Below are 111499 nucleotides of genomic sequence, written 5' to 3'. Positions count from 1 at the left end.
GTGCGCCTTCCCGCTGATCCAGCACCGGCTGCTGGCCCTCGGCGGGGACGACGGCGACATGCTCCTCGCGCTCAACAACAGCGCCGTCTACCTCGGGCAGACGGTGGCCGGGGCGGTCGGCGGACTGCTGGCGGGGGCCGGGCGGCTGGGGTCGCTGCCGTGGGCGGGCGCGGCGTCCGAGGTCCTGGCGCTGCTCGTGCTGGCGGCGGGGGCCGTCAGCCGTCCTCTCTCAGCACGAGGTCGAGCAGTCCCGGGAAGCGGGCGTCGAACTCGGCCCGGCGCAGCCGGTTGAGGCGCCTCGCGCCCTCGTCCCGCTGCTCGACGAGCCCGGCGGCGCGGAGGACGGCGAAGTGGTGGCTGCACGCGGCCTTTCCGACGGGCACGTCGAAACTCCCGCACGTGCGCGTCCAGTCCTCCGCCTTCGCCAGCTCTCTCACGAGGCGCAGCCGCACGGGGTCGGCGAGCGCGGCGAGGGCGGTCTGGACGGCGACGTCGTCGGGGTGCGTGTGCGCCGGGGCGGAGCGGTGGCTGGTGCGCGATGACATCTCGGTCCCCCTTGCGAGTGTTCGACGCCGATCTTACACTCCGGGCAAGGTGTTCGACGTACGTTGAACACCCATCGACGCTCACGGGAGGGGAACGCAGCCATGCGTGCGATCGAGTTCGAGAACTACGGCGGCCCCGAAGTCCTGCGGGTGGTGACGGCGGAGCCTCCGGAGCCCGGACCCGGGCAGGTGAGCATCGACGTCGCCTACGCCGGCGTCAACTTCGCCGACGTCAAGGCGCGGACGGAGGGCTACCGCGTCCCGGCCCTGCCCTTCCGCCCCGGCCTGGAGGCGTCCGGGCGCGTGCGCACCCTCGGCGAGGGGGTGACGGGCCTCTACCCCGGCCAGCCGGTGGCGGCGTTCACGCCCGGCGGCTCGTACGCGGAGGTCGTGGTCGCCGACGCGGCGTCCGTCTTCGCCCTGCCGGAGGGGTACTTGCGCGTCGCCGCGACCCTTCCGACGGTCCTGCCGACGGCGCACGCGCTCCTCCACGAGGTGGGGCGCCTCCGCCCCGGCGACACGGTCCTCGTGCAGGGCGCGGCGGGCGGAGTCGGCACGGTCGTCAGCCAGTTGGCGAAGGCGGCCGGGGCGGGGGCGGTCCACGGCGTCGTCTCCACGGAGGCGAAGGCGGAGTACGCGCGGCGCTACGGCTACGACGAGGTCTTCACGGGCCCGTCGTTCGCCGGCGCCGTCCGCGACGCGACCGGGGGCCGGGGCGTGGACCTCGCCCTCGACCCGGTCGGCGGCGACTCCTTCACCCAGTGCCTCGCCTCGCTGGCGACCTACGGCCGCCTGGTCGCGTACGGCAACGCGAGCGCGTCCACGCCGTGGCAGGTCTCCCAGCGGGACCTCTTCCCCGCCACCGCGTCGGTGTCGGGCTTCTCGCTGTTCACGCTCGCGCGGAACGCGCCCGACGCGCTGCGGGAGCTGACGCGGCGTGCGTTCCGCGCGGTCGCCGAGGGGACGGTGAAGCTGCCGGTGACGGCGGAGTTCCCGCTCGCGGGGGCGCCGGAGGCGCACCGGCTGCTGGGGAGCAGGGCGAGCACGGGGAAGCTGCTGCTGCGGGTCGGGGGGTGAGGGCGGTGCGGCCCGCATGACCTCGGGGGTAATCGCCGTCCCCGCCCTTCCCTCGCCACACTGGAGCCCACCGCACCACCCAGCACGCACCGTTCACAGCCGGAGGGCCCCGCCATGACCGCCACCGCCACCACCCGCGCCACCGTCGAGGAGCTGCTCCGGCGCATCGCCGAGGGGGATCCCGGGCGCATCGCCGAGCTGTACGCCGACGGGGCGGACTGGAAGGTCAACTGGCCGGAGGAGGAGCTCGGGCGGGCGGCGACACCGTGGATCCGGCACAAGGGCAGCCGGGCCGACGCGGCCGCGCACTACCGGGAGATCGGCGAGCACCACGTGCCCGAGGAGGCCGGGACGGTCGTCGAACGGATCCTCGTCGACGGGGACGACGCCGTCGTCATGGGCGAGATACGGCAGACGGCCCGGCCGACCGGGCGCGCGTACCGCGCGCGCTTCGCGCTCCATCTCACCGTCCAGGACGGGCTGGTGACGCGGCATCACGTCTACGAGGACAGCCTCTCCGTCGCGGAGGCGTTCCGCGGCTGACGCGCGGCGGCCGGGGCTCAGCGGCGGGCGTTCCGCGTCTGGCGCAGCGCCGCCACCTGCCGGTACAGCTCCGCCGCCTCGGCCGTGCGGCCGAGCTGCTCCAGGCAGTGGGCCTCGTCGTTGCGGCTGGCGAGGGCGTCGGGGTGGTCGGCGCCCAGGACGCGCTGGCGGGCCTGGGCGACGTCGCGGTAGACGGCCAGGGCGTCCGTCCAGCGGCCCAGCCAGCCGAGGCCGACGGCGACCTCGCGGCGGCTGACGAGGGTGTCGGGGTGGTCGGCGCCGAGCACCCGGGCGCGGATCGCGCACACGTCGCGGGCCTCGGCCAGGGCCTCCTCCCAGCGCCCCAGGCGGCCCAGGTTGACGCCGAGGCCGTGCCGGGCGCGCAGCGTGTCGGGGTGGGCGGGGCCCTGGACGCGGGTGCGGTCCTCGATCAGGGTGCGGTAGAGCTCCAGCGCCTCCGCGCTGCGGCCGAGGCGGCCGAGGCAGATGCCCGCCTCGTAGCGGGCGGCGAGCGTGTCCGGGTGGTCGGCGCCGAGCACCCGGGCGCGGGACGCCGCGACCTCGCGGTAGGTGCGCAGCGCCTCCTCCCACCGCTCCAACTGGCCCAGCGCGTAGGCGACTTCGTAGCGGGTGACCAGGGTGTCGGGGTGGTCCGGCCCCAGGACGCGCGCCCGCGCCGCCGCGACGTCGCGCGCCATGCGGTACGAGTCCTCCAGCCGCCCCAGTCTGCTGAGGCTGAACGCCAGGTTGTGCCCGCAGCGCAGGGTGTCGGGGTGGTCGGGGCCCATGATGCGCTCGCGGGCGGCCAGCACGTCCGCGTACACCTCGCGGGCCTCGAAGTGGCGGCCCAGCTGCCCGAGGACGTACGCCGTCTCCTGGCGCGCCGCGAGCGTGTCGGGGTGGTCGGCGCCGAGGACCCGGCTGCGGGCGGCCGCGGTGCGCACGAACTCCCGCAGCGCCTCCTCGGGGCGGCCGAGCCGGCTGAGCGAGAAGGCGACCTCGTAGCGGCTGGCGAGGGTGTCGGGGTGGTCCGGGCCGAGGAGCCGTTCGCGTTCGGCGACGACGGCCCGGTGTGCCTCGCCGGCCTCGGCCCAGCGGCCGGCGCGGCCCAGGCGGAGGCCGCCGCTGTGCCGGGCGGCGAGGTCGGCGAGCTGCTCGGGGGACGGGGGCGCGGCGGGCGGGGGGCGCTCCGCGCCGGCGGTCCGGGGCGCGGGGCGGCGCGGATCGACGGCGTGCGCCGGGTGCGGCACGGAGGGGCGCGGGACGGGGGCGGGCGGGGCGCCCGCGAGGGAGGCGCCGTGGCGTACGGCGGTCGCGCCCGGCGCCGTCCGCGCCGAGACCGCCGTCCGCCGTTCGGGCACGGTCCGCGGGCGGCCCGTGTCGGCCCCGCCGGGCGCCGGGGTGCGCGCGGCCGTCCCCGGCCCGGCCGGGCCGACGGGCACCGGCGGTTCGAACGGCGCGAGCGGCCCGTCCCCGTGCCGTCCCCACGGCGTCGTCCACGAGCCGGTCAGGGACGCCGCGGGATCCGGCGGAGCCGCCGGTACCGGGCCGGTGCCGGCGGCCTTGGAGCCGGTGGTCATGTGCCGGGCCCAGGCCGGCAGCCGGGGCTGCCCGTCCGGCCGGGAGACGGTCTCCCGGGGCGGGCGCGGCACCCCGTCCGACAGCGACATCGGCGACCGCGCGGCGAGCCCGGCCTCCCGGCGCGGCCAGGTGCCGGTGACGCGCCGGACGAGCTCGGTGGCGTCGTCCGGCCGGTCGTCCGGGTCCTTGGCGAGCAGGTCGAGCACGACGCGCTCGAACTCCTCGGGCAGCTCGGGGCGCAGCTCGCGCGGCGGCCGGGGCGCGGTGTCGCGGTGGCCGACGAGCACGGCCCACGCGTCGTCCATGTCGAACGGCGGCGCGCCGGTGGCGATCTCGTACAGCACGCAGCCCAGCGAGTAGAGGTCGCTGCGGTGGTCGACGCTGCCCGCGCCGATCTGCTCGGGCGACATGTAGTGCGGCGTGCCCATGGCGATGCCGGTGCCGGTGAGGCGGGCGGTGAAGCCGATGTCGTGCCCGAGGCGCGCTATGCCGAAGTCGCATATCTTCACGGTGCCGTCGGTGAGCCGCATGATGTTGGCCGGCTTGAGGTCGCGGTGGACGATGCCCTGGCGGTGGGTGTAGGCGAGGGCGGCGCCGACCTGCTCGGCGATCTCGACGACTTCGGGGACGGGGAGCGGGTGCTGTTTGTTGTCCTCCAGGAGCTGGCTGAGGTTGCGGCCGTCGAGCAGCTCCATGACGAGGTAGAGGACGCCGTCGCTCTCGCCGAAGTCGTGGACGACGGTGATGCCGCGGTGCTGGAGCGAGGCGGCGACGCGCGCCTCGCGGCGGAAGCGCTCGCGGAGCACCCGAAGGTAGGACGGCTCGTGCTGCGGTCCGAGCGGTTTGAGGCATTTGACGGCGACGTGCCGGCCGAGGGACTCGTCGCGGGCGCGCCAGACCTCGCCCATGCCGCCCCGCCCGATCCGGTCGAGCAGCTGGTACCGGCCCTGGATCAGCCTGGTCTCCGCCATCCTGCGCCGCCGCCCCCGTCGCTTCGCCGTGTTCCCCGGCTCCCTGCCGTGCTCCCCCGGCCCCCTCAAGTATGGCGGGCCGCCGGATCCGCTTGTAGGGCGACGGGAGCGGCTCACGGGGGCGCGCGGCGGACCTCCGGCACCTCCCGCGACGTCCCGGGGCTCCCGCGTGCGGCGGGACGGGCGTCCGCGTACGGCGACGGCCCGCCGCTCCGGGGAGTCGGCGGGCCGTGGTGGCGGGCGGTCAGCGGGCCGCGTGCCTGCGGTGGCGGCCGGGGCGGCGCGGGCCGCCCGGGCCCGGGACGCCGGCGTGGCCGCCCTCCTCGCGCGCCGCGATCTCCGCCTGCTCCCGCTCCAGCCCGAAGCGGTCCAGCAGCGGGGTGACCACCGGGATCCGGTCGAGCCGGGGCAGCAGCCAGGCGTGCCACACGCCGGTCATGAAGAGGATCGCCGAGCCGGCGACCAGCACCGAGCCGAAGGTGTCGGTCGGGTAGTGGGCGCCGATGTACATCCGGGAGAAGGCGACCAGCAGGACGGCGCAGACGCCCAGCACGGCGACGGTGCGGCGGTGGCGGGAGTCGCGGAAGAGGAAGTACGCGGCGACGGCGGCCGCGACCGTGAAGGCGGTGTGGCCGCTGGGGAAGCTGTTGGAGCCGATCTCGGGGTCGAGCGAGAACTGCCGGGGCGGCCGGTTCCGCGCCACGATCGCCTTGGCGATCTGCGTGCTGTTCCAGCCGACCGCGACCACGAGGAAGGTGGAGACCGCCGTGACCGGACGGCGCCGGACGAACAGCAGCCAGCCGCTCCACACGGCGAGGATGATCACGCCGGCCACCGGGGAGGCCAGGTAGCTGACCCCCTTCATGACGTCGTTGAGCCAGCCGGTGCGGGTGTTGGTCTGGATCGTCCGGTCCAGGTCCAGGTCGTGCGGCTGGATCAGCGAGGTGTGCGCGGCGACCAGCCCGAGCACGATCGCTGCCGCGAACAACAGGACGGAGTTGCGCAACCAGTGGCGCACGTAGGGCATGGGTGGGGCGTCCTTCGTATCGGCAGGGCGGCGCCGGGGCGGCTGCACGCACGGGATCACGAGTGGCTGCCGCGCCGAGGCGCCGAGGCGGTGGTGGCGCGGCCGTACGTCAAAAAGTACACGCGGGAGAGGGTGGGCCCCCAAGCCCGGTCACCCGGGGCCGACGCAGGGCGACGGGTCCGTCACGGCGCGTCGTCGAGGAGTCCGCGCGCCACGGCGGTCTCCCGCACGGCGCGGTAGAGGGCGGTGAGCGTCCCGCTGACGCCGACCCTCGGCAGCTGGAGCCGGTCGAGGGCGGCGGCGTCCGCGCCGACGTCCGCCCAGCCCTGCCCGGTCAGGCAGCGCATCAGCGCCGGGTTGAGCCGGTCCACCCCGCGCACCAGGCGCGCCTCGGGCGTCGCGCCGCGCTCGTACTCCTCCCGCAGGGCGAGCAGTTCGGCGCCGAGCCCGCCGGGCAGGCCGGCGAAGCGCCGCCGCGCGACCTCCTCCTCGGCCCGGGCCTTCGCCGCCTCCCCGGACCCGTCCCGGTGCCAGGCCGACGGGTCGCCCGCCTCGATCTCCACGACGTCGTGCAGCAGGCACATCTTGATCATCCTGCCGAGGTCGAGCGGGTGCCCGCACTCCTCCTCGAAGCGGGCGTGCAGCGTCCAGCAGACCATCGCCAGGTGCCAGGAGTGCTCGGCCACGCTCTCCCGGCGCGACGGGGTCGCGTTGTTGTGCCGTTCGACCTCGCGGAGGCGGGCGGTGAAGGTGATGAAGTCGTGCAGACGGCGCAGGTCGGCGTCCATGCGGCTCCCCGGGGTGCGGTGGATCACCGGCATCCTAGACTCCGCCGGATGGAGCGGAAGGTCTTGGTCGGGGCGGGGTGCGCGGCGGGGGCGGCGGTGGCCGCCGCGGTGACGGACGCCGGCTGGACGGCGCGGGTCACGGTCGTGGTCGCGGCCTGTGTCGCGTCGGCGGCGTACTGCCGGTGGCCGCGTGACGGACGGCGGCTGGTGCGGTCGGCGGTGCTGGTGGCGTCGGTGACCGCGCTCGGCACGGCGGCGTTCGTCGCGGGAGGCGCGGGCGGCGGGGGCGGCGGGGGCGGCGGGGAACGGCTCGTGGCGGCCGTGCGGCTGGCGTTCGTCGAGTACGCGGCCGTGGCGGCCCTGGTCGTGCTGGTCACGCGCGCGCTGCCGGCGCGGCGTTCGGTGCCCGTCGCGGGGCTGCTGGGGGTGGCCGGGTCCACGGTGCTGCTGAGGGCCGGGGCGTACGACGGGGTGCTGGAGGCGGCGGGGCAGAGCGCGTTCCTCGCCGTCGGGCAGGCGGGGGCGGGGGCGCTCGGTGCCGCGCTGTACGCCGCGCGCACGCGCCGCGAGCGGAGCGTACGGGAGGCGCGCCGGGCGCAGCGCCTCGAACTGGCGCGGGATCTGCACGACTTCGTCGCCCACGACGTCTCCGGGATCGTCGCGCTCGCCCAGGCCGCGCGGGTCGTCCACGAGGCGCGGCCGGATCAGGTGCCCGCGCTGCTGCGGCGGATCGAGGAGGCGGGCGTGCGGGCGCTGGGCTCGATGGACCGTACGGTGCACATGCTGCGCGACGACGCGGACGCCGCCCCCGGCGGCGAGCGGTCCGCCGCCTACGGGCTGGCGGACGTGCCAGGCGTCGTGGACCGCTTCCGCTCCTCCGGGTCGCCCGGGACCGAGCTCGAACTCGCCCTGACCGAGCGGCAGATCGCCGCCGTGCCCCGCGAGACGGCCGCCACCGCCCACCGGGTCGTCGTCGAGGCGCTGACCAACGTGCGCCGGCACGCGCCCGGCGCGGAACGGGTGCGGGTCGTCCTGGCGGCGGCGGACGGGGGCCTGTGCGTTTCGGTGACCGATTCCGGACGCGCCGTGGCCGGCGGCGGCCGACGGCACGGCGAACGGCACGGCGGCGGGCTCGGCCTGTCCGGGCTCGCGGAGCGCGTGGAGGCGCTGGGCGGGTCGCTGACGGCCGGGCCGTGGGACGGCGGCTGGCGGCTGCGCGCGCGATTCCCGGCGGCGTAGGGTCGTCGGCGGGCGACTGCTCGTCCTCGGCGGCACCTCGTTCGTGGGCCGCGCCCTCGTGACCGAGGCGCTCCGGGCCGGCTTCTCCGTGTCCCTCTTCCACCGGGGCCGCACCGGGACCTCCCTCTTCCCCGGCGTCCCCCGGCTCCTCGGCGACCGGGACACCGGCGACTACGCCGCGCTGCGCGGCGGCGGGCGGTGGGACGCGGTCGCCGACGTCAGCGGCTTCCTGCCGCGGCCCGTCGGGCAGGCGACGGACGCGCTCGGTGATCGGGCCGGGCGGTATCCGTTCGTCTCCAGTCACGCCGTGTACGAGACGGACGGTCTGGCGCCCGGTTCGGACGAGTCCGCTCCGCGGCGGCGGCCGGGGCGGGGCCTTCCAGGCGGTGGGGCCCGAGCGGCCCGTGACGCTGGGCGGTCCGATCGAGACGTGCGCGCGGGTCGCGGGCGCCTCGGTCGAACTGGTGCGCGCGCCCTCCTCCGCCGCGCCGCCCCTGTTCCCCCTCGTACGGGACTGCCCGCCCGCGCAGCAGCGCAGCGCCGCCCGCGCCCGGGCGGCCGGGCTGCCGGCGACGCTGCTGGAGACGACGGTGCGGGACGTACGGGCGTGGGACCGGGGGCGCGGGGAGCCGGAGTTGTCGGTGGGCTTCTCGCCGGAGGCGGAGAGCGCGCTGCTGTCCGGCCGGTGGGGCCGCGCCCCGGCCCGGGTCACCCCGCCACCCGCACCACCGTCTTCCCCGGGACCTTCCCCTTGCCCAGGAACGCCTCCCGCACCTGCTCCAACTCCCGTACCGCGCCCACGCGCGGCACCAGCCGTCCCTCCCGCACCCATTCCGCCAGCTCGGCCAGCTGGTCGCGGTCCGGCTCGACGACGAAGAAGACCGCGCGGCCGTCGGCGGGGCGGACGGTGGGCGGGGCGGCGACGGTGACGAGGGTGCCGCCGGGGCGGACGAGGGCGGCGGAGCGGGCGAGGACGTCGCCGCCGATGACGTCGAGGACGACGTCGGCCGGGCCCGTCTCGTCCTCGAAGCGGCCTTCCAGGACGACGAAGCGGTCGGCGCCGGCCTCCAGGGCCGCGGCGCGGTCGCGTGCGCGGCCGGTGCCGACGACGACGGCGCCGGCCCGGCGGGCGAGCTGGACGGCGGTGTGGCCGACCGCTCCGCCGGCGCCGTGGATCAGGGCCGTCTGACCGGCCCGCAGACCGCCGTGGTCGAAGAGGGCCTGCCGGGCCGTGAGACCGGCCATGGGCAGGGCGGCGGCCGTGACGTGGTCGATCGTGGCCGGGAGGGGGGCGAGGTTGCGGGCCTCGACCGCCACGTACTCGGCCAGGCTGCCGTCCCGGGTCCAGTCGGTGAGGCCGAAGACCCGCTGGCCGACCGTCAGGCCGGTGGTGCCGTAGCCGAGTTCGGCGACCTCGCCCGAGACCTCGTGTCCGGGGACGACGGGGGTGCGGTCGCGGCCGGCCCGGTCCTGCCAGGTGCCGGGCCAGTCGAGCTCACCGGGGGTGAACGAGGCCGCGTGGACACGGACGACGACGTCGTTCTCGGCCGCCTTCGGGTAGGGGGCCTCCTCGACGACCAGCGCCTCGGCCCCCGCCCGCTCATGCATGCGCACCGCTCTCATCGATCGGATCACCCTCCTCGGTCGACACACACGTGCCAGGAGCATCGCACGCCACCCCCGCCCCGCCGCCGCAGGCTCAGCCCCGCCCGCACCGCACGCACCGCCCCCGCCGCCGCAGGTAGTACGCCAGCGTCGCCGCGCCCAGCGCCACGCCCCACAGCGCCCAGAAGACGCCCGGTCCGTTGGTGGCCCACAGCTCCCAGTCCATGTGCCGGAGGTTCATCAGACCGCCGGGGACGAGGACCAGGGCCACGACGGAGGCCGGGACGATCGCCGTCGCGGGGTGGACACGGCGGCCCGCCTTGCGGAGGACCCAGCGGGGCCAGACCTCGCCCCAGCGGCCGACCAGGCCATGGGTCAGCAGGCCGCCCGCGGTGGACAGGACCCCGAGGCCCAGGCCGATCTCCAGCATGTACGGGGTGCTCCGCATGTCGTCCAGGAACTCCCGCGTGATGCCGAGCGGCCAGCCGGCGTACCAGGCGAGGCGGGTCACGTCGTAGGGGACGGACGACAGGACGGCGGTCCACACCGCCCAGCGGCCCCAGCGGCGGGCCGCCTCCGGCGTGGCCCAGCGGGCCGCCGCGTGCCGGCCCCGCCCGCAGTGGGCGCACACCCCGCGGGTGCGCCGCTGGTAGGCCAGGGCGGCCGCGCCCCACAGCAGGCCGCCGACGAAGAGGATGATCAGGTTCCCCCGGTGCCAGTAGAGGATGTCGCCGATCCCGTCCTGCGGGCCGGGGACGCCGGTGAAGGCGAAGACGACCAGCAGGGGCGAGAAGGCCAGCAGGCCCAGCAGCGAGTAGTCGGGCAGGACCAGGGCGAGCGTGACCGCGTTCGCCCAGGCGAAGGCCAGCAGGGCGGTGCGCCGGCGGCCCCGGCCGCGTCCGAGGGCCATCAGGACGCCGGCGACCGCGCCCGCGGCGCCGACCGCGGCGATGACGGGCCCGGCCACCGCCGCCCGGCTCGGCTCCAGCAGCGAGGCGGACGCCCGCTCCTCGGCGACCTGCGCGAAGGGGTAACCCCCGCCGCCCGCCGCCCAGTAGACCCCGGCCGCCCCGTACAGCAGGGACCACAGGGCCGCCGGCCATGCGGACCACACAGGCCACCGCGACCACCACGTGCCCTGCTCCCGCCGGGGTGTTCCCGTCTCGTCCATCGCGCCTCTCCCCGTTCCCCGCCCCGGTCCCTCCGGTGCGGTCACCAGCCTTCCGCGCGCGGAGGTGCGGGCACATCTGCCGATCGGCAGACTCGGGGCGGTGCGGGACGGGCCCGGGTCGGCCGTCCGGGAGAGGGCACCGCCCGCTACGGTGTCGATCATGACGATCCGCATACTTCTCGCCGACGACCAGGAGGCGGTCCGCATCGGCTTCCGGCTGATCCTGGACGCGCAGCCGGACATGGAGGTCGTCGGCGAGGCCGAGGACGGGCGGCAGGCGGTCGAACTCGCCCGCAGGCTGCGGCCGGACGTCGTCCTGGCCGACATCCGCATGCCGCACAGGGACGGGCTGGAGGTGACGCGGATCCTCGCGGGACCGGACGCCGCGGAGCCGGTGCGGGTCGTCGTCGTGACGACCTTCGACCTGGACGAGTACGTCCACGCCGCCCTGCGGGACGGTGCCTGCGGGTTCCTGCTCAAGCGCTCCGGCCCCGCGCTGCTCGTGGAGGCGGTGCGCGCCGCGATGGCCGGGGACACGCTCATCAGCCCGTCGGTCACCGTGCGGCTCCTGCGGCACCTGCGCGCCCCCCGCGGCGTGACGGCGACGGAGGAACTCACCGGGCGCGAGGCGGAGATCGCACGGCTGGTCGCCCGGGGCCTGACCAACGCGGAGATCGGCGGCGAACTCTTCATCTCCCCGGGCACGGTGAAGACCCACATCGCCCACATCCAGCGCAAGCTCGGGGCCCGCAACCGGGTCGGCGTCGCGGCCTGGGCGTGGGACAACCGGCGCGCGGACTGAACTCCGCGCCGCCGGGCGTCAGGACGGGCCCCGCTCCCCGGGCCCCCGGTCGTGCACCAGCACCGGCGGCTGGGGGTCGGGGTCGGACGGGCGCGGCCCCTCCGGGCCGTCCGGCCCCACGCGGACGAGCCGTTCGACCCGGACGACGCGGAACAGCCGGTCCACGACCCGCAGTTCGCCGGCGCGCTCCGCGTCGAGCCGGTCGGCGGCCCGCGCGTAGGCGGCCCGTTCGCGGGCGTCGAGCCGCCGCGTCACCGGGGCCATCACCCGCAGGTCCACCGCGAGGGTGTCACGGGCCGCCTGCGGGTTCCTGCTGCCGCCGGTGACCGGCTCCCACCGGTTCCCCACCCGCTCGGCGATGAGGAACGCGGCGGGGAGCAGCACCCCGCCGGGGTGCGTGTGCGCCGCCCGCACCGAGTCGTCGCGCACGTCGGCCGGCACGGTGCCGGGCCGCCGGACGAGGGAGAGCAGCTCCGCCTTGAGGAGACCCTCCGCGACGCCGGTGGTCGTGGCCGTGTCGAGGACGAAGCCGTCGACGGGGTCGGGGATCCGGTGGCCGTGGCCCGGTGCTGCCGGGTCGGGGTCGGAGGGGCGCGGCGGCTCGGGGCCGTCCGGCCCCATGCGGACGAACCGCTCGGCGCGCACGACCCGGTGGCGGACGCCGCCGACGGTCAGGTCGTCGACGGCCTCCCGGTCCAGGAGCCCGTAGGCGGCGGCGCACTCCTCGTGCAGGGCGCGGTCGCCGGTGGCGCGCGCGTCCTGCGCGAGCCTGCGGAAGTGCGAGGCGAGGGTGTCCCTGGCGTCCTGCGGGGCGTGGTCGCCGAGGTGGGAGAGGACGGTCCAGCCGCCCTCGGCGCGCTCCCGGGCCACGCCGAACACCGCGCCGCCGGCGCCCAGGACCTCCGGGTAGCCGTCGCGGGCCCGCCACGCCTCCTCGTCGGCCAGGGCCGCGACGGGGGCGGCCGGCACGACCGTCCGGGCCTGCCGGTAACCGGGCATGTGCTCACTGTGATCGGACATGCCCCCAGGATGGCGTGCCGGCGGGGCCTGCGCAGCGGAACGGCGCCATGACGGCCCGCCATGTCCCTTGGCGGGCCGCGGCGTTGGGCGGCCGGGGGATCCCCGGGCCGCACGCGCTTTCAGGACGTCCGGAGCGTGTGCCCGTACCGCTCCCTGAGGCGGTCGAGCCGGGGCTCCCCGAACCGCGCGCGCAGCGCCGCGAAGGCGGCGGCCTTCTCCGCGCCGAACCGGCCGAGGGACGCGCCGCAAACGTCCGCCGTGAGGAACGCGGGAGGGGTCGACTTGGTGTGGAACTTGTCGGCGTACATCACCAGTTGCTCCTCCCCCGTCTCGGCCAGGTAGTCGGCGACGGGCAGGTCCAGCCCGTGCGCCCGGACGTCCTCGCGGCTGATGCCGACGCCCGTGTGGCAGGAGCAGAACCGGCACAGCCGCTCCGGGAACCCCTCCTCCCGCAGGATCCCGTGGCCGAGCAGGCCGTGCCGGAGGTACCGGGTGGTGTCCAGGCGCCCGTCGCCGTCGAAGAGCCGGTAGACGCCGATGTCGTGCACCAGGGCGCCCACGCGCACGAGTTCGGCGTCGAGCCCGTGCCGGCCGTCGGCGGCCAGGAGGTGCAGGGCGATGTCGCGCACGATCTCGCAGTGCGTGTGGACGAGTTCGAAGGCGGCCCGGGTCGGGGCGTGCTTCTCGTGCAGGGCGCGGATCTCGGCGTCGGTGGGGAGGCGGGTCGTGGTCACCGGGGAACCGTAACCGGCCCGGCCCGCCCCCGGCCACCGGCCCCGTCACGTCCTCCGCAGGGACATGGCCTCCGCGACGGCCGTCTGCACCGGGTCCGGCGTCTCCTTGCCGTCCTCGACGTCCCAGAGGACGTTCTGCAGGACGCGCCCCAGGGTCCAGCCCGCGGCCCGGTCCCGCTCCAGGCCCAGCAGTTCGGTCAGCAGGTCGAAGCGGCGCAGGACCGCGCGGGTGACGTCGCCCGTCGCCACCACCGCGTCCCACCGGTTGTCGAGAGCCGGGAGCAGGTCGAAGCCGGGGTCGCCGGCGAGCGGTTCGGGGTCGATGGCGAGCCACGGTTCGCGCTCCCCGGCGAGGACGTTGTCGTGGTGCAGGTCCCAGTGCAGGAGGCGGTCGCCGGCGCCACCGGCGTCGCCGAGGAGTTCCGCGACGGCGGCGGCGCAGCCGCGTACGACCTCCCGCCCCTCCGGGGCGGGCAGCGCCGCGAGGGCGGCGGGGACGTCGTCGAGCATCGCGCCGGCGATGTCGGAGAGCCTCCGCAGTCCCGGGGGTGCGGGGACGGCGGTGAGCCGGGCGAGCAGTCCGCCGAGGACGGCCGTGGCCGTGTCGTCGTCCTCGACCGAGGACAACGGCCGTGCGGCGTCGAGGCGTTCGAGGAGCTGCGTGCCGGTCGGCTCGTCGTGCTCCAGCAGCCGGACGACGCCGTCGCCGTTCCACGCCCGCAGTCCGGCGGCCGTGCCCGCGGTCTCCTCCCGCACCTGCTGGAGGCGGAGGACCGCGGGGGTGCCGTCGTGGCGGACGACGGGCAGGACGAGCGAGGCCATGCCGTGGGCGGACGGCCCGTCGGGGCGCAGGCCCCAGCGGTCCAGGAACGCGGCGCCGAGCCGGGGCAGGCGGGCGAGCCAGGCGCGTTCGCCGGGGCCGTGCGCGCCGTAGGAGGCGATGAAGGTGTCGGGGACGTCGACGAGTCGGGTGGACGAGTGCACGGGAAGGGCTCCTTCGGGGCCGGGGGTCGGAGGTGACACGGCGGACGAAGGAGTGCGCGGAGGGGCCCGGCTGCCGGGCGGGCGTCAAAGCACGTCCGCAGCCTAACCGACCCGTCCCGCGCGGCCGCCCCGGGGGGCGGTGAGCACGGCCGCCGGCAACGGGCGGGACGGCGCGGGCGGTTCACGAACGGGCGGCGCCCGCCGGGCACGTGGCCGACGGATATGTCGGCCGGGCTCTCCTCGAACGCCGACGTCCGTGCCACTATGTCGGGTTATGGCGCAGGGCGAGGACGACATACGGCACGGTGTGCGCGTCACGGCTCCGGGGGAAGTGCGCGAAGAGGACCTCGCGTCGCTGGAGACCTGGCTCAAGGACGAGCCGGAGCTGACGGAGCGGGTCCGGGTGCGGCGCACCGCCCGCCGGGCGGAGCCCGGCGTTCCGATGGCGCCCCAGCTGGACATCCTGCTCGAATGGCTCGGCGGCGCCGCGACCGGTGAAGTCCTGCGCCTCGCCACGGAGTCGATCAGGGAGTGGCGCACGAGCCGGCGGGCGCTGGGGGATCCGGATCCGCCCGACTTCCGGGCGGGGCCGGACGATGAGCGGGACTGACGCCCATGTCCGGATCCGGCCGGCCCCGGCCCGTCAACCGCGCGCTGCTCGTCTGCGTGTCGCGCTACGCCCGCGAAGGGCCGCGCGCCTGGACGGACTTCCTGGGGGACATCGCGGCCGTCGAGCAGAATCTGGCGGCCCTGGAAGCGGTGTTGCGCGAGGGCGGTGTCTTCACCCACGTCGAGCGGCTCTCCTCGCCGGACGCCCGGGAGTTCGAGCACCGGCTGGGCGAGGCGCGGGACACGACCGACGGGCTGCTGCTCCTGTATTTCGCCGGGCACGCCATCGTCGACACCTACACCACCGAACGCGGCCGGCTGCTCCTGGGGTCGGCGGACGCCAAGGTGGAGAACGGCCCGGCGTTCGCGGGCTGGATCGGCTGGGAGCACGACGTCCTGCACCGGCTGCGCGTGTGGCCCCACAAGCCCCGTCACACCGTCGTCGTCCTCGACTGCTGCTACGCGGGCAACGCGGCCGCCGCCTGGGACCGGCTCGACCCGCACGACCAGCGCCGGATCTCCCTCCTGCTGGCGGTGCAGCAGAACCAGCGCATCGACGCGGGCGATCCGGCCACCCCGACCCCGTACACGGCGCGGCTGGCCGAGGCCCTGACGCCGGGCGGGGACGGTCCGGACGAGGACGTCACCGTCGGCGTGCTGCACCGGCGCCTGGTGGACGGGCTGGCCTCCGAGCGGACCAAGGGCGGCAGGGAATGGGTGCCCCAGCGCTGCTGGCGGGAGGAGGGCGAGGGGATCGTCCTCCTGCCCGGGCGGCACCCCGTCCGGGAGCCGGAGCCCGAGCCCGGACCCGATGCCCGCTCCTGGCGCCCTCCGTCGTGGCCGTGGCAGCGCCGGCACCTGGCCGCCGCCGTCCTCGCGCTCGCCGCCGCCCTGTCGCTGCTGGTCTGGTGGGTCCTCGATCCCTCCCGCGGGCCCGGCCCCGCCGCGTCCTGCGCGCACCATCCGCCGCTGGAGCTGCGCGTGTCGGCCGATCCGGACCTGGCGCCGGCCGTCCGCCGGGCCGTCGACGGCTTCCTCGCGTCGGAGGCCGACGAGGACGGGGACCACTGCCGCCGCACCGGCGTCACCGTCTACAGCGCCGGGTCGGCCGAGACCGTGGACGCCTTCCGCACCCAGTACGGCGAGTGGGCGCGCGGCAGTTCGTCGGGCGTCAACCCGGTGGGCGGCGTCGGGCCGCAGCCGGACGTGTGGATCCCGGCGACGTCGGCGAGCGCGCGCCGGGCACAGGACGAGACGGGCAACCAGCAGTCCGTCCTCTCCCTGGAGTTCGACGCGGGACGCCCGCTGGCCCGGACGCCCCTGGTGCTGCTGGTGCCCGAGCCGCTGGCCGAGCCGGCACACGCCCGCACGGGCCGCGGGCTGGCCGAGCTGACGGCGGCGATGACGCGGAAGGCCAGGGGGGCGCGGGTGCGCCGGGCCGACCCCCGCCACACCGACGCCGGGCTCGCCGCGACCGCCGGGCTCTACCGGACGGACACCCCGCGCGCCGTCGAGAAGCGGCTGCGGGAGCCGGGCGACCGCTCCCGGCCGGCCGACGGGAGGACCGTGGTGTGCGGGCTGGCCCGGGGCGACCGGGACACCGACCGGCGCACCGCGGTCCTCGTCGCGGAACCCGTCCTCGGCCGGTACCGCGGCTGCGCCGGGCAGACGGGCGTGGCGCGGGTGGCCGAGTACCCGGCCGACGTGCCGGCGCTGGACCCGGTGTTCGTCCACGTTCCGCTGGAACGACGCGCGCCGGGACGAGGACGAGCGCGAGCGGGCCGTCCGGCGGTTCCGCGACTGGCTCGCGTCGCCGGACGGCCGGGCGGCGTTCCGGGCGGAGGCGTTCCGTCCGGCGCCGGCCCACGGCGCGCCCTCCGTGGCGCCCGCCGGGCTGCCGGCGGACCCCGGCCCGCCGCCCCGGCCGCTGACCGCCGAGGAGGCCGCGGGCACGCTGGAGCGGTACCGGCAGGCCACCGCCGCCGGCCGGGTCCGCTTCCTGATCGACAGCTCCGGTTCGATGAACCGGTGGTGGGACGGGGCGAACGGCGTCCGCGAGATCGTCCAGCAGGCCATGACGCGGTTCGGGCCCGAGGACACCTACGGCGTGTGGGGCGTCGCCTCCGCGGGGGACGGCCCGCCCTACCGCGAGCTGCTCGCGTTCGGCACCCACGGCTCGTCGTCGCGGGCGGCCGGCCGGGACGACCAGGAGAAGGCCGCCGAGGCGGCCCGGAGGGTCGCCGCCGCGACGCCCGAGATGTCCCAGGAGGCCGATATCGGCGGGGCGTTGCGCGCGGCGCTGGACGGCATGCCGCACGGCGGCGAGGACGACGGGCACCCCCGGCTCGTCGTCCTCGTCACCGACGACGAGGACAACGACCGTCTGGACGCGGCCGGCCGGGACGCCCTCGTGGCGTTCGCGCGCGAACGGAAGGTGCCCGTGCTGATGGTCTCGTTCGACTCCGGCGGCTGCCTGGCGGGCCGCCTGGACCTGCGCGTGGCCGAGGCGAGCGGCGGCCGGTGCGTCGACGCCCGCGACGACCTGGCGAAGGAGCTGTCCGCCGAGGTCGCCGAGGTCGCGCAGGGACATCCGTAACAGGCGGCGACGGTACGACGGGGGCGACAGGGATGGGACGTCCGGTGTGGTGGGTACGGTCACTGGTCTGGTGCGCCGCCGCCCTGCTGCTCGGCGCGGCCGCCTGCACCGGCGGCGGCGGTCCCGACCGGCGGGCCACGGGGCGGCCCGTGACCGGGACGCAGCTGGTGATCGCCACCGGTCTGGACGTCACCGGCAAGTACGGCATACGCAAACGGCTGGTCGACGCGTGGAACGCCCTCCAGGAGAAGCGGGGCTCGCCCTGGCGCGCGCGGGCCGTCCTCCTGCCCGGCTCCGCCGACCTCCAGCGCAGCCAGCTGCTGGCGGCGCTCCAGTCGGGCGGCGCCGCCTACGACATCGTCAACCTCGACGTCACCTGGGTTCCGGAGTTCGCCGCGGCCGGGCTCGTACGGGAGCTGCCGGCGGAGTTCGCCGACGACGAGGACGTCCTGCCCAAGGCCGCGGCCACCGCGCGCTGGCGCGGCAAGGTCTACGCCGCGCCCTACAACAGCGACGCCGGCCTGCTGTACTACCGCCGCGACTACCTGACGCGGGGCGCGGGCGTCGACGAGGACAAGATCCGCGGCGCGCGGACCTGGGACGGGCTGTCGGAGCTGATGGACACCGCGGACGCCTGGGCGCGCGCCGAGAAGTCGGACCGCAAGGGCGACTACCACAACGCCTGGACCAGCCAGCTCGGCCCCTACGAGGGGCTCACCGTCAACGCCGCCGAGGCGTTCGCCTCGGCCGGCGTCAGGCTGACCGACGACGACGGCGCCTACCGCGCGACGACCGGCGAACTGGAGAAGGGCGTGGCCGAGTTCCGGCGCCGCACGGAGAGCGCGCACACCCTCGACAGCGCCTTCGAGTCCGACGAGGCGGGCTCGCTCAAGGACTTCGCCGAGGGCCGCACCGCGTTCCTGCGCCACTGGCCCTACGCCTACCGCACGCTCCACGCCGCCCTGGGCGAGGACCGGCTGGGCGTCGTCCCGCTGCCGGGCACCGCCGCGCTGGGCGGACAGGACCTGGCGGTCTCGGCGAACCCCGCCATGCCCGCGGAACGGGTGGCGAAGGCGCGGGAGCTGGTCGGGTTCCTCACCGACCGGACCAGTGAACGCTGCCTGCTGGACGCCGGGTTCGCCGCGACCCGCCGCTCCGCCTACACCGACCCGGCCGTCGCCTGCGGGGACGGCCGCCAGGACCCCGCCGCGACCCGCCCGGCGGAGGGAGCCGCACGGGACATGCCGCGCGACGCCGACGGGCGCCCCCGGTACGCCCGTTCCACCCTCCTGCCCGCCCTGGAGTCGGCGGTCCAACGCCCGCGCACCCCGCTCTACGGGGCGTTCACCCACACCTTCACCACGCAGCTCGCGCTGCTGCACACCTCGGCGGAGGCCCGGTCGGCGACGGACGAGGAGATCGCCCGGCGGCTGGACGCGGCGCTCCGCGCCGTCCTGCCCTCGGGATGAGCCCCGCTCGCGCCGACAGCCCCCGTTCCCGTCAACCGGCCGCGCCCGGCCGGCCGGCCCGACAGCGCCGCCGCGTGCGCCGAGGAGGCCCGGACGCGGATCCGCGCGTGACAGGCTCGGCCGTGCCCGTCCCGCCAGGGCGGCCCGAACCGCCCGTCGCGGTGCCGTCGGCGACAGGGGGGACCGCCACCTGACCGGGCCCCTCAGCGGGTGGCGCTGGACCACCTCGACCCGTGGGCGGCCGCCACCGCGCACGACGATCTGGCCGTCCCCCACCGGGAGTCCGGGGAGGGGAGGGCCGCGGCCCAGGCGGCGGCGGAGGCCCGGCGCCGGCACGCCGCGCCGGCCGCCCGCCCGGCGGCGGGCCGGCCGGGCCGCGCCCGCCGTCGCGGGGCCGCGGTGCGCCCCCGGGCGGAGTTGACGCGCACCGCGTGACCGCGGGCGGCCGGCGCGGGCGGACGGAGCGCCGGGAGGCGGGGGTTACGTCCGTCCGGGAGCGAGGACGGTCGGGGAACGGGCCGGTCAGGGCGTGAGGACCCACTTCTGGTTGGCCGCCCCGTTGCAGTCCCAAATACCCAGCTGCGTCCCGTTCGTCGTGTCGAAGCCGAGGTCGTCGAGGCACTTGCCGGTGAGGACGTTCCTCAGCGACCCGTCGGCCTGGGGAACCCACTGCTCGGCCTGGCTGCCCACGCAGTCGTAGATCTCGACCTTCGTCCCGTTCTCGCTGCGCCCCCAGACGACGTTGAGGCACTTGCCGAGGGCGCGGACCGTGCGGTCGGAGCCGAGGGTCCACCACTGGGCGGCGGTGCCGTTGCAGTCGTAGATCTGCACGGGGGTGGCGTTCTTGGCGCTGCCGTGCCGGACGTCGACGCACTTGCCGCCGTAGCCGACGAGCCGGCCCTGCTGCCCCGTCACGCCCACGACCACCGGGTTGATGGTCTTGGTCGCGTACGAACGGGGCTTGGTGCACAGGGCCTTCGAGGTGCCGTCGCCGGTGACGACGTCGCCCGCCGTCCAGTAGGTGACCGGCTGGTCGCCGACGAGGTAGAAGCAGGCGGCCTCGATGCGCCACATGATGCCCGGCGCGACCCCGGTGCAGCTCCCGAAGGCGGCGGGACCGTCGTGGTGGGTCCGGCAGCTGCCCGGGCTCTCGGCGTGCGCGGTGGCGGCGGGCAGGACGGCCGCGGCGAAGACGGCCAGCAGGGCCGTCAGCAGGGCGGCGGCGATGCGTCTCATGGTGGTGCTCCTTCCGTTGACAGCTGTCGATCGGTCGGGCTCTCGAACCGGGGCGCAGCCTGCTCGACACCCGCACCCCCTGTCAACTACCGTGAAGAAAACGGCCGCTTCCTTCACATCAGCTGTGATCACATCGCAACCGGGGGACGGGGGCGGTCGGTTACCATGCCGGGGCGAACGGAGGTGGGGCCGTGCCGGAGGCCGAGAGCCAGTCCCAGACACTGGCGGAACGGATAGAACGCCTTTTCCGGACGGTCCGCCGCCCGGACCGCACCCCGTACAGCAACGAGGAAGTGGCCCGCGCCTGCCGGGAGTCGACCGGCGAGACCTTCTCCGCGACGTACCTGTGGCAGCTGCGCACCGGGCGCCGCGACAACCCGACGAAGCGTCACCTGGAGGCCCTGGCCGCCTTCTTCGAGGTGCCGGTCGCGTACTTCTTCGACGACGCGCACGGCGCGCCGGTCGCCGAGGAGGTCGCCCTCCTCTCCGCCATGCGCGACGCGGGCGTCCGCGACGTCGCCCTGCGCGCGGTCAACCTGTCGCCCGACGGCCTGGGCACCGTACGGGACTTGATCGACGCCATCGCGCGCCGCGAGGCCGAGCGGCGCGGGCAGGCGCCGTGACGCCGCGCCCGTCCTGGCGCGCGCTGCGCGCCCGGCGCCGCTGCCGTGCGCTGGCCGCCGGGCTGGAGCTGCCCGTGCCGTTCGACGCGGCCGCGCTGGCCGCGGCGGTGGCGCGCCGCCGGGGCAGACCGGTCGAACTGATGCCGACCGCCTGGCGGCCGGGCCTGCCCTGCGGCCTGCTGATCAGCGCCGAGCAGGCCGACTACATCGTCTACGTGGCCGACACCCCGCCGCTGCACCGCGCGCACATCCTCGTCCACGAACTGGCCCACCTGCTGTGCGGGCACCGCGGCACGGCGTCCGGGGAGCTGCTGCCGCATCTGCCGGCCGGGCTGGCCGGCCGGGTCCTGGGCCGGACGGTGTACTCCGCACCGCAGGAGCGCGAGGCCGAGTTGCTGGCCTCGCTGATCCTCCAGCGCGCGGTGTGGACGGACTCCCCCGCCGCGCGCCCCGATCCGTTCCTCGGCCCCGCGCCCCGCACGGGCCGGCCATGACGGACCTCCTCGCCTTCCTCGGCGGCCTGGCCCTGATCGCCGTGGGCCTGGGGCGCCGGGCGGCGCTGCGCGGGCGGACCTCCGGCCCGGCCCTGCGCCAGGCGCACCGCTTCGCCCTCTGCCTGGGCGCCGCCCTGCTCGTGCTGGCCCCGGCGAGCGCCCTGGCGGTGGAGCGGGCGGTCGGCGTACCGGGGCTGCCGATGCTGCTGGGGGACATGCTGCGGATGCTCGCGGTCGCGTGTCTGGGCCTGCTCGCGGGCGGTCCGGTCCGGCGCCGGGCGGCGGCCGCGTCCCTCGTCCTCCTGGCGCTCCCGGCGCTGTTCGCCGCGGCCCGCCTGGACCACGCCGACGGCCACCTCTTCGTCCCCGACGGCCACCGTCCGGCCCTGGCCGCCTACGACGCGGTGCTCGTGCTCTACCCGGCCCTCCAACTGGCCGCGCTGTGGCGGGCGGTGGGGCGCCGGGCCCGCCGGGCGGCACCGGGCCCGCACCGCACCGGGCTGCGCCTGCTCGCCGCCGCCACGGCCGCCGGGCTGGTCTGGACGGCCTGGGGCCTCGACGACGTCCGGCTGGCCCTGCTCACGGGCCGGCAGACGGACGGCGACGACACCGTCTCCACGGTGCTGGGCCTGCTGTGCGCGGCGCTGGTGGGGGCCGGGGGCAGCGCGGCGGCGTGGCCCGCCCTGCGGCACCGCCGGTGGTGCCGCCGTACGTACCGGGCGCTGGGCCCGCTGTGGTCGGCGCTGCACCGGGCCTTCCCGGAGACGGCCCTTCCGGGCCCCCGCCGGCCCCTCCGCTTCGCCCTCTACCGCCGGGTCATCGAGATCCACGACGGCCTGCTCCTCCTGCGCCCGCACCTCCCGCCGCCCGCCCCGGGCACCGACGCCCCGCACGTGGCGGCCGCCCGGATCGCCGCGGCCCTGCGCTCGCCGGCCGCGGCACCCGGCTCCCCGCCCGCCGGGATCGCCCTGACACCGGCCGCGGACCCCGACGAGGCCGCCGCCCAACTGGCCGCCGTCTCCCGCGCGTTCGCCCGCCTGGCGCCGCCGTCCCCCCGGAGCGGGCGACGCCGCGCCACCGCCTCCCCCGCCCCCGCAGGAAAGCCCTGATGCGGTGCCGGCCCCAACGGGGGACGCCCCTGGCCGGCACGGAACCGCGGCTCCGCCTCGGTCCCGCCCCCAGCTAAACCCCCGTCCGCAAAGCCGCGGGAAGCGATCACCCGTCACCTAGGTTGAGTGATCAAGTGATCCATCCGCGCGGGCGCCACCGGGGCGCCGGGAAGAGGGGGACGACGTGTCAGCGGAACAGGCGGCCGCGCCGGACACCGGTGCGGCCGAGGCGGCCGTCCAGGAGGGGCGGCTCCGGCGGGACCTGGGGTTCTGGGCGCTCACGGCCATCGGCTTCTCCAACATCGTCGGTTCGGGCTGGCTGTTCGCGGCGATGTACGCGGCCCGCGCCGCGGGCCCCGCGTCGCTGCTGACCTGGGCCGGCGCCGGGGTGCTGTGCGGGCTGGTGGCCCTGGTGATGATCGAGCTGGGCGCCTCGCGGCCCGAGGGCGGCGGCACGGTGCGCTGGCCGCTGTACGCCTCGGGACGGCTCGTCGGGACGGTGGTGGGCTGGTCGGTGCTGCTGTCGGTGGGCGGCACCGCGGCCGAGATCAGCGCGATCATGCAGTACGCCGACCACTACCTGCCGGACCTCTACCACGGCCACCTCCTCACCCCCACGGGCCTGGGGGTCGCCGTGGGGCTGAGCGTCCTGCTGACGGCGCTGAACTGGTTCGCGGTGCGCACGTTCGCCCGGCTGAACAACCTGGTGTCCATCTTCAAGATCGCCGTTCCGGTGGTGACGGTGATCGCCCTGTTCGCCTCCGGCTGGCACTCCGGCCGCCTGACCGACCACGGGGGATTCGCGCCGTACGGCTACGCCGCCTGTCTGTCCGCCCTGGCCGGCGGCGGCATCGTCTACTCGGTCAACGGCTTCCAGGCGCCCCTCGACTTCTCCGGGGAGACCCGCAACCCCCGCCGCACCATCCCCGCCTCCGTGCTCACCGGCATCGGTCTGGCCCTGCTGATGTACCTGGCGCTCCAGGCGGCCTTCCTCTTCACCGTTCCCGAGGGTCTCCTGGGCGACGGCTGGAAGGGCGTGAACCTCGAGTCGCCGTTCGGCCAGCTCGCCCTGATCCTCAACCTCCACTGGCTCTCCAGCCTGCTGTACGCCGACGCCGTGCTGTCGCCCGGCGGCTCGGCGTACGTCGGGGTGGCCCTCAACGCCCGCCACACCTACGCGCTCGCCAAGAACCGGACCCTGCCCCGGGCCCTGATGACGGTCGACCGGCGGTCGGGCATCCCGCACCGGGCGCTGGCGCTGAACCTCGCGGTCATCGTGGTCTTCCTGCTGCCGTTCTGCGAGTGGCAGCGCATCGTCAGCATCATGGGCGACATGTACCTGCTGATCTACGCGGCCTCGGCCGTGGCGGTCGCCGTCTTCCGCGCCGACCCGGGCACGCCCATGGCGGGGTGGGTGCCCGGCCTGCGCTGGATCGCTCCCCTGAGCTTCGTCGTGGCCGGTGAGTTCGTCTACTGGTCGGGGTGGCACGACCTGCGGCTGGCCCTGCCCCTCGTCCTGGCCGGCCTGCTGATCTTCCTGGGCATGCGCCGCGCCGCCCAGGACGGTTCGCTCGCCGTCGAACTGCGGGACGGCGCGTGGCTGCTGTGCTACCTGGCGGGCCTGACCCTGCTGTCGTGGCTGGGCACCTTCAAGGGCTCGGGCCGGCTGCCCGCGCCCTACGACTCCCTCGCCGTCGCCCTCTTCTCCCTGGCCGTCTTCTCCTGGGCCGTGCGCTCGGGCGTCCGGCACCGCGCGGCGGCCCGCGGCGCCCGGTAAGGGCCCCTGGCAGGCGCTCCGGGCAAAGCCTCCTGACAACGGCTCCCGGTGACGGCTCCCGGTGACGGCCGCGCCCGGGTTTGACCGGGCCGGGACGCGGTATGCGCAGGACCGAGTCTTCGAAGACGACCCGAGGTCCCCCTGTATGACAGCCACGTCCGAACCAGACAAGGCCGACGACGGATCCGCCGGCATCCCGGTGTCCCGCGTCCTGGCGGCGGCCCGCGACCAGCTCGCCGAACTGGCGGGACTGCGGCCCGGGTCCGTCTCCGGCTTCGAACGGACACCCGAGGGATGGACGGTGGAGATCGAGGTGGAGGAGATCCCGCGCGTCCCCGAGACGACGAGCGTCATGGGGCTCTACGTGGTGACCCTCGACCGCGGTGGCGCCCTCACCGGCTACCGCCGCGCCCGCCGCTACGAACGCGGGCGGACCGACCCCTGACGTTCGCCGCCGGCCACGAGAGGAGTGCCCGCCATGAGCGTTGTCCCGGCGCAGCGGTCCGGGGGTGCGGGCGGCACCAGCGGCCTGTACGACGTCCTCGAACTCGTCCTCGACCGCGGCCTGGTCATCGACGCGTTCGTCCGCGTCTCCCTGGTCGGCATCGAGATCCTGAAGATCGACGTACGGGTCGTCGTCGCCAGCGTCGACACCTATCTGCGCTTCGCCGAGGCGTGCAACCGCCTCGACCTGGAGGCGGGCCCGCACCGCAGCGCCGGCCTGCCGGAGCTGGTGGGAGACGTCACCGAGAGCGGCGCCCGCGGCAAGAGCAAGGGCGTGCTCTCCGGCGCCGCCCGCGCCGTCTCCGACGCCGTCCAGCAGGTGCGCGGCGACGGCGAGCCGGCCCGGACCCGCCGGACCTCCTCGCGCGGCGGGAAGGAGAAGGAGGAGGACCAGTGAGCACCTACGTCTACGGCATCACCCACGAGGGGTGCGCGCTCCCCGAAGGGCTCACCGGCGTCGGCGAACCCCCGTGCCCCGTCCGCCTGGTGACCGGCTCCGGGCTGGCGGCGGTGGTCAGCGACTGCCCGGAGGACCTGCGGCCCAAGCGCCGCGACCTGCTGGCCCACCAGCGGGTGCTGTCCGAGGCGGGCCGCGCCGCCGCCGTCCTGCCCCTGCGCTTCGGCAGCGTCTCCGAGGGGGACGAGGACGTCCTCGACACGCTGTCCCGCAACGCCGACCGCTACCGCTCGCAACTGGAGCGGCTCTCCGGCCGCGTCGAGTACAACGTCAAGGCCGTGCACGACGAGGAGGCGGTGCTCCACCTCGTCCTCGCCGAGGACGCCCGGCTGCGCGCCCTCGCCGAGGCCAACCGGAAGGCGGGCGGCGGCTCGTACGAGGACCGGCTGCGGTTCGGGGAGCAGGTCGCGGAGGCGGTCCGCTCCCGCGAGGCGTGGGACGCCGACCTGGTGCGCGACACCCTCGAACCGCTGGCGGAGGGCTGCCGGCCCGGCCCGGAGAGCGGCGGCTGGTTCCTCAACCTCTCCTTCCTGCTGGCGGAACCGGCCGCAGAGCGGCTGGTGACCACCGCCGACCGCCTGCGCCGGGCCCATCCACAGCTGGACCTCACGGTGACCGGCCCGCTGCCGCCGTACAGCTTCGTCGACTCGTGATGCTGTTCGTCGGCTGGGTCCTGCGCCGGCTCCTCGCCGAGGCCGAGCGGATCTTCTACGACCCGGCCGCCGTCCAGGCCGAACTCCGCGCCCTGGAGGAGGAATTGGCGGCGGGCCGGCTGGACGGCGAGGAGTTCGACCGGCGCGAGGACGCGCTGCTGGACCGGCTGGAGGAGGCGCGGCGGCGCTCACCGCCGGGCTGACGGACGGGCGATGCGGATGACCCGAACGAGGCGGAGGAGTACGGGAGATGACGTTCAGCAGCCGGCTGCCCGAGGCCCGCTCCCCCGGCGAGGGCTCGGCCAACCTCGCCGACATCCTCGAACGGGTCCTGGACAAGGGAGTGGTGATCGCCGGCGACATCCGCATCAACCTGCTCGACATCGAACTGCTGACGATCAAACTGCGGCTGGTGGTCGCGTCCGTCGACAAGGCGCGGGAGATGGGCATCGACTGGTGGGAGAGCGACCGCTCCCTCTCGTCGGGGGCACGCACCCGCGAACTCCGCGAGGAGAACGACCGGTTGCGGGCACGCCTGGCCGCCCTGGAGGACCGTCCGGCCCTGGAGGAGCATCCGGCCCTGGAGGACGGGGAGACGGAGGAGGCCCGCGATGAAGACCGACGGTGAACTGCTGTACGCCTACGCGGTCGCCCGGGACGGGGGCAGCCCGGCCGACGTCCCCGAGACGCTGACGGGCGTGGCGGACGAACCGGTCGTCCCGGTGCGCCACGCGGGCTTCGCGGCGCTCGTGGGACGCGTCCCCGCCGCGGAGTTCGAGGAGGACGCGTTGCGCGAACGGCTGGAGGACCTGGCGTGGCTGGAGCGGGTGGCCCGCGGTCACCAGCGGGTGGTCGACGCCGCGGTCTCGGCGTTCTCCTGCGCGCTGCCACTGCGGCTGGCGACCGTCTACCGCGACGAGGAGGGCGTCCGTCGCATGCTGGCGGACGGCTCGGCGTCGCTCGGGTCCGCGCTCGACCGCCTGGAGGGCCGCGTGGAGTGGGGCGTCACGGTGTACGCCCTACCGCCCCCGAACCCCCCGGACCCCCCGGACCCCCTGGAGCTTTCGCCGACCCCGTCACCCCCGGAGTCGGCACCCGCCCCATCCGGCCGGGACTACCTGCGGCGGCGCGGCGCCCAGCGGCGGGCCCGCGAGGCCGACGCGCGCCGCGCGGGCCGGGCCGCGGAAGCGGTGCACGACACGCTCTCCCCCCTGGCCGAGGAGGTCCGGCTGCACCCCCCGCAGGACTCCCGCCTCTCCGACCACCCGGGCCACAACCTCCTCAACGCCGCCTACCTCGTACCGAGGGAGCGCACCGAGGAGTTCACGAGGACGGTCGCCGCCCTGACGGACGACGCCCCCGACGGCCTGCGGATCCGCCTCTCCGGACCGTGGGCCCCGTACTCCTTCGTCACCCACGCCCCATGATCTCCGACGACCTCCCCACCGAACGGCTGTCCCTGGTGGACCTCCTCGACCGCCTCCTCGCCGGCGGCGTCGTCCTCACCGGCGACCTCACCCTGCGCATCGCCGACGTCGACCTCGTCCGCATCGACCTGCGCGCCCTGATCAGCTCCGTCGACGCCCGCGTCCCCTCGCCCTGGGAGCCACCTGCACCATGACCCGCCGCCTGGAACTCGACCACGACACCGTCGAACGCGACCTGATGAAGCTGATCCTCACCGTCCTCGAACTCCTCCGCGAACTCATGGAACGCCAGGCCGTCCGCCGCGTCGACCAGGGCGACCTCACCGAGGACCAGGAGGAGCGCATCGGCATGACCCTCATGCTCCTCGCCGACCGCATGGACGGCCTCTGCCACGAGTACGGCCTCGACCGCGAGGAACTCGACCTGGACCTGGGGCCGTTGGGGTCGCTGCTGGGCCGGGGGTGACGTGCCGGGCCGAGTCCTCCTCACTCCGTGGGACACGGTCCTGTCCGCATGGGCGCTTATCCGGCCGCTGCTCGACGGCCGATGGCAGTGCTGTGCTGCTCCTGAGTGGCAAGGACCTGATCGGCGTGGTCGATCGCCCACTGGCCGAGGGCAGCCAGCGGCCCGTCGGCGAGGCTGCCGCCCAACTCCGACAGCTCGTACGTCACGGAGCGGTCGGCCGGCGCGGTGATCCGTACGATCAAGCCGTTGGCGTGCAGACGGCGAAGCGTCTGGGTGAGGACCTTGTCGCTGACGCCCGCCATGCCGCTCAACAGGTCCATCCGGCGGCGCCTGCCCGCCCGCAGCGCCATCAGCACCACTGGATCCCAGGTGTGGGCGATCAGGTCGGCGGCCAGGCGCACCGCGCAGTCGGCGGCGAAGGGCGGGCAGTGGTTGTCCACGTGTCTCTTCCTATCGGATTCGGGCCTACCGATTGGTAGGCCCGAGCTTCCTACGGTAGCGAGGCAACAGGCCCTCGACGGTTGGGAGAGCGACATGCGTATCGGAATTCTGGGCACCGGCGGGATGGCCTCGGCACTGGCGGAGGCGTGGGCGCGCCGTGGACACCACGTGCTCGTCGGAGGCCGTTCACAGGGCAAGGCTCGGGCGATCGCCGGGCAGCTCGGCGACGCGGTCGAGGCGGCCGACCCCCTGCGGGTGGCCGCGGCAGGCGATGCCGTTGTCGTGGCCGTGGCATGGGAGGGGCTCGACCAGGTGCTCTCTCTCGCCCGGGCCGACGAGGGGTCGTTGGCGGGCAAGGCCGTGATCGACTGCACCAACACGGTCGACTACACCTCCGGTCTGCTCCGGTCGCCCACCGGTTCGGCGGCACAGCACGTCGCCGAACGGGCCGTGGGCAGCCGCGTGGTCAAGGCACTGCATCTGTTCGCGGGGACGAGCTGGCTGGCGCCGACGCCGGCAGGGCAATCCAAGCGGACCGTGGCGATGTGCGGCGACGACGACGCGGCGCTCGGCATTGCCGGCGGGCTGATCCGCGACCTCGGTGGGGTACCCGCCGTGCTCGGCGGACTGGAGCACGCCCGGCAGCTTGAGGGCGTGGCGGGTTTCGTCATGCGGCTGGTCGCCGCGGGCCACAACCCGGTCACTGCTGTGCCGTTCGTCGACCGGTCGTAGGGGCGACGACGTCGCTCGCCGCAGGCGCTGCGAGACGACCGACCCTCATCTCAGCAGCACCTGCCCGAGGTTGGAGCGCGCCCTCACGGCCTGGGCGAGTCAGGCGGTGCGACCGGCTACCACCTGCGGCGGCTCGCCATTCACGGCGTCATCGAGGACGCCCCCGGACGCGGCAGGGGCCGGGAGCGGTGGTGGAAGGCGGTCCACAAGGGCCTTCGCTTCGACGACGCACTGCTCACGGACGCCGGCCCGGAAGTGCGGGAGGCCACCGACGAAGTCGCCACCACCCCCGGCCCGGCCGGGGGTGATGCTCCGAGAGCCATTGGCGTTTTGCAGGCCGTTAGCCTGTCGGTATGTCTGAGCGTGTCACGCCCGGTCGCACGGATGGCCTGATCACCCTGGGTGCCGCGGATGCCCTGTGGGTCGATTTGACGGCCGGCAGTGCTGTGCCGACGGCTTCCGGGGCATTCACCGGCTCTCCCGCCCACGCCCGGGTGGGGTACGTCCTCCTCGGTGGGCGTGTGGTGCCCACGAGGAGGGCGGGCAACGGTCAGTGGGCCGTACGCGAGTTTGAGGTGCACCGGGCGGCCGCGGAGCTGAACGCGATGCGAGTGGACCGGCAGGACCTGGTCCGCGTCGGTCCGTTTCGTGGAGCGCCGGGGCAGGAGCGCCATGAGGAAGCGCGGCTGCGCTGGCGCCGGCGCATCGCGGAGCAACTGCGGGAACCGGGCGACGGCCCCGAGCGCGGAGCACGTCGTCAAGTCGGCCGACCGTGCCTCCTGGCGGGGATCGACTGGCGGCGGATGCTCGTGGAGCAGACCCGCGACGGGACGCAGCGCACGTGGTGGCTGCCGCGCGCTGTGGTCAGGCTGCTCGACGGGGCCGAGCACGCCGAAACGCAGTGGGTGCATGCCGCACGGACCCGCCGGGCAGGCGCTGCCATCACCGAGCCTCCGTCACTGCCCGGGCAGACCCGAGACGCCGACGGCCGGCAGACGACGGGCCCCGAAGGCCCCACCGTCCTCCGACTGCGTCCATATGCCCGGGAGTTGGAGGGCCAGCTGTACTCGGTGCTCAGCCGGAAGCCCGGCACCTCCCGCCGGGTGGCCGGGTGGATGTGCGCCGTCTGCGGCACTGCGCCCGCCACCGTGCTCGACCACTGCCACGAACACGGCTACGTCCGCGCCCCCGTCTGCCAGTCCTGCAACACACAGGAGCGCCCCGACCACCTGTACAGCAACGACGTCCGCGTGGCCGGCCACTACACACACCTCTTCGACACCGGCACCGACGACTGGCTCCGCCACTGGCACCGCTGCCCCGGCTGCCGCGCACGCACCACCCTCCCGTTGCCGCACCTCGCCGCGTGGACCGCTCACATAGCCTGCCGGTCCCTGCGCCCGACCCACCCAGCCTCCCGCGGGCGCAAGCCCTGCGGTGTGCTGCGCGTCTCCTGGACAGGCAGTCACAACACGCCCCGTTCCTGCCTGCTCACGGTCGCGGTCGACTCCTGCCCCTCCGGCGAGCACCGTGTCCTGGCGCAAGTCCCCTACCGCGAAGCCGTCGAGCGGTTTCGCGTCTGGTTGGCCGAGACGGCCCCTGCCGTGGCCGCCGCGGCCGGCCCTGACCGCTTGGACGGCCTCCCGGCCCGGTCCCGGCCCGTCATCGCGGACACCAGCGGCGAGGGCCTCGCACTGTTCTGAGCGGGCACCGGGGGATCTGGCGCCCCTCAGTCAGCACGAGGGCGGCATCAGTACCGCCACGGACCGTCGTCAGCCGCCCGAACCACAGAGATCAATACCACCCTCACCATCGATGACCTGCGAAAGTACAGGTCCCCGGCACAACCCGCCGTCACCGAAGGAGCCACGCCGTGAAAATGCTCATCAACGTCCCCGAAACCGTCGTCCCCGACGCCCTCCGCGGCATGGCCGCCGCGCATCCCGAGCTGAACGTCGATGTCGAGCGGAGGGTGATCGTGCGGCGGGATGCGCCGGTGGAGGGGAAGGTGGGGCTGGTGTCGGGGGGTGGGTCGGGGCATGAGCCGTTGCATGGGGGGTTTGTGGGGCGGGGGATGTTGGATGCGGCGTGTCCGGGGGAGGTGTTCACCTCGCCGGTGCCGGATCAGATGGTGCGGGCGGCGGCGGCCGTGGACAGTGGGGCGGGGGTGCTGTTCGTGGTGAAGAACTACACGGGGGACGTGCTGAACTTCGCCATGGCCGCGGAACTGGCCGAGGACGAGGGGGTGCAGGTGGCGAGCGTGCTGGTCAATGACGACGTGGCGGTGACGGACAGTACGCATACGGCAGGGCGGCGCGGGACGGGGGCCACGCTGTTCGTGGAGAAGATCGCGGGCGCGGCGGCCGAGGCGGGGGCGCCGCTGGAGCGGGTGGAGGCGCTCGCGCGGCGGGTGAACGAGGGGTCGCGGAGCTTCGGTGTCGCGCTGTCGGCGTGCGCGACGCCGGCGAAGGGCGGGCCGACCTTCGAACTGCCGCCGGGCGAGCTGGAGTTGGGGGTCGGCATCCACGGCGAGCCGGGCCGGGAGCGGCGGGCGATGATGACGTCCGGGGAGATCGCCGACTACGCCGTGCACGCCGTGCTGGAGGACCTGCGGCCGGGCGGGCCGGTGCTGGTGCTGGTGAACGGCGCGGGCGCGACGCCGCTGCTGGAGCTGTACGGGTTCGCCGGGGAGGTGCACCGGGTGCTGCGGGAGCGCGGCGTGGCGGTGGCCCGGTCGCTGGTGGGCAACTACGTCACGTCGCTGGACATGGCGGGGGCGTCGGTGACGCTGTGTCAGGTGGACGACGAGATGCTGCGGTTGTGGGACGCACCGGTGCGGACGCCCGCGCTGCGCTGGGGCTGCTGACGACGCTCGGGCTGCTGGCGACGCTCGGGGTGTGGCGGCCGGTGACACGGCCGCGGCGCGGTGCCGCGGCTACCCGCTCGGCGACCGGGCTACGGCGCGGCGTGCCACACCGTCGTCACGTTGCAGAACTCGCGGATGCCGTGGCCGGACAACTCCCGCCCGTAGCCGGAGCGTTTGACGCCGCCGAAGGGGAAGGCGGGGTGGGAGGCGGTCATGCCGTTGAAGAAGACGCCGCCGGCCTCCAGGTCCCGGGCGAAGCGCCGCTGTTCGTCCTCGTCGCGGGTCCACACGTTGGAACTGAGGCCGAAGGGCGTGTCGTTGGCGAGGCCGACGGCCTCGTCGACGTCCGCCACCGGGTAGACGGTGGCGACCGGGCCGAAGGCCTCCTCGCGGTGGATGCGCATCTCGGGGGTGACGTCGGTGAGGACGGTCGGCTCGTAGAACCAGCCCCGGGCCAGCGCGCCGGGCAGGGCGGGCCGGCCGCCGCCGCAGCGGGCGAGGGCGCCCAGGCGCACGGCGTCGTCGACGAGTTCCTCGACGTCGGCGCGGCCCTGCTCGGTGGCGAGCGGGCCGACGTCGGTGGACTCGTCCAGCGGGTCCCCGACGGCCAGGCCGTCCATCAGGGCGGTGAAGCGCTCGGTGAAGGCGTCGTACACGTCGCGGTGGACGACGAAGCGCTTGGCGGCGATGCAGGACTGGCCGTTGTTCTGGACGCGGGCGGTCACGGCCGTGCGGACGGCGCGGTCGAGGTCGGCGGAGGGCATGACGATGTAGGGGTCGCTGCCGCCGAGTTCGAGGACGGTCTTCTTCACCTCGTCGCCCGCGACGGAGGCGACCGCGCGGCCGGCCGGCTCGCTGCCGGTGAGCGTGGCGGCGGCGACGCGGGGGTCGCGCAGGACGGCCTCGACGGCGCCGGAGCCGATCAGCAGGGTCTGGAAGCAGCCCTCCGGGTAGCCGGCGCGGCGGAAGAGGTCCTCCAGGTAGAGGGCGGTCTGCGGCACGTTGGAGGCGTGCTTGAGCAGGCCGGTGTTGCCGGCCATGAGGGCGGGGGCGGCGAAGCGGACCACCTGCCAGAGCGGGAAGTTCCACGGCATCACGGCGAGGACGGGGCCGAGGGGGCGGTAGCGGACGCGGACTTCGGCGGCCCCGGAGTCCTCGACCGCGGCCGGGGCGGGGTGCTCGTCGGCGAGCAGGCCCTCGGCGTGCTCCGCGTACCAGCGCATGGCCTTGGCGCTCTTGGCCGCCTCGGCGCGGGCGGCGGCGAGGGGCTTGCCCATCTCCAGGGTCATGGTGCGGGCGATGTCCTCGCGGTCCTCGTCCAGCAGGCCGGCGGCGCGGCCGAGGAGCCGGGCGCGTTCGGCGAAGTCCGTGGTGCGGTGGCGGCGGAACGCGGCGGCGGCCGCGGCGATCCGGCGGTCGACCTCCTCGGGCGCGAGCGGGTCGAAGGTCTTGAGGGTCTCGCCGGTCGCGGGGTTCACCGTGGCGATGGGCATGGGCGTCCTTCCTCGACGGGCCGGAGCGGCGCCCCGGGGGCCCGGGGCCTCCAGACGACCTTGCGGCGCGCCGCCCGCCCGCGCAAGACGGACGGGCGGCGGCGGTTCGCCGGGGAGGGAGGCGCTCAGCGCGGCGGCTGGTCCGTGGCGTCGTCGGCGGCGCGCCCGGGGCCGGGCAGCCGGGCCCGGTCGCGGTGGCCGAGCTCCCACCGGCCGGTCTCCCACCGGCCGACGGCCTCGGCCGTCGGGCCGACCGGCCCGGACGCGGCCTCGGCGGCGGCCCGGGAGCGCTCGGGCGGGCCCGGCCGGACGACCGTGCCCTCCACCACGGGCGCCGGGGCCCGGCCGGGCAGCAGCCGGGTGCGGTGCAGGACGGTCACGGCCAGGGCGGAGGAGAGGCCGAAGGCCACACAGCCGGTCCAGGGCAGCCAGGGGCAGTCGAAGCGCTTGGCCGTGTCCATGGTCCAGCCGACGACCGCGTTGCCGCCGGCGGCCGTCAGCCCGGCGAAGACGTAGAAGAGCCCGAAGTAGGTGCCGGCGAGCGTCTCGCGGCCGAAGCGGGGGATCATCTCCAGCACGGCGGGGTGGGCGACCATGGTGCCGAAGTACAGCAGGAGCGAGCCGGCGAGCATCACGAGCATCCGCGGCGCGATCTCGCGCATCCCGTCGGGCGGGCCGTCGGCGCAGATGAGCAGCGGGGGCAGGAAGCCCGCGCCCATGACGACGAGTCCGGCGCCCACCCAGCGCTGGCCGCCGCCGTGCCGTTCCAGGGCCCGGGTGATGGGCATCTGGAAGAGGTTGGCGACGGCGCCGGCGCCGAGCAGCACCCCGGCGGCGCCCTCCCAGCCGGACGCCTGTTTCGCCCCGGCGGGCAGCAGCAGGCAGAGCTGGTTCTCGACGGTGAACATGCCGGTCGTCGCCAGGGAGAACAGCAGGAACCGGCGGTTGCCGAAGACCTCCAGCCAGTCGCCGAGGACGGTGGTGCCGCGGACGGCGGCGGGCGGCTCCCGGTCGGGCAGGACGAGGGCCTGGCCGACGGTCATCAGTCCGTAGACGCCCGCGGCGGCCACCGCGCAGACCCGGAAGTCGGTGCGGATCAGCACGCTGCCCAGCAGCAGCCCGATCAGCGAGCCGATGGTGGCGTAGGCGTTGAGCAGCGCGAACGCCTCGGCCTTGCGGTCGCCGGCCTCCAGTGCCGCGTAGGCGCGGGCGGAGGGGTAGAAGAGGCCCGCGGCCAGCCCGTTGAGCAGGGAGGCGCCGAGGACGACCGGCAGGGTGGTGCCGAAGGCGAAGAGGGAGAAGCCCAGGGTGCGCAGCGCGCACCCGGCGATGATCACCGCTCGCGGGCCCAGCCGGTCCGCGGCGGAACCGCCGAGGAGGAAGAGGCCCTGCTGCCCCAGGTTGCGTACGCCCAGCACCAGGCCGACAAGCGCGTCCGACATTCCGAGTTCCTGCCCCAGATATGCCGCGAGAAATGGCACCAGGATATAGAACCCGATGTCGATCCCAAACTGGTTGATCAATAGCAGTCGCAATGCGAGTGGAAACTCGCGCGTGACCCGAAAGGCTTTCATGCGCATCCCTGCATTGTGGGCAAAGTGAGCCCGAGGGGTTGACAGTGCGCAGAGCGATACGGACGGCTACCTTGCCTGGCCTCGCACTTTTTCCTGATCAACGGTGGTGACCAGGGGCCGGGGGCACCCCCGCCGTCCGGTTCGGAGCAAGCGGTCGATCATATGCTTTTGCGGTGCATTCTCCATGGCTCCCGACTGCGCTCGGAAGAATACGCAACCCACACGCTAGCAAAGCACTTGGATTCCGGATAGAGCGGAGTACGGGCCTTTCAAGCGACACGGCGAGCCTTGGCCGAATTTGGACTCCGTCTTTTCCTTCGAAGGCTGGAACTCCCGTGCTGGGAACTGGCCTTTGGGGGCCGCGGCGCGCGGCGGCAGCGGGCCCGCGCCGGGCGGGGACGTCACACGCAGGGGGCATTCAGGTCCGCGGGACGCCGCGGGGACGCCGGTGTCAGGCGGAGGCCGGACGGCCCGTACCGAGCCCCAGCCGGTCGCGGATCACCCGCACGGCCGCCTCGGCGTCGTCCACGGTGACCGTGTAGGAACGCCCGTCGCCGAGCCGGACCACGAAGCCCTCGCCGCGCCGCACCACGACGCCGGTGCCCTGGTCGGGCCGCCAGCGGTAGCCCCAGCCGCCCCACTGGCGGGGCGTCACGCGGGGGGCGAAGTCGGCGCGCACCACGTGGGACAGCGGGATGCGCGTCCGGGGCAGGCCGATGTGGCCGCAGCGGATCTCCAGCGTCTCCTTGTCGACCCGGACGGCGACGTGGACGAAGGCGACGGTGCCGTAGAGCATCAGCAGGCCGGCGGCGACACAGCCGACCACCGACATCACCAGCGGGATGACTCCTGAGGTCCAGGGGTGGGCGACCGCCAGATCGATGCCCAGCGCCATGCACGCGGCCCCGGCGCCGGCCAGCAGCCACTGCACTCGGTTGGTCGCGCGGCCCGTCCAGACGGTGGACTCGCCGTCGCCGTCCTCCTGGCCCCGCGGGGCCTCCGGGTGGTCCCTCATACCAGGCAGAGTACCGACCTTCCGCCCCCGGGGCAGGGTTCCCGGCGCCGCCGCTACGGCCGGGCGGCGCCCACCGCCACCAGCGCACGGCCCTCGGGGTAGGACAGCGCCGCCTGCCCCAGGGCCCCCTCCCGGCCGCTGAGCAGCACGGTCGGCCGCCCGGCGGGCCGGGCCTCCGGCTCGGGGGACGCCCCGATGCGGCGCAGCGCCTGCGCGGCCACCGCGCCCGCCGAGCCGTGCAGCGCGACCGGCGGCGCGGAGGGCCGCCGCACGGCGGCGCGGATCCGCTCGGCGACCAGCTCGTAGTGGGTGCAGCCCAGGACGACGGCGCGCACGTCGTGCGGGGTGCGCGCGGCCGCGGCGGCGATCGCCGCGTCGACGGCCGCGTCGTCCGCCCGCTCGACCGCGTCGGCCAGCCCCGGGCAGGGCACCTCGGTGACCTCGACGCCGTCCGCGAAGTCCCGGATGAGACCGCGCTGGTAGGGGCTGCCGGTGGTGGCGGGGGTGGCCCAGATGGCGACCGGGCCGCCGCCCGCGGCGGCGGGCTTGATCGCGGGGACCGTGCCGATCACCGGCAGGCCGGGCTCCAGTTCGGCCCGGATGGCGGCCAGCGCGTGCACGGAGGCGGTGTTGCAGGCCACGATCAGCGCGTCCGGGCGGTGCGCCGCGGCGGCGCGGGCGCAGCCGAGGGCCCGGACGGTGACGTCCTCGGGGGTGCGGGGGCCCCACGGCATGCTGGCGGGGTCGGAGGAGAGGACCAGCTCGGCGTCGGGCCGCAGCCGGTGCACGGCGGCGGCAGCCGCCAGGAGGCCGTTGCCGGAGTCCATGAGCGCGATCTTCACCCGGTCACTTTAATGGATGCGCCACGGGCGGGACCGCCGGGCGGGGGCCTTTGTGACACTCTCCGTCCCCTTCTGGCCAGTGTTCGTCCCGCGGGCGGCGCCCGTGCGGCAGACTGCGGCGGGTGAACGCGATGACGTGGATCTCCGTCGGTTCGCTGGCCGCGTGGCTGTGGCTGCTCCTGGGCCAGGGCTTCTTCTGGCGCACCGACGTCCGGCTGCCGCCCCGCACCCCGCCCGCCGCGTGGCCCTCCGTCGCGATCGTCGTCCCCGCCCGGGACGAGGCCGAGGTGCTGCCCGTGAGCCTGCCCTCCCTCCTCGCCCAGGACTATCCCGGCCGGGCCGAGGTCTTCCTCGTCGACGACGGCAGCACGGACGGCACCGGCGACCTGGCCCGCGCGCTGGCCGCCGAGCACGGCGGCCTCCCGCTGACGGTCGGCTCCCCCGGCGAACCCGCCCCCGGCTGGACCGGCAAGCTGTGGGCCGTACGGCACGGCATGGCCCTCGCCCGCGCCCGCACCGACGCCGCCTACCTGCTCCTGACCGACGCCGACATCGCCCACGCCCCCGACAGCCTGCGCGAACTGGTCGCCGCCGCCCGCTCCGGCGGCCTCGACCTCGTCTCCCAGATGGCCCGGCTGCGCGTGGAGACGGTCTGGGAACGGCTGATCGTCCCCGCCTTCGTCCACCTCTTCGCCCAGCTCTACCCCTTCCGCCGCGTCAACCGCCCCGGCGCCCGCACCGCCGCGGCCGCCGGCGGCTGCGTCCTGCTGCGCCGGGAGGCCGCCGAACGGGCCGGCATCCCGGACTCCGTCCGGCACGCGGTCATCGACGACGTGTCGGTCGCCCGCGCGGTCAAACGCTCCGGCGGCCGGATCTGGCTGGGGCTGGCCGAACGGGTGCACAGCGTCCGGCCCTACAGGGGGCTCGGCCCCCTCTGGCGCATGGTCTCGCGCAGCGCCTACGCGCAACTGCTGTACAACCCCCTGCTGCTCGTCGCGACGGTGGCCGGGCTGGCCCTCGTCTACCTCGCCCCGCCCGCGGCCGTGGCCGCCGGCGCCGCGACGGGCGCGCCCGTCGCCCTGGCCGCCGGGGCCGCGGCCTGGGCCCTGATGGCGGGCATGTACGTCCCGATGCTGCGCCACTACCGCCAGCCGCTGTGGCTCGCGCCGCTGTTCCCCGCCATCGCCCTGCTCTACCTGCTGATGACCGTGGACTCCGCGGTCCAGCACTACCGGGGGCGGGGCGCGGCCTGGAAGGGACGGACCTACGCCCGTCCCGAACCCGCGCCCCGGCCCGGCGAGTAGCCGCCGGGCGTCACTTGCGGCCCGGCGTCCAGTTCATGCCCCAGCCGTACGCGCGGTCCAGGGTGCGCTGCGGGCTGACCCCGCGCTCGGGCACCAGGTAGCGCGCCTCGCGCCGGACGACGAGCTCGCCGCCCTCGTCGGTGATGAGCGCCAGCGCGCAGACGTTGGACGGGACGGTGCACTCGTCCAGCGAGAAGTCGACGGGCGCGCCGTGCTGCGGCTGGAGGGTCACGGTGGCGTGCAGGCCCGCGAAGCTCTCGGCCCCCTCGTAGATGGTCACGAACACGAGGATGCGGCGGAAGTCGCGGCTGTGGTCGAGGTTGATGGTGAAGTTCTCACCGGCCGCGGCGGCGCCGGTGCGGTCGTCGCCGTCGAGGTGGATGTAGGGCGGCCGGTGCAGCGACCCGAAGGAGTTGCCGAGGGCCTGGACGACGCCCTTGGTCCCGTCCCGGAGCTCGAACAGCGCCCCCAGGTCCAGGTCCAGCTCCCCGCCGCCGCCCTGCAGCGCCTTGGCCAGCCGCCGCCCCCATCCCCCGCCGCCGGCGGTCCCCTGCCCGCCCTGCCCGCGCATCTGCCAGTTGAGGTTGACGCGCATGGCGCCGGAGGTGCCGCCCTGCTTGGTGAGCGAGACGGCCGGTGCCGCCTTCGTCAGCGTCACCTTGGAGAGACTGACGGGCCGGGCCGCGCCCGGCCCAACGGGCGCCTGCGCGGCCCCGGTTGCCGGGTTCGCCCCGCTCTGCCCCGGTCGGGCCGGGGCGGCGGGCGCCCCCGGCACCGGTCCGTCCGGGGCCCCGGACGGCCTGTCCGGCGCGGGCGTCGCCGCCGGCGCGGCCGGACCCGACGCCCCGGGAGCCCCGTCCGCCGCACCCGGGCCCGCCGCACCCGGCTCGTCCACCGTGATCCCGAAGTCCGTCGCCAGCCCCGCCAGCCCTCTGTCGTAGCCCTGGCCGACGGCCCGGAACTTCCACTCGCCGTGGCGGCGGTAGAGCTCGCCGAGGACGAAGGCCGTCTCCACGGTGGCGTCCTGGCTGTCGAAGCGGGCCAGTTCCGTGCCGGCCGCCGCGTCCAGGACGCGGACGTGGAGGCCGGGCACCTGGCCGAAGGTGCCGCCGTCGGCGGAGGCGGCGACGACCACCGTGTCGACGTCCGGCTCGACGGCGGCGAGGTCGACGGCGAGGACGTCGGTCACCGCGTCCCCCGCCGGCGCCTTGCCCTCGTGCCGCACGGCGCCCGAGGGGTGCGCCGCCTGGTTGTAGAAGACGAAGTCGGCGTCGGAGCGGACGCGGCCGCCGGCGAGCAGCAGCGCGGAGACGTCCACGTCCGGTACGCCGGGGCCGGTGCGCCGGCCCAGTTCCACCCGCACCGCCGGTGCCGGGATCCGGACGTTGGTGCCCTTGAGCATCCCCATCTTCTCTTCCACCTCTGCTGGACGCCTCACTGGAACGATCCGGTCCCCGAACGGACCGGTCATCCAGGCGAACGAACCGGTCCTTTACACCGTTCCAACACATCGCGACAACCGAATTCTCCGGCTTCGCCCCGATTGATGGCTCGGCGCCGCCCTGCCCCCGCAAACAACCCAGGTACCTGACTCCCCAACCGGCACATCGTGGGCTTAACTTAAGGGCTATGACCTCCCCCCGCAGTGCCTACGGCAGCGGCTATTACGCCACGTCGTCCTTCCCGGACACCCCCATCTACGACAGCCTCGTCGCCGAGCGGGGCACCCCGCAGATCGCCCCCATCCGGGTGTCGGCGCCCTTCGACGGCGGCAGCCAGCTGCCGGCGCTGCCCGCCCTGCCCTCGGGCCAGGGCGCGGCGCCGCCCGCGGCTCCGCAGATGCCGTCGCACCCGCAGGGCGGGTACGCGCCGCAGCCCCCGCAGTACGGCAACCCGGGCCTCCAGCAGGCGCCGGCCCCGTACATCCCGCAGCAGGCGTCCGCCCCGCGCGGCTACCCCGGGGCCCAGCAGCCGTACCAGCAGCGCCCGGGCGCGCCCGCCCCGGGTCCGGCGGGCGCCGGTCCGGCGGGCTACGACGCGATGCGCCCGGTCGCGCCGCGCCCGGCCGCGCCGTACGAGGATCCGTACCAGCGCCCGTACCAGGGCCAGGGCGGCTACTGAGCCACGACGCGCCGAACACCCGGTCCGTCGGGGCGACTTGCCGGACCGGGCTGACAGGATGGGGCGCATGACCGTCCCCGCGCTCACGGCGATCCACCTCTACCCGGTCAAGTCGATGGCGGGGGAAGCCCCGGGGGAGGCGGTCGTCGAGCCGTGGGGGCTCGCGGGGGACCGCCGCTGGACGGCCGTCCGGCCGGACGGCCGGTTCCTGACCCAACGGCAGCTGCCCCGGCTCGCGTTGGCCGCGGCGCACCCGCTGCCCGGCGGCGGCGGGCGGATCAGCGGTCCCGGGGCGGGGACGCTGGACGTTCCGGTGCCGTGCGCCGGCGAGCGGGGCACCCTCCGCGTGACGCTCTTCCGGGACGGCGCCGAGGCCGTGCCCGCGGGCCCCGACGCCGACGCCTGGCTGACCGACTATCTCGGCACCCCGGCCCGTCTGGTGCACATGGACGACCCGGCCGTCCGCCGCCCGGTCGATCCCGACTACGCACGCCCGGGGGACCGGGTGAGCTTCGCCGACGGCTTCCCGCTGCTGCTCACCGCGCAGTCGTCCCTGGACGCCCTCAACTCCTGGGTGTCGGAGGGACGTCACGCCGGCGAGGGCCCGCTGCCGATGGACCGCTTCCGGCCCAACGTGGTGGTCTCCGGCACCCCGCCCTGGGCCGAGGACGGCTGGCGCCGGGTGCGCCTCGGCGAGGCCGTGTTCCGCGTCGCCAAGCCCTGCGGCCGGTGCGTGGTCACCACCACCGACCAGCGCACGGGCGTCCGCGGCCACGAACCGCTGCACACCCTCGGCCGCCGGCGGCGCCGCACCGCGGGCCTGGTCTTCGGGCAGAACCTGATCCCGGAACACCCCGGCGCGCTGCGCCTCGGCGACCCCGTCGAGGTCCTCGCGTGAACCGCCACGCGCCCCCGCGCACGTCAACGCGCCGCCCCCGGCGGCCCTCCGCGGGTGATGACGTTCTCTTTTCCGCACCGTCCCGCATGCGGCGTCCCTTGTGAGGTAATGGGACGCAAGGGGGTGAGCACCATGGGCGCGACGTCCTGGGTACGGCGGTCCACCTGGCGCTGGCGGCGCAACCCGCTGCGCCGTCCCACCGATGTCCTGGAGGCCTGGGTGTGGACGGCGGCCGCGGTGGCGATGCTGGTGGCCGGCGCGCTGGCCGGCTGGCTGACCGGCTCCGCCGCCCATGCCGCACTGCGGCACACCGTCCGCGAACAGCAGCTCCACCGGCACCTGGTGAGCGCCACGGCGCTGCGCGCGGCGGGCCGCGGGGCCGCCGCCGACCACGAGGCCACCACCGGGCGCGAGGGCTACCACCGGGTCCTCGCCCGCTGGCCCGGCCCCGACGGCACCTGGCGCACCGGGCTCGTCCCGCTGCCCGGCGCCGCGGCCCCGGGCCACCGCTTCCCGCTGTGGACCGACGACCGCGGCCGGCTCGCCGGCCGCCCGCTCGACGCCGCCACCGCCTCCGTCCACGCGGCCCTGGCCGGCGCCGGGGCCGCGGTGGCCGCCGCGGGCGCGGTGCAGGGCCTGCGGACCCTGGCCGTGCGGCGCATCATGCGCCGGCGCTACGCGCAGTGGGACCGCGCCTGGGAACGGGCCGGACAGACCTGGGGCCGGGCGGACGCCGGCAACTGACCGGACGGACCACGGCCCGAGGGGGTGTGAGCTGCGGCGGACGGTCAACTGCCGTGCCCCGCGCACGCTACGGTGGAGCGGCCGGGTACGCACCGGTCCCGGACGGCCCGTTCGTCCGGGCTGGCACACGCACGAGGTGGGGGCGCAGCAGCACCATGGCTCAGGGCTCGGTCCAGGTGACCCACAGCGGCCCGTCGCGCTGGCGGCGGCGCACCGGGGAGTACGACTGTCTCGCCGCGGCCCTGGAGGCGGCGGCCGACGGCGACGTGCTGTCCGTCGCGCCGGGCACCTACCGGGAGAACCTGGTGGTGGCCCGCGCCGTCACCCTGCGCGGCGCCGACGGCGCGCCCGGTTCGGTGCGGATCGCCCCGGCCGAGGGCGTCGCCGTCACCGTCCGGGCCTCCGCCGCCCTGCTCGACCTGCATGTCGAGGGCCAGGACGCCGCCGCGCCCGCGCTGTTGGTGGAGGGCTGCGCCCCCGAGCTGGCCGGGGTGCGGGTGGTGACCCGCTCGTCGGCGGGCATCGAGGTCCGCGGCGGCGCCCGGCCGACGCTGCGCCGGTGCACCGTCGACAATGTCGCGGGCACCGGCATCAGCGTCCACGGCGGCGCGGGCGGCGTCTTCGAGGAGTGCGAGGTGGTCGCCGCCGGCCAGTCCGGCATCACCGTGCACGGCGGCGGCGCGCCCCGCCTGGAGCGCTGCCGGGTCCACCACGCGCGCGGCGCCGGCCTGGCGGTGACGGGCGAGGGCAGCACGCTGGAGGCGGCGGGCTGCGAGGTGTACGAGATCAAGGGGGCGGGGGTGCGGATGTCCGCCCGCGCGGCCGGGCGGCTGACCGAGTGCCGGGTGCACCGGGTCGCGGCCGACGGCGTGACCCTCGACGGGGAGGCCGTCCTCGCCCTCGCCGACTGCGAGATCCACGACGTCCCCGAGAACGGCGTTGACCTGCGCGCCCGTTCGGTCCTGACGATGTCCCGCTCCACCGTGCGCCGCTTCGGCCGCAACGGCCTGTCGGTGTGGGATCCGGGCACCCGCGCCGAGGCCGACCGCTGCGAGATCCAGGACAGCACCGGCGACTACCCGGCGGTCTGGGTGAGCGACGGCGCGACGGTCGTCCTCGCCGCCTGCCGGGTGCACGACGTGCCGGACGCGCTCTTCGTCCTGGACCGCGGCTCCTGCGCGGAGGTCGCCGGCAGCGACCTGTCCCGCATCCGCGGCACCGCCGTCTCCGTCAGCGGCGGCGGCACCGTCAAGCTCGACGACTGCCGCATCCGCGAGGCCACCACCGGCGCCTGGTTCCGCGACCACGGCAGCGGCGGCACGCTGACCGGCTGCGCCGTCGACGCGACGGCCACCGGCGTCATCGTCACCAAGGGCGCGGACCCCACCTTCGAGCGCTGCTCGGTCGGTTCGCCGCTGGAGGCCGGCTTCTACGTCTCGGCGGAGGGCCGCGGCACCTTCCGCCACTGCACGGTGACCGGCAGCGGCGGCTACGGCTTCCACGTCATCGACGGCTGCCGCGCCACCCTCAGCCACTGCCGCACCGAGCGCTGTGCGCGCGGCGGTTACGAGTTCGCCGACGGCGGCGCGCAGGGCCCGGTGAGCGAGGGCTGTACGAGCGACGACGCCGTCCCGTCCGCCGTCGTGCCGCTGCCCGCCGTGGAGCGCGCGCCGCAGCCGGCCGCCGCGAAGCCGGCGGTGCCGCGGCCGGCCGGTTCCGCCCGCCCCGCCGCGGCGGTCCTCGGCGAACTCGACAGGCTGGTGGGCCTGGACGGCGTCAAGCGGGAGGTGCGGGCGCTCACCGACATGATCGAGGTGGGCCGGCGCCGCCGGGAGGCGGGCCTCAAGGCCGCCTCCGTCCGCCGGCACCTCGTCTTCACCGGCTCCCCCGGCACCGGCAAGACCACCGTCGCCCGCCTCTACGGCGAGATCCTCGCCTCCCTCGGCGTCCTGGAGCGCGGCCACCTGGTCGAGGTCTCCCGGGTGGACCTCGTCGGGGAGCACATCGGCTCCACGGCCATCCGCACCCAGGAGGCGTTCGAACGGGCCCGTGGCGGCGTCCTGTTCATCGACGAGGCGTACGCGCTGGCCCCCGAGGACTCCGGCCGCGACTTCGGCCGCGAGGCCATCGACACCCTGGTGAAGCTGATGGAGGACCACCGGGACGCGGTGGTGGTGATCGTCGCCGGCTACACCGCCGAGATGGAACGCTTCCTGACCGTCAACCCCGGTGTCGCCTCCCGCTTCTCCCGCACCATCACCTTCGGCGACTACGCCCCCGAGGAGCTGCTGCGCATCGTGGAACAGCAGGCGGAGGAGCACGAGTACCGCATCGGCGCGGGCGCCTCCGAGGCGCTCCTGGGCTACTTCCGCACCCTCCCGAAGGGCCCCGCCTTCGGTAACGGCCGCACGGCGCGCCAGACCTTCGAGGCGATGGTGGAACGGCACGCGGGACGCGTGGCCCAGCTGTCCCACCCGAGCACCGAGGATCTGACGCTGCTGTACCCCGAGGATCTGCCGGCGCCGCCGTGACGGGCCGAGCCGCTCAGAACAGCGTCGGCGGCTCGTCCGCGCCCGGCGCCGCCGCCGGTTCCACCTCCGCCGTCGTCACCGCGTCCGCCGCCACCGCCGCGAGCTCCCATCCCGCCAGCCGCCGTGCGTCCAGGACGGCCGACTCCCCCTTCCCCAGGTCGAGATAGACGTCCGGCCCGGCGACGGCCGTCACGGTTCCGGCCAGCACGCGGTGCGCCGCGAGGACGGCCGTGCCGGCGCCGGGGCCGATGCGGTCGAGGTGGAAGACGGCGTCGTGGTGCACGGGGGCGAAGGCACGGATCTCCAGCGACCCGGGCAGGCCGGGTACGGCGCGGGCCCGGGCGTGGAGCGCCCCCAGGTCCTCCTCCCGGGCCGGGCGCGGGGGCGGCGGGCACCGCGCGGCCCGCTTCGCCGCGTACGGGAAGCGGTCGGGCACCCCGAGGGCCGTGCCCAGGACGGACTCCGCCCGGCGGGCCGCCATCAACGGGCCGGTCCCGAGCGGCGCGTACGACAGGGCGGCCTGCTCCAGCAGGCGCACGCCGCCCCGTTCGGCGGCGGTGATGCCCACCTTCACCAGCCCGGGGGCGAACCAGGCGAGGTAGACGTCGTAGGGGCGCGGGTCGTCGGCCATCGTGTCGGCGGCGACGGAGCGGGAGCGGTCCAGGCGGGCGCAGTCGGGGCACTGGGCGGAGACGGCGGAGGGCGGCACGGGCGCCCCCGTGGGGCAGGGGGTGCGGCGTCCGCCGCGGCGGACGCCGACGCAGTGGCGCCGGCCGCCGAGGGCGAAGGCCAGCCGCCGGCCCGGGGGGAGCGGCGAGAGCCGTTCCCCGTGCGGCGGCCGCCACCAGACCGCCGAGGGCCCCTCGGTGCTCCAGCGGAGGCCGGTGCAGAGCCATCCCACGGGCCCCTCCTCGCTCAGCGGGTCATCTTCCGCATGCTCCAGGCTATGCACGCGCCGCCGGCCGCGAGGAGGGCCACCGTGGTCAGCGCCGTGGGCAGCGTGAAGCGGTCCGCGAGGAGCCCGATCGCCGGCGGGCCGAGGAGCATGCCGCCGTAGCCGAAGGTGGAGGCCGTGGCAACGCCGGAGGGTCCGGCGAGTTCGCCGGCGCGGCCGATGGCGACGGGGAAGGAGTTGGCCAGGCCGAAGCCGGTGATCGCGTAGCCGGCGAAGGCCGCCCAGGGGGTGGGGGCCAGGGAGCCGAGGAGCATGCCGGCGGCGGCGACGGCCCCGCCGGCGATCAACGTGCCGGTGCGGCCGAGGCGTTCGAGGAGGAGGGTGCCGCAGAGGCGGCCGAGGGTCATGAAGAGGGCGAAGAGCGAGTAGCCGACGGCGGCGGCGCCCGCGCCGGTGGCGAGGTCCTGCTGGAGGTGGAGCGCGCCCCAGTCGGCGAGCGCGCCCTCGCCGTAGGAGGAGCAGAGCGCGATCAGGCCGAAGACGGCGACGAGTCCGCGCCGGCCGCCCGGGGCGGCGGGGGTGCCGGGCGCGGGGTGCTCGTGCGGCCGGGGCGCCGGGTGGGCGAGCAGCACGCGTCCGGCGGCGAGGGCGACGGCGGTGCCGATCGCGGTGAGCAGCAGCAGGTGGCGGGTGGCCGAGAGGTGCCCGGCGAGCAGTCCGCCGAGTCCGGCGCCGAGCATGCCGCCGACGCTGTAGGCGGCGTGGAAGCCGGGCATGACGGGCCGGCGGAGGGCGCGGACGAGGTCGACGGCGGCGCTGTTCATGGCGACGTTGATCGCGCCGTAGGCCGCGCCGAAGAGGAGCAGGACGAGGCCGAGGGCGAGCGCCGAGCGGGTCAGCGGGGGCAGGGCGATGGCCAGGGCGAGGCAGACGCCGGAGACGGCGGTGACCGTGTGGCTGCCGAAGCGGCGGCACAGGCGCCCGGTGAGCATCATGACGGCGACCGAGCCGGCGGACACGCCGAGCAGGGCGAGCCCGAGGGCGCTCGGCGAGGCGCCGGTCTGGTGTTTGATGGCGGGGATGCGGACCACCCAGCCGGCGAAGAGGAAGCCGTCGAGGGCGAAGAAGACGGTGAGCGCGGCGCGGAGGCGGCGGAGTACGGGGTCGACGGGGGCGGGGGCGGCGGGCGAGGCGGCGGGATTCCGCCGGAGGACGGCCGTCCTTATTTTGTTTAGCGTCGGCACAAAGTCAGAATAGGGGCGTGACCCAGACTCGGACAACACGTTTGGAGCGCGGCCGCTCCGCCCTCGGCCCCGCCCTGGAGCTCGTCCACACCGGCCGCGCCCCCACCCGCGCCGTGCTCACCGCCGAGCTCGGCGTGACCCGGGCGACGGCCGGCGCCGTGGCCGCCGAGCTGGAGGCGCTCGGCCTGATCACGGTCGACGCGCGCCCCGCGGCCGCCGCGGGGTCGCAGGGCCGCCCCTCGCACCGGCTGTCCGTCGCCCCCGACGGGCCGGTGGTGCTGGCCGCGCAGATCCACGCGGACGGCTTCCGGGCCGCGCTGGTGGGCCTCGGCGGACGCATGGTCGCCACCGCGCCCGGCTGCGTGACCGTGCCCGCCGACCCGGCGCGGATCATCGGCACGGTCGTCGAGGAGGGCGCGCGGCTGCTGCGCGAGACCGACCGGCGGTGCCTGGGCGCGGGCCTGGCCGTCCCGTCCGCGGTCGCCGAACCGGACGGCACCGCCCTCAACCCGCTCCACCTCTCCTGGCCGGCGGGCGCCCCGGTGCGCGCGCTGTTCACGGAGGCGCTCGCCGCGGCGGGCGTCCCGGGCCCGGCCGGCGGGCCCCTCGCCGGCGTCGCCGGCAACGACGTCAACCTCGCCGCCCTCGCCGAGCACCGGCACGGCGCCGGGCGCGGCGCCCGCCACCTGCTGTGCGTGGCCACCGGACACCGTGGCGTCGGCGGCGCCCTGGTCCTGGACGGCCGTCTGCACAGCGGCAGTTCGGGCCTGGCCATGGAGGTCGGGCACCTCACGGTCAACCCGGCGGGGCTGCCCTGCCACTGCGGCTCGCGCGGCTGCCTCGACGTGGAGGCCGATCCGCGGGCGTTCCTCACCGCGGCGGGCCGCGAGCCCGGGCCCGCCGGTTCCCTGCTCCACCAGGCCACCGAACTGATCCGGACGTCCTACGACACCGACCCGGCCGTCCGCGCCGCCGTCGAACTCCTCGTGGACCGGCTCGGGCTGGGCCTCGCGGGGCTCGTGAACATCCTCAACCCCGACCGCGTCGTCCTCGGCGGACTGCACCGCGAACTCCTCACCGCCGACCCCGGCCGGCTGCGCGCCGTCGTCGCCGACCGCAGCCTGTGGGGGCGCAGCGGCAGCGTCCCGATCCTCCCCGGGACGCTGGACCACGGCAGCCTGATCGGGGCGGCGGAGGCGGCGTGGCAGCCGGTGCTGGACGATCCGCTGGCGGTGCTGGGGTAGGTCCCGGCGCCCGGCGGGGGTCCGCCCGTCCTCGCGCCCCTCACGCCGGCAGGTGCTCGCGCGCCCGCCCGAGCGCCAACGCCGGTGCCGCGACGTCCGCTTCCCCGAGGACCAGCGGGTCCGCCTCCGGCTCGAAGACGGCGCCCGCCCCTCCGACGCCCTCCTGCCAGGGGTCCGCCGCGGCCGGGACCCGCAGCGTGAACCACACGGACTTGCCCCCGTCCGCCCGCCGCTGCACCCCCCAGTCCGCGCTCAGCGCGGCGACCAGGGCGAGGCCCCGGCCGTGGACGCCGGCCCCGTCGGCCGCGGTCACGCGCGGCACCCGCGGGTCGCGGTCGCGCACGGAGACCGTCAGCCGGTCCAGGACGAGGGTGATCTCGACCGTGCAGCTCTTGTCCGGCCCGGCGTGCTGGTGGACGTTGGTCAGCAGTTCGGTGACACCGAGGGCGGCCGGGTCGATGAGCGGATCGAGATGCCAGTAGCGCAACTGCGCAGATACGATTCTGCGGACCTGGCCGATCCGCTGCGGCAGCGCCTGGAGCTCGACGGAGCAGTGCTTGTTCACTCGGCTGATCACGGCTGCGACTCCCTGGAAGAGGTAGGGCTGGCCTGACGCAGATACGTGCCGCGGTGCGCGTCCGTCCCGGTCCCGCGTGCGGACGACGCGCGGCGCGGCGCACCCCGTACGCGACGAACGCGCCGATCCGGAACGCGACCGCCGATGAACCCTCGGTGAGACCGGTACGCACCAGGGTCCGTCCCGCGCACCGGCCCCGCAACTCCTGCCGGCTCAGTCCGGTGCGTCCCCCCGGGCCGCCCGGACCGCCGCCAGGAAGCGGCTGACCTCCTCCTCCGGGTCGGAGGACCCGCCCTCCCCCAGGGCGAGGACGTAGCGCGTCCCGTTCACCGTCGCCGTCGCCCGGGCCCGGTCCCGGACCGCGAAGCGGGGCCGGCGGGCCTCCACCGAGTCCACCGGCGCGCTGTCGATCTCCGCGCCGTAACTGGTGAGGAGCTCCAGCCGGCCGTCACGGATCTTCACCTGGCCGGCCCGTGTGAGGGAACGCAGGGAGCGGTCGATCCGCACCCCTTTCGCGCTGAACTCCCGGAACTCCGGTTCCGCCACGGCGCACCGCCTCTCGGCCGAAGGGTCACTCTGCTGGGGCAGTTCTGCTGGGCAGTCTGCCCGCGCACCGCCGCCCGCACCAGGGGCCGTTTCCGAGCGCACGGGCGAGAATGCGGAAGAGGCCGGTGCCCCCGTGCGCCGGTGCCGTAAGGAGTGGTGCGCCGTGAACAGCCCAGGAGACCCCGGCGGTCCCACCGCCACCCTCGACGTGGACCGCAGCGATCCGGCATACCGCGCCTGGCTCAAGGAGGCGGTCCGCAGGGTCCAGGCCGACGCGAACCGGTCCGCCGACACCCATCTCCTGCGCTTCCCGCTGCCCGCCGCGTGGGACGTCGACCTCTACCTGAAGGACGAGTCGACCCACCCGACCGGCAGCCTCAAGCACCGCCTCGCCCGCTCGCTGTTCCTGCACGCGCTGTGCAACGGCTGGATCCGCCCCGAGGCGCCCGTCGTCGAGGCGTCCAGCGGCTCGACCGCCGTCTCGGAGGCGTACTTCGCGCACCTCGTGGGGGTGCCGTTCATCGCCGTCATGCCGCGCACGACGAGCCCGGAGAAGTGCCGGCTCATCCAGTTCCACGGCGCGCGCTGCCACTTCGTGGACGATCCGCACACGATGTACGAGGAGGCGGCCGCGCTCGCGGAACGGAGCGGCGGCCACTACATGGACCAGTTCACGTACGCCGAACGCGCCACCGACTGGCGGGGCAACAACAACATCGCCGAGTCCGTCTTCCGGCAACTGCGCCACGAACGCCACCCGGAGCCCGCCTGGATCGTCGCCACCGCCGGCACCGGCGGCACCTCGGCCACCTTCGCCCGCTATGTGCGCTACCTGCGCCACGACACCCGGATCTGCGTGGCCGACCCGGAGAACTCCTGCTTCTTCGACGGCTGGTACGACCACGACCCGCTCGCCCGCAGCGAACGCGGCTCCCGCATCGAGGGCATCGGCCGCCCGCGCATGGAACCCAGCTTCCTGCCCGGCGCGATCGACCGGATGATGAAGGTCCCGGACGCGGCGTCCGTCGCCGCCCTGCACACCCTGGAACGGGCCCTCGGCCGCAAGGCGGGCGGCTCCACCGGCACCGGCCTGTGGGGCGCGCTGAAGATCGTCGCCGAGATGGTCGCCGGGGGCACCCCCGGCAGCGTCGTCACCCTGCTCTGCGACCCCGGCGAGCGCTACCTCGACAAGTACTACTCCGACGCCTGGCTCGCGGCGGAGGGGCTGGACGTCGCGCCGTACGACGCGGTGCTCAACGAGTTCCTGACGACGGGCCGTTGGCGGGGCTGACGGAGGGCCGCGCGGCGAGGCGCACGTCGAGGCGGCGCAGCGCGTCGCGGAAGACCGCCCCGATCGCCGGGCGGGCGAGCAGCAGGGCCCGGCGCACGGGGGCCGGCGCGTCGACGGCGAGCGTCCAGCGGACGAGGGTGCCGCTGCCGGCCGGTGTCAGCCGCCAGTCCTCCAACACGGCGCGCGGGCCAGGGACGTTGGTGACGTCCACGCGGTACGCGTAGCGGCCCGGCGCCTCCACGGCCACCACCGTCTCCAGGAACCGGGCCCCGCCCACGAGCCGCACCTCCCTGCGGCCCGCGCCGCCTCCCGGGAGCGAACGGGCCGCGGTCACGCCGCGGAACCAGCGGGGGAGGCTCCCCACGTCCCGGGCGAGCGCCCGGTGAACGTCCGCGGGCCCGGCCGCCGTCCGCCCCGCGAACACCACCCGCAGCGGCGCCGCCTCACCGAAGCCGGCCCCCACGGGCCGAAGTCTGCGCGCCATCGTGTCGTCCCTCCAGCGTTCGTCGCAGGGCCGGCCACTGTACCGGGGGTGCGGCGCGGCACCGGGCGGCGGGGTGCCGGGCGCATCACGGGCGCGCGCCGCACGTGCGGGTCGGCGCGGGCGAGCAAGGGGGCGGGGTCCTCGGGGCGCGGAGGCATCCCCGAACAAACGGGCGGTGGATCGATTCGGCGGCCACGTACAGGTGACGTGGCGCGTATCCGGGCAGCGCACGGGACAGACTCGCGGAAGCACCGGGCGGCATCCCCGGGGCGACGGCGAGAACGGGGGCGTGGCGGCATGAGTGACGGCGACAGGGCCGGCGAGGCGGCGGCGGACGCCTTCGACTTCAACGTCGATGTGCGGCTCACGGTCAAGAACAACCCCAGCACGTTCCAGTTCGTCAACATGACCATCGAGACCGTTCCGCCCGGCGCCACTCAGCTGGACGGGACGTGGCGCGGGGCGCCGGTCTTCCTCCTGTCCAGCGGGGGGAGCTTCGCCTGGGACGGCAGGGCGGGGCAGGAATTCGCCGCCCTCAGCGACGGCGCGTCGGGCGGGCTGGTGGTCACCTTGGCGGGGTTCGTCGGCGCCCCGGGCAAGCTGCCCGGCCGCGGCAAGTCGGGCGAGGGGCACGCGCTCGACCCCGTCACCCACCAGTTCCGCGAGGACATCACCTGGAAAATCACCTGACGGCCGGGGAGCGGCCGCCTCGCCTTCACCGTGCCCGCGGTGTGCCGTCCGGTGACGACGCGGTGCGCGGGCGGGCGGGACCGGGGGCGCGACGCCCCGGCGCACAGCGGCGCCCGCCCCGCCCCGGACCTCCTCAGCCGCGCGCCGCCGGCAGGCGGTCCGCCGCCGAGACGACCCGCCGCGCGACGGGATGCGTGCGGACGATCTCGGCCAGCGTCGTCTGCCCCCGCGTCACCCGCGTGAACGCCCGCCACGCGGGCCCGAAGCCGGTGACCGCCGCGTGGAAGACGCCCGGCTTGCGGGAGAAGATGGCGAGGATGCGGCGCCCGACGCCCATCTCGACCCCGAGACCGGCCTTGACGGCGAAGGCGTAGTTGAGCGCCTGACGCCGCGCGTCGACCGCGTCCTGCGCCTCGGCGATCCGCACCGCCCACTCCCCCGCCAGCTTCCCGGAGCGCAGGGCGAAGGAGATGCCCTCGCGGGTCCACGGCTCCAGGAGCCCGGCCGCGTCGCCGCAGACGATGACGCGGCCGCGGGAGAGCGGCGAGTCGTCGGAGCGGCAACGGGTCAGGTGCCCCGAGGAGATGCTGGGCTCGAAGCCCGCGAGCCCGAGCCGCCCGATGAAGTCGTCGAGATAGCGCTTCGTCCCGGCGCCGTCGCCCCGCGCGCAGATGACACCGACGGTGAGGGTGTCGCCCTTGGGGAAGACCCAGCCGTAACTGCCGGGCAGCGGACCCCAGTCGATGAGGACCCGCCCCGCCCAGTCCTCGGCGACCGACGGCGGGACGGGGATCTCGGCCTCCAGGCCGAGGTCCACCTGGTCGAGCTTCACCCCGACGTGCGCCCCTATGCGCCCCGCGCTGCCGTCCGCGCCGACGACCGCCCGCGAGAGCACCGTCGTCCCGTCGCCCAGGACGACGGCGACCGTGCGCCGGTCCGGCACGGCCGGGCCGTGCTGCTCGACGCGCGAGACGGTCACGCCCGTGCGCACCTCCGCCCCCGCGGCGCGCGCCGCGTCGACGAGACGGGCGTCGAACTCCGGCCGGTTGATGAGGCCGAAGAGCATCTTCTTCGAGCGGCGGGTGCGCGTGAGGCGGCCGTTGAGGGAGAAGGTGACGGCGTGCACCCGGTCGCGCAGCGGCAGTTCGAAGCCGGGCGGCAGGGCGTCGCGGGACGGCCCGATGATGCCGCCGCCGCAGGTCTTGTAGCGCGGCAGCTCGGCCTTCTCCAGGAGCAGCACCCGGCGGCCCGTCCGCGCCGCGGCGAGGGCGGCCGACGCACCGGCCGGGCCCGCGCCCACCACGACGACATCCCAGACCGGCCCGTCCTCCGCCGCTTTCGCCGACTCCGCCGCGTTGTCGCTGGTCACCTGTGCTTCCCACTCCCGCTGTGTGATCGGCGCCGTGGCCGGTCCGGGGACCGGCCGGGGCCTGACGCCCGCATCCTACGGCCCGCCGCGGACGCCCCCGGGACGGGAAGCCGCCACGGGCCGCGGCCGGGGGCCGTGAAAGGATCGGCGGCGTCACCGTCCGTCCGTACGGCACAACGCCGTGCCCCCGAGGAGCGTTCCCATGGACACCGCCCGTCCCCGCCCGGACTCCGCCGCGCTCGCGGCGACCGTCGCCGCCCTGCAGCCCCGCGCCAAGGCCGAGCTGGCCGAGCTGGTCGCCTTCCGCTCGGTGGCCGACGAGGCGCAGTTCCCGAGGAGCGAGTGCGAGGGTGCGGCGAACTGGGTGGCCGACGCGCTGCGCGCCGAGGGCTTCCAGGACGTGGCGCTGCTGGACACCCCCGACGGCACGCAGTCCGTCTACGGCTTCCTGCCCGGCCCGGAGGGCGCCCCGACGGTGGTGCTCTACGCGCACTACGACGTGCAGCCGCCGCTGGACGAGGACGCCTGGCTCTCCCCGCCGTTCGAGCTGACGGAGCGGGACGGACGCTGGTACGGGCGCGGCGCGGCCGACTGCAAGGGCGGCTTCATCATGCACCTGACGGCGCTGCGGGCCCTCAAGGAGCACGGCGGGGTGCCGGTCGGCGTCAAGATGATCGTCGAGGGCTCGGAGGAGCAGGGCACCGGCGGCCTGGAGCGGTACGCCGAGGCGCACCCGGAGCTGCTGGCCGCCGACGCGATCGTCATCGGCGACGCGGGCAACTTCCGGCTCGGCCTGCCGACGGTGACGGCGACGCTGCGCGGCATGACGCTCGTCCGCGTCCAGGTGGACACCCTGGAGGGCAACCTGCACTCCGGCATGTTCGGCGGCGCCGCGCCCGACGCGCTGGCCGCGCTCATCCGCGTCCTCGACTCGCTGCGCGCCCCCGACGGCTCGACGGTGGTCGACGGCCTGGAGCCGGAGGGCACGTGGGAGGGTCTGCAGTACCCGGAGGAGCACTTCCGCGGCGACGCCAAGGTCCTCGACGGCGTCTCGCTCATCGGTTCCGGCACGGTGGCCGACCGCCTCTGGGCCCGCCCCGCCGTCACCGTCCTCGGCATCGACTGCCCGCCGGTCGTCGGCGCCACGCCGTCCGTGCACGCGAGCGCCCGCGCGCTGATCAGCCTGCGCGTGCCGCCGGGGGTGGACGCCGCCGAGGCGACGAAGCTGCTGCGCGCCCACCTGGAGTCGTCGGTGCCGTGGAACGCCCGGATCTCCACCGAACAGATCGGCCAGGGCCAGCCGTTCCAGGCCGACACGGCCAGCCCGGCCTACGCGTCGATGGCCGAGGCCATGGCCGTCGCCTACCCGGGCGAGGAGATGCAGACGGCCGGCATGGGCGGCTCCATCCCCCTGTGCAACACCCTGGCGGCCCTCTACCCCGAGTCCGAGATCCTCCTCATCGGCCTGAGCGAGCCCGAGGCCCAGATCCACGCGGTGAACGAGAGCGTCTCGCCGGAGGAGCTGGAGCGGCTCTCCCTGGCGGAGGCGCTGTTCCTGGGCAACTACGCCCGAAGCCGCGCCTGACGGCGGCGGAAGGCGGCGCGTACGGCGGACGACGCCACGCCCGGCGGACGGCGGCCGTCGCCCCGGGTCTCGTCCCCCGGTCCGCCGCCGGCGCCGTGCCGGTCGGCCCCTCCGGCGGCGGACCGCGCGGGGCCGGGCCCAGTGGGCCCGCCGGGCGGGGCGGCGTGCCGGCTGAACAGTGTGCCGGGCGGGCGGCGTGCCGGCCAGGCGGTGTGCCGGCCGGCTGGACCCAACAGGCCAGGTGCGCACGGGCGTTGACGCGCGGCGGCCGGGCCCAACAGACCGGGCGCACAGAGGCGTTGGCGCACGGCGGCCGGGCAACAGGCCGGGCGCGCACAGGCGTTGGCGCGCAGCGGCCAGGCCCAACAGTCCAGGTGCGCCCGGCCCTTGGCGCCCGGCGGCCGGGCCCCGGACGCAACCGGGACCGCGCCGGACGGTCCCGGGCCGGGCCGGACGGTCCCGGGCCGGGCCGGAGCGGCGCCGCCCCCGGCCGGGCGGACGGGGCCGCAGGCCCCGTCACCCCACCGGCACCCCCGCCTCCAGATTGAGCGGACGCCCCCGCTCCCGTGCCCGCAGCGCCCAGCGGAGGCGGCTGAGGCGGACGGGCGGGAGGAGGGCGCTCGCCTCGTCCTCGGTGACGAAGCGCCAGGCGCGGAGTTCGGCACCGGGGAGGAGGAGTCTGCGGGCCTCCGGCTCGGTGAGGCGGCCGCCGTCGAAGAGGAAGCGGAGGCCGCCGAAGCCGGGCGGCCGGGGCGGTTCCCAGTCGACCACCAGGAGGCGGGGAACGTCGGGGAGCTGGATGCCGATCTCCTCGGCGACCTCCCGCATGCCGGCGCGGGCCGGCGCCTCCCCCGGCTCGACGACGCCGCCGGGGAACTCCCACCCGGGCTTGTAGGTGGGGTCCACGAGCAGCACCCGGTCGTGCTCGTCGAAGAGCAGCACCCCCGCGGCGAGCGTCTCCGCCTTCGGCTCGGGCGTCTCGACGATCCGGCACGGCGCGGCCGTGCCGTCCCGCACCGCCGCGGCGACCCGCGCCGCGGCCTCGCGCGGCGTCAGCGCGCCCGTGTCGACCACGAACGCGTCCTCGCGCAGCCACCGCAGCGCTTCGCGGTAGGGCGCGACGTGGTCGCGCGCCCACTGCCGGACGGACTCGCTGCGCACGGGGTCCGCCGGGTCCTCCACCCGCCCCTCGATCCGCCCCCGAAGTATCGTTTCGTCAGCGGTCAGCAGCACATGCCGGACCTGGATGCGGCGCGCCGCCAGGCCGCCGAAGATCTCGTCGCGGTACTCCTGCCGCAACAGCGTCATGGGGACGACGAGCACGCCGCCCACCTCGGCCAGCAGCGCCGCCGCCGTGTCGACGACCATGCGCCGCCAGATCGGCAGGTCCTGGTAGTCCGCCGCCTCCCGGGCCCTGCCCGGCGGCAGGAGATGGCGCAGCGCACCGCCGGTGACCTCGGGGTCGTAGAGGTGGCTGTCCGGTATGAGGCCGGTCAGCTCCCGCGCGGTGCTCGTCTTGCCCGCACCGAACGCCCCGTTGAGCCAGACGATCACGGTTCCCCCCTCCTCCGCAAGGCCCCCTTGCGGTGCCCGGAACACCTTGCCACGGGAGCGTCCACGAGCGGGATGGGGCCACCGGGCGTGGTGCCTGTCCGGGAGGCCACTGCCCCGGAACGGCCCCTTCACTCCCGGGGGACGCGGCGAACGCCGCTCGCTGCATGCGGAGTTGACCGCGGAACAACGCCGAAAAAGCCCAACCGGCGGGTAACAAAGGGCCGTTCGGCACGCGACAAAACACCCACTAGAGGTACCAAGCACCGGACCCCCGCCAAACGCGATGTGTTCAAGGCAACAAAATCATTGCCCAAGCCCCTTGGCACATGCGAAACTTGACCCCGCCTTGACCTGAAAGCGGTATCAGCACGTCGCTCTACTCTTCGAAGCTGGAGAAGTGCATGCGCTCAATTCACGTCTTACCGGCGGCCCCGTCCATGCCTTTCTCCACCCGGGGAACCGTGCATGGGCGTTCTTGAGGTACAGAGCGAGAGGCAGCGGACGAAGAGCTTCTGCGGGGTGAGCCACGGCACCCTCGGCGAGCTCTTCCAGGGGCCGCTGTGGCGGGCGGCCGAGCCGCAGATAGCCATTGTGTCGCTGCCGGTGGCGAAGTACAGCTGGTCGCATTTCGTCCACGACCCGGAGCAGCCCGCCGGCGTGCAGCTGGGGCTCGCCGGCCGCAGCAAATCGGCCCGCGCCGTTCGGCACTTCCTGGAACTGACGGGCCGGGAGCCGCTCCCCGGCCGCTGGGAGTTCTTCAGCGAACTCGAGGTCGGCAAGGGAATGGCGAGTTCCACCGCCGACATCGTCGCGACGCTGCGCTGTCTCTTCAACGCCCACGGAATCCCCTACGACCAGCGGATCGTCACCGACGTGCTGCGCGGGATCGAGCGCGCGGACAGCGTCTTCCTCGACGAGTTCGCGCTCTACCTGAGCGGACGCCACGAGGTGGTGCGGCGCTTCGGCAGCGACGTGGGCTTCTCCACGTGCTATGTGACCGAGGACGGCGCCGTCGACACCGAGGACCTGGAGCCCGCGCTCCTCGGCCACTACCGGCGCCATTCCACCGCCTATGCCGACTGCCTCGACGACCTGGTGAAGGTGTTCTCCGCCGGGGACGCCCCGGGCATCGCCCGGTGTTCCAGCCGCAGCGCGGCGCTGTCCCAGCAGGTGGTACCGAAGGAGTCCTACGAGGAACTCCTGAAGCACCAGGACGAGTTCGGCGCCGACGGAATCTTCGTGGCCCACACGGGCACGATCATCGGTTATCTGTTCCACACCCGGCCCGACCGTTTCGCGATGGACGAACTGTCGTCCTTCTTCCACGGGCTCGGCAGGCAGTGCCATTTCGCGAAGGGTGGCTGGGGACATGTATGAGCACATCGCCGACGCGGTGAAGACGCCCGCCGTCGTGCAGTTGGACGACAATCTGTACGTGGCCCGCTTCGAGACGATGAAGGTCTATTCGGCCCTGGCCGCCGTCCGGCATCTCCTCGACACCGGAAAGGTCCGCCCGGGGGACACCCTCGTCGACAGTTCCAGCGGTATCTACGCCTATGCGCTGGCCCTCGCCTGCCACCGCTACGGAATGAAATGCCACATCGTGGGTTCGACCACGGTGGACCGCACGCTCAAGGTCCAGCTGGACATCCTCGGCGCGTCCATCGAGCAGGTCGAGCCGTCCGCGAGCCTCAAACTCGACCAGAAGCTGCGGGTGGAGCGCGTCCGCGCGATCCTGCGCGAGCGCCCCGACGTGCACTGGATGCGGCAGTACCACGACGACATCCACTACCTCGGCTACCGGGAGTTCGCCGACCTCGTCCGCAAGGAGATCCTCACCGACGAGCTGACCGTCGTCGGCGGCGTCGGCTCGGGCGCGTCCACCGGCGGCCTGGTGACCCACCTCCGTCAGCACCTCTCCGACGTCCGGCTGTACGGGATCCAGCCGTTCGGCAGCGTCTCCTTCGGCAGCGAGCACATCGAGGACCCCGAGGTCATCATCGCCGGGATCGGCAGCTCGATCCCCTTCGGCAACGTCCACTACGAGCTGTACGACCGCATCCACTGGATCGGCTTCACGCACGCCATGGCCGGCAGCGTCGAACTCCTCCGCCGGCACGCCCTGTTCGCTGGCCTGTCCACCGGAGCGGGCTACCTGGCCGCGCGCTGGGAGGCCGCGCACACCCCGGGCCGCCCCCACCTGTTCATCGCCGCCGACACCGGCCACCGCTATGTGGACCGGGTGTTCGCCCGGCACCGGGAGGCGCTCCCGGTCGGCACCCTCTCCCCCACCGCGGTCGACCACCTCGACGACCTGGCGCTCCCCTGGTCCGTCATGGACTGGGACCGGCGCCCCTACGAGATCCCCGAGCACCACCAGATCCCCGAGCACCACGAGCTCCACGAGAACCACGAAGCGGAGAACACCCGATGACCCTTGTCGCCCTCGAATGGCTGACCTTCGGCCTCGACCGGCTGATGGCCGCCGCGCGCGCACGCGGGGTGGAGGTGCAGCTGCTCACCCGCGACCGCGGCGTCTACCGGTACGACCTCGGCCGGCCGGAGACCGAGGGACTGACCGTCGTCGACCTCGACACCTTCGACGTCGAGCAGGTCAGGCGCCACCTCGCCGGCGTCGCGGACCTCGAGGGCCTGATCAGCACCACCGACACCTGGAGCCTGACCGCACTGGACCTCTGGGCGGAGCTGGACCTCCCCGGGCAGCACCCGGCCGGCGTCCGCCTCGCCCGGGACAAGGCCGCGCTGCGCAACCACCTGCGGCGCCAGGGCCTTTCGCGCGGCGCCGCCGTCGCCTTCGACGCGCACACGACCACGGCCGCCGAGCTGGCCTCCCGGATCTCCCTGCCGGCCGTCGTCAAGGACCGGGCGGGCACCGGCAGCCGCAACGTCTGGCTGGCCGAGACCCCTGAGGACCTGGAGACCGTGCTCGCCGCCGCGCGCGAGGCCGAATCGCGCGGCGGCCTCACCGCCGAGCCCTACTTCTCCGGCCCCCTCTACAGCATCGAGACGCTCACCTGGGACGGCGAGACACGCGTCCTGGGCGTCAACAGCCGGATCGTCTCGACCCTGCCGCACTTCCGCGAGGAGGGCGTGAGCTTCCCGGTCGCCTTCCCCGAGGACCGGGCGGAGCAGCTGCGCGACTGGATCACCCGCGTGCTCGCGTCCCTCCCCTACACCTCCGGTTTCGCCCACACCGAATTCGTCGTCACCGACGACGGGTTCGAGGTGGTGGAGATCAACCCGCGCCTGGGCGGCGGCGTCATCGGCGAGACGATGTGCGAGGCGCTCGGCGTCAACGTCTACGAGGCGTTCCTCGACCTGGCGACGGGCAAGCGCCCCGCCCTGATGGACCTGCCGCTCACCCCGCGCGGGGGCGCCGCCCAGGTCCTGCTCTACGCCGGGCGGCCGGGCGTCCTCGCGGGGCACAGCGGCCTCTCCCTCCACCGCCGGCATCCCGGCGCCCCCCGCTTCTACCCGGTCAAGGCGCCGGGCGACCGGATCGAGGACGTCTCGGACCAGCGGGGCAACACCGGCATCGTCCTGACGACCGGCGAGACCGCCGAAATCGCCCTGCTGAACGGCCTGTCGGCCGCCGCCAAGATCCGCATCGAGCTCGCGGAGGAGCGGGCATGAGCCGCCGCCGCTCCATCGTGCTCCTCGGCCCGCACCCGGCCCTGTGCGAACGGGCCCGGCGCGCCGGCCTCGGCGTGATCGTGGTGGACACCCCCGGGCGCCTCCTGCCCGGCGTGATCGCCGGCGCGGACCACGTCATCGCCACCGACTACACCGACACCCGGCGCACGGCCGCGCTCCTGTCCGTCCTCGGCGAGGACACCGAGATCGTCGGCGTGCTCTCCCTGACCGAGCCCGGCCTCGTGCCCGTCGCCCGGATCAACGCCCTCCTCGGCCTCCCCGACAACCCCGTGGACGTCGTCGAGCGCGTCAAGGACAAGGACCTGATGCGCCGTTGGCTCGCCGACGACCCGCGCTTCTCGCTGCCCGCCGCCCTGGTGCGCGGCGCGGACGACCTCGCCGTCTTCCTCGCCGACCACGGCGCGCCGGCCGTCGTCAAGCCGCACGACGGGGCCGGCAGCGTCGGCGTCCGGCTGGTGCGCGGCAAGGACGAGGCCGGGGAGCTGGCCTATCCGCTGCTGGCCGAGAAGTACGTGGAGGGACGGGAGTTCTCCGTCGAGTCGCTGTCGGCCGACGGCGTCCACACGATCCTCGGCATCACCGAGAAGTCCCTCTTCGAGGGCGGCTTCGTCGAGCGCGGGCACACCTTCCCCGCGCCCCTGACGGGGGACGACGAAGCCCTGCTGCGGGGATTCGTCCGGGACTTCCTCACCCGCGTCGGGCTGCGGCACGGCCTGGCCCACACGGAGGTGATCCTCACCGCCGACGGCCCGGTGGCCGTCGAGACCCACACGCGCAACGGCGGCGACCACATCACCGACCTCGTCCAGCTCGCGACCGGGTACGACATGCTCTCCGCCGCCGTCCGCGCCAAGGCGGACGGGGCGGAAGGGCCGGCCGGACAGGAGGTGCCGGCCGCGGCCCGCACCGCGGTCATCCGCTACCTCGCGGCGCCCGCCGGCACGGTCCGTGAGATCCACGGGACGCACGCCGCGCGCTACCTGCCCGGGGTGGTGGACCTCCAGGTGACGGTGGGCAAGGGGGACGTCATACGGCCGGTGAGTTCCTCCCTCGACCGGGTCGGCTACGTCATCGCCGTCGGCGCCGACGCGGACGAGGCGGTCCGGCACGCCCGGGCCGCCCTCGATACCGTCGAGTTGACCGTCGAATGACCCACCGGTGAGTGCAGAGGTGCCGTAGTCCCATGTCAGAGAGAGTCACGGTCAATCCGCACCTGTCCGGACTGCGGTGCCTGGCCTGCGGCCGTTCCCGTCCCGTCGGGGACGACACCGCGGGCTGCCCCCACTGCCGGGAGGCCGGCGCCCCGGCCAACCTCCGCTGTACGTACACCGCCACGCCCGCGGGCGGCGTCGCCCTCCCCTACACCGCGCACATCACGCTCGGCGAGGGCGACACCCCCGTCCTCACCGGACTCGACGCCGGGCGGCTGGGCGAGGCGGACGTCCGGCTCAAGCTGGAAGGCGCCAATCCGACCGGGTCGCACAAGGACCGGTTCAGCGCCTTCGCGGTCAGCCGGGCGGTGGCGGCCGGCTACGCCGAGGTCGTCGCCGCCTCCTCCGGCAACGCCGGCATCTCGCTGGCCGCGTACAGCGCCCGCGCCGGCCTCGGCTGCAAGATCGCGGTGACCGGGAGCGCGCCCGCGCGGATCACCGGCCTGCTGCGGGACCTGGGCGCCGAGGTGCACGTCCTGCCCGACCTGGCCCGCTGGGAGTACGTCGCGCGCTTCCGCACCTCCCGCACCGTGCTGCCGGTCACCAACTACCACCTGCCCGCGGTCGGCAGCAGCCCCTACGGCATCGAGGGCTTCAAGCCCGTCGCGCGGGAGCTCACCGCCCAGTTCGGCGGCCGCCCGCCGGACTGGGTCGTCGTCCCGTCCTCCCGGGGGGACCTGGCCTGGGGCGTCCACCTCGGCTTCGCCGAGCTCGACGCGGAGCGAGTGCCGCGCATGTGCCTCGTCGAACCCTTCCCCCGGCTGTCCGCCGTCCTGGAGGAGGGGGCCGACCCCCGGGGCACCTTCCCCGGCGGCACCCGCTTCCAGCCGTCCATCGCCGGAAACACCGTCACCCTCCAGGCCGTCGAGACCGTCCGGCGCACGGGCGGCCGGGCCGCCGTCGTCACCGACGCCGAGGCGGAGCCCTGGCACCGCGCCCTGTGGCGGTCGGGCATCTGTCTGGAACCCAGCAGCAGCGTCGCCCTGCTCGCGGCGTCGCGGCTCGTCGAGGACGGCCGGGCCGGGGCCGGGGCCTCCGTCGCCGTCATCGGCACCGCGCACGGCTTCAAGGGCATGTGACCGCACAAGGAAAGCGATTCGTGAACGCCAACCGCAAGCACTCGATCGTCCCCCCGCGCGGCCCCGTCCGCCGCTTCGCCCTCGTGGCGCTGCTGCGGTCCGTCGGCAGCGGCCTGTTCATGAGCGGCAGCGCCCTGTTCTTCACCCGCGTCGTCGGACTGGACGTCGCCCAGGTCGGGCTGGGCCTGTCCGTGGCCGCCGCCGTCGGGCTGCTCGCCATGGTGCCCATCGGGCGCCTGGCGGACCGCTTCGGCGGCAAGCCGGTGTACGCGACGCTGCTCCTCGCGCAGGCCGCGTTGATGTGCGCGTACGTGACGGTCACGTCGTTCTGGGCGTTCCTGCTGGTGGCCTCGCTCAGCGCCGTCGCCGACCGGGGCACGTCGGGCACGATCGGCGCGCTCGTCCACGCCATGGACCGGCAGGGCACGGACCGGGTCCTGGTGCGCGCGTACCTCCGCTCCACCGGCAACGTCGGCCTCAGCGCGGGCGCCCTGCTGGCCGGTGCGGCCCTCCAGGCGGACACGGCGCTCGCCTACACGCTGCTGATCGCGGGCAACGCCGTCATGCTGCTGGTCGCCGCCGTCGTGCTGCGCGGGCTGCAGGTGGCCCGGCCACCGGCGCCGGCCGCAGGCGGGCCGCGCCCGCCGCGCTTCGGGAGGGCCCTGCGGGACGGGCGCTACCTGTCCCTGACGGCGGTCAGCGGCGTGTCCACGCTGCAGTACCACGTCCTCGCGTTCGCCATGCCGCTGTGGGTCGCGGACTGGACGTCCGCGCCCCGCTGGACGATCTCCGCCGTCCTCGTGGTGAACACCGGGCTCGTGGTCCTCCTCCAGGTGCGCGCGAGCCGGCTCGCCGGGACGGTGGCGGGCGCCGCGCGCACCGCGGCGGCCGGCGGGGCCGTCCTCGCCGTGGCCTGCCTCGTCATGCCGCTCTCGGCGCACGCCTCGGCCCTCCTCGCGGTCCTCGTCCTGGCCGTCTGGGCCGTCGTCCACTCCGCCGGCGAACTCCTCCAGTCCTCCTCGGACTTCTGCCTCAGCTTCGAGCTCGCGCCGGACGACGCGCAGGGCGAGTACCAGAGCACGTTCGCCCTGGGCGAGGGGCTGGCCCGCGTCCTCGCCCCCGGCCTCCTCTCCGCCACGGTCCTCGCCGAGGGCACCCCGGGCTGGCTCGGTCTCGGGGCCCTCCTCCTGGCGGCCGGCCTCGCCACGGGTGCCATAGCCACGAGGGCGTCCCGCGCCCCGGCCGCGGTGACGGTGACGGAGGGCACCTGAGCGGCGGTCAGACCCCGCCCCACACCCCCACCCGCTCCGCCGCCGCGGCCGCCGCCCCCACCAGCCCGGCATCGCCCCCCAGCACCGCGGGCACGACCTCGACATCCGCCGTGAACGACAACGCCGCGTACTCCCGCAGGCGTTGACGCAGCGGCGCGAAGAGGACCTCCCCCGCGCCCGCCACGCCGCCGCCCACCACGGCGACCTGGATCTCGACCAGGGCGGCGGTCGCCGCGATGCCGGCGGCCAGGGCGCGGGCGGCGCGGTCGAAGGAGGCCAGGGCGAGCGGGTCGCCGGCGCGGGCGGACGCCGCGACGGCGGCGGCGGTGGTGTCGCCGTCCGGTCCGGGGCGCCAGCCCGAAGCGAGCGCGCGGCGCGCGATGTTGGGCCCGCTGGCGATCCGCTCGACGCAGCCACGCCCGCCGCAGGGACACGGATCGCCGTCCAGATCGACACTGACGTGCCCGATGTGCCCGGCGTTGCCCGTGGGCCCGGCGTGCAGCCGTCCCCCGAGCACCAGCCCGCCCCCCACCCCCGTGGAGACCACCATGCACAACGCGTTGTCCCGCCCCCGCGCCGCGCCGCGCCAGTGCTCGGCCGCCGTCATGGCGACCCCGTCCCCGACGAGCACGACGGGCCTGCCGCCGGCCGGCCGGCGTACCTCGTCGGCCAGCGGAAAGCCGCGCCAGGCCGGGATGTTGACGGGGCTGACCGTGCCGCGCGACGCGTCCACCGGCCCGGCGCTGCCGATGCCCACGGCCCGTACCCCGGGCCACTCGGGCGCGCCGGCGAGGTCGTCGAGGACGGCGGAGACGGCCCCCATGACCGCCGCCGCGTCCCCCTCCGCCGGCGTTTTCCGGCGTGCGGTGCGCAACAGCGCGCCCCCCGAGTCCACCAACGCCCCCGCGATCTTCGTCCCACCGATGTCCAGGGCGGCGACGAGGTCGCCGGAGGGCGTGCGCATACCGGACGGATTCTCCCTTGCACTCGGGCACTCGGGGCCCACGGCGTCGTCTTCCCGCCAGTCTCCCCACTGTTGACAACGTTGTCCAGCCTCTATGCTCGACGCCACCCGCCCCCGACGCCGGACAGGAGGACGCACCACTCGTGCCCGACAGGACCCGCGGCCCCAACGGCCCCTTCCCCCGCCCCCGTTACGGGGCCCGGCCCACAATGAAGGACGTCGCGGCCCGTGCCGGTGTCGGGCTCAAAACCGTCTCCCGCGTGGTCAACGGCGAACCGGGGGTGACCGCCGAGACGGAGCACCGCGTCCGCGAGGCGATCACGGCGCTCGGCTTCCGCCGCAACGACAGCGCCCGCGTGCTGCGCAAGGGCCGCACCGCCTCGATCGGCCTGGTCCTGGAGGACCTCGCCGACCCCTTCTACGCGCCGCTCAGCCGGGCGGTCGAGGAGGTCGCCCGCGACCACGGCGCCCTGCTGCTCAACGGCTCCAGCGCCGAGGACCCGGCCCGGGAGCGGGAGTTGGTGCTGGCGCTGTGCGCCCGGCGCGTCGACGGCCTGGTCGTCGTCCCCGCCGGCGGCGACCACCGGTACCTCGAACCGGAGACGGCCGCCGGGCTGGCCACCGTCTTCGTCGACCGCCCGGGCGGTCTGATAGCCGCCGACGCGGTCCTCTCGGACAACTTCGGCGGCGCCCGCGACGGCGTCGCCCACCTCGTCGCGCACGGCCACCGCCGCATCGGCTTCCTCGGCGACCAGCCGCGCATCCACACCGCGACCGAGCGGCTGCGCGGCTACCGCGCCGCGATGGCCGCCGCCGGTCTGCCGGTGGACGCGTCGTGGGTCTCGCTGGGGCCCACGGCCCCGGACCGCGTCCGGGCGGAGACGGAGCGCATGCTCACCGGCCCGTCCCCGGTGACCGCCCTGTTCACCGGCAACAACCGGGTGACGGCGACGGCGGTCCGCGTCCTGGCCCGCCACCCGCGCCCGGTGGCCCTCGTCGGCTTCGACGACCTCGAACTCGCCGACCTGCTCACCCCCGCCGTCACCGTCGTCGCCCAGGACGCCTCCCGCCTCGGCCGCACCGCCGCCGAACTGCTCTTCCGCCGCCTCGACGGGGACGCCGGGCCGCCCCGGCACGAGGAGCTGCCGACGCGGCTCATCGCCCGCGGCTCGGGCGAACTCCCGCCCGCCGACGGCACGTCGGGCTAGGACCGCGCGCACCACGTCATCGTCACGCCGTTCCCGGTGGAAAAGCTGACGGCTCCCGGCGTCTTCACGGACGAGGAACGCGAACGCCTCGTCGAGGCGGCGGTCGAGCGGATCGTCAGCGGGTGAGGTCCGCCTCCGGGACTCCGGGAGGCGCGGCGACGGGAAGGCGCAGCGGCTTGCGGGCGGCCGGGGTGCGGCAGGTCAGGTCCCGGGCCGGGAGCCTGCCCGTCGTCAGGTAGGCCGTGGCGTGTTCGTCCGCGCAGGACTTGGTGCCGTAGACGCCGTGCCCCTCGCCGCCGGCGACGGTGACCATGCGGGAGCCGCGCAGGGCGCGGTGCATGCCCTCGCCGCTGACCCGGGGGGTCTGGGAGTCCCACTCGTTCTGCAGGATCAGGACACCGGTCTTGTTGTTCACGGTGGTCGCGGGCTCGCTGCCCGGTTTCCAGAACGCGCACGGCTTGATCATGGACGCGAAGTCGCCGTACAGCGGGTACCGGGCCTTGTCGCGGACCGCGTCGCGGCGGTACTGCTCCGGATCGCGCGGCCAGTTGCGGGTGTCGCCGCACACGACCGCCCAGAAGCTCGCCGAGGAATTGTCCGAGGGAACGGAGGGGACGGAGGGGCCGAAGGCCGGCGGGCGGGGGGTCGTGGACCTGCCGGGCGCCCCGGGCGACGCGGCCGGCTTCCCGCCCTCGGCGGCCTTCTTCAGCCCGGCGACCCACTCGGCGGCGGGCTTGGCGTAGAAGAACACGGCGCGCCGGGCACGGAGGTCGTCACCGGTGAGCTTCTCCCCCTCGAAGGGGATGGGCCTGCGGTCCGCCCGCGCGACGAGGTCCCGGAACACCTTCCGGACCTCGGCCGGACTGCGGCCCAGCCGGTAGGTCGCGTTCCGCCGGGCCGTCCACTCGCTCCACCGCGTGAAGGCGGGCTCGGTGCCCTCGGCCCACACCTGGAACATGCCGCGCCAGACCCGCGCCGGGTCCACCGCGCTGTCCAGCACGAACCGGTCGGTCCGCCGGGGGAACATCTGGGTGTAGACGGCGCCGAGATACGTGCCGTAGGAGTAGCCCAGGTAGGAGATCTTCTTCTCGCCCAGCACGGCACGGATGACGTCCATGTCGCGGGCGGTGTTGCGGGTGGTGATGTGCCGCAGCGTGTCACCGGCCCTGGCCCGGCACTTGTCGGCGACGCTGCGCGCCCACCTGACGTCCTTCGCGAACGTGGCGGCGTGGTACGGGCGTTCCGTGCGCTGCTCGTCGTCGGTCAGCCCGCAGCTGACGGGGGAGCTGCGCCCGACGCCCCGCGGGTCGAAGCCGACGAGGTCGTACCGTCTCCGCACCTTCCCGGGGAACTCCTCCGCCGCGTCGACGGGCATGTCCAGCCCCGGCCCGCCGGGACCGCCGGGATTGAGCAGCAGGACGCCACGCCGTTCCCTGGCGCTGCCCGCCTTGAGCCGGGAGACCGCGATGTCCAGCGTCCTGCCGCCCGGCTTGCCGTAGTCCAGCGGGACCTTGAGGGTCGCGCACTGGAAGCCGGCGGGCTTCTTCGGGTCGCAGCGCTGCCAGCGCACCTTCTGCTGCGTGTACGGCCGCAGGGGGTCCGCGGCCCCGGCCGGGGAGGCCGCGACCGCGGGGGTGAGCGTGGAGACGAAGGCGGCCGCGACGCCGGCGGCCAGGAGGGACGCTATTCGCCCGTTTCTCACAACTGGGCCCGTCCTTACGGGGAGAGGGGAATGGTCGCGTCCACCCTCTTACGCGGGTGGGATTTCGCGAATCAGCCGCCGGTAGGGGATCCGTGTGCGACTTGCGGCGTACGGGACGAGCGGTGGGCGCCGGGCGTGTGCCCGAACGCCCGCCGGAAGGCGTCGATGAACGCGCTGCTCGACGACCAGCCGCACCGGTGCGCCACGGCCGTCACCGGCGCCCCCTCGGCCAGCAGCAACAGCGCGTGCTGCAACCGCAGTTGCGTCCGCCAGCGCGGGAAGCTCATCCCGAACTCGGCCTTGAAGAGCCGGCTCAGCGTCCGTTCGCTCACGCCCGCTCCGGCGCCCAGCCGCGCCAGCGTGCGGCCGTCCGCCGGGTCCTCGCGGAGCACCGCGCACACGGCCGCCAGCCGTGGATCCCTCGCCGTGGGCACGTGCAACGGCCGCTCCCCGGAGTGCCGCAGCCGGTCCAGCAGCACCCCGCCCAGCCGGCGGCGCTCCGCGCTCCCGTCCTCCGGCTCCCGCGTGTACGCGATGATCAGCTCGCGCAGCAGCGGACCGACCTCGAGCACCGCGGGACGGTCGAGGCCCAGCGGGTTGGCCCCGGCCGGGAGGCCGACGAGGTGCACGTCGGTCTCCCCGTACGCCCGGTGCTCGTGGACCGTCCCGGCCGGGACCCAGATCGCCCGTGTGGCCGGCGCGACCCACGTGCCCGCGCCGGTCGTCACGGAGAGCACCCCGCGCGCCGCGTAGACGATCTGGTGCTCGTCGTGCCAGTGGGCGTCGATGCCGCCCCCGGAGGGGAGCGGACGGATGCCGGTCATGGCGTGGGGGGTGTGGCGGACGGTCGGCATCGTGGCGTCAACCTACCGGACGCGGCATCACACCCGCCGCCCGCCGGAGGCCCGTTCTCACCCGGCCCGCGGCGCGAAGTAGGCCCCCGGCGGCACGCCCACGCCCCGGCGGAACGCCGCCACGAAGGCGCTCGGCGAGCCGTAGCCGACCCTGCGGGCCACGGCGGAGACCGTGCCGCCCGCCGCGAGGAGCGGCATGGCGGCCTGCAGGCGGAGCTGGGTGCGCCACCGGCCGAAGGGCAGGCCCGTGTCGGTGACGAAGGCGCGGGCCAGGGTCCGCGCGCTCGCGCCCACGGCCGTGCCCCACTGGGCGAGGGTGCGGCCGTCCGCCGGGTCGGCGCGGAGCGCTTCGGCGACCCGGCGGGCACGGGGGTCCCGCGGGAGGGGGGCCCGCACGGTCGTGACCTCGACCGGGTGCAGCAGGTCGAGGACGACGTGCTCGGCGCGTTCGCGGGCGGCGGCGGGGAGGCGGTTCCCCTCCCGGGCGAGGTGGGCGATCAGTTCGCGCAGCAGGGCGGGGACGGGGACGACGCGGGGCCCGGGCCAGGCGATCGGGCAGCGCTCCGGGCGGAAGTAGAGGCTGCGCAGCAGCGCGGGGGCGGTCGCCCCGGTGGAGTGCGGGGTGCCGGCCGGTATCCAGAGGGCGACGGAGGGCGGGAGCACCCAGGTGCGGGCGTGCGCGCGGACGGCGAGGACGCCCTCCGGCGCCCACGCCAGCTGGTGCGCCCCGTGCCGGTGGCGGCCGAACCACTCGCCGCCGTCGAGCGGGAAGTCGGCGACGGCGACGGCCCCGCCGGGCGGGCTGACGAGCCGGGGGGCCGGGGTGCGGATCCGGCGCGGGTGTCCGTTCGGCGACACGGGTTGACCTCCTGGTGCGTGTACGCCACCGGTCTCCCCCGCCTAGCCTCGGGCCATGCCGATGAACTTCGTCCACCGCCGCCTCTGTTCGTCCCGCCGCTGGGCCCGCGCGGTCCGCGACCGGCTCCTTCCGTGGGCCCTGGCGGACGCCCGGCTCGGCCCGGACACGCTGGAGATCGGGCCGGGTTACGGCGCGACGACCCGGGTGCTGCTCGGCCGGACGGAGCGGCTGACCGCCGTCGAGTCCGACGCGTCGTACGCCCTCCGACTGCGGCGGCTCCTCGGCGGCCGCGTCGACGTCGTGCACGGCGACGGCGCCGATCTGCCGCTGCCGGACGGGCGGTTCGACTCCGTCGTCTGCTTCACGGTGCTGCACCACGTGCCGTCGGCCGCGGCCCAGGACCGGCTCTTCGCCGAGGCCCGCCGGGTGCTCCGCCCGGGCGGGCTCTTCACCGGCTGCGACGCGCTGGACGGTTGGGGGTTCCGGGCCATCCACCTCGGGGACACCTGTGTGCCCGTACCGCCGGAGACGCTGGCGGCCCGCCTGCGGGCGGCGGGCTTCGCGGACTGCTCGGTCACCCTTGGGAAGGGGAGCTTCCGTTTCGCGGCGCGCCGGGCGCCGGCCCCGGCCTGACGAGCTCCTCCAGGTCGCGCCGCGTCAGCCCGGTCGCCCGGGCGGCCTCGTCCGCGTCGACGGCCCCGCAGTCCACGCCGCGCAGCACGTACCCGGCCAACGCCCGTGCCGTGGCGGGCTCGTCGAGCACGTCGCCCCGCCCGCCGCCCGTGTAGGCGACCAGCCGGGAGGCCGCCGGCGCCAGGCCCTCGCGGTAGAAGGCGTACACCGCCGCGTACCGGCTCACCAGGTGGCCGGGGTGCATGTCCCAGCCCTGGTGGTAGGCGCGGGCCAGGGAGCGGCGGACCAGGTCGTGGTGCGACCGCCAGGCGGCGCGGACCTGTTCGCCCGTCCCGGCGGGCAGGACGTTCGCCGAGCCGTCGGAGAGGCGGACGCCCGTGCCGGCGACGGCGACCTGCATCACGGCCTTGGCGTGGTCGGCGACGGGGTGGTCGGGGGCCTGGTGCGCGGGGGCCACCCCGCACGCCGCGCTGTAGTCGAACGTGCCGTAGTGGAGCGCCGAGACGCGGCCCTCGCCGGCGTCGAGGAAGCGGGCGAGGGTGGCGCGGCCGTCGGGCCCGAGGACGGCCTGGGTGGTCTCGATCTGGACCTCGAAGCGGAGGCGGCCGGCGTCGAGGGCATGGGCCTTCTCGAACTCCTCGGCCAGGGACGCCATCGCGGCGACCTGTTCGGCGTGGGTGACCTTGGGGAGGGTGAGGACGAGCCCGTCCGGCGGGCCGCCCGCCGCCACGAGGGCGGTGAGGAAGACGTCCAGCGTCCGGATGCCCCGGTCGCGGACGCCGGCCTCCAGGGACTTGGCGCGGATGCCCGCGAAGGGGGCGCCGGTGCCGGCGGCCACCAACTCCGCGGCGCGGAGGGCGGCTTCGTCCTCCTCAGCGTCGGAGCGGCGGCCGTAGCCGTCCTCGAAGTCGATGCGCAGGTCCTCGACCGGCTCGGCGGCGAGCTTGGCGCGTACGCGGTCGTGGACGGGGCCGGCGAGGCCGGCGGGCAGGCCGAGGGCGGCGGCCAGCGCCCCGGCGGTGGGGGCGTGTTCGTCGAGGGCGGCGAGGGCCCGGTCGCCCCAGGAGCGGACGGTGCCGGCGGTGACGGCGTCGGCCGGGGCGTAGACGGTGTGCACCGGCTGCCGTCCGCCCGCGTCGCCCGGGTAGCGGCGGGCCAGCTCGGCGTCGACGCCCGCGAGGGACGCGCCGAGACGGGCCGTCAGGCCCGGGCCGAACGTCGTGGGAGGCCGCATCGCCCCATCACCCCTTCCTCAACAGTTCGTTGAAGCTACCCCGGGGGCGGGGGTGTGCGAAAGGGTTCCCGCACGCCGCCGCGTGCGGGAACCCGTCCGTTTCCGAGGCGGCTCAGCCCTTGCGGGACTTGATCTCCTCGGTCAGCTGGGGGACGACCTCGAAGAGGTCGCCGACGACGCCGTAGTCGACGAGCTCGAAGATCGGCGCCTCCTCGTCCTTGTTGATGGCGACGATGGTCTTCGAGGTCTGCATGCCGGCCCGGTGCTGGATGGCGCCGGAGATGCCCGCGGCGATGTACAGCTGCGGGGAGACCGACTTGCCGGTCTGGCCGACCTGGCTGCTGTGCGGGTACCAGCCGGCGTCCACGGCGGCGCGGGAGGCGCCGACGGCACCGCCGAGCGAGTCGGCGAGGGCCTCGATCAGCGGGAAGTTCTCGGCGCCGTTGACGCCGCGGCCGCCGGAGACCACGATCGCGGCCTCGGTCAGCTCGGGGCGGCCGGTGGACTCGCGCGGGGTGCGGGAGACGACCTTGGTGCCCTTGGACGTCTCGCCGACGGTCACGGCCAGCTGCTCGACCGTGCCCGCGGCCGGGGCGGCCTCGGGGGCGGCGGAGTTGGGCTTGACGGTGATGACCGGAGTGCCCTTGATGACGCGGGACTTGGTGGTGTACGAGGCCGCGAAGACGGACTGCGTGGCCACCGGGCCCTCGTCGCCGGCCTCCAGGTCGACGGCGTCGGTGATGAGACCGGAGCCGACGCGGACGGCGAGGCGGGCGGCGATCTCCTTGCCCTCGGCGTTCGAGGGGAGGAGGACGGCGGCCGGGGAGACGGCCTCGTACGCGGCCTGGAGGGCGTCCACCTTGGGCGCGACGAGGTAGTCGGCGAACTCGGGCGCGTCGGCGGCGAGGACCTTGACCGCGCCGTGCTCGGCGAGGGTCTGCGCGGCGGCGTCCGCACCGGCGCCCAGGTGCACGGCGACGGGCTCGCCGATGCGGCGGGCGAGGGTGAGGAGTTCGAGGGTGGGCTTGCGGACGGCGCCGTCCACGTGGTCTACGTAGACGAGGACTTCAGCCATGGCGTTGCTCCTGCGGGAAGTTGAGGCGGTTGAGGGAGGCGGACCGGAGCGGGCTCAGATGAACTTCTGTCCGGCCAGGAACTCGGCGAGCTGCTTGCCGCCGTTGCCCTCGTCCTTGACGATCGTGCCGGCCGTGCGGGCCGGGCGCTCCGCGGCCTCCTCGACCTTGGTCCAGGCGCCGTCCAGGCCGACCTCGTCCGCCTCGATGCCGAGGTCGGACAGGTCCAGGGTCTCCACCGGCTTCTTCTTGGCGGCCATGATGCCCTTGAAGGACGGGTAACGGGCCTCGCCGGACTGGTCGGTGACGGACACGACGGCCGGGAGGGCGGCCTCCAGCTGCTCGCTGGCGGCGTCGCCGTCGCGGCGGCCGGTCACCTTGCCGTCCTCGACCTTGAGCTCCGAGAGCAGGGTGACCTGCGGGACGCCCAGGCGCTCGGCGAGCATGGCCGGGACGACGCCCATGCCGCCGTCGGTGGAGGCCATGCCGGAGACGACGAGGTCGTAGCCGATGTGCTCAAGTGCCTTGGCCAGCACCAGGGAGGTGCCGAGCGCGTCGGTGCCGTGCAGGTCGTCGTCCTCGACGTGGACGGCCTTGTCCGCCCCCATCGACAGGGCCTTGCGGAGGGCGTCGGTGGCGTCCTCGGGGCCGACGGTCAGGACGGTGACCTCGGCGTCGTCCGCCTCCTCCTTGATCTGCAGCGCCTGCTCGACCGCGTACTCGTCGAGCTCCGAGAGCAGGCCGTCCACGTCGTCGCGGTCGACGGTCAGGTCTTCGGCGAAGTGCCGGTCGCCGGTGGCGTCGGGCACGTACTTCACGGTGACAACGATCCTCAAGCTCACGCCGGCTCTCCTACTGCATCGTCATTTCGTAGCTGCCTTGTGCCTTGACAGGCAGCATAGGCGCCTTCGGGGGGCGGATCCCGGTCTTCGGGCGGAGGCCCCCGACCGGGATGTTACTCGTCAGTACAGCGATCGCGTTCCCCGAGCGCAAGGCCGCTGAACTGTGATTTGTCCAACGCGCGGCCTTCGGGGACGGCGGGGACGGATCAGTCGCGCAACGCGTTGAAGCACCCCTGGTGCCAGAGAAGCGGACGGTCGGCCTCCGCGACCTCGCCGGCCACCGCCTCGGCCAGGACGACCCGGTGGTCCCCCGCGGGCACCCGGGCCGCCACCCGGCACACCAGCCACCCGAGCACGCCCTTCAGCAGCGGCACGCCCTCGGGACCGGCGGTCCAGCGGGTGGGCGGGGCGAAGCGGCCGGCGCCGCCGCGGGCGAAGGTGGCCGCCAACTCCCGCTGCCGCTCGGCGCGTATGCGCACCCCCACGAACCCGGCCTCGGCGACGACGGGCCGGCTGGACGAGCCGGTGCCGATGCCGAAGGAGACGAGCGGGGACTCCGCGGCGACGGAGGTCAGGGAGGTCGCGGTGAAGCCGGCGGGCCGGCCGCCCCGCGCGGCCGTGACCACCGCGACACCGGCGGCCTGCCGGCGGAAGACGGAACGCAGCAGGTCGGGCCCCGCCGCGCTGCGCGGGACGCCGAGTTCGGGCGAGGCCGACATGGAACGGTCCTTTTCGGGAGTGAGCCGGAGCGGGGCGGACGCGGTCGCTCAGGGGCTCGGACACCGCCGGTGCGCGCTTCCCCGCGGAGGGACTCCGGGCGTTCCAGGCCACATGGCGCCACCTTGGCGAGCGCCGGGGAGGGGCGTCAAGGGCCCCGGCCCGGATGGGAGGGGGATCACGGAAGGGACCGCGCCCCGGTCACGCGGACACGGCGGCGCCCAGCGCGGCGATGACGTGGGCGCGGCGCGGCTCCCCCACCGCCCGCCGCACGACGCGCCCTTGGGCGTCCAGGACGAACACGGTCGGGGTCGCGGCGACCTCCAGCCGGCGGACGAGGCCGAGGTGCGACTCCGCGTCGATCTCGACGTGCGCGACGCCGTCGACCATCGCGGCGACGTCGGCGAGCACGCGCCGCGTCGCCCGGCAGGGCCGGCAGAAGGCGCTGGAGAACTGGACGAGCGTGGCCCGCTCCCCCAGCCCGGCGCCGATGTCCTCGGCACTCAGCCGTACCGTCCCGCGATCCCGCACGCGCGTCCCTCTTCCCGACCCTCGTCGTTCACCAGCATGCCCCGGCCCGCCCACGACCTTCGACGGCCTTATCGGACAAAACGGGCCACGTGACGAGGATCTCCCGTTCCCGACCGTCCTCCGACTGGCCCGCGGGCCGGACATTCAGGCACGATCTGCCGGAAGCCGCCACCCTACGACCGCGTAACTTCACGGTAATTTCAGCGGGAGCACTCTCCCCAGGCCCCCGAAGGACATTTCCGATATGGCAGAACTCGTCTACCCCCCGGTGATCGGCGCCGTCCGCACCCTCTTCAAGGCGGCCGACCTGCGCATCGACGTCGGGGGGACCGAGCACGTCCCCCGGGACGGCGGGGCCGTCCTGGTGAGCAACCACATCGGTTACCTCGACTTCCTCTTCTGCGGGCTCGCGGCGCGCCCGGCCAAGCGGCTGGTGCGCTTCATGGCCAAGGAGTCGGTCTTCCGGCACAAGGTGTCCGGTCCCCTGATGCGCGCGATGAAGCACATCCCCGTCGACCGCTCGGCGGGCACGGGCGCGTACGACCACGCGCTCAACGCGCTGCGCTCGGGCGAGGTCGTCGGGGTCTTCCCCGAGGCGACGATCTCGCCGTCCTTCACGCTCAAGTCCTTCAAGTCGGGCGCGGCGCGGCTCGCCCAGGAGGCGGGGGTGCCGCTGGTGCCGATGGCTCTGTGGGGGACGCAGCGGTTGTGGACGAAGGGGCGGAAGCGGGATCTGGGGCGTAGCCACATTCCTGTGTCGATCCGGGTCGGGGCGCCGGTGTCCGCTTCCGCGGAGGAGTCCGCGGACGGGGTCACGGAGCGGCTCCGGGGCCGCGTCCAGGAGCTCCTGGAGAGCGCCCAGCGGGCCTATCCGGGGCGGCCCCGGGGGCCGGAGGACGCGTGGTGGCTTCCCGCCCACCTCGGCGGCACGGCCCCGCGGCCGGAGCAGCTCGCGGAGCACGTGTAGGGGATTGCGCCCCGGCCCCGCCCCGCGCGCGAGCGCGGCGAGAACGGGGCCGGGGCAAACTCCCCTCGGCGCGCGCTACCCCCGCGCCATCTCCTCCCTCACCGCCGCCACGAAGCCGTCCACATCCGCCTCCGTCGTGTCGAAGGCGCACATCCACCGGACGTCACCGGCCGCCTCGTCCCAGAAGTAGAAGCGGTACCGCTTCTGGAGACGCTCGGAGACGTCGTGGGGCAGCCGCGCGAAGACCGCGTTGGACTCCACGGGGTGGAGGATCTCCACACCGGGGACGTCCCGGACGGCGGACGCCAGCCGCGAGGCCATCGCGTTGGCCCGGGCCGCGCTCCGCAGCCACAGATCCCCGGCCAGCAGCGCCTCGAACTGCACGGAGACGAAGCGCATCTTGGAGGCGAGCTGCATGGACAGCTTGCGCAGATGCTTCATCGCCTTGACGGAGTCCGGGTCGAGGACGACGACGCACTCGCCGAAGAGCAGCCCGTTCTTCGTCCCGCCGAGGGAGAGCAGGTCGACGCCCGCGTCGGTGGTGAAGGCCCGCAGCGGCAGCCCCAGCGTGGCCGCCGCGTTGGCGAGCCGCGAGCCGTCGAGGTGGACCTTCATGCCCCGTTCGTGGGCGTGGTCGCAGATCTCGCGGATCTCGTCGGGCGTGTAGCAGGTGCCCAGCTCGGTGGTCTGGGCGAGCGAGACGACCTGCGGCTGGGCGCGGTGCTCGTCCTCCCAGCCCCACGCCTGCCGGTCGATCAGCTCGGGGGTGAGCTTGCCGTGCGGCGTCGGCACGGTGAGCAGCTTGAGCCCGCCGACGCGCTCGGGGGCCCCGCACTCGTCGACGTTGATGTGGGCGGTCTCCGCGCAGACGACGGCGCCCCACCGCTCGGTGACGGCCTGGAGGGCGACGACGTTGGCGCCGGTGCCGTTGAAGACGGGGTACGCCTCGGCGGCGGGCCCGAAGTGGCCCCGGATCACCTCCTGGAGGTGAGCGGTGTAGACGTCCTCTCCGTAGGCGGTCTGGTGGCCCTCGTTGGCGAGCGCGATCGCCGCGAGGACCTCCGGGTGCGCGCCGGCGTAGTTGTCGCTGGCGAAGCCGCGGGAGAGCGGGTCGTGCCGGCGTACGGCGTCGGTCGTGCTCAGGGTCGGGGAGTCAGCCACTGACGGGTTCCGTTCACTTCCTGGGCGGGCCGGGACCAGATCCCGACGATGGTCTCGGCGAGGTCCTTGACGTCGGTGAAGCCCGCGAATTTCGCGTTCGGGCGCTCGGCGCGCATCGCGTCGTGCACGAGGGCCTTGATGATCAGGACGGTGGCGGCGGCCGGGGGCCCGGCCTCTCCGCCGGCCTTGCGGAAGGCGTCGCCGAGGGCGAGGGTCCACGCCTCGGCGGCGGCCTTGGCGGCGGCGTACGCCGCGTTGCCCGCGGTGGGCCTGCTGGCCCCGGCGGCGCTGATGAGCACGTAGCGGCCGTCGCCGCTGCGGGTCAGCGGGGCCTCGAAGGCCAGCGAGGTGTGCTGCACGGTGCGGATCAGCAGCTTCTCCAGGAGCTCCCAGTCCGCGAGGTCGGTCTCGGCGAAGGTCGCCGAGCCGCGCCAGCCGCCCACCAGGTGGACGAGGCCGTCGACGCGGCCGAACTCCTTCTCCGTGCGGTCGGCCCAGGCGCGCGTGGCGCCGAGGTCGAGCAGGTCCACGGTGTCGCCCACGACCGTGGCGCCGCCGTGGGCGTAGCGGGCCGCGTCCACCGCCTCGGCGAGGCGGGCCGCGTCCGCGTCGGCGGCGACGACCGTCGCGCCCGCCTCGGCCAGCCGCAGCAGCGCGGCGCGGCCGGCCGGGCCGGCCGCCCCCGCCACGGCCACGACGCGGCCTTCCAGCGGACCGTTGCCGTTGGTCGCAGTGCTCATGGTCGTCGCCTCCTCGTTCCCCTTGCTCACGCCGCCCCCGATGCAAGCATCGGCTCCACTGGAGCGGCTGACGCCGCGCCCTTTGCCGGGCTCTCCGCGGTGATGCCCTTGGTCGAGGCGATCACGGTCCGCAGCTTCTTGGCAAGGGCCTCGAAGAACATGCTGAGCGGGAACTCGTCCGGAAGCACGTCGTCGACGAGCTTGCGCGGCGGAAGGCTGAGGTCGAGGGCCTCGGGGCCCTTGGCCCACGTGGAGCCGGGGTGCGGGGCCAGGTACGTGGAGACGAGCTCGTAGGCGGCGAACCAGTGGACGAGCTTGGGGCGGTCGATGCCGTCCCGGTAGAGCTTCTCGATCTCGCCGCAGAGCTGGTTGGTGACCTGCGGGGCGCGGTCCCAGTCGATGTGCAGGGTGTTGTCCGTCCAGCGTACGACGTCGTGCTGGTGGAGGTAGGCGAAGAGGAGCTGGCCGCCGAGGCCGTCGTAGTTGCGCACCCGGTCGCCGGTGACCGGGAAGCGGAACATCCGGTCGAAGAGGACGGCGTACTGGACGTCGCGGCCCTGGGCGTAGCCGTCCGCCTCCAGTTGCACGGCCTCCTTGAAGGCGGTGAGGTCGCAGCGCAGCTCCTCCAGGCCGTACATCCAGAACGGCTGCCGCTGCTTGATCATGAAGGGGTCGAAGGGCAGGTCGCCGTGGCTGTGGGTGCGGTCGTGGATCATGTCCCACAGGACGAACGCCTGCTGGCAGCGCTGCTGGTCGCCGAGCATGTCGGCGATGTCGGCGGGCAGCTCCAGGCCGAGCGCTTCCACGGCGGCCTCGGTGACGCGGCGGAAGCGGGCGGCCTCGCGGTCGCAGAAGATGGCGCCCCAGGTGAAGCGCTCGGGGGCCTTGCGGACGGCGACGGTCTCGGGGAAGAGGACGGCGGAGTTGGTGTCGTAGCCGCCGGTGAAGTCCTCGAAGGTGATGCCGAGGAAGAGCGGGTTGTCGAAGCGGGTGCGCTCCAGCTCCGCGAGCCAGTCGGGCCACACCACGCGCAGCACGACCGCCTCGAGGTTGCGGTCGGGGTTGCCGTTCTGGGTGTACATGGGGAAGACGACCAGGTGCTGGCGGCCGTCGGTGCGGTGGGCGGCGGGCTGGAAGGCCAGCAGCGAGTCGAGGAAGTCCGGGACGCCGAAGCCGGCGTCCGCCCAGGCGCGCAGGTCGGCGACGAGGGCCGCGTGGTAGGCGGCGTCGTGCGGCAGGAGCGGCGAGAGCCGCTCGACGGCGGCGGTGATGCGCTCGATCTCGGCGCGGACCGCCTCCGCCGGAGGGGCGCCCTCGGCGGCGAGGTCGATGGAGCCGTCGGCGGACTGCCACGGCCGGACGGTCTCCACCGCGTCCTTGAGGTCGGCCCAGGCGGGGTGAGCGGTGACGCTCTCGACCGCCGCCTCGGACGACGATTCGCCGGCGGCTATGGCCCCCGGCGCAAGAATTTCCGTCATGACTACCCCTCCTCGGGAGAACCTGGCGTTAAGACACCGTATCCATGCGAGGTTCTCCCGCTCAAGGGGTGCTGCTGCAAATTATCCTGCGGACCCCCGGGTCCTGCCGCGGATTTTCCCGTCGAGGGGCCGTTCCTCAGCCGAGGTCCTTGATCAGCAGCTCGAACTCCAGGTCGTCGCGGCGCGGTATGCCGAAGCGCTCGTCGCCGTACGGGAAGGGGCTCATCCGCCCGGTCCGGCGGTAGCCGCGCCGCTCGTACCAGGCGATCAGCTCCTCCCGCTGCCGGATCACCGTCATGTGCATCTCCCGCACGCCCCACTCGGTGCGGGCGACGCGCTCGGCCTCGGCGAGCACCGCCCGTCCGAGCCCGCCGCCCTGCCGGCGCGGGCTGACGGCGAACATGCCGAAGTAGGCGTGCTCACCGCGGTGTTCGATGTGGCAGCAGGCCAGCGGCTCCCCGTCGGCCTCCGCCAGCAGCACCCGGCTGCCCGCGTCGCCCACCACGGCCCTGACCCCTTCCTCGTCCGTACGCTGGCCGTCCAGCAGGTCGGCCTCGGTGGTCCAGCCCGTGCGGCTGGCGTCGCCCCGGTAGGCGGACTCGATCAGGGGGACGAGGTCCGGGACGTCGGCTGCGCCGGCGAAGCGGAACGTCGGTGCCGAGGGAGTGCCGGGGAGTGCGGTGTCCATGGCTTCCATGCTGTTCCGGAAGTCCTTTCGGTCGGTTCGCGGGCCGTGTTCGGCCGGTTCGAGCCTAACCGGGGCCTCCTGGCGCCCGGCTGCGTACAGTCGGGCGGCATGGTGCACGTACTGAGCAGCAGGGTGCTGTTGCGGCCCACCGATCCGGAGCGCTCGCGGGCGTTCTACGGCGGGGCGCTGGGGCTCGCGGTCCACCGGGAGTTCGGGACGGGGCCGGAGCGCGGCACCGTCTACTTCCTGGGCGGCGGGTTCCTGGAGCTCTCCGGCCGGTCCGCGACGCCGCCCGCGCCGGGGCTGGAGCTGTGGTTCCAGGTGGCGGACGCCGCGGCGGCGCACGAGGAGTTCCTCCGGCACGGGGTGGAGGTCCTGGAGCCGCCGGAGCGCCGGCCGTGGGGGCTGGTGGAGATGTGGATCGCCGATCCCGACGGGGTGCGCATCGCCGTGGTGGAGGTGCCGGAGGGCCATCCGCTCCGGTACCGGCCCGGCATCTGACGCCAACCGGGGCCGTTCCGCCGGGGGTTGGTACCGCGCACGGGCGCGCGGTTTCTTCTGCGCCGTGCCCCCGTGCGCCCCCGTGCGACCTCGGTGGGGTGGGCATGCTCCCCCCGCGTGGGTGTACGTCGGGGGGAGGTGTGCCGTGCAGGGACCGCCGTTGGTGGCGTGGCTGCTCGTGGTGTTGTCCGCGGCCACCGGGGCGTACGGGCTGTACCGGGCGCGGGCCGGCGCGGCGGGGGAGCGCCGGGCGGCGTACGGGGACGCCCTGATGGGGCTGGGCATGGCGGTGATGGCGCTGCCCTTCGCGGCGTGGGCGGGGCGGCCGTGGGGCGCGGCGCTCCTCGCGGGGGTGTTCGCCGCGTCGGGGCTGTACGCGGTCGCGCTGTATGCGGTCGGGCTGTACGCGGTGGGGCTCCGCGCCGTGGGCGGCCGTGCGGCGGGGCGCCTCTCCTTCTCCCCGGCGCGGGGCCGGGGCGGGGGCGGGGCGGGCCATCTGCACCACGCCGTGGGCGCGTTCGCCATGGTCTACATGGTGCTCGCGATGGCCGGGGGCCACGCGGGGCACAGGGGCCGTCATCACGGGGCGGGGATACCGCTGTTGACCGGGGTGCTGCTGGTGTACTTCGCGGGGTATGTGGTGCGGTCGGCGGCCGCGCTCGTGCCGGGCCGTCCGGGGGCGGCGGCCGCCCGGCCGGGCCCCTCCCCCGCGGGCCGGATATCCATGGGGACGGGGATGCTCACGATGCTGCTGACCATGTGAGGGCCCCTCTCTGGGCTGAGGGCCCTCTCCGGGGATGGCCCTCCGGACATGGCCCTCCGAGCGCGTCCTCCCGGGCGCGGCCCCTCCGAGCACAGCCGTCCGGCGGCGACAAGACCCGTGCGCGGACCGCCCGCGTGTGGAGGGCCACTGCGGGGGCCACTGCACGGCGGCCCCCGGGCCCACTACGCTCTGAACCCACAGAACCCACGCTGTCGTGAACCGCTGCCGTGGATGATTCCGAGGGGGAGGGCACCCATGCTGGTCCCGCTGGCGCTGCTGGCCCTCGGCGGGCTGCTCGCGTCCCTGGCACCGCGCGTCCTGGCCCGGGCCGACTGGCCCGACCGCGAACCCGTGCTGGCGCTGTGGGTGTGGCAATGCGTCGTCGTGGCCGTGCTGTTGTGCTGTGTGCTGGCCATGTCGCTGAGCGCGGCCGCGGCCTGGGAGGCCGTCCGGGGCAACGTCTTCGCCCCGGCGCCGCACGAGGTGGTCGAGGCGTACGCGCTGGGGGCCTACGGGTCGTGGGCCGCCCCGCTGGCCGTCGTCCTCGCCTGCGGCGCGGTGTGGACGGCCGTCATGCTGACCCGTGAGATCCGCGCCTCGCGCGCCGCGCGCCGGCAGCGCCGCGCCGACCTGCTCGTCCGCTCGCCCCGGCTGCCCGGCGAGGAGCCCGGCGACGGGCGGCTGGTGCTGCTGGAGTCCGAGCGCCCGGACGCGTGGCTGCTGCGCGGTGACCGCACGCCCCAGCTGGTGATCACCACGGGTGCGCTGCGGCGGCTCAACGACTCGCAGCTGGACGCCCTGCTCGCGCACGAACAGGGGCACCTGCGGGCCCGTCACGACTGGCTCCTGCACTCCTCCGCCGCGCTCGCCAACGGCTTCCCCCAGGTGCCCGTCTTCGCGGCGTTCCGCGACCGGGTGCACCACCTGGTGGAGCTCGCCGCGGACGATGTGGCCTCCCGCCGCTTCGGTCGGCTGACCACCGCGCTGGCCCTCGTCGAACTCAACGAGAGCCGCGGGGTGTTCGACCCGTGCGCGGGCCGGGCGTCCCAAGTGCCCGGCCGCGTCCACCGGTTGCTGGCGCCGGCGCCGCGGCTGACCGCCGGCCGGCGGCTGCGGCTGACGGCGGCCGCGGCGCTGGTTCCGGTGGTGCCGGTGCTGGTGGCGTTCGTCCCGGGGCTGCGGGCGTTGGGCTGACGCCGCCCGTGGGCGGGCGCCGGGACGGACGCCGCTCGCCCGGCCCAAGCCCTCGCCGCTCGCCCCGGCCCGAGGCCCAGGCCCTCGGCAGCCCTCGGCCCTCTCACCTTTCCCACAGGGGCTTTCCCACAGGGGCCCTCTCACCCTTTCCCAAGGACCGCGCCCCTCTCTCAGGGATCCCGCCCCTCACCCAGGAACCCCCGCTCCTCCTCACCTCGCCCCCGTCAGCTCCTCGATCCGCGCCGGGAAGTCGGGCTGGGGGAGCGGCAGGTCGACCTCCTCGACGAAGCCGAGCGCCCCGGGGACGTACGCGATGACCGCCGTCGCGGCCGGCGAGAAGGACTCCCCGTCCCGCAACCCGTCCAGCATCTGCAACGCCATGTTGAGGTCGTTCCGGTCGATCTCCTCGGGCGTCTCCGGCATGAGGGACTCCAACCCGGCCTGCCGCCGCCAGAGTTCGGCCTCCTTCCGCTCCCCCAGCGCCATGTGGTGCAGGTACAGGCAGCACGCCGCCCCCGTGTCGTCCGCCCCCGCGCCGAACTGCCACCAGAAGCGGGCGCTGTCCTCGCGGTCGGCGAGCTGGAGCACGCACCCGAGGACGAGCGCGCCCTCCGGCTCCAGCAGCCGGTCGGCGAGCAGGGTGCCGAGCTTGTGCAGGTCGTGCGCGACGACGGTCTTGCAGAGGCTGCGCAGATGCCGGTAGAAGGCCCGGTGCGGCAGGTAGTTGCGCTGGGCCGCGCGGACGGCGGCGGTGCGCGCCGGTTCCATCTGGTCGTCGAAGTTGAGGGCTCCGTGCCACATGCGCTCGGTCAGCCGCACGGCCAGCCTGGCCTCGGCCCGGTCCACCTCCACGACCGGGTAGGGGCGCCGGTCCAGACGGGCCTTGGCCAGCACGTGGTCGAGTGTTCCGGTCACCGGTGCTCCTCTTCTCTCTCCAGTCCGAGCGCGTCGTGCAGGCGGTGTCGGGCGTGCCGGGCGGTGGAGCGCACCCCGCCCTCGGTGATGCCCATGATGTCGGCGGTCTCGCGGACGCTGTAGCCCAGGCAGTGGTGCAGGACGATGACGTCGTGCTGGCGGGCGGGCAGGGCGCAGATCGCCTCGTAGATCGACATGCTGAGCTCCAGCTCCCCGATGGGGTCGGCCGCCTGCCGCAGGGCGACGGTCTCGAAGGCCGCGGTGTCGATGACGGCGGGGCGCCGGCCGCGGGCCCGTGCGCAGTCGATCGTCCGGTGTCTGACCACGGCCCAGGCGTAGGCGTTGGGGTTCTCGGTGCCCAGGACCTCGCTCCAGGTGAAGTAGAGGTCCTCGAAGGCCTGGTCGACGGCCTCCTCGGCGTCGTGCCGGTTGCCGAGGTAGAGCTCGGCCCAGTGCACGTAGGCGGCGCGGTAGAGCTGGTGGAACGCCCGGTAGTCGGCGGGCAGTCCGGTCATGGGAAACGTGCTCGCTCGGGAGGGTGGCGTCACCTTTCGCCTCCCCGCCGCCGGCGCGGGCCGCGACGCAGTTCGCTGGTGCCGGTGCGGACACCGGCCGTCGCGGCGCCGCGAGGCGGGACGAGGGCCTCGTCGCCGCCGAGGACGCGCGCGCCGTCCGCCGCGGTCGGCAGGTCGGCCGTGTGGTGTGGGTTCACGGAACTGGTGGTCCCTCCGGTCGCTGTGATCGTGTAGCCGGGCGTGGCGGCCGCTCCCCGGAGCCCCCGCGCCGTGAGGGAACACGTCACGGTGGCATGCCCCTCTTCGCCGGTAATGGCGATCCTGGAGGGTCTTTTGTGCAGCGCGCGAACGTAAAGTCTTGCGGAATGGCGCCCTCCGGCTACGCGCCGGTCACGGGGAATTCCCCCCTCCCCACCACCGATCCCCTCCCCCGGACGATCAACGGCGCACCGCCGCAGGGGCCTTCGCCGGCCGTCCGGCCCGCCGTCAGGGGCATGCAGCGGCTCCGTCCCGCGCGCCCTTCACCGCCGTCCGGGCCGCCGGCGGGGCGACACCGGCGCGTGCCGCCTCGTCGCGGGGGTGCGCCGGACCGTCAAGCCGGGCGCCCGCCATTTCACCGGTTCGTGGGCCCGCCCCGGACGCCCTGCCCGGGCGCCCCCGCTTCCCCATGACGTCCCGCAGTCGGCGGCCCGCCCCCGCCGCCCGACCGATCCGCCCGCCGAACACCCGCCCCGGCCACGGAATTCGAAAGCATGCGGGACCGGATCGTCCGGATCTCCTTCGGCGGACGGTGATCGTGAGTAGGGTGTACTTCACTGGCCGTGAGCTTCCCCAGGCCACGCGGCGGATCGTTCCGCCGCACGGTGCGGGCGAGTTGCGCGCTGCCGTGTCCAGGCGACATCGATTGCGACGGGTGGCAGGTGAACATGGTCGCTGGCTCGTTCGAGGGTCGGTATGTGTGGCATCCGGCCGCCGACGACCACGAGTTGGCCCAGGCGTGCGTGGACGTCCAGGCCGGCCGGTACCACAGCGCGCACGCCGTGCTCCACGACGTGCGCGACGACTTCGCGACGCGCGCCCACCGCTCCCTGGTGCTGGCCTCGATGGCGGCCGACTCCGACCTCGCCGAGCGCGGCCTGGCGGAGGCGCCGGGCCCGGACGCCGCGCTGTTGTGGGCGCGCGTCGCGATGCTCCGCGCGCTGCGCATGGCCGACGCCGCGGACCGGCGGACCGCGTCCCTGATACGCATAGCCGAGGCGGCCTGCGACCAGGCCGCCCGCATGGCCCCCGAGGACCCCACCCCCTGGGTCGCCCGGCTCGCCCTCGCCCGCACCCGTCCGGTCCACGACCCCGCCCCCCGCGGCATGCTGACCGCGCCCCGCGGCCCGTGGCGGCTCTTCTCCCGGGCCCTGGCCCTCGACCCGTGGAACCGCGAGGCCCACCACCGGTTCCTCTCCTTCTACTTCGCCCGCCACGGCGGTTCGGCGAGCGCCCGCTGGGACGTCGCCGAGTTCCTCGGCAACCGCGCCCCGGCCCACTCCCCGCTGCGGCTGCTGCCGCTGGTCACCCTCGTCGAGGACTACGACCCGAAGGCCGACCCGTTCGCCATCCGCGCCTGGCGCCGCCCCCGTTGGCGCGCCCTCGCGCTGGACGTCTACGCGCACTGGTTCTCCGAGGTCCCCGGCTACCGCTTCACGCCCGTGCTCGACCTGGCCTACCTGGCCCACGCGCTGTACCTGGCCGACTGTCCCGCCGAGGCGTGCAAGGTCTTCACCGCCATGGGCCCGTACGCGTCCCGCATGCCGTGGAGCGCCTTCGGCGCGCCCGAGGACCAGCTCAGCCGGGCGCGCCGGCGCTGCGGACTGCCCGTCCCGCCCTGACCTTTCGCACCACGGCAACCCTGTCCCTGTCCGTCCGAGCAGAAAGCCGCCGTCCGTGTCGGAGCACTCCTCACCCGCTCACGCCCGCAGACAGGCCGCCCACGTCGCGCTGGACGACGACGCGACGCTGCACGCCATGGGCTACCCGCGCAAACTCACCCGCCGCTTCCGGGCGTTCGACAACTTCGCCATCTCGTTCACCATCATCAACATCATCTCGGGGATCTTCTCGTCCTTCGGCTTCGGCATGGGCGCCGGCGGACCCCGCGTCCTCGTCTTCGGCTGGATCGGCGTCTCGGTGATGGTGCTGTTCGTCGGGGCGTCGATGGCCGAGATAGCCTCCGCGTACCCCACCAGCGGCGCCCTCTACTTCTCCGCCGGCAAGCTCGCCAAGCGGCACCGGGGCGCCTGGTCGTGGTACACGGGCTGGCTCAACTTCATCGGCCAGGTCGGCGGTACGGCCGCCACGGACTTCGCCGCCGCCACCTTCATCCAGTCCTTCGTCGCGCTCCAGTGGCCCTCCTACCACCCCACGGCGCAGCAGACCGTGGGCATCACCGCGGGCATCCTCCTCGTCCAGGCCCTCGCCAACACCTATACGGTGCGCCTGGTCGCGGTCCTCAACCGGATCTCGGTGTGGTGGCTGCTGATCGGCCTGGTCACCATCGTCGCCTGTCTGGTCGCGGTGCCCTCCGACCACCAGTCCGCCGGCTTCGTCACGCACTTCGTCAACAACACCGGCTTCTCGGACGCCGTCTACGCCGGGATGCTCGGACTGCTCGTCACGAGCTGGACGTTCACCGGTTTCGACGGCAGCTTCCACATGTCCGAGGAGACCGTGCGGGCCACCGTCAACGCGCCGCGGGGCATCGTGCGGGCCATCGGCTACTCCGCACTCACCGGGCTGGTCCTCATGCTCGCCCTGGTCTACGCCGTCCGGGACTACGCGGCCGAGGCCGCCGCCGAGGCGCCGCCGGTGCAGATCCTCATCGACGCGCTCGGCCTGTCCACCGCCAAGCTGCTGCTGCTCGTCGTCATCGGCGCGATGCTCTTCTGCGGGCTCGCCAACATGACCAGCAACACCCGGCAGATCTTCGCCTTCTCGCGCGACGGCGCCATGCCCGGCTCCCGGCTGTGGCACTCGGTCTCCCCGCGCACCCGCACCCCCGTCAAGGCCGTGTGGCTGGCCGCCGCCTGCGCCCTGGTGCTGGTGATCCCCGGCTGGTGGTCGCACGTCGCCTTCACCGCCGTCGTGAGCGTCAACGTCGTCGGCCTCTTCCTCGCCTACGGCGTGCCGATCTTCCTGCGGCTGCGGCTGGGCGACGGCTTCGAGCCCGGCCCGTGGAACCTGGGCCGCTTCGGCCGCCCGGTGGCGGGCGTGGCCGTGGTGTGGATCGTCCTCAGCAACATCCTCTTCATGCTGCCCCAGGCGTCCCCCATCACGGCCACGTCGTTCAACTACGCGCCGATCGCCCTGACCGTCGTCCTGGTGATCGCCACGGTGTGGTGGTTCGCCGCAGCCCGCCGCCGCTTCAAGGGGCCGGTCAGCTACGGCAGTCCGGACGAAGTCGCCGCCATGGACCTGATCTAGACACGTCGCACCCGAAGGAACACGAAGGACAACGCCATGAGCATCACCCTCACCCCCGCCACGCTCGACGACTGGCAGCGGATCGTGGCCTGGACGGACGCGGAGGGCTGGAACCCCGGGCACGGGGACGCGGCCTGCTTCCTGCCCACCGACCCGGCCGGCTTCTTCGTCGGCCGCGACGACGACGGCCGCATCCTCTCCTCCATCTCCATCGCCAACCACTCCCCCGACTACGCCTTCCTCGGCTTCTACCTCGTCGCGCCCGGCCACCGCGGCCGCGGCCTGGGCCTGGCCACCTGGCGCGCCGCCTTCCCGCACGCCGGCAGCCGCACGGTGGGCCTGGACGCCGTCCCCGCGCAGCGCGAGACCTACCGGCGCTCCGGCTTCGTCCCGGCCCACTCCACCGTCCGCTGGTCCGGCCGCCCTTCGGGCGCCCCCGCACCGGCCGACGTCGTCCCCTTCTCCCCCTCCCACCTCGACGCGGTCGCCGCCTACGACCGCCGCTCCTTCCCCGCCGACCGCCGCGCCTTCCTCTCCCGCTGGCTCGCCGCCCCCGGCCGCACCGCCCGGCTGCGCCTGCGCGACGGCCGCGTCACCGGCTACGGCGTCCTGCGCCCCGCCCGGGAGGGCCACCGCGTCGGCCCCCTGTGCGCGGACACCCGCGAGGACGCCGAGGCCCTCCTCGACTCCCTCACCGCCCACCTCTCCGCCGAGGAGGCCGTCCACCTCGACGTGCCGGAGCCCAACGCCTCCGCCACCGCCCTGGTCCGCGACCGCGGTTACGAGGCGGGCTTCTCGACCACCCGCATGTACGCGGGGACGGCGCCGGAGACGCGGCTGGGGGAGGTGTACGCGGTGGCGAGCCTGGAGCTCGGCTAGCGGCTAGCCGCGGCCGGCCGGCACGGCGAACGCCTCGCGCACCGCCTCCGCGACCTCCGGCAGCCGCCAGTAGGCCGAGTGCGTCCACAGTCCGGCGCCGATCGTGTGCGGCAGCGCGACGTCGGCGGGCGGCGTCCCGTCGGCGAGGCGGAAGACGCGGGAGGCCGCGAAGGCGAGCGGGTCGAGCGGCTGCCAGAGGTTCGTCCAGCGGGCGAGCGACCGGGGCAGGGCGACCGACTCCTCGCCGGCGTACGGCGAGAGCTGCCCGCCCCTCGGGTCGCACAGGTGGAAGTAGGCGGGCTGGGAGCCGAAGGTGAGGAGGGACGACGTCCACAGCGGCTCCCCGGCCGTGGCCATGTCGACGGCGATCACCCCGCCGAGGCTGTGCGCCACCACGCGCACCGGGCGCTCCGGCCCGCCGCCCAGCTCCGGGTCGACCGCCGCGATCCGCTCCCGGATCCGGGCGTGGACCGCGGCGCGGTGACGCTGGTAGACGAGCACGTCGCCGAGGAAGCGGGTGGCGCCCGGGCCGTAGTGGGCGCGCAGTTGGCGGTTGACGCGGCCCGCCACGGCCTCGACGGCGGCGCCCGCGACGCGGTCCAGGTCGCGCAGCCGCCGGCGGAGCAGGGCGCGCAGCCGTCCGTCCCCGCCGCCGCGCAGCCCGTCCCAGGAGTCGTCCTCCTCCGTGACGGCCGCGGCGAGGGCCGTGCCCGCCGCGCGCAGGAGCCCCGGGTCGTCCACGCGGCTCAACCACCGGGCCTCGGGCCAGAGTTCCGCCAGCTCGGCCAGGACGTCGTCGGGGTCCGGCCCGCCGGGCCCCCGGAGGCCGTCGTCGTTGTTCTCCAGCCCCGCCCGGAGCGCGTCCGCGAGGGCGGGCGGCGGCTCCTCGGCGTCCGGCGGAGCGGGGGCGTCGAGGACGGACTCCAGGACGGCCGCGGTCTCCGGGTCCGGCGGCGCGCCGGCCTCGTCCCGCAGCCCGGTGTCCGGCGGGGTGCGCCGCGGCAGCGCGAGGTCCACGTAACGGTCGTCGGCCCCGAGGTCGCCCCAGTACACGGGGACGAGGCCGAGGCCGGTGGCGGCCCGCAGCCCGGCGACGGTGCGGGCGAAGCCCTCCTCGTCGCGGTTGCCGACGCCGTGGATGACGAAGACCGGATCGTCCATGTGCCTTCCGTTCCCTAGGAGTTGAGGACGCGGGCCGCGGGCGAGCCGTAGACCGCGTAGGCCAGCCAGGTCGGGTCGCCGCCCTCGTGGTCCCGGACGGACCGGCGGGCCCGCAGCGACGCCTGGCCCAGCGTGGCCCGCCCGGCGACCAGGCCGCCGTAGAAGGCGTCCGCGAACTCCAGCGCCGAGTCCGAACGGACCGGCCACAGCGTCCCGACGAACGCGCCCGCGCCCGCCCGCAGGAACTGCGGCGCCCACCCCAGACCGCCGGCGAACCAGTCGATCCGGCCCGCGCTGCGGCAGGCGTTGAAGAACACCAGCGGGCGCGTGCCGCGCAGCGCGCCGGACTGCGTCGCGTAGGCGAGGTCGATCGGGTCGAAGGCGCCGTCGCTCATCTTCACGGACGAACCGGCGCCGGTGAAGGCGTTGTGGCAGGCGAAGTGGAGCAGGCCGGACAGCCCTTCGTCGATCAGGTCGCCGACGGCCGCGCGCGCGGCCAGCACCCCGCCGTCCGCGACCCCGCCGCCCAGCGCCCGCCGCACCTTCTCCACCTCGCGCGCGGCGTCGACGGGCGAGCCGGGCGGCACGACGTAGGTGGCGCGCGGCAGGCGGAGCTCCCTGACCCGCTCCTGCCCGAACACGCGGCGCACCACCGGCAGCCACTCGGCGAGGAAGCCGTCGCCCTCGTCGCCGCCGTCCAGCGGGTACAGCAACTCCCAGGGGACCAGGTCGTGTTCGCCGAGGACGGTGAACGACGCGATCCGCCCGGCCTCGGCCCAGAACTGCCGCCGCACGGCGTCCGGCACGGCCGCCGACCACAGCTGCACGCCCAGGTTGCGCAGCCGTCTGCGTGCCGCGTCGCCCTCCTCGCGGCCGGCCTTCCCGGCCGCCGCCGCCATCTTGCGCAGCTCGTCGTAGATCCGCTCGGTCGGGCCCCGCGAGTCGCCGCCGAGCAGGCGGAACGACTCGGGCGCGTAGCACCGTTCGCTGAGGAGCTGGAAGGTGTAGGCGCCGTCGGCGCCCCTGAGCACCTGGAGCGTCACCTCGCCCGGGTCGAACGCCACCGTCGGCAGCACGGCCTCGCGCGCCGGCCCGTCCCGCGTCGGCGTCCCCTCCTCGACGGAGATCTGCGTCCGCGCCTCGCCGAGGAACGTGCCCCCGTGGAACGCCCGCACGGTGACCGTGTGCAGCCCGGTGCGGGTGGTGCGCAGCCCGAACCGCAGGACGTCGGAGTCCCGCCCGGGCGGGACCAGCAGCTCCTGCTGGAGGTCCCCGAGGGCGAGCAGGGCGGGCGCGTGCACGGTGACCAGCAGCCGGGCGCCGGCGGGCGGGAGGGCGAAGGGGCGGAGGGTGACGCCGGGGGCGGTGGTGGCGGTGAGGTCGCGGGTGACCTGGACGTGGAGGGGGACGTCGCGGTGGGGGGACGCCTGCTCGGCGAGTTCGACGGTGAGGCGGCGGGGGTCGTGGGGGGCGGGGGCGGGAGCGGGGGCGGAGCCCGGGTATCCGTAACCCCCGGTCCGCGCGGGCACGGGCCTGCCGGCGTCGACCGGTCCCATGGGCCGGGCGGTCGCCTGCGCCGGGGGTTCGGGCCGGGGGCCGGCCGGGGCGAGGCGGGCCTTGGGGTGCTCGGGCGGGGACGGTCTCAGGGGCAGGGTGGGTTCGGGCTCCTCCGGGGCGTCCGGCGCCTCCGCCTCGCAGGAGTCCTCCGGCGACTCCGGCTCCTCCGGCCCCTCCTGCTCCTCGGACCGGCCGACCTGCCGGGGCGGGGAGCCTTCGAGGGGTCGTGAGACCAGGGGTCCGTCCGGCCCGACCGCCCTCGGCAGCGCCACCGGCCGCCTCACCGGCCGCCCGGAGTCCACATACCCCCAACCGTCCCGACCGTCCAAGTCCAGCGCTTCCGCGACGAACGGCAGCACCCCCTGCCTCAGCAGAGCCGCCATCCACGCGTCGCGCGCGGCCGTCACGTGGTCGGCATCGCCGTCGGGGGCGGGCGCCCGGCGCGACCGCGTCTGCGCGAAGCGCCCCAGCCCCAGCACCGTCGTCAGCAGCGCGCCCGGCAGCAGGCCCGTCCACACGAACCAACTGGCCTCCCGCAGGACGCCGGCGACGATGCCGCCGACGGCCAGCGGAGCCGCCTCGATCGCCGCGAGGCGCAACCGCCCGGCGGCGGGCGGCGGTTCGGCGGACCGCTCGGCCGAGGCGTCGACGGCCGCCCGGTACCGGCGGTACTGGACGTCCGCGCGCGCGGCGATCGCGTCCTGCGCGGCCAGCGCGCTCGCCCGCACCCACGCCGCCGACGGCCCCGGCACGATCCGCAGCGCCTCGTCCAGCACCCTCTCGAACGCCGCCCGGTCCTCGGGCCGCAATGGTGTCGCTCCGCCCACGGCGAATCCCCCGTGTCATCCGTCCCGTTCCGAACGTACCGACTCCCGGCGGACTTCGGGGCCGGAAAACCGTTTGCCCCCGCTCCTAGGATCGGTCCCATGACCGACATCGACCGTCTGCTCGCCGCCTACGACGAGCACATGCGCGGCGCCCCGCCCGTCCTCCCCGCCGGCGTCCGCTGCGAGCGGGACGGCCCGGTCCTGCGCGTCGTCGGCGACGTGCGCGGTTTCGTGGCGGCGCCGCGCGACACGGGGCTGCGCGGGACCGCGCTGGACGAACTGATCGTGCGGCAGCGGGACTTCTACGCGGCGCGCGGGGAGCCCGTCGAGTGGAAGCTCCACGCGCACGACGTGCCGGAGGACCTGCCGCGGCGGCTGCGGGCCGCCGGGTTCGTGCCGGACGAGCCGGAGACCGTCCTCGTCGGACGTGCCGCCGAGGTGGCGGCGCCGCCCGTCCTCCCCGACGGCGTCGTCCTGCGCCGCGTCACGCGGGACGCGGACATGCGCCGCATCGCCGCGATGCAGTCCGACGTCTGGGGGGAGGACTGGAGCTGGATCGGCGACGACCTGATCGCCCGCGTCGCCGCCGCGCCGGACGACATCGTCGTCATGGTGGCGGAGGCGGCGGGCGAAGTGGTGTGCGCCGCCTGGCTGGTGTACCACCCGGGCGGTGACATCGCGAGCCTGTGGGGCGGTTCGACGCTCGCCGCCTGGCGGCGGCGGGGGATCTACCGCGCGCTCGTCGCCGCCCGCGCGCGACTGGCCGTCGCGCGCGGCGTGACGTACCTCCAGGTGGACGCCTCGGACGACAGCGCGCCCGTTCTGCGCCGGCTGGGCTTCCGCGCGGTGACGACGAGCACACCGTACGTCTGGTCGCCGCGTACCATGCGGGCGTGATCGCCTATGCACCAGCAGCCCTGTTCCTCGTCCTCTTCGCCGTCGGCGTGCTGCGCGACCGACGGCGTTTCAGCAACGCCGTCCATCTGGGACTCGCCTGTATATCCCTGCTCTTCGCGCTGACCGCGGTCGCGCACCGCGGGCACCCGGGGGCGGCCGAGGTCCTGGTGGCGCTCGTGCTGCTGGTGCCGTTCCTCGGCGCGTTCATCCTCCCCGCGCTGCTGATCGCCAACGGCGTGAAGATGATCCGCAAGGAGGGGCGCAGCCCGAAGAACCTGCTCTCCTTCCTCCTCGGCCTCGGCATCTTCGGTCTGATCGGGCTGCTGGTGGCGGCGTTCGTCACCCACTCCTGGGGGCTGGGTGTCGCGGTCGGCACGGCGCTGGTGATCGCCGCCTACGTCTCCTTCCTCTTCTTCTGCTTCATCGGCTACGCGTTCCTCTACGGGCGGATGCGGCCGCGCCGCGACGCGGACTTCGTGGTCGTCCTCGGGTCGGGCCTGATCGGCGGCGAGCGCGTCCCGCCGCTGCTCGCCGGCCGGCTGGAGCGCGGCCGCCAGGTCTACGAGGCGCAGGCCGCGCGCGGCAAGCCCCCCGTCCTCATCACGTCCGGCGGCCAGGGCCCCGACGAGAAGCTGCCCGAGTCCCACGCGATGGCGGACTACCTCACGGAGCGCGGCTTCCCCGCCGAACACCTCCTGCGCGAGGACCGCTCCCGCACCACCGAGGAGAACCCCGCCTACAGCAAGGCCATCATGTCGGCCGCGCTCCCGGACTACCGGTGCGTCATCGTCACCAACAACTACCACGCCTTCCGCGCCGCCCTGATGGCCCGCAAGACCGGCGTCAACGGCCAGGTCGTCGGCTCCCCGACGGCCGCGTACTTCTGGCCGAGCGCGACGATACGGGAGTTCGTGGCCGTCTTCCTCCAGCACAAGCTGGTCAACTTCACGATCTGCGGACTGATCGCGCTGGCCGGTGCGTCGGGGTGGCTGGCCGGCCGCTGACCCTCCCGCCGCGACGCCCGCGGGGCGGCCGTCGACGAACGGCGTCGCCGGCCGACAACCCCGCTCGGGTCGGTGCGGTGGACACCACGTCGTGGCGCTCGTCGGCTTCTTCGCCGTACGCTCCCAGGCCGACGTCAAGGAGCACGACCGGGCCCCACGTCCTCGTGGGCAGGGAGAAGGCGGCGGCACGCGGCGTTCGGGTTCAATGACGCCTCCGGCGCACCGCGTCCAGCCACTGCGACCGGAGGATCTCGTACTGGCGGCGCTCGGCGAGGGTCAGGGGGCGGCCGTCGCGGTCGGTGAGGAAGGCGCGGATCGCCTCGTTGATCTCCTCGGGACGCGACTGGGCCGAGGGTGGTGGGGGCATGGGATCAGGGTACGGAGGACGTCCGGCGCCGGCAGCCGATCGGCGATTCGTCATCGTCCCGGGCGCCCCATGGGCCCCGCCCTCGGCGGAGTGCTCGTGAGCGATCCGGATTCCGGGCCCGCGCCCTCGGGGTGCGGCGGGCGGGCCGTCGCGTGCTCCGGGGAGTCGCCCCGGCCCCGTCACCGGGCCCGCGGCCGCAGCCCCGCCTCGAAGCGCCCCCGGACGCTCGCGACGAACAGCGCGTGGACCCGCTCGGGCTCCAGCTCGTCGAGGCCGGGCGGTATGGGAGCCCCGGCGAGGGCGAGGACGTCGGCCGGGGACATGGCGCCTTTCGACTGGTTGCAGGGTTCGCAGGCGAGGACGACGCCACCGGGTGCGCCTCTTGGGCGCAGGCATATGGGAACGACGTGGTCGAGGGTCATCTCCGTTTCGCGGAGGAAGATCGTGCCGCAGTAGAAGCAGGAGTTTCCGTCGCGGCGGAGAATGCGACGGCGTTGGAGCAGTCGGCCCATCCCCGGATCGTAGCCCCGGGGGCAGGCCCGCATCGGCGGCTTTCGCCGATCCGTCCGCGGTTCCCCGGTTGATCACGCCGTAATCCGGATTCGCCCTGCCGGCGGGCCGTCGAAGGAATCGACGGTTCAATTCCTTGTAGGGGTAAGGGAATTCATTCACGTTTGGCCGCGGAGTGCGCCGTTTCGCCTGATGCGACGGCGTCCCACGGCCCCGGGGAAACGAATCCCCGCGCCTTGCACTTGGCACACGCCCCCCGGGCGCAACGCTTTGCGCACGGGCGGAACGCGCCGAGCGCGCGCCTCGGGCGCACTCTCCCCTCTTCCGCATATTCATTGCGATGTTGCGATTGTCCTACTTACTTTGGGTGGTGCGCGGGCCACCGCTCGGGGCGCTTCGCGAGAAGTCCCCAAGGCCCGCCGCACAGGCGCCTGTTGATCGCCTCGTCCCCGACGAATCCGAAGGAGAACGCCATGACGTACGAGCGTCCCACCGTCGCCAAGGCCGGCAGCTTCCGCAAGGTGACCGGCATCAAGAACACCGGCCCGAAGGACGTGCTCGGCGGCAAGCAGCTCCTCTGATCCACCACGGCCGGGTGGCGGCGTCCGGCCGCCCCCGGCCACCCCCTCCCACGCCCGGCGCACCGCACGCCCGGCGCAACACACATCCGGCGGACCGACAGACGGAGGACGCGACCGACCATGGAGCAGACCCTCTCCCTCCGGACCGTCCCCGCCTGGTTCGTCGTCCTCCCCGACACCGGCGCGGCGGCCCCCCTCGCCCGCGCCGCCCGCCCCCACGCGCACCGCACGCTCCGGCACGCGTCCGGAAGGCCCTGGCTGATGGGCCGTTGGGATCCCGCGACCATGACGGTGGGCGAACACGGCGGCTTCCGCGTCGCGGTGACCGGCGAGCACGCCGTCACCCCGCGGCAGGCCGGACGGGCCGCCGCGGCGGCCGCCCGGGCCGGCTCGCTCGACGCGCTCGACCGGGCCGCCGACTGGCCCGGCAGCTTCCACCTCGTCGCCGCCGGCCCCGGCGGCGTCCGCGTACGGGGCTGCGCGGTGGGCCTGCGCCGGGTCTTCCGCGCCGCCGCCGGCGGGGTGGGCGTCGCCGCCGACCGGGCCGACGTCCTCGCCGAACTCACCGGCGCCGCGCTGGACGAGGGCCGCGTCGCCCTCGCCCTGCTCACGCCCGGCACGCCGTACCCCTGGGCGGGCGAGCCCCTCTGGCGGGGCGTGCACGCCGTCCCGGGCGGCCACCACCTCACGCTGCGCGCCGACGGACGCGTCCGCACGGCGCGTTGGTGGTCGCCGCCCGACCCGGTCCTGCCCCTCGCCGAAGGGGCCGCCCGGCTGCGGGACGCGCTCGTCGAGGCGGTCGGGATCCGCACCCTCGGGCCCGGCGTGGTCAGCACGGACCTGGGCGGGCTGGACTCGACGGCCGTATGCTGCACGGCCGTTCGCGGCGACGCCCGGATCGTCGCCTACACCGCCGCGCTGCACGACACGGCCGGCGACGACGTGTACTGGGCCGAGCGGACCGTCCGGGCCCTGGACGGCGTCGAGCACCACGTCGTACCCGCCGGCGACGTGGCGCTGACCTTCGACGGGATCGACACCCTCGCCGACGTGCTGGACACCCCCAGCATCCTCACCGTCGACCGCAACCGCCGCATGGGCATCGTGGAACGCGCCGCGGCCCGCGGATCCCGGCTGCACCTCACCGGGCTCGGCGGCGACGAACTCCTCGCCGGCACCCCCGCCCGGCTGCACGGCCTGCTCCTCGCCCACCCCCGCACCGCCCTGCGCGCCGTCCGCGGATACGCCGCCAAGTACCAGTGGTCGCGCCGCCGGACGCTGCGGCAGCTGCTCGACCGGCGCCCCTACCGGTCCTGGGCCGAGCGGGTCGCCCGCGACCTCACGGCCCCGGCGGCCGCCCCCGACGAGCCCCTGCTCGACTGGTCGGTGCCGCCCCGCATGCCGCCCTGGGCGACGGACGACGCCGTCGCCGCGGTCCGCGAACGCCTGCGCGCCGACGGTCCCGTCCGGCCGCGCGGCAGGAACCGCGGCGAGCACCGCGAGCTGGTCGCCATGGACGGCATCTCCCAATGGGCCCGCCACATCGGGCAGATGGCGGCCCCGCTCGGCATCGCGGTCTCCGCCCCCTACTACGACGTCCGCGTCATCGAGGCCGCCCTCTCCGTCCGCCCCGCCGAACGGATCACCCCCTGGCGGTACAAGCCGCTCGTCGCCGAGGCCATGCGCGGCATCGTCCCCGAGGGCAGCCGCACCCGCGCCACCAAGGCGAACGCCACCTTCGAGGAGGAGGCGGGGCTGCGCGACCACCGCCGGTCCCTGCTCGCCCTGTGCGACGACGCGCGGCTGGCCCGGCTCGGCGTCGTCGACCAGGCCGTCCTGCGCGACTGGTGCCGCCGCTCCCTCCCGGCGGAGACCGGCAGCGGAACGCTCCACCCCACGATCGCCTGCGAAGTGTGGCTGCGCAGCCGCGAGCCGGCCCCCCGCCCGGCCACGGCCGACGGAACGAGGTGACGGAACGACATGGCGGAAACGCTCACGCTGAAACCCGGCGTCCTGCTGACCGAGACCGAGTACGGCATGGCCCTCCTCGACGAGAGGACCGCCGAGTACTGGACGCTCAACCCGACCGCCGCGCTCGTCCTGCGCACGCTGCTCGACGGGCACGGCACCGGGCGGGCGGCCGAGCTGCTGACCGAGCGGTACGAGGACGTGGACCCGGAGACGGCGGGCGAGGACGTCCGCCGCGTCGTGGCGGAGCTGCGCGCCGCCGGCCTCGTCGCCGCTTCCTGAACGCGCCCGCCGGCGCCGCCCGTTGGAGGCCCGCATGTCGACCCATGAAGCGCTCCCCTACGACCCGCGCGCCGTTCCGCTCGGCCGCCGCCTCGCGGCGCGGCTCGCCGTCGGGGGCGCCCGGCTGCTGACGCTGCTGCCGCCGCACCGCATCCGCGCGGTCCTCGCCCGGCTGCGGGGCACCGTCCCGCCCGCCACGCCCGCCGAGGCGGGTTCCGCGCGGGAGACGGTGCTCGCCGTGAGCCTGGCGGCCGGCGGGCAGAAGGGCTGCCTGGCGCGCTCCCTGGCCACGGTGCTGCTGTGCCGGTGGGACGGCCGGTGGGCCACCTGGTGCGTGGGCGTGCGCACCCGGCCGCCGTTCGCCGCGCACGCGTGGGTGGAGGCCGACGGCGTCCTGGTGGGCGAGGACGCGCCGGCCGGCTACTTCCAGTGTTTCTTCCGCGTGGAGTGAGCGATGAGGGCACCGGCACCCGGCGGCCCGGCCCACCGGGCCCTGCTCCGCCACCTGCGCCCGCAGCGGGGCCGCATGGCCGCGGGCGTCGCCGTCGGCCTGGCGGGCGGCGTCCTGGGCCTGGCCCAGCCGCTCGCCGCCCGGCGCATGGTGGACGACCTGGGCCGGGGGCACGCGGCCATCGGGCCCGTCCTGCTCCTCAGCCTGCTGGTGGTCGCCGGGGCGGTGCTCGCGGGGCTGGGGTACTACGTCCTGCAGTGCTCGGCCGAGGCCGTCGTGCGCGCGGCGCGCGGCCGGCTCGCCCACCGCCTGCCGCGGCTGCGGGTCCCCGTGGTCGACACCACCGAACCCGGCGACCTGATCGCCCGGCTGACGTCCGACACGACGCTGCTGCGCCAGGCCGCCCCGCTCGCGGTGTCCGCCGCGGTCAACGGGACGCTGATGACGGTGGCGACCGTCGTCATGATGGGCGTCCTCGACCCCGTGCTGCTCTGCGCCACCCTGGGCGTCGTCGCCTTCGTCGGCGTCCTCGTCGCGCTCGTCGCCCCCGCGATCGGCCGGGCCACCCGCGACACGCAGGAGGCGGTGGGCCGCCTCGGGGCCTCGCTGGAACGGGCGTTGGGCGCCTTCCGCACCGTCAAGGCGTCCGGCGCCGAGCGCCGGGAGACCGAGGCCCTGGAGCGCGCCGCCGAGGAGGCCCGGCGCACCGGGGTGCGGGCCGCCGCCTGGGAGTCGGTGTCGGCGACGGCGACGGCCGTGGTGCTCCAGATCTGCTTCCTGGTGGTGCTGGGGGTGGGCGGCGCACGGGTCGCCTCGGGGGCCATCGGCGTCTCCACGCTCGTCGCGTTCCTGCTGTACCTCTTCGCACTGGCCCCCCGGGTCGGTCAAGTGGTGGAGGGCGTAGGACAGTTCCAGGTCGCGTCGGCGGCCGCGCTGCGCATCGCGGACGCGGAGCGGCTGGAGGTGGAACGGGTGGAGGGCGCCGGGGAGCCGGGGCCGCCCGTCGCCGTGGCCTTCCGCGAGGTCAGCTTCGCGTACGGGGCGCGCCCCGTCCACCGCGCGGTCTCCTTCGCCGTTCCCGCGCGCGGGCTGACGGCCTTCGTCGGGCCGTCCGGCGCGGGCAAGACGACGCTGCTGTCCCTGATCGAGCGGTTCTACGAGCCGGGTTCGGGGTGCGTCCTGCTGGACGGCGAGGACGTGCGGCACTGGCCGCTGGCCCGGCTGCGGGCCCGCATCGGGTACGTCGAGCAGGACGCGCCCGTCCTGGCGGGGACCCTGCGCGACAACCTCACGCTCGGCACGGCCGGCTGTCCCGACGCGGACATCGCGCGGGTCCTGCGCCTGACCCGGCTGGACGAGGTGGTCGCGCGGCTGCCCCGGGGGCTGGACACGGCGGTAGGCCACCGCGGCAGCCGGCTCTCCGGCGGGGAGCGCCAGCGGGTGGCCATCGCCCGCGCCCTGCTGCGCCGCCCCGGGCTGCTGCTCCTGGACGAGGCCACCTCCCAGCTCGACGCCGCGAACGAGGCCGCGCTCCGCGCCACCATCGCGGCCGCCGCCCGGGACACGACGGTCCTGGTGGTGGCGCACCGGCTGTCCACCGTGACGTCGGCCGACCGGATCGTGGTCATGGAGGCGGGCCGGGTGCGGGCCGTCGGCTCGCACGGCGAACTGCTCGCCCGGGACGGCCTGTACGCGTCGCTGGCGCGGACGCAGTTGCTCACGTCCTGAGGCCGCGTGTTCCGGATCACCTTCCCGACCGGGCGCCAAGTACCCGTCCCACCCCCTAAGCTGACGCGTGCAGCCGGTTCGCCCCGTCCGCCAGGCGGGGGCGTCGCAAGAGGGAACCCGGTGGGAATCCGGGACTGCCCCGCAGCGGTGAGCGGGAACGACCGCCGTCATGAGCACTGGGCCCGAGTACGGAGGGCCTGGGAAGCGACGGCCAGTAGGAGTCTCCCATGTCAGGGGGACGCGCCCGCGAGTCCGAAGACCTGCCGGCCGCCCGTGCGCGAAACACTCGTGCGCGGACAACCGGTGACCTCGAGGGCGGGTCGGCGTACATACCAGACGGTCGCACCGTGCCTTGCCGCGCACGCCCGCGCCGTCCGGTCCGTCACCCCTTCGCGCTCTCGTCCCGTCACCGGGACCTCAGGGATCCGTCTCGCGAAGGAGATCTCCGTGACCACCAAGCCCGCAGCCGCGGCAGCACGGGCCACCGTGTACGGCTACCCCCGTCAGGGTCCGGACCGGGAGCTGAAGAAGGCCGTCGAGGGGTACTGGAAGGGCCGCGTCGGCGCGGACGCCCTCCGTTCCACGGCCGCCGGACTGCGCCGCGCGAACTGGGAACAGCTCGCCGCGGCCGGCATCCACGAGGTGCCGACCGGTGACTTCTCGTACTACGACCACGTCCTGGACACCACCGTCATGGTGGGGGCGGTCCCGGCACGTCACCGCGCGGCCGTCGAGGCCGACGCCCTGGACGGCTACTTCGCCATGGCGCGCGGCACCCAGGACGTGGCGCCGCTGGAGATGACGAAGTGGTTCGACACGAACTACCACTACCTCGTGCCGGAGTTGGGACCGGACACGGTGTTCACGGCCGACCCGGCCAAGCAGGTGGCGGAGCTGCGCGAGGCCCTCGGCCTGGGCCTGGCCGCCCGGCCCGTGCTCGTCGGGCCCGTCACCTATCTCCTGCTGGCGAAGCCCGCGCCGGGCGTGGCGGCGGACTTCGACCCGCTGACCCTGCTGGACCGGCTGCTGCCGGTGTACGCCGAGGTCCTCGCCGACCTGCGGGCGGCCGGCGCCGAGTGGGTGCAGCTGGACGAGCCGGCCCTGGTGCAGGACCGGTCCCGGGCCGAACTCAACGCGGCCGCGCGGGCCTACCGGGACCTCGGCGCGCTCACCGACCGGCCGAAGCTCCTGGTCGCCTCGTACTTCGACCGGCTGGGCGACGCGCTGCCGGTGCTGGCCGCGGCCCCGGTCGAGGGGCTCGCCCTGGACTTCACGGAGCGCGCCGCCGCCAACCTGGACGCGCTGGCGCGCGTCGGCGGGCTGCCCGGCAAGCGCCTGGTCGCGGGCGTGGTGGACGGCCGCAACATCTGGGTCAACGACCTGGAGAAGTCCCTGTCGACGCTGGGCACTCTGCTCGGTCTCGCCGACCGGGTCGACGTCGCGGCCTCCTGCTCCCTCCTGCACGTGCCCCTGGACGCGGCGGCCGAGCGGGACATCGAGCCGCAGATCCTGCGCTGGCTGGCCTTCGCGCGGCAGAAGGCGGCCGAGGTCGTCACCCTCGCCAAGGGCCTCTCCCGGGGCACCGGCGCGATCACCGCCGAGCTCGCCGCCAACCGGGCCGACCTGGCGTCCCGTTCGAACTCGCCGATCACCTACGACCCCGCCGTGCGGGCCCGTGCCGCCGCCGTGACGGAGGCCGACGCCCGCCGCTCGCAGCCGTACGCCGCGCGGGCCGCCGCCCAGCGGGCGCACCTCGGGCTGCCGCTGCTGCCGACGACGACCATCGGCTCCTTCCCGCAGACCGCCGAACTGCGCACGGCGCGGGCCGACCTGCGCGCGGGCCGCATCGACGCGGAGGGCTACGAGGAGCGGATCAGGGCGGAGATCCAGGAGGTGATCTCCTTCCAGGAGAAGACCGGCCTGGACGTGCTGGTGCACGGCGAGCCCGAACGCAACGACATGGTCCAGTACTTCGCCGAGCAGCTGAAGGGCTACCTGGCGACGCAGCACGGCTGGGTGCAGTCCTACGGGACCCGGTACGTGCGTCCGCCGATCCTGGCCGGCGACATCTCCCGGCCGGAGCCGATGACGGTCCGCTGGACGACGTACGCGCAGTCGCTGACGAGCCGGCCCGTCAAGGGCATGCTCACCGGTCCGGTCACCATGCTGGCCTGGTCCTTCGTCCGTGACGACCAGCCGGCGGCCGAGACCGCCCGGCAGGTCGCCCTCGCCCTGCGGGACGAGGTCAACGACCTGGAGGCGTACGGCACGTCGGTGATCCAGGTGGACGAGCCGGCGCTGCGGGAGACGCTGCCGCTGCGGGCCGCCGACCGCCCGGCGTACCTGGCCTGGGCGACGGAGGCGTTCCGGCTGACCACGGGCGGCGTGCGGCCCGTCACCCAGATCCATACGCACATGTGCTACGCGGAGTTCGGCGACATCGTCGAGGCCATCGACGACCTGGACGCCGACGTCATCAGCCTGGAGGCGGCCCGCTCCCACATGCAGGTGGCGCGCGAGCTGGCCGCGCACGGCTATCCGCGCGAGGCCGGGCCGGGGGTGTACGACATCCACTCCCCGCGGGTTCCGAGCGCGGAGGAGGCGGCGTCCCTGCTGCGCACGGGACTTGAGGCCATTCCCGCCGAGCGGCTGTGGGTGAACCCCGACTGCGGGCTGAAGACCCGCGGCTGGCCCGAGACGCGGGCCTCGCTGGAGAACCTGGTCGCCGCGGCCCGGACCGTCCGCGGGGAGGTCGCGGGGTCCTGACCGCCTGAACCGGCCCGCCGGAGAAGGGGCGTTCGCGCGCCCCTTCTTCGGCATGCCCGCGTGCGGGATGCCCCGTCCGGCCCGTGCACCACAACATGTGGGGGTGGCATCACCCGCTCGTTCCTCCATGTAGTGTTGGCGGTGCTGGTGGTTCGCCGGGCACTGCCGTGCCGGGCGAGGCAAGAGGGAATCCGGTGGAAGTCCGGGACTGCCCCGCAGCGGTGAGCGTGGAACGACCGCCGTCATGAGCACTGGGCCCGGCCCGCGGGCCCGGGAAGCGACGGCCAGTAGAAGTCCTCCGTACCCATGCGCGTACGGCCGGGGCGTGCCCGCGAGTCCGAAGACCTGCCACCGGCGCGTGCGCCGAGGAACGGCGTACGCGCTCCGAGGCCCCGAGGGAGGGCCGCGTGGCAGTCGCACGGTCCGGGACGGGTGTGTCTTCTTCCGCCGCCCCGGCGCCCGTTCGCACCCGCCGCGACGCCCCCGCCCTCCCGGTCCTCGGACGGACGACGTGGGAGCGAGCGAGAGGAGGCGGCGGCCGATGAGCGGTCTCGTGTATTTCTCCAGCGTCTCGGAGAACACCAAGCGGTTCGTGGAGCGGCTGGGGCTGCCCGCCACGCGGATCCCCCTGCACCCGCACCGCGAGGGCGTGCCGGCGGTCACCGCGCCGTACGTGCTGGTCGTGCCGACGTACGGCGGCGGCGCGCCGGGGGGCGCGGTCCCCAAGCAGGTGATCCGCTTCCTGAACATCGAGGCCAACAGGGCCCTGCTGCGGGGCGTGATCGCCTCCGGCAACACCAACTTCGGCGCGGACTACTGCCTCGCGGGACGGGTCGTCTCGGCGAAGTGCGGGGTCCCGGAGCTGTACCGATTCGAACTGCTGGGCACGGAACGCGACGTCCGTGCCGTGAGGGAAGGACTTCGGAAGTTTTGGACACGACACTCGCGCGCAGGGACTACCACGCGCTGAACGCGATGCTGAACATGTACGACTGCCACGGCGGGATCCAGTTCGGCAAGGACCGCGAGGCCGTCCGGCAGTTCTTCCTCCAGCAGGTGAACCCGAACACCCTGGTGTTCCCGTCGCTGGAGGAGAAGCTCGACCACCTGATCACGAACGACTACTACGAGGAGGCGCCGTTCCGGCGCCACGACGCGGAGTTCGTCAAGGGCCTGTACCGGCGGGCGTACGCGCACGGGCACCGCTTCCGCACCTTCCTGGGCGCTTTCAAGTTCTACACGTCGTACGCGCTGAAGACCTTCGACGGCTCGCGCTACCTGGAGCGGTACGAGGACCGGGTCGTCGCCACCGCCCTGTACCTGGGCGCCGGTGACGAGGCCCTGGCGTCGCGGCTGGTGGACGAGATGATGACGGGCCGCTTCCAGCCGGCCACCCCCACGTTCCTCAACGCCGGGAAGGCGCAGCGCGGCGAGCTGGTCTCCTGCTTCCTGCTGCGTGTCGAGGACAACCTGGAGTCCATCGGACGCGGCGTCAACTCCGCGCTCCAGCTCTCGAAGCGTGGCGGCGGCGTGGCCCTGCTGCTGACCAACCTGCGCGAACAGGGCGCCCCGATCAAGAAGATCGAGAACCAGTCGTCGGGGGTCGTCCCGGTGATGAAGCTGCTGGAGGACTCCTTCTCGTACGCCAACCAGCTCGGGGCCCGGCAGGGCGCGGGCGCGGTGTACCTGCACGCCCACCACCCGGACATCATGCGGTTCCTGGACACCAAGCGGGAGAACGCGGACGAGAAGATCCGCATCAAGACGCTCTCGCTGGGCGTGGTGGTCCCCGACGTCACCTTCGAACTCGCCAAGCGCGACGAGGACATGCACCTGTTCTCGCCGTACGACGTCGAGCGCGAGTACGGCAGGCCGCTGTCGGACCTGTCGGTGAGCGCACTCTACGACGAGCTGGTCGCCAACCCGCGCGTCCGCAAGTCCACGCTGCGCGCACGGGAGTTCTTCAAGACGGTCGCGGAGCTGCAGTTCGAGTCGGGCTACCCGTACCTGCTGTTCGAGGACACGGTCAACCGGGCCAACCCGATCCCCGGCTGGATCAACATGTCCAACCTCTGCTCGGAGATCCTCCAGGTCAACACGCCCAGTACGTACGACGCGTCGCTCGGCTACGAGACGGTCGGCAGGGACATCTCCTGCAATCTGGGGTCGCTGAACATCGCCGCCGCGATGGCCTCCCCGGACTTCGGCGCGACCGTGGAGACCGCGGTGCGCGGGCTGACGTCGGTCTCCGACCAGTCGCACATCGACGCCGTGCCGTCCGTGGCCCGCGGCAACGCCCTCTCCCACGCCATCGGCCTCGGCCAGATGAACCTGCACGGCTACCTCGCCTCGCGGCGCGTCCACTACGGCAGCGAGGAGGGCGTCGACTTCACCGACATGTACTTCTACGCGGTGACCTACCACGCGCTGCGCGCCTCGAACCGGATCGCGATCGAACGCGGCACGGCCTTCGACGGGTTCGAGGACTCGGCGTACGCCGACGGCTCGTACTTCGAGAAGTACACCGAGCGGGTGTGGGAGCCGGCCACCGCGCGGGTGCGCGCCCTGTTCGCCGAGGCGGGGGTGCGCCTGCCCACCCGGGACGACTGGCGCGCACTGCGGGACTCCGTCCGGGAGCACGGCATCTACAACCAGTACCTCCAGGCCGTCCCGCCCACCGGCTCCATCAGCTACATCAACGACGCCACCGCCTCCCTCCACCCGGTCGCCGCCAGGGTGGAGATCCGCAAGGAGGGCAAGCTCGGCCGCGTCTACTACCCGGCGCCGCACATGGACGACGACAACCAGGAGTTCTTCCGGGACGCGTACGAGATCGGCCCCGAGAAGATCATCGACACGTACGCGGCGGCCACCCGGCACGTCGACCAGGGGCTGAGCTGCACCCTCTTCTTCCGTGACACCGCCACCACCCGGGACCTGAACAAGGCGCAGATCCACGCCTGGCGCAAGGGCCTCAAGACGCTCTACTACATCCGGCTCCGCCAGGAGGCGCTGGCCGGCACCGGGATCGAGAACTGCCTGTCCTGCGCACTGTGAGGAACGTACCGACGATGACCACCTCCCCCGCCCCCCTGACCGACCTGTCGGTCACTCCCCCGGCCTTCCGCCGCGACCCGGCCGCCCGGCTGCGCCCGGTCAACTGGAACCGCGTCACCGACGAGAAGGACCTGGAGGTGTGGAACCGGCTCACCGCCAACTTCTGGCTGCCCGAGAAGGTGCCGCTCTCCAACGACCTCACCGCCTGGCGGCAGCGGCTGACCGACGGCGAACGCACCCTGACCATGCGGGTGTTCACCGGGCTGACCATGCTCGACACCGTCCAGGCCACGGTCGGCGAGATCGTGCAGATCCAGGACGCGCGCACCGAGCACGAGGAGGCGGTCTACACCAACATCGCCTTCATGCAGGCCGTGCACGCCCGCAGTTACTCGTCCGTCTTCTCCACCCTCTCCACCACCCCGGAGATCGACGACGCCTACCGCTGGGCGGTGGACAACGACGTGCTCCAGCAGCGCTGCAAGACCGTCCTGCGGCACTACTACGGCGACGACCCGCTCAAGCGGAAGGTCGCCTCCACCCTGCTGTCGTCCCTGCTGCTGTACGCGGGCTTCTACCTGCCGCTGCACTTCTCCACCCACGCGCTGCTCACCAACACCGCCGACATGATCCGGCTGATCCTGCGCGACAAGGCGGTGCACGGCTACTACTCCGGCTACAAGTACCAGCGCGGCCTGGAACAGCGCACGGCCGCCGGCCGCGAGGAGATGCGCGACTTCACCCACGGCCTGCTGGAGGAGCTGTACGAGCTCGAACTCCGGTACTCGGGCGAGCTGTACGAGCCGCTCGGGCTGATGGACGACGTGGCCGTCTTCGTCCGCTACAACGCGAACAAGGCCCTGATGAACCTGGGGTACCCGGCGCGCTTCGGCCCGGAGGAGACCGAGGTCAACCCGGAGATCCTGGCGGCGCTCTCGCCGGGCGCGGACGAGAACCACGACTTCTTCTCGGGCTCCGGCTCGTCCTACGTGATGGGCAAGGCGGAGGACACGGCGGACGACGACTGGGACTTCTGAGGGCCCGGGGCTCAGCCGGGGTCGTCGGGGTCGGGCGGTCCGTCGGGGTCGGGCGGCTCGCCGGCGTCCGGTTCGGGCTCCTCCTCGGCCGGGTCGTCCCCTCGCGACGGGAATCCGGGATTCCGGGGGACGATCCCGCGTGCGGTGGGACGGGAGGGGTACCCGGGTCGGCGGAGGTGACCTGCGTGCCCGGAATCCACAGCACCGCCGCCGCCCGGGTCGGCGTCGTGGTCATCACCCGCGACCGGCGCGACCGGCTGCTGGACACGCTCGGCCGGCTGACGGCGCTCCCCGAACGGCCGCCCGTCGTCGTGGTGGACAACGGCTCCGCGGACGGCACCGCGGACGCCGTACGGGCCGCCCACCCGGGCGTGCGGCTCCTGGACGTCGGGCGCAACCTCGGCGCGGCCGGGCGGACCCTGGGCGCCGAGACGCTGACCACGCCCTACGTGGCGTTCTCCGACGACGACTCGTGGTGGGAGCCGGGCTCGCTCGCCCGGGCCGCCGGGCTCTTCGGCGCCCATCCCCGTCTGGGTCTGGTCGCCGCCGCGACCCGGGTGGGCCCCGACGGCCGCCCGGACCCGATCAACCAGGTGCTGGCCGCCTCGCCCCTGGGCCGCGCCGCCGACCTGCCGGGGCCGTCGGTGCTGGGGTTCCTCGCCTGCGCGGCCGTGGTGCGCCGGGCCGCGTTCCTCGACGTGGGCGGCTTCGACCCGCTGCTGCACTTCGGCGGCGAGGAGTCCCTCCTCGCCCTCGACCTGGCGTGCCGGGGCTGGGGGCTCGCGTACTGCCCCGGCGTCGTCGCCCGGCACGACCCCGAGCCCGGCCCGCGCGCCGGCCGCACGGCCAGGCTCCTGCGCAACGAGCTGCTCACCCTGTGGATGCGCCGGCCGTGGCCCCGCGCCCTCGGCGCGACGTGGTCGCTGGTCCGCGCCTGCCCCGCCGACCGCGAGGCCCGCGCCGCGCTGGCCTCCGCCCTGCGCCGCCTGCCCGCCGCGACCGCCCGCCGCCGCCCCGTACCGCCCGCCGTCGAACACGCCCTGCGGCTCCTGGAGAGCCCCGGCCCCGCGCCGCCGCGGCCCGGGGCGGGGGCGGTGGCCGCCGGGCCGGCCCCCGGCCCCGGCCCCGGCCCACGCCGCGCAGCGGCGGCGCCGTCAGGGGGACCGGCCGTGACCGACCACCGCACCACCGTCGTCGTCATCACCCACAACCGCCGCGACGAGCTCCTCCACACGCTCGGCCGGCTGGCCGCGCTCCCCGAGCGCCCGCCGGTGATCGTGGTCGACAACGCCTCCGCCGACGGGACCGCCGACGCGGTCCGCGCGCGGCACCCCCGGATGCGCCTGCTCACGCCCGGCCGCAACCTGGGCGCCGTCGGCCGCAACCTCGCCGCCCGCCTGGTCACCACCCCCTACCTCGCCTTCTGCGACGACGACTCGTGGTGGGAGCCCGGCTCGCTCAGCGCCGCCGCCGACCTGCTGGACCGCCACCCGGGGCTCGTCTCGGTCACCGCCCGCATCCTCGTCCACGCCCGCCCCGCCGACGGCCGGCCGCCGGGCGAGCCGTACGAGGACCCGATCGTCGCCGAGCTGCGCGACTCGCCCCTGCCCCGCCCGCCCTGGCTGCCCGGCCCCGCCCTCGGCTCCTTCCTCGCGGCCGCCACCGTGCTGCGCACCGACGCGTTCCGGGCCGCCGGCGGGTTCTCGCCGCGCCTGTGGCTCGGCGGCGAGGAGGAGCTCATGGCCGCGGACCTGGCCGCCGCCGGCTGGTGGCTCGGCTACGCCGACGAACTGACCGTCCACCACCGCCCGTCGCCCAGCCGCGACCCGCGCCTGCGCCGCCGGCACGGCATCCGCAACACCCTGTGGTTCACCTGGCTGCGCCGCCCGGTGCCCGCCGCCCTGCGGCGCACCCTCCACCTGGCCCGCACGGTCCCGCGCGACGCGACCTCGCTGCGCGCCTTCGCCGAGGCGGCCGCCGGGCTGCCCTGGGTGCTGCGCGAGCGGCGCCCGGTGCCCCCGGCCGTCGAGGAACGCCTCCGGCTGCTGGAAGCACCACAGCGGGTGTCGGCCGCCCGCCGCTACGTCGGCTGAGCGTGCGGAGGGCGGGGCCCCGTGTGAGCGTGGAGCGAGGGGCCGTCCGGGCCGGCCCGTCCGCGAACAGGAGGTGCCGTGAGGCTGTCGCTGCTCGACCGGCTGTACGAGCAGCCGGGCCCCTGGGCCGCCGTCTACCTGGACACCTCCCGGGACGTCGCCGACCCCGAGCGGGCCACCGCCCTGCGCTGGCGGCACCTGCGCGACGACCTCGTCGCCGGCGGCGCGGACGAGGCGACCGTCGAGGCCCTGGCGGACGTGGTCGGCGCCGACCGCGCGGTGGCCGGGCGGCACGGGCAGGCACTGTTCGCGGCGCGCGGCCGGCTGGTGCTGGCCGGGGAGCTGCCCGAGCCGCCGCCGCGCGACGTGGCCCGGTTCGGCCGCCTGCCGCACGCCCTGCCGCTGGCCGTGCAGTGCGCGCCCGACATCCCGTACGCGGTCGTGGCCCTCGAACTCCTCGCCGGCGGGGAGACGGAGGGCCCGGCGGAGGTGGTCGCCGCGGTGGAGAACGGGCGCTGGCCCCTGAGCCGGGTCCTGCCCGGCCCCTGCGAGGTCCACCGCGTGCCCGCCGGGGCGTGGCGGCGGGCGGCGCCCGACCTCGCCCGGCAGGTGGAGGAGCTGGCCGGCCGGGGGGACGCCGAGGTGGTCGTCGTGTCCGCCGGCGCCGGGGCCGAGGAGGCGCGCGGGGTGCTGGTGAACCGGCTGCCGCGGCGGGTGCGCGAGACGCTGGTCACGGTCCCGGGCGCCGCGGTCGCGGAGGAGGGGCGGGCGCTCCTGGAGACCGGGCTCCTCGGCCTGCTCGCGGGGCGCCTCAACGCGGACGACCACCGCCGCCTCCACCGCTACGGGGCGCAGCGGGACCGGCGCCCCCGGGCGTCCGAGGGGCTGCCCGCCGTGGTCTCGGCCCTGCAACGGGGCCTGGCGGAGGCCGTGTTCGTCACCGCGCCGCCGCGGATCGCCGCCCGCCTGTGGGCCGGCGCCGAGCCGCCGCAGATCGCGCTGACCGAGGAGGAGCTGCGGGCCTTCCGGGCCGTGGACGTCCGCGAGGAGGCCGGCGAGGACGCGCTGCTGTGGTCCGTCATGGGCACGGGCGCCGAACTGGTCGTCGTTCCCGAGGAGTTGCTGTCCGTGCCGGACGGCGTCGGGGTGCTGCTGCGCGAGTGACCGGCCGCCGCGCGGGCCGCGCCGTCCTCGTGGGGCGTCCGCCTAGAGGACGACCTGGTCGGGTCCGGCCTCCAGCCGGGCGATCGCCGCGCGGCAGGCTGCGGTGAAGCGCCGGAAGGTGTCGTTGGCGGTCTTCGGCCGGCCCTGGCGGGTGAAGGTGCCGAACATGCTCTGCCGCAGCTCGGTGGTGAGTTCGAGCTGTCCGCCCTTGCCGAGCAGGGTGCGGTTGCAGATGTTGTCGGTGTCGTCGCCGGCCAGTTCGGGGATCCTGGTGCCGTCGACGGTCTGGAAGCCGGCCGCGCGCAGTTCCTCGGTGAGGTGGCGGCGGAAGTCGGCGTTGCGGCCGCCGACCACGACGGCCTCGGGGCGGGAGGCGGGGGCGCCGGCCTGGGCGGCGGTGCAGCCGTGCAGGCTCAGGACGTTGAGGCTGCCGGCGGCCATGGCGAGGGCGACGCGGTCGTCGCAGTGCTTGGAGGTGACGTGCAGCTCGCGGTTGTCCGCGTTCCGCAGGCCCTCGAACATCCAGTAGTCGTGGACGGGGCCGTCCGCGGCCTCCCGTTCGAGGGTGGCGGGGTGGTAGCCGGCGACGCCGAGGCAGAGTTCGGAGGTGCCGGCCTCGATGCCGCCGCCGTGCAGGGCCATGACGGTCGTGCGCTGGAAGGGGAAGCGCTTCTCGGGGCTCGCGTCCGCCATCTCGTGCCGCCGGTAGCGGCGGGCGTAGTCGGTGCCCTCGCCGTTCGGCAGCCGGGTGTACAGGTCGGTGTTGGAGGCGTAGACGTCGTCGGCGCCCGTGGCGCGGGCGGTGCCGGTGCCCAGCGCGGAGAGGAGGGGCGTCATCGCGAGAGCGGTGAGGACCGTTCTGCGGCTGGCGGAGGAGGAGGGGGACATGCGCTTCCAGGGTGATCGTCGGCCGATGGTGACCGCCGAGTCTCCCCCGTCCCCTGACCCGCGGTCAATCGCCGGGCGCGGCAGACCTCCCGCGCCGCGCCCTCAACGGGCGAGCCACCGCACCTCGTACGGCGCGAGCCCCAGCGTCCGCCCGTCCACCCGGGCCGCGACGGGCCACCGCCGGGTGTTCACCACGAGCACGGCGTCGTCGTCGGCGAGGACCTGGAGCCCGGCCGGCGCGGCGACCGGCCGGAAGGCGGTGCCCGGCGGGAACTCCCGCGCGAAGCGGCCCAGCAGCCGACCCATCGGCAACTCCCCGCCCCCGCCGTCCCCGTGCGTGCCGCGCCACAGACAGCCGGGGCAGTCGCCCCCGGGCCGCTGGGGGTTCCAGTACAGCGCGGCGGAGGCGCCGCCCTCCGCGAGCCGCATCATCGCGACGGCCTGGACGGCGGTGCGGTGCCGCTCGCTCCAGCCGTCCCGGCCGCCCGGCCGGCCGTCGTCGGCGGGCGGTTCGACGTACCACTCGGCCCACCACACCGGCAGCCCCGTGACGCCCGTCAGCCAGCGGGTGACATCGGCGAACTTCCCTGTGGCCGTGAACTCGTCGGGGACGGTCCGGTGCCCCTCGCGGGTGTAGCTGGCGCCGTCCACGACGACGAAGTCCGCGCCGGCCTTGTGCGCGTTCCAGTACCGCAGGGCATCGACCGCGCGCCGGTCGAGCGCGCCCCAGGCGCCGCGCACCTCGGGCGAGCCGTCCTCGTCGTCGGGCGGCTCGTGGTCCATCACGACGTACGGGCCGCCGACGAGGTTCCGCGGATCCCGCCGCTTCAGCTCGGCGTACACGAGGTTGTACAGCTCGGTGTACCCCTCGTGGTCCCAGCGGTTCCGGTCGTCGTTCCAGAACCCCTTCAGCTCGTTCCACACGAGGAAGTGCCGGACGTCCGGATAGCGGCGCGCGACGACCCCGGCGAGCCGCGCGAAGTCCGCGTAGTGCCGGCGGTCCGGCGCGGTCTCCAGCCGGGACCAGTCGGTGTGCCCCGCGCGCCCGCCCTTCATCCAGTCCGGGGCGCCGCACAGGGTCAGGACGGGGGTGGCGCCGGTCGACCGCATCAGCGCGACGCGCTCGTCCAGGGCGGCGAAGTCGTAGTGCCCGGGGGAGGGTTCGGGGTTCTCCGCGCCCCAGCCCATGATGTGCTGGTTCTGCGGCAGGGACCGCGCCGAGAGCAGGCCGGCCGCCCGCCGGGTGGCGGCCGCCGGGCCGTGGTCCGCCGTGTACCGGGTGTGCGTCACCCCCCACCCCGGCTCCGCGGCGGGCTGCCGCCGCGCCTTGGGCGGCACGCCCCTGCCGCCGCCTCCGCCCAGGGCCGACGGCAGGGCCAGGACGACCAGGCCGCACGCGCCCAGCGCGGCCGTCAGCCGCCGTTTCCGCACTCGATCGACTCGCCCCATATTGGGCAACCCTATCCGTGATCGTCCGGATTTCCCATGCGCGTTCGCCGCGCGCCGCGGGAACGCCGGGACGGCACGGGGCAGTTGCTCCGCGCTCCCCCGGGCGTCACACGCCGTGGAGCGCCCTGCGCGCCTCCGCGTACGCCGCGCGCACCGCGGCCCCCGCCGCTCCCCCGTCGTCCGGCGCCGGGATCTCCACGGCCCCCGCCGTCCGCCAGGCCGGCGGCTCCGCGCCGCCGTCGAGCGCCCACGCCGCCTGCCGGGCGGCGCCGAGCGCCACGTACTCGTCCGGCTCGGGCACGGTCACCGGGGCGCCGAAGACCTGCGCGGCGAGCTCCCCCACCAGCGGGGAGCGGGCCGCGCCGCCGGTCAGCAGGACCCGCCCGGTGCGCACGCCCCGCGCGCGCAGCCGGTCGAGCGCGTCCGCCAGGCCGCACAGCATGCCCTCGACCGCCGCCCGCGCGAGGTTCTCCGGCGTGGTGTTGGCGACGCGCATCCCGTGCAGACTCCCGGCCGCGCCGGGGAGGTCGGGCATGCGTTCGCCGCCGAGGTACGGCAGGAGGACGAGGCCGCCGGCGCCCGGCGCGGCCCGGCGCGCCAGCCGTTCCAGCCCCGGCAGGTCGGTGCCGAGCATCCGGGCCGCCGAGCTCATCACCCGGGCCGCGTTGAGCGTGCAGACCAGGGGCAGGAACCGCCCCGTGGCGTCGGCGAATCCGGCCACCGCGCCGGACGGGTCGGCGGTGGGCCGGGCGGACCGGGCGAAGGCGGTGCCGCTGGTGCCGAGGGAGACGACGGCGTCGCCGTCGCCGATGTCCAGGCCCAGGGCGGCGGCCATGTTGTCGCCGGTGCCCGCGGCCACCAGGGCACCGCCCGGGGTGCGGCCCGCGGCGTCGCGGGGTCCGAGGACGCGCGGGAGGCGGGGGGCGCGGCCGCGGAAGGCGAGCCGGAGCAGGTCGGGGCGGTAACGGCCCTCGGCGGGCGCCCAGTAGCCGGTGCCGGACGCGTCGCCGCGGTCGGTCACGGGCTCCGCCTCCGCCTCG

The 111499-nt window shown here is 75.2% G+C and carries 107 protein-coding genes, 3 pseudogenes and 2 riboswitches (2 of these 112 only partly in view); of the genes and pseudogenes, 64 read left to right on the top strand and 46 right to left on the bottom strand.

Annotation, left to right across the window (positions count from 1 at the left end; all coding sequences use genetic code 11):
• Positions 1 to 292 carry the 3' end of an MFS transporter gene (locus AC230_RS12175; RefSeq protein ID WP_049716164.1) on the top strand. It extends 908 nt beyond the left edge of the window, so the window shows 292 of its 1200 coding nt (coding positions 909–1200); its start codon lies off the left edge, out of view; it ends in the stop codon at positions 290 to 292.
• Here AC230_RS12175 and AC230_RS12170 read toward each other — a convergent pair.
• Positions 216 to 545 (bottom strand): ArsR/SmtB family transcription factor, encoded by a 330-nt coding sequence (locus AC230_RS12170; RefSeq protein ID WP_049716163.1) that lies wholly within the window; start codon positions 543 to 545, stop codon positions 216 to 218. The two genes, AC230_RS12175 and AC230_RS12170, sit on opposite strands and share 77 nt — an antisense overlap.
• 102 nt (positions 546 to 647) lie before the next feature.
• Between AC230_RS12170 and AC230_RS12165 the strand changes: the two genes are divergently transcribed.
• Both AC230_RS12165 and AC230_RS12160 read left to right on the top strand, forming a co-directional pair.
• Complete coding sequence (locus tag AC230_RS12165; RefSeq protein ID WP_049716162.1) at positions 648 to 1622, top strand: quinone oxidoreductase family protein; 975 nt, start codon at positions 648 to 650, stop codon at positions 1620 to 1622.
• A gap of 114 nt (positions 1623 to 1736) precedes the next feature.
• Complete coding sequence (locus AC230_RS12160; RefSeq protein WP_049716161.1) at positions 1737 to 2165, top strand: nuclear transport factor 2 family protein; 429 nt, start codon at positions 1737 to 1739, stop codon at positions 2163 to 2165.
• 17 nt (positions 2166 to 2182) lie between these two features.
• Here AC230_RS12160 and AC230_RS12155 read toward each other — a convergent pair whose 3' ends face one another.
• From AC230_RS12155 to AC230_RS12145, 3 genes are all read right to left on the bottom strand, one after another.
• Positions 2183 to 4717: a serine/threonine-protein kinase gene (locus AC230_RS12155; protein WP_049716160.1), complete on the bottom strand. Its 2535-nt coding sequence runs from the start codon at positions 4715 to 4717 to the stop codon at positions 2183 to 2185.
• A 244-nt stretch (positions 4718 to 4961) separates the two neighbouring features.
• Positions 4962 to 5744 (bottom strand): phosphatase PAP2 family protein, encoded by a 783-nt coding sequence (locus tag AC230_RS12150; RefSeq protein ID WP_049716159.1) that lies wholly within the window; start codon positions 5742 to 5744, stop codon positions 4962 to 4964.
• A gap of 182 nt (positions 5745 to 5926) precedes the next feature.
• Entirely contained in the window at positions 5927 to 6565 is a 639-nt protein-coding gene (locus AC230_RS12145; protein WP_049716158.1) for an HD domain-containing protein, read from the bottom strand.
• Positions 6566 to 6580: 15 nt separating this feature from the next.
• Here AC230_RS12145 and AC230_RS12140 point away from each other — a divergent pair, with 15 nt between their 5' ends.
• On the top strand, positions 6581 to 7771 hold the full coding sequence (locus AC230_RS12140; protein WP_049716157.1) for a sensor histidine kinase: 1191 nt from the start codon (positions 6581 to 6583) through the stop codon (positions 7769 to 7771).
• A 708-nt stretch (positions 7772 to 8479) separates the two neighbouring features.
• Here the strand turns inward: AC230_RS12140 and AC230_RS12135 are convergent.
• Together AC230_RS12135 and AC230_RS12130 are read right to left on the bottom strand one after the other, a co-directional pair.
• The gene (locus AC230_RS12135) at positions 8480 to 9394 is read right to left on the bottom strand and encodes an NADP-dependent oxidoreductase (protein WP_078871175.1); all 915 of its coding nucleotides are present in this window, start codon (positions 9392 to 9394) and stop codon (positions 8480 to 8482) included.
• A gap of 76 nt (positions 9395 to 9470) precedes the next feature.
• Positions 9471 to 10547: a hypothetical protein gene (locus tag AC230_RS12130; protein ID WP_049716156.1), complete on the bottom strand. Its 1077-nt coding sequence runs from the start codon at positions 10545 to 10547 to the stop codon at positions 9471 to 9473.
• Between the two features lie 160 nt (positions 10548 to 10707).
• On the opposite strand from AC230_RS12130, the gene AC230_RS12125 reads away from it, so the two are divergent.
• Positions 10708 to 11349 carry a response regulator gene (locus AC230_RS12125; protein WP_049716155.1) on the top strand — a complete coding sequence of 214 codons (642 nt, stop codon included), beginning with the start codon at positions 10708 to 10710 and terminating at the stop codon, positions 11347 to 11349.
• 18 nt (positions 11350 to 11367) lie between these two features.
• Here AC230_RS12125 and AC230_RS12120 read toward each other — a convergent pair whose 3' ends face one another.
• The 3 genes from AC230_RS12120 to AC230_RS12110 all read right to left on the bottom strand — a co-directional run bounded on the left by AC230_RS12120 (position 11368) and on the right by AC230_RS12110 (position 14087).
• Positions 11368 to 12369, bottom strand: a complete 1002-nt coding sequence (locus AC230_RS12120; RefSeq protein WP_157868559.1) for a DUF5954 family protein — start codon at positions 12367 to 12369, stop codon at positions 11368 to 11370.
• A 119-nt stretch (positions 12370 to 12488) separates the two neighbouring features.
• Positions 12489 to 13103, bottom strand: coding sequence for an HDIG domain-containing metalloprotein (locus AC230_RS12115; RefSeq protein ID WP_049716154.1), 615 nt, complete (start codon positions 13101 to 13103; stop codon positions 12489 to 12491).
• Positions 13104 to 13148: 45 nt separating this feature from the next.
• Complete coding sequence (locus AC230_RS12110; RefSeq protein WP_049716153.1) at positions 13149 to 14087, bottom strand: aminoglycoside phosphotransferase family protein; 939 nt, start codon at positions 14085 to 14087, stop codon at positions 13149 to 13151.
• Between the two features lie 274 nt (positions 14088 to 14361).
• Here AC230_RS12110 and AC230_RS12105 point away from each other — a divergent pair, with 274 nt between their 5' ends.
• The 5 genes and pseudogenes from AC230_RS12105 to AC230_RS12080 all read left to right on the top strand — a co-directional run bounded on the left by AC230_RS12105 (position 14362) and on the right by AC230_RS12080 (position 19196).
• Positions 14362 to 14697, top strand: a complete 336-nt coding sequence (locus AC230_RS12105) for an effector-associated constant component EACC1 (protein WP_049716152.1) — start codon at positions 14362 to 14364, stop codon at positions 14695 to 14697.
• 5 nt (positions 14698 to 14702) lie between these two features.
• Positions 14703 to 16187 (top strand): annotated as a pseudogene (locus AC230_RS34670) (substrate-binding domain-containing protein); the annotation flags it as partial.
• 388 nt (positions 16188 to 16575) lie between these two features.
• The gene (locus AC230_RS33645; protein ID WP_049716149.1) at positions 16576 to 17292 is read left to right on the top strand and encodes a vWA domain-containing protein; all 717 of its coding nucleotides are present in this window, start codon (positions 16576 to 16578) and stop codon (positions 17290 to 17292) included.
• 32 nt (positions 17293 to 17324) lie between these two features.
• Entirely contained in the window at positions 17325 to 18761 is a 1437-nt protein-coding gene (locus AC230_RS33640) for an extracellular solute-binding protein (RefSeq protein ID WP_049716148.1), read from the top strand.
• Positions 18762 to 18971: 210 nt separating this feature from the next.
• On the top strand, positions 18972 to 19196 hold the full coding sequence (locus tag AC230_RS12080; protein ID WP_049716147.1) for a hypothetical protein: 225 nt from the start codon (positions 18972 to 18974) through the stop codon (positions 19194 to 19196).
• A gap of 87 nt (positions 19197 to 19283) precedes the next feature.
• Here the strand turns inward: AC230_RS12080 and AC230_RS12075 are convergent, their stop codons facing one another.
• Complete coding sequence (locus tag AC230_RS12075) at positions 19284 to 19997, bottom strand: RICIN domain-containing protein (RefSeq protein WP_049716146.1); 714 nt, start codon at positions 19995 to 19997, stop codon at positions 19284 to 19286.
• 191 nt (positions 19998 to 20188) lie between these two features.
• On the opposite strand from AC230_RS12075, the gene AC230_RS12070 reads away from it, so the two are divergent.
• The 12 genes from AC230_RS12070 (at position 20189) to AC230_RS12015 (ending at position 27507) form a co-directional block, all read left to right on the top strand.
• Positions 20189 to 20620, top strand: a complete 432-nt coding sequence (locus AC230_RS12070; RefSeq protein ID WP_049716145.1) for a hypothetical protein — start codon at positions 20189 to 20191, stop codon at positions 20618 to 20620.
• Positions 20617 to 21114, top strand: coding sequence for a ParH-like protein (locus AC230_RS12065; RefSeq protein WP_049716144.1), 498 nt, complete (start codon positions 20617 to 20619; stop codon positions 21112 to 21114). Before AC230_RS12070 ends, AC230_RS12065 begins: the two co-directional genes overlap by 4 nt.
• Positions 21111 to 22223 (top strand): MAB_1171c family putative transporter, encoded by a 1113-nt coding sequence (locus tag AC230_RS12060; protein ID WP_049716143.1) that lies wholly within the window; start codon positions 21111 to 21113, stop codon positions 22221 to 22223. The genes AC230_RS12065 and AC230_RS12060 overlap by 4 nt, the downstream gene beginning before the upstream one ends.
• A gap of 184 nt (positions 22224 to 22407) precedes the next feature.
• A complete protein-coding gene (locus AC230_RS12055; protein WP_049716142.1) occupies positions 22408 to 24000 on the top strand; it encodes an APC family permease in 1593 nt (530 codons plus the stop codon).
• Between the two features lie 145 nt (positions 24001 to 24145).
• Positions 24146 to 24445: a gas vesicle protein GvpO gene (gvpO, locus tag AC230_RS12050; protein ID WP_049716141.1), complete on the top strand. Its 300-nt coding sequence runs from the start codon at positions 24146 to 24148 to the stop codon at positions 24443 to 24445.
• 33 nt (positions 24446 to 24478) lie between these two features.
• Entirely contained in the window at positions 24479 to 24901 is a 423-nt protein-coding gene (locus AC230_RS12045) for a gas vesicle structural protein GvpA (protein WP_049716140.1), read from the top strand.
• Positions 24898 to 25614, top strand: a complete 717-nt coding sequence (locus AC230_RS12040; protein WP_049716139.1) for a GvpL/GvpF family gas vesicle protein — start codon at positions 24898 to 24900, stop codon at positions 25612 to 25614. The genes AC230_RS12045 and AC230_RS12040 overlap by 4 nt, the downstream gene beginning before the upstream one ends.
• The gene (locus AC230_RS12035) at positions 25614 to 25817 is read left to right on the top strand and encodes a gas vesicle protein GvpG (RefSeq protein WP_049716138.1); all 204 of its coding nucleotides are present in this window, start codon (positions 25614 to 25616) and stop codon (positions 25815 to 25817) included. The genes AC230_RS12040 and AC230_RS12035 overlap by 1 nt, the downstream gene beginning before the upstream one ends.
• A 47-nt stretch (positions 25818 to 25864) precedes the next feature.
• Positions 25865 to 26242: a gas vesicle protein gene (locus tag AC230_RS12030; RefSeq protein WP_049716137.1), complete on the top strand. Its 378-nt coding sequence runs from the start codon at positions 25865 to 25867 to the stop codon at positions 26240 to 26242.
• On the top strand, positions 26226 to 27041 hold the full coding sequence (locus AC230_RS12025) for a GvpL/GvpF family gas vesicle protein (protein WP_049716136.1): 816 nt from the start codon (positions 26226 to 26228) through the stop codon (positions 27039 to 27041). Before AC230_RS12030 ends, AC230_RS12025 begins: the two co-directional genes overlap by 17 nt.
• Positions 27038 to 27235 (top strand): gas vesicle protein, encoded by a 198-nt coding sequence (locus AC230_RS34300; RefSeq protein ID WP_049716135.1) that lies wholly within the window; start codon positions 27038 to 27040, stop codon positions 27233 to 27235. Before AC230_RS12025 ends, AC230_RS34300 begins: the two co-directional genes overlap by 4 nt.
• Positions 27232 to 27507, top strand: coding sequence for a gas vesicle protein K (locus tag AC230_RS12015; protein ID WP_049716134.1), 276 nt, complete (start codon positions 27232 to 27234; stop codon positions 27505 to 27507). The genes AC230_RS34300 and AC230_RS12015 overlap by 4 nt, the downstream gene beginning before the upstream one ends.
• Before the next feature lie 56 nt (positions 27508 to 27563).
• On the opposite strand, the gene AC230_RS12010 is transcribed toward AC230_RS12015, so the two are convergent.
• Positions 27564 to 27947, bottom strand: coding sequence for a winged helix-turn-helix transcriptional regulator (locus AC230_RS12010; protein WP_049716133.1), 384 nt, complete (start codon positions 27945 to 27947; stop codon positions 27564 to 27566).
• Positions 27948 to 28041: 94 nt separating this feature from the next.
• Here AC230_RS12010 and AC230_RS12005 point away from each other — a divergent pair, with 94 nt between their 5' ends.
• From AC230_RS12005 to dhaK, 4 genes and pseudogenes are all read left to right on the top strand, one after another.
• Complete coding sequence (locus AC230_RS12005) at positions 28042 to 28680, top strand: NADPH-dependent F420 reductase (protein ID WP_049716132.1); 639 nt, start codon at positions 28042 to 28044, stop codon at positions 28678 to 28680.
• A gap of 24 nt (positions 28681 to 28704) precedes the next feature.
• Positions 28705 to 28968, top strand: a pseudogene (locus tag AC230_RS33630) (transcriptional regulator); the annotation flags it as partial.
• 65 nt (positions 28969 to 29033) lie between these two features.
• Positions 29034 to 30383: an endonuclease domain-containing protein gene (locus AC230_RS12000; protein ID WP_049716131.1), complete on the top strand. Its 1350-nt coding sequence runs from the start codon at positions 29034 to 29036 to the stop codon at positions 30381 to 30383.
• A 170-nt stretch (positions 30384 to 30553) separates the two neighbouring features.
• Positions 30554 to 31546 (top strand): dihydroxyacetone kinase subunit DhaK, encoded by a 993-nt coding sequence (gene dhaK / locus AC230_RS11995; protein WP_049716130.1) that lies wholly within the window; start codon positions 30554 to 30556, stop codon positions 31544 to 31546.
• Positions 31547 to 31635: 89 nt separating this feature from the next.
• Here dhaK and AC230_RS11990 read toward each other — a convergent pair whose 3' ends face one another.
• The 4 genes from AC230_RS11990 to AC230_RS11975 form a co-directional block, all read right to left on the bottom strand.
• Positions 31636 to 33039: an NADP-dependent succinic semialdehyde dehydrogenase gene (locus AC230_RS11990; protein ID WP_049716129.1), complete on the bottom strand. Its 1404-nt coding sequence runs from the start codon at positions 33037 to 33039 to the stop codon at positions 31636 to 31638.
• 125 nt (positions 33040 to 33164) lie between these two features.
• Positions 33165 to 34613 carry an MFS transporter gene (locus AC230_RS11985; protein WP_078871171.1) on the bottom strand — a complete coding sequence of 483 codons (1449 nt, stop codon included), beginning with the start codon at positions 34611 to 34613 and terminating at the stop codon, positions 33165 to 33167.
• 451 nt (positions 34614 to 35064) lie between these two features.
• Positions 35065 to 35628, bottom strand: a complete 564-nt coding sequence (locus tag AC230_RS11980; RefSeq protein WP_049716127.1) for a hypothetical protein — start codon at positions 35626 to 35628, stop codon at positions 35065 to 35067.
• Positions 35629 to 35681: 53 nt separating this feature from the next.
• Positions 35682 to 36470 carry a glutamate racemase gene (locus tag AC230_RS11975; protein WP_049716126.1) on the bottom strand — a complete coding sequence of 263 codons (789 nt, stop codon included), beginning with the start codon at positions 36468 to 36470 and terminating at the stop codon, positions 35682 to 35684.
• A gap of 131 nt (positions 36471 to 36601) precedes the next feature.
• Between AC230_RS11975 and AC230_RS11970 the strand changes: the two genes are divergently transcribed.
• Complete coding sequence (locus tag AC230_RS11970) at positions 36602 to 37774, top strand: glycosyltransferase (RefSeq protein ID WP_049716125.1); 1173 nt, start codon at positions 36602 to 36604, stop codon at positions 37772 to 37774.
• A 10-nt stretch (positions 37775 to 37784) separates the two neighbouring features.
• Here the strand turns inward: AC230_RS11970 and AC230_RS11965 are convergent, their stop codons facing one another.
• Entirely contained in the window at positions 37785 to 39182 is a 1398-nt protein-coding gene (locus AC230_RS11965) for a TerD family protein (protein WP_049716124.1), read from the bottom strand.
• 221 nt (positions 39183 to 39403) lie between these two features.
• On the opposite strand from AC230_RS11965, the gene AC230_RS11960 reads away from it, so the two are divergent.
• From AC230_RS11960 to AC230_RS11945, 4 genes are all read left to right on the top strand, one after another.
• Positions 39404 to 39895, top strand: coding sequence for a DUF6643 family protein (locus AC230_RS11960; RefSeq protein ID WP_049716123.1), 492 nt, complete (start codon positions 39404 to 39406; stop codon positions 39893 to 39895).
• A 67-nt stretch (positions 39896 to 39962) separates the two neighbouring features.
• Entirely contained in the window at positions 39963 to 40793 is an 831-nt protein-coding gene (locus AC230_RS11955; RefSeq protein ID WP_049716122.1) for an MOSC domain-containing protein, read from the top strand.
• Between the two features lie 132 nt (positions 40794 to 40925).
• Positions 40926 to 41537 (top strand): Rv1733c family protein, encoded by a 612-nt coding sequence (locus AC230_RS11950; protein ID WP_049716121.1) that lies wholly within the window; start codon positions 40926 to 40928, stop codon positions 41535 to 41537.
• A gap of 155 nt (positions 41538 to 41692) precedes the next feature.
• The gene (locus tag AC230_RS11945; protein WP_049716120.1) at positions 41693 to 44068 is read left to right on the top strand and encodes a right-handed parallel beta-helix repeat-containing protein; all 2376 of its coding nucleotides are present in this window, start codon (positions 41693 to 41695) and stop codon (positions 44066 to 44068) included.
• Positions 44069 to 44081: 13 nt separating this feature from the next.
• On the opposite strand, the gene AC230_RS11940 is transcribed toward AC230_RS11945, so the two are convergent.
• Complete coding sequence (locus AC230_RS11940; protein WP_049716119.1) at positions 44082 to 44969, bottom strand: DUF2797 domain-containing protein; 888 nt, start codon at positions 44967 to 44969, stop codon at positions 44082 to 44084.
• Positions 44970 to 44983: 14 nt separating this feature from the next.
• Positions 44984 to 46207 carry an MFS transporter gene (locus AC230_RS11935; RefSeq protein ID WP_049716118.1) on the bottom strand — a complete coding sequence of 408 codons (1224 nt, stop codon included), beginning with the start codon at positions 46205 to 46207 and terminating at the stop codon, positions 44984 to 44986.
• Between the two features lie 17 nt (positions 46208 to 46224).
• Between AC230_RS11935 and AC230_RS11930 the strand changes: the two genes are divergently transcribed.
• Positions 46225 to 47451 carry an ROK family protein gene (locus AC230_RS11930; protein WP_049716117.1) on the top strand — a complete coding sequence of 409 codons (1227 nt, stop codon included), beginning with the start codon at positions 46225 to 46227 and terminating at the stop codon, positions 47449 to 47451.
• Positions 47452 to 47491: 40 nt separating this feature from the next.
• Here the strand turns inward: AC230_RS11930 and AC230_RS11925 are convergent, their stop codons facing one another.
• Together AC230_RS11925 and AC230_RS11920 are read right to left on the bottom strand one after the other, a co-directional pair.
• Positions 47492 to 48028 carry an ATP-binding protein gene (locus tag AC230_RS11925; RefSeq protein ID WP_078871170.1) on the bottom strand — a complete coding sequence of 179 codons (537 nt, stop codon included), beginning with the start codon at positions 48026 to 48028 and terminating at the stop codon, positions 47492 to 47494.
• A 213-nt stretch (positions 48029 to 48241) separates the two neighbouring features.
• Positions 48242 to 48574 carry a hypothetical protein gene (locus AC230_RS11920; protein WP_049716116.1) on the bottom strand — a complete coding sequence of 111 codons (333 nt, stop codon included), beginning with the start codon at positions 48572 to 48574 and terminating at the stop codon, positions 48242 to 48244.
• A 163-nt stretch (positions 48575 to 48737) separates the two neighbouring features.
• Between AC230_RS11920 and cds1 the strand changes: the two genes are divergently transcribed.
• Positions 48738 to 49865, top strand: coding sequence for an L-cysteine desulfhydrase Cds1 (gene cds1, locus AC230_RS11915; RefSeq protein WP_049716115.1), 1128 nt, complete (start codon positions 48738 to 48740; stop codon positions 49863 to 49865).
• Here the strand turns inward: cds1 and AC230_RS11910 are convergent.
• Positions 49828 to 50349: an SRPBCC family protein gene (locus AC230_RS11910; protein WP_049716114.1), complete on the bottom strand. Its 522-nt coding sequence runs from the start codon at positions 50347 to 50349 to the stop codon at positions 49828 to 49830. The genes cds1 and AC230_RS11910 overlap by 38 nt on opposite strands.
• A gap of 297 nt (positions 50350 to 50646) precedes the next feature.
• On the opposite strand from AC230_RS11910, the gene AC230_RS11905 reads away from it, so the two are divergent.
• The gene (locus tag AC230_RS11905) at positions 50647 to 51039 is read left to right on the top strand and encodes a hypothetical protein (RefSeq protein WP_049716113.1); all 393 of its coding nucleotides are present in this window, start codon (positions 50647 to 50649) and stop codon (positions 51037 to 51039) included.
• Positions 51040 to 51172: 133 nt separating this feature from the next.
• On the opposite strand, the gene AC230_RS11900 is transcribed toward AC230_RS11905, so the two are convergent.
• Positions 51173 to 52408: a geranylgeranyl reductase family protein gene (locus AC230_RS11900; protein ID WP_049716112.1), complete on the bottom strand. Its 1236-nt coding sequence runs from the start codon at positions 52406 to 52408 to the stop codon at positions 51173 to 51175.
• A 202-nt stretch (positions 52409 to 52610) separates the two neighbouring features.
• On the opposite strand from AC230_RS11900, the gene AC230_RS11895 reads away from it, so the two are divergent.
• Positions 52611 to 53993, top strand: a complete 1383-nt coding sequence (locus tag AC230_RS11895) for a dipeptidase (protein WP_049716111.1) — start codon at positions 52611 to 52613, stop codon at positions 53991 to 53993.
• Between the two features lie 516 nt (positions 53994 to 54509).
• Here the strand turns inward: AC230_RS11895 and AC230_RS11890 are convergent.
• Complete coding sequence (locus AC230_RS11890) at positions 54510 to 55547, bottom strand: NUDIX hydrolase (RefSeq protein WP_049716110.1); 1038 nt, start codon at positions 55545 to 55547, stop codon at positions 54510 to 54512.
• Between the two features lie 465 nt (positions 55548 to 56012).
• Here AC230_RS11890 and AC230_RS11885 point away from each other — a divergent pair, with 465 nt between their 5' ends.
• From AC230_RS11885 to AC230_RS11860, 6 genes are read left to right on the top strand one after another with little or no spacing between them, the layout of a single operon-like run.
• Positions 56013 to 56924, top strand: a complete 912-nt coding sequence (locus tag AC230_RS11885; RefSeq protein WP_049716109.1) for a GHMP family kinase ATP-binding protein — start codon at positions 56013 to 56015, stop codon at positions 56922 to 56924.
• A complete protein-coding gene (locus tag AC230_RS11880) occupies positions 56917 to 57981 on the top strand; it encodes a pyridoxal-phosphate dependent enzyme (RefSeq protein ID WP_049716108.1) in 1065 nt (354 codons plus the stop codon). The genes AC230_RS11885 and AC230_RS11880 overlap by 8 nt, the downstream gene beginning before the upstream one ends.
• Positions 57978 to 59201, top strand: a complete 1224-nt coding sequence (locus AC230_RS11875) for an ATP-grasp domain-containing protein (protein ID WP_049716107.1) — start codon at positions 57978 to 57980, stop codon at positions 59199 to 59201. Before AC230_RS11880 ends, AC230_RS11875 begins: the two co-directional genes overlap by 4 nt.
• Entirely contained in the window at positions 59198 to 60373 is a 1176-nt protein-coding gene (locus AC230_RS11870; protein WP_049716106.1) for an ATP-grasp domain-containing protein, read from the top strand. The genes AC230_RS11875 and AC230_RS11870 overlap by 4 nt, the downstream gene beginning before the upstream one ends.
• Positions 60374 to 60405: 32 nt before the next feature.
• Positions 60406 to 61512 (top strand): pyridoxal-phosphate dependent enzyme, encoded by a 1107-nt coding sequence (locus AC230_RS11865; RefSeq protein WP_049716105.1) that lies wholly within the window; start codon positions 60406 to 60408, stop codon positions 61510 to 61512.
• A 20-nt stretch (positions 61513 to 61532) separates the two neighbouring features.
• Complete coding sequence (locus AC230_RS11860; RefSeq protein ID WP_049716104.1) at positions 61533 to 62783, top strand: MFS transporter; 1251 nt, start codon at positions 61533 to 61535, stop codon at positions 62781 to 62783.
• Between the two features lie 7 nt (positions 62784 to 62790).
• Here AC230_RS11860 and AC230_RS11855 read toward each other — a convergent pair whose 3' ends face one another.
• Positions 62791 to 63747: an ROK family protein gene (locus AC230_RS11855; protein WP_049716103.1), complete on the bottom strand. Its 957-nt coding sequence runs from the start codon at positions 63745 to 63747 to the stop codon at positions 62791 to 62793.
• A 209-nt stretch (positions 63748 to 63956) separates the two neighbouring features.
• Between AC230_RS11855 and AC230_RS11850 the strand changes: the two genes are divergently transcribed.
• Positions 63957 to 64955: a LacI family DNA-binding transcriptional regulator gene (locus AC230_RS11850; RefSeq protein ID WP_049716102.1), complete on the top strand. Its 999-nt coding sequence runs from the start codon at positions 63957 to 63959 to the stop codon at positions 64953 to 64955.
• A 115-nt stretch (positions 64956 to 65070) separates the two neighbouring features.
• Here the strand turns inward: AC230_RS11850 and AC230_RS11845 are convergent, their stop codons facing one another.
• The 3 genes from AC230_RS11845 to AC230_RS11835 all read right to left on the bottom strand — a co-directional run bounded on the left by AC230_RS11845 (position 65071) and on the right by AC230_RS11835 (position 68369).
• On the bottom strand, positions 65071 to 66657 hold the full coding sequence (locus AC230_RS11845; protein WP_049716101.1) for an alpha/beta hydrolase: 1587 nt from the start codon (positions 66655 to 66657) through the stop codon (positions 65071 to 65073).
• A gap of 71 nt (positions 66658 to 66728) precedes the next feature.
• Positions 66729 to 67511, bottom strand: coding sequence for an AraC family transcriptional regulator (locus AC230_RS11840; protein ID WP_049716100.1), 783 nt, complete (start codon positions 67509 to 67511; stop codon positions 66729 to 66731).
• A gap of 57 nt (positions 67512 to 67568) precedes the next feature.
• A complete protein-coding gene (locus AC230_RS11835; RefSeq protein WP_241833195.1) occupies positions 67569 to 68369 on the bottom strand; it encodes an AraC family transcriptional regulator in 801 nt (266 codons plus the stop codon).
• A 55-nt stretch (positions 68370 to 68424) separates the two neighbouring features.
• On the opposite strand from AC230_RS11835, the gene AC230_RS11830 reads away from it, so the two are divergent.
• Positions 68425 to 69003 carry a class I SAM-dependent methyltransferase gene (locus AC230_RS11830; protein WP_049716099.1) on the top strand — a complete coding sequence of 193 codons (579 nt, stop codon included), beginning with the start codon at positions 68425 to 68427 and terminating at the stop codon, positions 69001 to 69003.
• Here the strand turns inward: AC230_RS11830 and AC230_RS11825 are convergent.
• From AC230_RS11825 to AC230_RS11805, 5 genes are all read right to left on the bottom strand, one after another.
• Positions 68945 to 70237, bottom strand: a complete 1293-nt coding sequence (locus AC230_RS11825; RefSeq protein ID WP_049716098.1) for a DUF6986 family protein — start codon at positions 70235 to 70237, stop codon at positions 68945 to 68947. The genes AC230_RS11830 and AC230_RS11825 overlap by 59 nt on opposite strands.
• Positions 70238 to 70349: 112 nt before the next feature.
• Positions 70350 to 71312, bottom strand: a complete 963-nt coding sequence (locus tag AC230_RS11820; protein ID WP_049716097.1) for an electron transfer flavoprotein subunit alpha/FixB family protein — start codon at positions 71310 to 71312, stop codon at positions 70350 to 70352.
• A 54-nt stretch (positions 71313 to 71366) separates the two neighbouring features.
• Positions 71367 to 72152 carry an electron transfer flavoprotein subunit beta/FixA family protein gene (locus AC230_RS11815; protein ID WP_049716096.1) on the bottom strand — a complete coding sequence of 262 codons (786 nt, stop codon included), beginning with the start codon at positions 72150 to 72152 and terminating at the stop codon, positions 71367 to 71369.
• A gap of 206 nt (positions 72153 to 72358) precedes the next feature.
• Positions 72359 to 72871, bottom strand: coding sequence for a flavin reductase family protein (locus AC230_RS11810; RefSeq protein WP_049716095.1), 513 nt, complete (start codon positions 72869 to 72871; stop codon positions 72359 to 72361).
• Positions 72872 to 73070: 199 nt separating this feature from the next.
• Complete coding sequence (locus AC230_RS11805) at positions 73071 to 73400, bottom strand: TlpA family protein disulfide reductase (RefSeq protein WP_241833194.1); 330 nt, start codon at positions 73398 to 73400, stop codon at positions 73071 to 73073.
• Between the two features lie 244 nt (positions 73401 to 73644).
• Here AC230_RS11805 and AC230_RS11800 point away from each other — a divergent pair, with 244 nt between their 5' ends.
• Positions 73645 to 74367 carry a lysophospholipid acyltransferase family protein gene (locus tag AC230_RS11800; protein ID WP_049716093.1) on the top strand — a complete coding sequence of 241 codons (723 nt, stop codon included), beginning with the start codon at positions 73645 to 73647 and terminating at the stop codon, positions 74365 to 74367.
• 75 nt (positions 74368 to 74442) lie between these two features.
• Here the strand turns inward: AC230_RS11800 and AC230_RS11795 are convergent, their stop codons facing one another.
• The 4 genes from AC230_RS11795 to AC230_RS11780 form a co-directional block, all read right to left on the bottom strand.
• Positions 74443 to 75528, bottom strand: a complete 1086-nt coding sequence (locus AC230_RS11795; protein ID WP_241833193.1) for a threonine aldolase family protein — start codon at positions 75526 to 75528, stop codon at positions 74443 to 74445.
• Positions 75507 to 76268, bottom strand: coding sequence for an SDR family NAD(P)-dependent oxidoreductase (locus AC230_RS11790; RefSeq protein ID WP_078871192.1), 762 nt, complete (start codon positions 76266 to 76268; stop codon positions 75507 to 75509). Before AC230_RS11790 ends, AC230_RS11795 begins: the two co-directional genes overlap by 22 nt.
• Positions 76269 to 76294: 26 nt before the next feature.
• On the bottom strand, positions 76295 to 77746 hold the full coding sequence (locus AC230_RS11785) for a DUF6421 family protein (protein WP_049716092.1): 1452 nt from the start codon (positions 77744 to 77746) through the stop codon (positions 76295 to 76297).
• Positions 77747 to 77882: 136 nt separating this feature from the next.
• A complete protein-coding gene (locus tag AC230_RS11780) occupies positions 77883 to 78434 on the bottom strand; it encodes a GNAT family N-acetyltransferase (RefSeq protein WP_049716091.1) in 552 nt (183 codons plus the stop codon).
• A 108-nt stretch (positions 78435 to 78542) separates the two neighbouring features.
• Between AC230_RS11780 and AC230_RS11775 the strand changes: the two genes are divergently transcribed.
• The 3 genes from AC230_RS11775 (at position 78543) to AC230_RS11765 (ending at position 80892) form a co-directional block, all read left to right on the top strand.
• Positions 78543 to 78935, top strand: coding sequence for a VOC family protein (locus AC230_RS11775; protein ID WP_049716257.1), 393 nt, complete (start codon positions 78543 to 78545; stop codon positions 78933 to 78935).
• A 145-nt stretch (positions 78936 to 79080) separates the two neighbouring features.
• Positions 79081 to 79698 carry a DUF5134 domain-containing protein gene (locus AC230_RS11770; protein WP_049716090.1) on the top strand — a complete coding sequence of 206 codons (618 nt, stop codon included), beginning with the start codon at positions 79081 to 79083 and terminating at the stop codon, positions 79696 to 79698.
• A 255-nt stretch (positions 79699 to 79953) separates the two neighbouring features.
• Complete coding sequence (locus tag AC230_RS11765) at positions 79954 to 80892, top strand: M56 family metallopeptidase (RefSeq protein ID WP_049716089.1); 939 nt, start codon at positions 79954 to 79956, stop codon at positions 80890 to 80892.
• 210 nt (positions 80893 to 81102) lie between these two features.
• Here the strand turns inward: AC230_RS11765 and AC230_RS11760 are convergent, their stop codons facing one another.
• Genes AC230_RS11760 through AC230_RS33000 form a run of 3 tightly spaced genes read right to left on the bottom strand, consistent with a single transcriptional unit; the run spans position 81103 to position 82519 of the window.
• Positions 81103 to 81807, bottom strand: coding sequence for a hypothetical protein (locus tag AC230_RS11760; RefSeq protein ID WP_049716088.1), 705 nt, complete (start codon positions 81805 to 81807; stop codon positions 81103 to 81105).
• Positions 81804 to 82322: an RNA polymerase sigma factor gene (locus tag AC230_RS11755; protein ID WP_049716087.1), complete on the bottom strand. Its 519-nt coding sequence runs from the start codon at positions 82320 to 82322 to the stop codon at positions 81804 to 81806. Before AC230_RS11755 ends, AC230_RS11760 begins: the two co-directional genes overlap by 4 nt.
• A gap of 29 nt (positions 82323 to 82351) precedes the next feature.
• Positions 82352 to 82519, bottom strand: coding sequence for a hypothetical protein (locus AC230_RS33000; RefSeq protein WP_198535503.1), 168 nt, complete (start codon positions 82517 to 82519; stop codon positions 82352 to 82354).
• Positions 82520 to 83248: 729 nt separating this feature from the next.
• Here AC230_RS33000 and AC230_RS11750 point away from each other — a divergent pair.
• The 3 genes from AC230_RS11750 (at position 83249) to AC230_RS11740 (ending at position 86672) form a co-directional block, all read left to right on the top strand.
• On the top strand, positions 83249 to 84202 hold the full coding sequence (locus tag AC230_RS11750) for a hypothetical protein (protein WP_078871168.1): 954 nt from the start codon (positions 83249 to 83251) through the stop codon (positions 84200 to 84202).
• Positions 84203 to 84338: 136 nt separating this feature from the next.
• Positions 84339 to 85793, top strand: a complete 1455-nt coding sequence (locus AC230_RS11745) for an amino acid permease (RefSeq protein ID WP_049716256.1) — start codon at positions 84339 to 84341, stop codon at positions 85791 to 85793.
• A gap of 36 nt (positions 85794 to 85829) precedes the next feature.
• Positions 85830 to 86672: a GNAT family N-acetyltransferase gene (locus tag AC230_RS11740; RefSeq protein WP_049716085.1), complete on the top strand. Its 843-nt coding sequence runs from the start codon at positions 85830 to 85832 to the stop codon at positions 86670 to 86672.
• Between the two features lie 3 nt (positions 86673 to 86675).
• Here AC230_RS11740 and AC230_RS11735 read toward each other — a convergent pair whose 3' ends face one another.
• Both AC230_RS11735 and AC230_RS11730 read right to left on the bottom strand, forming a co-directional pair.
• Entirely contained in the window at positions 86676 to 87833 is a 1158-nt protein-coding gene (locus AC230_RS11735) for a hypothetical protein (protein WP_049716084.1), read from the bottom strand.
• A gap of 14 nt (positions 87834 to 87847) precedes the next feature.
• Complete coding sequence (locus tag AC230_RS11730) at positions 87848 to 90217, bottom strand: CHAT domain-containing protein (RefSeq protein WP_157868558.1); 2370 nt, start codon at positions 90215 to 90217, stop codon at positions 87848 to 87850.
• Between the two features lie 99 nt (positions 90218 to 90316).
• On the opposite strand from AC230_RS11730, the gene AC230_RS11725 reads away from it, so the two are divergent.
• Positions 90317 to 91114 carry a GNAT family N-acetyltransferase gene (locus AC230_RS11725; RefSeq protein WP_049716082.1) on the top strand — a complete coding sequence of 266 codons (798 nt, stop codon included), beginning with the start codon at positions 90317 to 90319 and terminating at the stop codon, positions 91112 to 91114.
• Entirely contained in the window at positions 91111 to 92118 is a 1008-nt protein-coding gene (locus AC230_RS11720; RefSeq protein ID WP_049716081.1) for a YdcF family protein, read from the top strand. Before AC230_RS11725 ends, AC230_RS11720 begins: the two co-directional genes overlap by 4 nt.
• A gap of 202 nt (positions 92119 to 92320) precedes the next feature.
• Here AC230_RS11720 and AC230_RS32995 read toward each other — a convergent pair whose 3' ends face one another.
• Positions 92321 to 92485, bottom strand: coding sequence for a hypothetical protein (locus AC230_RS32995; protein WP_198535502.1), 165 nt, complete (start codon positions 92483 to 92485; stop codon positions 92321 to 92323).
• A gap of 179 nt (positions 92486 to 92664) precedes the next feature.
• On the bottom strand, positions 92665 to 92997 hold the full coding sequence (locus tag AC230_RS31945) for an HNH endonuclease (protein WP_157868557.1): 333 nt from the start codon (positions 92995 to 92997) through the stop codon (positions 92665 to 92667).
• A gap of 471 nt (positions 92998 to 93468) precedes the next feature.
• Between AC230_RS31945 and AC230_RS31940 the strand changes: the two genes are divergently transcribed.
• The 12 genes and pseudogenes from AC230_RS31940 to AC230_RS11670 all read left to right on the top strand — a co-directional run bounded on the left by AC230_RS31940 (position 93469) and on the right by AC230_RS11670 (position 108122).
• Positions 93469 to 93576, top strand: coding sequence for a keywimysin-related RiPP (locus AC230_RS31940; protein ID WP_107082118.1), 108 nt, complete (start codon positions 93469 to 93471; stop codon positions 93574 to 93576).
• Between the two features lie 120 nt (positions 93577 to 93696).
• Positions 93697 to 95547 (top strand): lasso peptide isopeptide bond-forming cyclase, encoded by a 1851-nt coding sequence (locus AC230_RS11715; RefSeq protein WP_049716080.1) that lies wholly within the window; start codon positions 93697 to 93699, stop codon positions 95545 to 95547.
• Positions 95548 to 95556: 9 nt separating this feature from the next.
• On the top strand, positions 95557 to 95826 hold the full coding sequence (locus AC230_RS11710; RefSeq protein ID WP_049716079.1) for a lasso peptide biosynthesis PqqD family chaperone: 270 nt from the start codon (positions 95557 to 95559) through the stop codon (positions 95824 to 95826).
• 34 nt (positions 95827 to 95860) lie between these two features.
• Positions 95861 to 96277: a lasso peptide biosynthesis B2 protein gene (locus AC230_RS11705; RefSeq protein WP_049716078.1), complete on the top strand. Its 417-nt coding sequence runs from the start codon at positions 95861 to 95863 to the stop codon at positions 96275 to 96277.
• Between the two features lie 3 nt (positions 96278 to 96280).
• The gene (locus AC230_RS11700) at positions 96281 to 98005 is read left to right on the top strand and encodes an ABC transporter ATP-binding protein (protein WP_049716077.1); all 1725 of its coding nucleotides are present in this window, start codon (positions 96281 to 96283) and stop codon (positions 98003 to 98005) included.
• A 57-nt stretch (positions 98006 to 98062) separates the two neighbouring features.
• Positions 98063 to 98287, top strand: a riboswitch (cobalamin riboswitch).
• A 165-nt stretch (positions 98288 to 98452) separates the two neighbouring features.
• Positions 98453 to 100771, top strand: a complete 2319-nt coding sequence (gene metE, locus AC230_RS11695) for a 5-methyltetrahydropteroyltriglutamate--homocysteine S-methyltransferase (protein ID WP_049716076.1) — start codon at positions 98453 to 98455, stop codon at positions 100769 to 100771.
• Between the two features lie 131 nt (positions 100772 to 100902).
• Positions 100903 to 101138, top strand: a riboswitch (cobalamin riboswitch).
• Positions 101139 to 101312: 174 nt separating this feature from the next.
• Positions 101313 to 101741: a class Ib ribonucleoside-diphosphate reductase assembly flavoprotein NrdI gene (gene nrdI, locus AC230_RS11690; RefSeq protein WP_049716075.1), complete on the top strand. Its 429-nt coding sequence runs from the start codon at positions 101313 to 101315 to the stop codon at positions 101739 to 101741.
• Complete coding sequence (gene nrdE / locus AC230_RS11685) at positions 101702 to 103828, top strand: class 1b ribonucleoside-diphosphate reductase subunit alpha (RefSeq protein WP_049716074.1); 2127 nt, start codon at positions 101702 to 101704, stop codon at positions 103826 to 103828. Before nrdI ends, nrdE begins: the two co-directional genes overlap by 40 nt.
• 14 nt (positions 103829 to 103842) lie before the next feature.
• Positions 103843 to 104865, top strand: coding sequence for a class 1b ribonucleoside-diphosphate reductase subunit beta (gene nrdF, locus AC230_RS11680; RefSeq protein WP_078871167.1), 1023 nt, complete (start codon positions 103843 to 103845; stop codon positions 104863 to 104865).
• 176 nt (positions 104866 to 105041) lie between these two features.
• Positions 105042 to 105920: pseudogene (locus AC230_RS31020) on the top strand (glycosyltransferase family 2 protein); the annotation flags it as partial.
• A 114-nt stretch (positions 105921 to 106034) separates the two neighbouring features.
• Positions 106035 to 106958 carry a glycosyltransferase family 2 protein gene (locus tag AC230_RS11675; RefSeq protein ID WP_049716254.1) on the top strand — a complete coding sequence of 308 codons (924 nt, stop codon included), beginning with the start codon at positions 106035 to 106037 and terminating at the stop codon, positions 106956 to 106958.
• A gap of 78 nt (positions 106959 to 107036) precedes the next feature.
• Positions 107037 to 108122 (top strand): baeRF2 domain-containing protein, encoded by a 1086-nt coding sequence (locus tag AC230_RS11670; RefSeq protein WP_049716073.1) that lies wholly within the window; start codon positions 107037 to 107039, stop codon positions 108120 to 108122.
• Between the two features lie 42 nt (positions 108123 to 108164).
• Here the strand turns inward: AC230_RS11670 and AC230_RS11665 are convergent, their stop codons facing one another.
• The 3 genes from AC230_RS11665 to xylB form a co-directional block, all read right to left on the bottom strand.
• Entirely contained in the window at positions 108165 to 109010 is an 846-nt protein-coding gene (locus AC230_RS11665; protein ID WP_053161130.1) for a poly-gamma-glutamate hydrolase family protein, read from the bottom strand.
• Positions 109011 to 109112: 102 nt separating this feature from the next.
• A complete protein-coding gene (locus tag AC230_RS11660; RefSeq protein WP_049716072.1) occupies positions 109113 to 110459 on the bottom strand; it encodes a glycoside hydrolase family protein in 1347 nt (448 codons plus the stop codon).
• Between the two features lie 106 nt (positions 110460 to 110565).
• A protein-coding gene (gene xylB, locus AC230_RS11655) for a xylulokinase (RefSeq protein ID WP_049716071.1) crosses the window boundary here: on the bottom strand, positions 110566 to 111499 show its 3' portion. It continues 476 nt past the right edge of the window; only the last 934 of its 1410 coding nucleotides appear in the window; the start codon falls outside the window, past its right edge; the stop codon is at positions 110566 to 110568.

The sequence above is a fragment of the Streptomyces caatingaensis genome (assembly GCF_001187435.1).
GTDB classification, from domain to species: domain Bacteria; phylum Actinomycetota; class Actinomycetes; order Streptomycetales; family Streptomycetaceae; genus Streptomyces; species Streptomyces caatingaensis.
This window is presented reverse-complemented; position numbering and strand designations above follow the sequence as displayed.

Bases quoted from the DNA above. Each gene is read 5' to 3' on its own strand.
- AC230_RS12170 (WP_049716163.1), bottom strand. From the start codon at position 545: ATGTCATCGCGCACCAGCCACCGCTCCGCCCCGGCGCACACGCACCCC.
- AC230_RS12165 (WP_049716162.1), top strand. From the start codon at position 648: ATGCGTGCGATCGAGTTCGAGAACTACGGCGGCCCCGAAGTCCTGCGG.
- AC230_RS12160 (WP_049716161.1), top strand. From the start codon at position 1,737: ATGACCGCCACCGCCACCACCCGCGCCACCGTCGAGGAGCTGCTCCGG.
- AC230_RS12155 (WP_049716160.1), bottom strand. From the start codon at position 4,717: ATGGCGGAGACCAGGCTGATCCAGGGCCGGTACCAGCTGCTCGACCGG.
- AC230_RS12150 (WP_049716159.1), bottom strand. From the start codon at position 5,744: ATGCCCTACGTGCGCCACTGGTTGCGCAACTCCGTCCTGTTGTTCGCG.
- AC230_RS12145 (WP_049716158.1), bottom strand. From the start codon at position 6,565: ATGCCGGTGATCCACCGCACCCCGGGGAGCCGCATGGACGCCGACCTG.
- AC230_RS12140 (WP_049716157.1), top strand. From the start codon at position 6,581: ATGGAGCGGAAGGTCTTGGTCGGGGCGGGGTGCGCGGCGGGGGCGGCG.
- AC230_RS12135 (WP_078871175.1), bottom strand. From the start codon at position 9,394: ATGAGAGCGGTGCGCATGCATGAGCGGGCGGGGGCCGAGGCGCTGGTC.
- AC230_RS12130 (WP_049716156.1), bottom strand. From the start codon at position 10,547: ATGGACGAGACGGGAACACCCCGGCGGGAGCAGGGCACGTGGTGGTCG.
- AC230_RS12125 (WP_049716155.1), top strand. From the start codon at position 10,708: ATGACGATCCGCATACTTCTCGCCGACGACCAGGAGGCGGTCCGCATC.
- AC230_RS12120 (WP_157868559.1), bottom strand. From the start codon at position 12,369: ATGTCCGATCACAGTGAGCACATGCCCGGTTACCGGCAGGCCCGGACG.
- AC230_RS12105 (WP_049716152.1), top strand. From the start codon at position 14,362: ATGGCGCAGGGCGAGGACGACATACGGCACGGTGTGCGCGTCACGGCT.
- AC230_RS33640 (WP_049716148.1), top strand. From the start codon at position 17,325: ATGGGACGTCCGGTGTGGTGGGTACGGTCACTGGTCTGGTGCGCCGCC.
- AC230_RS12075 (WP_049716146.1), bottom strand. From the start codon at position 19,997: ATGAGACGCATCGCCGCCGCCCTGCTGACGGCCCTGCTGGCCGTCTTC.
- AC230_RS12060 (WP_049716143.1), top strand. From the start codon at position 21,111: ATGACGGACCTCCTCGCCTTCCTCGGCGGCCTGGCCCTGATCGCCGTG.
- gvpO (WP_049716141.1), top strand. From the start codon at position 24,146: ATGACAGCCACGTCCGAACCAGACAAGGCCGACGACGGATCCGCCGGC.
- AC230_RS12045 (WP_049716140.1), top strand. From the start codon at position 24,479: ATGAGCGTTGTCCCGGCGCAGCGGTCCGGGGGTGCGGGCGGCACCAGC.
- AC230_RS12035 (WP_049716138.1), top strand. From the start codon at position 25,614: ATGCTGTTCGTCGGCTGGGTCCTGCGCCGGCTCCTCGCCGAGGCCGAG.
- AC230_RS12030 (WP_049716137.1), top strand. From the start codon at position 25,865: ATGACGTTCAGCAGCCGGCTGCCCGAGGCCCGCTCCCCCGGCGAGGGC.
- AC230_RS12025 (WP_049716136.1), top strand. From the start codon at position 26,226: ATGAAGACCGACGGTGAACTGCTGTACGCCTACGCGGTCGCCCGGGAC.
- AC230_RS34300 (WP_049716135.1), top strand. From the start codon at position 27,038: ATGATCTCCGACGACCTCCCCACCGAACGGCTGTCCCTGGTGGACCTC.
- AC230_RS12015 (WP_049716134.1), top strand. From the start codon at position 27,232: ATGACCCGCCGCCTGGAACTCGACCACGACACCGTCGAACGCGACCTG.
- AC230_RS12005 (WP_049716132.1), top strand. From the start codon at position 28,042: ATGCGTATCGGAATTCTGGGCACCGGCGGGATGGCCTCGGCACTGGCG.
- AC230_RS12000 (WP_049716131.1), top strand. From the start codon at position 29,034: ATGTCTGAGCGTGTCACGCCCGGTCGCACGGATGGCCTGATCACCCTG.
- AC230_RS11990 (WP_049716129.1), bottom strand. From the start codon at position 33,039: ATGCCCATCGCCACGGTGAACCCCGCGACCGGCGAGACCCTCAAGACC.
- AC230_RS11985 (WP_078871171.1), bottom strand. From the start codon at position 34,613: ATGAAAGCCTTTCGGGTCACGCGCGAGTTTCCACTCGCATTGCGACTG.
- AC230_RS11980 (WP_049716127.1), bottom strand. From the start codon at position 35,628: ATGAGGGACCACCCGGAGGCCCCGCGGGGCCAGGAGGACGGCGACGGC.
- AC230_RS11970 (WP_049716125.1), top strand. From the start codon at position 36,602: ATGACGTGGATCTCCGTCGGTTCGCTGGCCGCGTGGCTGTGGCTGCTC.
- AC230_RS11965 (WP_049716124.1), bottom strand. From the start codon at position 39,182: ATGGGGATGCTCAAGGGCACCAACGTCCGGATCCCGGCACCGGCGGTG.
- AC230_RS11960 (WP_049716123.1), top strand. From the start codon at position 39,404: ATGACCTCCCCCCGCAGTGCCTACGGCAGCGGCTATTACGCCACGTCG.
- AC230_RS11955 (WP_049716122.1), top strand. From the start codon at position 39,963: ATGACCGTCCCCGCGCTCACGGCGATCCACCTCTACCCGGTCAAGTCG.
- AC230_RS11950 (WP_049716121.1), top strand. From the start codon at position 40,926: ATGGGCGCGACGTCCTGGGTACGGCGGTCCACCTGGCGCTGGCGGCGC.
- AC230_RS11945 (WP_049716120.1), top strand. From the start codon at position 41,693: ATGGCTCAGGGCTCGGTCCAGGTGACCCACAGCGGCCCGTCGCGCTGG.
- AC230_RS11910 (WP_049716114.1), bottom strand. From the start codon at position 50,349: ATGGCGCGCAGACTTCGGCCCGTGGGGGCCGGCTTCGGTGAGGCGGCG.
- AC230_RS11905 (WP_049716113.1), top strand. From the start codon at position 50,647: ATGAGTGACGGCGACAGGGCCGGCGAGGCGGCGGCGGACGCCTTCGAC.
- AC230_RS11895 (WP_049716111.1), top strand. From the start codon at position 52,611: ATGGACACCGCCCGTCCCCGCCCGGACTCCGCCGCGCTCGCGGCGACC.
- AC230_RS11885 (WP_049716109.1), top strand. From the start codon at position 56,013: ATGGGCGTTCTTGAGGTACAGAGCGAGAGGCAGCGGACGAAGAGCTTC.
- AC230_RS11880 (WP_049716108.1), top strand. From the start codon at position 56,917: ATGTATGAGCACATCGCCGACGCGGTGAAGACGCCCGCCGTCGTGCAG.
- AC230_RS11875 (WP_049716107.1), top strand. From the start codon at position 57,978: ATGACCCTTGTCGCCCTCGAATGGCTGACCTTCGGCCTCGACCGGCTG.
- AC230_RS11870 (WP_049716106.1), top strand. From the start codon at position 59,198: ATGAGCCGCCGCCGCTCCATCGTGCTCCTCGGCCCGCACCCGGCCCTG.
- AC230_RS11865 (WP_049716105.1), top strand. From the start codon at position 60,406: ATGTCAGAGAGAGTCACGGTCAATCCGCACCTGTCCGGACTGCGGTGC.
- AC230_RS11855 (WP_049716103.1), bottom strand. From the start codon at position 63,747: ATGCGCACGCCCTCCGGCGACCTCGTCGCCGCCCTGGACATCGGTGGG.
- AC230_RS11850 (WP_049716102.1), top strand. From the start codon at position 63,957: ATGAAGGACGTCGCGGCCCGTGCCGGTGTCGGGCTCAAAACCGTCTCC.
- AC230_RS11840 (WP_049716100.1), bottom strand. From the start codon at position 67,511: ATGCCGACCGTCCGCCACACCCCCCACGCCATGACCGGCATCCGTCCG.
- AC230_RS11830 (WP_049716099.1), top strand. From the start codon at position 68,425: ATGCCGATGAACTTCGTCCACCGCCGCCTCTGTTCGTCCCGCCGCTGG.
- AC230_RS11825 (WP_049716098.1), bottom strand. From the start codon at position 70,237: ATGCGGCCTCCCACGACGTTCGGCCCGGGCCTGACGGCCCGTCTCGGC.
- AC230_RS11820 (WP_049716097.1), bottom strand. From the start codon at position 71,312: ATGGCTGAAGTCCTCGTCTACGTAGACCACGTGGACGGCGCCGTCCGC.
- AC230_RS11810 (WP_049716095.1), bottom strand. From the start codon at position 72,871: ATGTCGGCCTCGCCCGAACTCGGCGTCCCGCGCAGCGCGGCGGGGCCC.
- AC230_RS11800 (WP_049716093.1), top strand. From the start codon at position 73,645: ATGGCAGAACTCGTCTACCCCCCGGTGATCGGCGCCGTCCGCACCCTC.
- AC230_RS11790 (WP_078871192.1), bottom strand. From the start codon at position 76,268: ATGAGCACTGCGACCAACGGCAACGGTCCGCTGGAAGGCCGCGTCGTG.
- AC230_RS11785 (WP_049716092.1), bottom strand. From the start codon at position 77,746: ATGACGGAAATTCTTGCGCCGGGGGCCATAGCCGCCGGCGAATCGTCG.
- AC230_RS11780 (WP_049716091.1), bottom strand. From the start codon at position 78,434: ATGGACACCGCACTCCCCGGCACTCCCTCGGCACCGACGTTCCGCTTC.
- AC230_RS11775 (WP_049716257.1), top strand. From the start codon at position 78,543: ATGGTGCACGTACTGAGCAGCAGGGTGCTGTTGCGGCCCACCGATCCG.
- AC230_RS11765 (WP_049716089.1), top strand. From the start codon at position 79,954: ATGCTGGTCCCGCTGGCGCTGCTGGCCCTCGGCGGGCTGCTCGCGTCC.
- AC230_RS11755 (WP_049716087.1), bottom strand. From the start codon at position 82,322: ATGACCGGACTGCCCGCCGACTACCGGGCGTTCCACCAGCTCTACCGC.
- AC230_RS11750 (WP_078871168.1), top strand. From the start codon at position 83,249: ATGGTCGCTGGCTCGTTCGAGGGTCGGTATGTGTGGCATCCGGCCGCC.
- AC230_RS11745 (WP_049716256.1), top strand. From the start codon at position 84,339: ATGGGCTACCCGCGCAAACTCACCCGCCGCTTCCGGGCGTTCGACAAC.
- AC230_RS11740 (WP_049716085.1), top strand. From the start codon at position 85,830: ATGAGCATCACCCTCACCCCCGCCACGCTCGACGACTGGCAGCGGATC.
- AC230_RS11735 (WP_049716084.1), bottom strand. From the start codon at position 87,833: ATGGACGATCCGGTCTTCGTCATCCACGGCGTCGGCAACCGCGACGAG.
- AC230_RS11725 (WP_049716082.1), top strand. From the start codon at position 90,317: ATGACCGACATCGACCGTCTGCTCGCCGCCTACGACGAGCACATGCGC.
- AC230_RS32995 (WP_198535502.1), bottom strand. From the start codon at position 92,485: ATGCCCCCACCACCCTCGGCCCAGTCGCGTCCCGAGGAGATCAACGAG.
- AC230_RS31945 (WP_157868557.1), bottom strand. From the start codon at position 92,997: ATGGGCCGACTGCTCCAACGCCGTCGCATTCTCCGCCGCGACGGAAAC.
- AC230_RS31940 (WP_107082118.1), top strand. From the start codon at position 93,469: ATGACGTACGAGCGTCCCACCGTCGCCAAGGCCGGCAGCTTCCGCAAG.
- AC230_RS11715 (WP_049716080.1), top strand. From the start codon at position 93,697: ATGGAGCAGACCCTCTCCCTCCGGACCGTCCCCGCCTGGTTCGTCGTC.
- AC230_RS11710 (WP_049716079.1), top strand. From the start codon at position 95,557: ATGGCGGAAACGCTCACGCTGAAACCCGGCGTCCTGCTGACCGAGACC.
- AC230_RS11705 (WP_049716078.1), top strand. From the start codon at position 95,861: ATGTCGACCCATGAAGCGCTCCCCTACGACCCGCGCGCCGTTCCGCTC.
- AC230_RS11700 (WP_049716077.1), top strand. From the start codon at position 96,281: ATGAGGGCACCGGCACCCGGCGGCCCGGCCCACCGGGCCCTGCTCCGC.
- nrdI (WP_049716075.1), top strand. From the start codon at position 101,313: ATGAGCGGTCTCGTGTATTTCTCCAGCGTCTCGGAGAACACCAAGCGG.
- nrdF (WP_078871167.1), top strand. From the start codon at position 103,843: ATGACCACCTCCCCCGCCCCCCTGACCGACCTGTCGGTCACTCCCCCG.
- AC230_RS11665 (WP_053161130.1), bottom strand. From the start codon at position 109,010: ATGTCCCCCTCCTCCTCCGCCAGCCGCAGAACGGTCCTCACCGCTCTC.
- AC230_RS11660 (WP_049716072.1), bottom strand. From the start codon at position 110,459: ATGGGGCGAGTCGATCGAGTGCGGAAACGGCGGCTGACGGCCGCGCTG.